This window comes from Paludibacillus litoralis (assembly GCF_037646705.1).
Lineage (GTDB): Bacteria > Pseudomonadota > Alphaproteobacteria > Rhodobacterales > Rhodobacteraceae > Pikeienuella > Pikeienuella litoralis.
The window spans coordinates 1-115,343 of the sequence record NZ_JBBHER010000006.1 but is presented as its reverse complement, the minus strand read 5'-3'; the positions used below and the strand labels follow the sequence as shown (position 1 = coordinate 115,343).

Below are 115,343 nucleotides of genomic sequence, written 5' to 3'. Positions count from 1 at the left end.
ATCGGCGTGAACGTCGCGCCAGCGCAACGTCAGCGCCTCGGCCTTTCTGAAGCCGGTGAAGAGGATGAAGCGGTAGAAGGCGGCGTGGATCGGGTTGTCGAGTGCGTCGACCTGTCGGCGCCACTCAGCGAGATCCTCGATGATCGGGGCGTTCACCTCTTCCTCGTGCCATTCGATCGCGATGGTCGGCGGCTCGGGCAGCTGGCAGGTGCGTCTCGCGTGGTTCCAGACCGTCCGGAAGGCGCGGAAGAGATGGTTCGCCAGCGACGGCCGGTCGGCGAGCTTCGCGTGGCGCTGCACGACCATGCGCCGGTCGATCTCGTCGAGACGTAGCTTCAGCCAGTCGCCGAGGTGATTGTGGAAGATGCCGCGGAGATTCTCCTTGTGGTTCTCTGAGCGAAGGCGGGGCCGGGCGAGATAGACTTCGAGCGCATCGAGAAGGGTGGGAGGCCCGATCTCGAACGACCGCCCCACGCCGCGCGAGAATTCGAGTTCCATCGCCTTCGCCGCCTGCCGCGCCGCCTCGGCCGAAATCACCGGATGGCGGCCGATCAGCTTGCGGGTCGTGCGGCCGCCGATATCGCGCTGGTAGTAGAAGGTCTTGGCCTTCTTGCCGACGAAGAGGCCGAAGCCCCGGACCTCGGTGTCCCAGTATTTCCGGACGCCGGTTTCGACGTTCGGGACGCGCTTCAGATAGGTCTCGGTGAGCTTTGGCATCTGCAGGTTTTTTGTAGGTAACGGAGTGATATTGGATGCAACCAAGTGCGACAGGATGAAAGGTAATCTGAAACGAAATGAAAGAGTTAGCAAGTGGGTGATACGGGGCGAAACTCAGATTATCTGCTTGGGAAGCAAAAGCTCTACCATTGAGCTACACCCACATGCCGCATTAATCTCCGATTCGGCGGCTGACTCGTCAAGCGGGACCTGCCGATCGGAGCTAAAGTGGCGAGCCGGTTCGCCTCCGCTATGCAGGGCGCAAGCGCCGAAACATAGATCTGTGCGCGGCGGGGATCGGCGTATACGCAGCAACCCGACGCATCGCGAAAGTTGAGCTTGGTCTTCGCGGCCAACAAGGGCGGCCATCGCTGCTTTTCGGGGAAGCGTCCCCCACGTGCCGGAAGATAGCCGGAAGGACATCCAGGCTCGCACTGGAACCGGCAGTATGTCCTCTTTTTGTTCGCTGATTGTTAACCTCATTCAGCGACGACGCTATTGGCGGATTGGGTGACGGCACGCGGCTTCGCGGATATCTTGGCGACTTCGTCTCGGCATACGACTTCGCGCGGCGCCTCAAGATGCTCAGAGGCGTCACGCTCTACGAGTTCATCTGCAGGGCATGGATTTCAGAGCAAGAGAGATCCATCCTCGATCCGATCCACCAGATGCCGGGACTGAACACCTAGGCGGCGGCCATAGGGGTGACGGCCCGAAGCAGCCGTTCGAGCTAGCCACAGAACTGCGCGACCGCGTGCTGAAACTGGACATTGGGAGCGGTGCGGCATTCATTTCGCTCAATGACGAATATGATCCGCGTATCGTGACTTCAAAAAAACGCGGGCCATAGCCCGCGTTTCGATGTGGTGCACAATCGAGTGCTTGTTAACGGCTCGACCGCGAATTCTGAACGATTTCGACGATAGACATTTTGCAGGACTGGTGCAAGATTTCCCTGTTTCCCGGCTTGTTCGATATACGCAGACTTTGCCGGTATTGAAAAATGGAGATAATTTTAAATGCGCCTCGGGCTCGATATTGGCGCCAACTCCATCGGCTGGTGGCTCTATGCCACGGATGGTGAGGTCATCACTGAATCGATTGACGGCGGTTCGCGGATTTTTTCGGATGGCCGCGATCCGAAATCTGGCGCATCTTTGGCGGTCGATCGGCGCATGGCCCGCTCGATGCGACGCAACCGCGACCGATACTTGCGGCGGCGCGCCTCGCTGATCCGGCAGCTAGCTTCGGCGGGTCTGATGCCTTCAGACCCTGTCGAGGCGAAAGCGCTGGAGGCGTTGGACCCGTTTCGCCTGCGGACCGAGGGTCTGGACCGGGCGCTGGCCCCGCAGGAGCTGGGGCGGGCGTTGTTCCACATCGGCCAGCGTCGTGGCTTCAAATCAAACCGCAAGACCGACCGCGGAGATAACGAAAGTAGCAAGATCAAGAACGCTGTCGGGCGACTAGACCAGGAGATGCTCGCCACCGGCGCGCGCACCTATGGTGAATTCCTGCACAGGCGACGGGATGACCGGCCTGAAAAGCCCGCGTCGCAACCAAGGGAGAACGCCGACGGCACCCGCGCCGATCATCGGCGCACGAAGACCGTGCGCGCCCGGCTGACGATTGCAAACCGGAACGGCGAGAAGGAAGAGGCAGGCTATGATTTCTACCCTGACCGTCGTCATCTGGAGGAGGAGTTTGAGAAGCTCTGGGACGCGCAAGCCGTCCATCATCCTGATCTGTTGACGGACGAGCTGCGCGGCGCCTTGTTCGAGACCATCTTCCACCAGCGCCCCCTCAAGACACCGAAGGTCGGCAAGTGCCTCTTCACCGAGGAAGACCGGCTTCCGAACGCTCACCCGGCGACGCAGCGCCGTATCCTGTTCGAGACGGTGAACAATCTGCGCGTCACCGCGGATGGCCGCTCGCGACGGGCATTAAGCCGCGAGGAGCGTGACAAGGTTATTCATGCGCTCGACAACAGGAAGCAGACAAAGACGCTCGCGTCGATGAAGCTAACGCTGGTGGCGCTGGCGAAGGAGCTGAACCTGCCGGACGGTCAGCGATTCACGCTTGAATCCACCGTGCGCGACGCCATCGCCTGCGACCCGGTCCGGGCCGTGCTCATCGCATCAACCCGTATGGGTGGGCGTTGGTCGAAGTTGGATCTCGACGCCCAGTGGGGCATTGTTCGCCGAGTTCGCGCGGTCCAGAGCGACGACGAATTCGCCGCCCTCGTGGCATGGCTGAAGGACACGCACGGGCTGGACGACGAGGCCGCTCGCGCAACGGCGAACGCGCCGTTGCCGGACGGATTCGCGCGGCTGGGAGAGCAGGCGACCCGGTCGATCCTCGCCGCGCTGGAGGCCGACGTCATCCCCTATAGCGAGGCGGTCGCGCGATGCGGTTGGCATCACTCGAACGAGCGGACGGGCGAATGCCTCGACCGACTGCCCTATTATGGGGAGGTGCTGGACCGCCACGTCATCCCTGGCAGCTATAACGAGGCGGACGACGATATCACCCGGTTCGGCCGGATCACCAACCCGACGGTGCATATCGGGCTCAACCAGCTGCGCCGACTGGTGAACATGATCGTCGATGTCTACGGCAAACCCGACCAAATCGTCGTGGAGCTGTCGCGCGACCTTAAACAGTCCGAGGATCAGAAGCGGGAAACGCAGAAGAACATACGTAAGGCGACGGACGAGGCGATCCGGCGGGGACGACAACTTGAGGAGGATTTCAAGGTGCCGAATACTGGCGCCAACCGGATGATTCTCCGCTTATGGGAAGATCTGAGCGACGACGCGATGGCGCGCCGTTGTCCCTATTCCGGGCGGCAGATCAGTTGCACCATGCTGTTCGACGGGTCCTGCGATGTCGACCATATCCTGCCGTTCTCGCGCACGCTCGATGACGGCTTTGCGAACCGGACCCTATGTCTGAAGGAAATGAACCGCGCCAAGGGCGACAAGTCGCCATGGGAGGCGTTCGGCGGCACCGTCGACTGGCCGGTGATCGAGGCGAACCTGAAGCACCTGCCGGATAACAAGCGCTGGCGCTTTGCCTCTGACGCGATGACGCAGTTCGAGGAAAAACGCGGGTTCCTCGATCGCGCGCTGGTCGACACGCAATATCTGTCACGCATTTCACGCGCCTACCTCGACACGCTCTTTACTGAGGGCGGCCATGTCTGGGTCGTCCCGGGACGGCTCACCGAGATGCTGCGCCGGCATTGGGGACTCAATTCGCTGCTGCCCGACCGCGAAGGGGCGGGCAAGGCCAAGAACCGCACCGATCATCGGCATCATGCTGTCGACGCGGCGGTGATCGCGGCGACGGACCGGTCTCTCGTGAAACGGATCGCAGATGCGGCGGGGCGGGACGAGGCCGCCGGAGCCGAACAAGTCGCCGCCCACACGCCGCCTCCCTGGGAGGGCTTCCGCGCGGATATCGAGCGCCGGCTCGGCAGCATGATCGTCAGCCACCGCGCCGACCATGGCCGAATTGACCCGAAGGCGAAGGCGCGGGGCCGGGACAGCACGACGGGCGCGCTCCATCTCGATACGGCTTACGGGATCGTGAGCGATACAGAGGTCGTCAGCCGCGTTCCGTTGCTGAACCTGACGCCGAAGGACATTGAGCGATCCTCTCGCGGCAAGAACATCCGCGACCCCGATCTGCAGCGTGCGTTGGCGCAGGCGACCGAAGGTAAATCCGGGAAAGACTTTGAGGCCGCCCTGCGTGAATTTTCCGGCGCGCCCGGCCCTTATCAGGGCATCCGGCGTGTCCGCCTGCTCGAAAGCCTTGGGGATGGGGCCCGTGTGGCCATCGAGGATCACTCCGGTCGGCCATATAAGGCCTACAAGGGAGACAGTAACCACTGCTATGAGCTGTGGCGGCTGCCGGATGGCAAGGTGAAGCCGCATGTCGTCACGACCTTCGCGGCGCATAGGGACGGCCCGCCGGACCGCCCGCACCCGGCGGCCAAGCGTATTCTTCGGGTCTTCAAACGCGACATGGTCGCCATCGAACGGGAGGGCGTAACGCTGATCTGCTATGTGCAGAAGCTGGACATTGCAAATGGCCTGTTCCTTGCGCCCGGCACCGAGGCGAATGCCGACGCCCGGTCGAGAGACAAGGACGATACGTTCCGCCTGATCCAGATCGGCGCGGGCGCGCTGATCAAGGCGAAGGCCCGGCGCGTCTTCGTCGACGAGATCGGGCGCTTGCGCGATCCCGGGCCGCCCCAACCCAACTGAGCGCCGATTCATGGTGTCGTTCGAATATTGGGGATTCGGACGATTGCATGGATCAGATCATAGATATCGCGACTGACGGGCGGCATCTCGCCCGCGATCGCGGGTTCCTCAAGGTCTCGGAAGACGGCGTAGAGATCGGGCGCACGCCTCTCGACCAGATCGCGGGGGTCATCGTCCATGCGCACGGGATCACCTGGTCGGGATCGCTCCTCACCAGCCTTGCGGAGCTCGGGGTGCCGGTCGTCCTGTGTGGGCCGAACCATGCGCTCCGCGCAGTCATCACGCCGCTTGAAGGCCATCATGAGCAGAGCGCGCGCATTCGGGCGCAATGGCAGGCGAAAGCATCGCTGGTGAAGCAGGCGTGGAAGCAGATCGTCATCGCTAAAATCCGCATGCAGGCTACGGCGCTGGCGGCGGTCGGCGCTCCGCCGGACCCCGTTCTGATGCTGGCCCGCAAGGTCGGCTCGGGCGATGGCGGCAATGTGGAGGCACAGGCCGCCCGCCGCTACTGGCCGCTGATGATGGGAAGCGAATTCCGGCGCGATACAGGCAGGCGGGATGTGAATGCGCTGCTAAATTATGGTTACACCGTGCTGCGCGCCGCAACGGCCCGGGCGGTTACGGCGGCGGGGCTCCACCCCTCGATTGGACTGCATCACAGCAACCGGGGCAACGCCTTTGCGCTGGCCGACGACCTGATGGAGCCGTTCCGGCCGCTGGTCGATGTTGCCGTCCGCAACATCTCTCACGACCGGGGCGCAAGTGTGGATGGCGAGGCGAAACGCGCACTCGCCCGGTTGATCGCCGTAGATGTCCCGCTGGCGGGGTCGATGAGTCCCATTTCGCTGTCGCTGGTGAAGCTGGCGGCCTCTCTCGGACAGAGCTTCGTATCTGAGACGCTCTCTCTCGCCCTGCCAGGCGCGCCCGACCCGCTTGCGCTGAGCGGGCTTGGCCGATGAAACCGACTGTTAAGGTGCTTTCGGGATACCGTCTGATGTGGATGCTCGTGATGTTCGACCTGCCGACCGACACCAAGCCGCAGCGGAAATCGGCGACACGATTCAGCAATTTCTTGCTCGACGAAGGGTTCGATCATAGCCAGTTCTCGGTCTACGCGCGATTCGTGAACGGCAAGGAGGCCTTCGCCGCCCGCGTTCATCGGATAGAGCGGGCCCTGCCCTCCGCAGGCGACGTCCAGATCCTCAATTTCACCGACCGGCAATATCGGGATATTGTTCATTTCTCCGATCAGGGCCGGCGCGAAGAGCGGAAAAATCCGGAACAATTGGTGATGTTTTGACAATTTGGACGCAAATGAGCCAAAGCCCGAATCGGGCAGAGCCCTATCTTTTCAAGGGGTTGGTCGGTAAGGTATTGTAGCTGTTCAGAATTCGCGGTCCAGCCGCAACTCCAGCTTTACCGATGCGCTCATTGATCCGATTGTAGCTGTTCAGAATTCGCGGCCCAGCCGCAACGGCCCAGGTCGCGGCCACGCCATCGGAGAAATTGTAGATGTTCAGAATTAGTGGTCCAGACGTATCCTATTGATATCCTTCGTCAGGATATGGATTATTGTAATTGTTCAAAAATCACAGTCTATTCTCAACGATACAGTCCATAATTTATTGAGTACATTTAATTTTATCGTCGGCGCCGCGATGAGTTGCTCTGAAATTTCGAGGCCAGTGCTGACGAACACAATCAATGTCTGCTTCCCGCCTATTCGGCGGCGCGTCCAACTCCCTGTTGCGGCTTGCGCCGCTCTTGGCGCCCTGTCGTCTGTCAGCGCATTCTTCCCGTGCTCGCGATCAGGGCGAAGGTCTTCGTCCTCGTCGCGGCCGGATGCTCGCCCGTGTAGACGAGGTTCGGGCCGCCGGAAGGTGGCCGTCATCGCGGCGACCGTCTCGGCTGCGGTCTTGCCGGCCAGGCGCGACGTGAAGCATAAACGCGGGTGGCGCGGCGCCGGAGAGCCGGTCGTCTTGGCGGCGACGGGAGGCGATGGTCAGACGAAGGCCGTTCTCATTCCGAATGCGCGACATTCGGGTTTCAGAAAGCAGGAACCAACCAGGTGGGACAGCCGATCTGTTCCGCGCGGAACCATCTCGGAACGGGGGCGCTCTACCGAACGTCGCCCTGCATCAGCGAATCGATCACGGGGCAGTCCGGCGCCTCCTCTCCCGAGCAGCGCGCCGAGACGTCGGCCAGCGTCCGCTCCAGCTTCCGCAGGTCCGCGATCCGCTTCCGAATGGCGCCGAGATGCGTTAGCGCGGTCTCCCTCACCTTGGCGCAGCTTACGCGCTCGCCGTCCACGAGGGCGAGCAGGTCGCGAACGTCCTCGACGCTCAGGCCGAGCGCCCGCGCGCGCAGGATGAAGCCGAGACGTCGGACGTCCTCCCGCCCATATAGGCGATAGCCGTTCTCGCCGCGCGCAGGCTCGGGCATCAGGCGTGCGTTCTCGTAGTAGCGCACCGTCTCGATCCCGCAGCCCGCCGCGTCCGCGAGGCGCTTGCGCGTCATCGGTCGGGCGGGGCCGCGTGCGGCGCTGAGATCGTCGTTCCTCATCGTCGACACCTCTTGACCCTGTAGTCTCTACAGACCCTATCTTGTTCCCCGAACGCATGTCCACCACGGAGCGGACCCGCATGTCGGCAGCACGCCACGATCGCCATTCCGCCCAAGCCGGGGGCGATGCGCCCCGCGCCTCGACGATCCTCGGGGCGGCCGGGGCGAGGACCGTGTCCCCGCCCGCCGCGCCCTGCTGCGTTCCGCCGATCAGGCTAACGGTCGTCGGCCTCGGGAGGGCGCGGCTCACCTTCCTCGGCCTGTTCGTCGTCTGGCGCGGCCCCATTCCGCTGACGGCCGCCATCGGCCCCGCGCGGCCGTGGCGACAGCGCTGGGGACGTTGAGCTTGGCCCTCGCCATGAGCGCGCCCCTTTGGAAGCGCGGCGCTTCGCGCGTGCTTTTGCCCATCTACTTCGATCGCTCGGCCAAGGAGGCCATTCAATGACCAATCGCACGCTTCTTCGTTTCGGCATCGTCGGCGCCGTGGTCGCCGCCTTGTGCTGCTTCACCCCTGTCCTGGTCGTCCTGCTCGGCGCGGTCGGCCTCTCGGCCATCCTCGGCTGGCTCGACTTCGTCCTGCTTCCCGCCCTGGTCATCTTCCTCGGGATCACGGTTTACGCGCTCTGGCGACGCTCGCGCGGAACCCGTGTGGGAGAAGACGCATGAGCGGCTACGATCTCGCCGTGATCGGCGCGGGCTCGGCCGGGTTCTCGGCCGCCATCACCGCAGCGAGGGAGGGCGCGCGCGTCGCGCTGATCGGGCATGGCGCCATCGGCGGCACATGCGTCAACGTCGGTTGCGTTCCGTCGAAGACCATGATCCGCGCGGCCGAGGCGCTTCACGCCGCGCGCGCCGCCGGGCGCTTTCCGGGCCTCGCGGGCGAGGCGTCCGTCACCGATTGGTCCGCGCTCGTAGGCGCGAAGGACGACCTCGTGGAAACGCTGCGGCGCAAGAAGTACGCCGACCTCCTCGCGGACTACCCGAGCCTGGACTACCGCGAGGCCCGCGCATCGCTCCGCGCGGATGGCCTGATCCTGGATGGCGGCGATTTCCTTGCGGCCGAGCGCATCGTGATCGCGACCGGATCACGTCCCGCCATGCCCGAAATTCCCGGCCTGGAAGACGTGCCCGCGCTCGACAGCGCCGGGGCGCTGGCGCTGGAGGCGCAGCCCCGCTCGATGCTGATTGTGGGTGGCGGCTATATCGGCTGCGAGCTGACGCAGATGTTCGCCCGGCTCGGGACGGCGGTGACGCTGGTGACGCGCTCGCGCCTGCTGCCGGAAGCGGAGCCCGAGGTTTCGGAAGCCCTGACCGGATACCTGCGCGACGAAGGCGTCACGGTGCTCGACGGGCTCGCCTATGAGCGAGTGGAGCGCACGGGCGACGGCGTGGCGGCGACCGTTCGGATCGGCGGCGAAACCCAACAGGTTGAGGCGGAGCGGATCGTGGTGACCACGGGCCGCCGTCCGAACTCCGACGGCATGGGGCTTGATGCGGCAGGCGTGGCAGTCGGCGCCCATGGCGGCATCGAGGTGGATGACCGCATGCGCACCACACGGCCCGGCGCCTATGCGGCCGGTGATGTCACCGGCCGCGACCAGTTCGTCTACATGGCGGCCTATGGGGCGAAGCTCGCTGCGCTGAACGCGTTGAACGGCGACGCGCATGGCTACTCGAACGCGGCGATGCCTTGGGTGGTGTTCACCGACCCGCAGGTCGCGGGCGTCGGGCTGACCGAGGCGGAGGCGGCGGCGCAGGGGCTCGACGTGCGTAGCTCCGTTGTCCCGCTCGACCAGGTCCCTCGCGCCCTGGCGGCGCGCGACACGCGCGGCCTCGTCAAGCTGGTCGCGGAACGTGGGTCGGACCGCATCGTCGGCGCGCAGATCATGGCGCCCGAAGGCGGGGATTCCATCCAGACCATCGTGATGGCGATGAAGGCGGGCATGACGGCCAGGGCTCTCGGCGAAACGATCTTTCCCTACCTGACGACCGTGGAGGCGTGGAAGCTCGCCGCACAGTCTTTCGATCAGGACGTCGCCAAGTTGTCCTGCTGCGCAGGGTAAGAAGGGCGGGCGCAATGATCCGCAAGGATCACGGCCCGGAGCCGTGCGCGAAGGAGTAGGCCATGACCAAGTTTGCGACATACCTTGCGGCCGCCTTGGCGGGATGTCCTCGGTGTCGAACGCCTGGGCGTTGATGAGAAACTCGTCATATGGAACAGGATCGGCCGCCGAAGGCGCGTCAAGGTTCCAGGCCGGGTCGGGGTGGCGGTCATGACCTGCCACGGGCCTTTCATCCAGCCGCGACCGGAGCCGGGTTGGTGTTTGCGCCGATGGGCGCAGGTTGAGCAATCGCCCGCCGCGCGGAGTTGTCAGCGCGCGCAGCGGGGCGGGCGATTGCGGTGGCCAGTGCCCGCGCGTAGTCGGCTGGAGTCTGGGAATCCAAGGCCGAGCGCGGGCGCTCAGCGTTATAGTCAGCATATTTCGCGCCCGCCTCGCGCGCGGCCAGGATGCCGCTGATCTGCTTGTCCGTGAATCTCGTTCGCTGCATTGACCATCCTCAAACTGTGCCGGACTCCAATCGACGGTGAAGGAAAAATCCCGTGGCAGGTCAGGCCTTTCTGCAAGCCGATCCGGCCATAATAGATGTTTGGAACGTCGAAACCTTCGATGACCAGCTGCGCGGTGCTCTTGACGTCCACGCGGATGTCATCCGTGATTACTTGCTCACCTCGCGTCGTCAGTGGCTGGAGCGCGAGGCGTGCCGTTGCGGATCTCGGTGTCGAGGCGGTTGACCAGATCGACGACGTGGAAGAAGCGGCCGCGGATATGCGAACTTGACGCCGGCGCGTTCCCGGCGCCGCCGACGCGGCAAGGAGCGATGCATCGCCCCCCGGACTCAAAGTCCATTATCGCGAAGGAATATTTCGTAACGCTGGATCAACTCGGGTGCGATCGGGGTGCCGCTCGTGCTGCAGGCGGCCCCGAAGACAATCTCATTGATCTCCGTGCCGACGCTCTCCGCGACAGCCTCCCAATCGTTGATCCGAAAGCTGGCGTAGGTATCCGGATCGCCATATTCCGCCGCGCCGTACTCCACGCAGACGCAGAGGGCGACGGCGCCGCGATCGGAAGGATTCGCGCCTTCCGCGCGGCGTCTGGTGAGGAAACTGGGGTAACATTCAGCAAGGAAGCCTCGCCAGTCCGGTTGGAATCCGGCGGTTACGGCAGGTTCAGGCGCTGCGGGAAGCCGCACGCCGGCAAGCGCGGCGATCTCCCGGCGTAAGCTCGCGAAGTTCGCGGAATTGCAGCCCTCGAGTTGGACCAGCCGGCCGGCGGCCATATGGATCGCACCGGGAATTTCCGGATTCGAGAGCTGTCGGCCCATGGATTGCACGAAGGGCAAGAACGGTTGCTCGACAAAGACCGGATCGATCTCGGAAGCCGCGAAGCCGCCGGTGACACGGCCCATCAGGTTCGTGTCGGTCCAGCCCATCACGGTCTGAACGTCGATGCGGGCCAGCGGCTCTTCAAGGCATGCGCGGGCGACCTCGTTATAGCTCCAGCCCTCGAGCACGCGTAGCGCCGCGACGCGGCGCTCGCCCTCGGTTGCGAGATCAGGGCGGCCGAGGACAAGCGCGATCAGACCCGGATCCGTCGCGTCTCGGAAGGCCATCGGGAGATCCTGCGGCGCGCCGGGCGCCTGGGACGCGCCGCCCGACAGCCGGATATATCCGTCCTGGACGTCCAACTCGCTCGTCCGCGGCGCGAACGTCCCTGACTTCTCGAGATTGACCTTGGGGTCCGGTCGCCATGAGATTGTCAGCGGATCGCCACGCCTCGCGAGCGCGGCGGTCCGCCGAAGGCTCGCCGTCGTCTCGCCCATGAGAACCAACCGGGCGCCCGCCCGCAGGCCCACGGCATGGGCGGGGCTTCCCGGCTCGACGTCGGCGACGGCGCCCGCGGTGGTGTCGGAGCGATGAAGGATGCCAGTCAGAGCGTAGGCGACGTGACGATCGACTTCATTGCGGATTTCGCTCGCGCGCTCGTTGGGGGCGTCCACAAGGAACCACTCGCGGTTCGAATCGACGCGCTCGATGGTATGCACCTGGGACACGCCAGCCTTCACGGCGTCCTCGACGCACGTCATGTCGGAACACCAGAAGGGATCCGCGCCTGACGGCGCGACGATGACCTGCGGCACGGTACGCCCGCTCGCATAGTTCTTGGGAAACTCCATAAGCCTGAGCAGGTCGATTCCGCCAAAGACGAACCCCTCCGGCTCGTGCGCCATCTCAAACCCCATGACCTCTCGCAGGATCGACGAGGCGCCCTCGAGCGGTGCGGCGGGCGCGAACGGCTGGAGCATGTCGTCCTGTGCGGCGGCGGAGGAGATCCCGAAAACAAGCGCAAATGGCGCCAGGCGAAAAAATCCGGTCACAAAAATCCCCACCTTTGTCTTGCCGTCCGCAGTCAACGTTACCCACCCCGGCTTCAATGATGAAACGCTTTCTCCATTTTCTGCGACTGCAATTTGATCAGGGCCATGCCCGCTGCGCATGGTCAGCTCGGCGTCGCTGGCCAGCGCGATGCGGACCCGCAGCGCGAGATCGATCCGCTCGCCGATCAGGTCGACCGGCTGGTTCGTCGCCAGCAGTTGCAGCCGGACCTTCGGGTGTTCCGCGAGGAAGCCGGCGACGAGGCCGGAGACAAGCTCGACCATCCCCGTCGGGCAACTGAATCGGATTCGCCCCTGGGGTTCGGACCGAACCTCCCTGACCAGCGCCTCGGCCTGCTCCGCCTCCAGCTGGATCGCCTTGCAGCGCTCGTAGAACGCCCGCCCGATATCGGTCACCCGAAACCGACGGCTCGAGCGTTCGATCAACCGCAATCCCAGCCGCTCCTCAAGCCCGGCGATCCGCCGGCTGAGTTTCGACTTGGGTTCGCGCAAGGCGCGGCCGGCTGCCGCGAACCCGCCATGGCTCACGACTTCGGCGAAATAGGCGAGGTCATTGAGATCGGTTTTCATCGTTCTACAAGAAGAACGCTGCAGCCCAATTCTGACCTCTACAAGCCGGAACGTTGCGTTTTCATCTCCCTTGCGAGCGGCGAGATGCTCTCGGCCGCTGGAAAAGGGGAGTTCAGGATGAGCAAGTTCGACAACAAGGTCGTCGTGGTCACCGGCGGCGCCAGCGGCATCGGCCTCGGAACGGCGAAGGCGTTCGCCGCAGAGGGCGCGGCGGTCTACATCACCGGCAGGCGCCAGGAGGCGCTCGACGCCGCCGTGCGCGGAGACATGTCCAGCCTCGCCGATCTCGATCGTCTCTACGACGCCGTCCGGCAGAGACATGCGCAGATCGACGTCCTGTTCGTGAACGCCGGCGGCGGAGAGTTCGCGCCGCTCGGCGCGATCACGGAAGAGCACTACCAGCGGACCTTCGACACCAATGTCAAAGGGCTCCTCTTCACCGTCCAGAAGGCGCTGCCGGTGCTGCGCGACGGCGCTACGATCATCCTCGCCTCGTCGACCACCGGGACCGCCGGCACGGCGAACTTCAGCGTCTACTCGGCCAGCAAGGCGGCGGTGCGCAATTTCGCGCGCAGCTGGATCCTCGACCTCAAGGACCGCAACATCCGCGTCAACGCCGTCAGCCCGGGCCTGACCGAGACCGCCGGGCTCGATGCCCTGTTCGGCGGCGGCGAGCAGGCCGCGAGCGTCAAGAACGACGTCATCGGCGCGATACCCGCCGGGCGTATCGGCCAGCCGGAGGATGTCGCCAGCGCGGTGCTCTTCCTCGCATCCGCGGATGCGGGGTACGTCAACGGGATCGAACTGTTCGTCGACGGCGGCATGAATCAGGTCTGAGGCGCGTCGGGCCGGCGGGAAAAGCCTGACGCCGGGCGTTTTCCTGTCGGCCTGCGGGCCCTGCGCCCAGCCGTCGAAGGCGCGCCGATGAAGCGGATCGCGCCTTTGCGCCGTCACCACGCGCCGGCGACGGGCCGCGCGCGGACCATCGGAACCATCTAGCCAAGGCGGCGCATGATGCGGATCGGAAAGCGTGGCGGAAAGCCTCGGGGCCAGTGTCGGCGCCCGACGCCCGGCTGGGCATCAGAGGCACTTGACCGCGATCTCGTCTTGCTGACGGCGCCTTGGGCCAGCGTTCCGGACATTCTGAGCTCCGGCGGCCCAAAGGAGGGCCGGATCCGGGTCGACGCGACCAACATTCTTCTGAGCCGCCCGCCCAATCCCCGGATCGACGATCTGAAAGGCGAGTCCGGCGGCGAGATCGTCGCCCGGCTGGCGCTGGCGGCCCGCGTGGTCAAGGCGTTCAACACGCTGCCCTTCGCCACGGTGTTCGCGCCGGCGCCCGAAAGCGCGACGCGGGTGTTCTTCATCGCCGGCGACGACGCGTCTGCCGTCGCGACGGTCGCGGGGCTGATCGATGAACTCGGGCTTCACCCGCTGCCACTCGGCTCCCTCGCGCAAGCCGGCCGACATATGGAGCTCGCCGGTCCGCTCTCAGGATCGGAGCTTCTGACGCCAAAAATCGGTGCGGCGTAGGTTGCTCGAAGACGCCAGGAGCCTTGTTCCGGGCGAAGCGCCTGGCCACGAATGCCGCCGAATAAATGGAAAGGCGACCGGGCCGGCGTTCGAAGCCGTCAATGTCGACGTCGTCGAAAGGGCGGGTGGCTGCGGTTCGATCGCGCCCCGGCGAGCGCCTTCGATCGGCCGATGCTTGATGAAGCCGCGAGCGGCCCGGCGCCGTCACGGCGCCCGGGCTCGTCGCCGGATGAATTTCGGACGACAGCACGGTCCATCCTCATTCCGCGCTTCGCATGTGCTCGCCTGCCGCGTTCCGCGCCGCGCTCAACCCCAGCCGGGCCGGCCGGTGAAATTGGGGTGCGCTTCAGGAGCGGAGCCGGTTCAACTCAGCGCCCGCGCCGCCTCAAGTATAGCGAAGTTGTGATAGCCGCCAAATACGACCACTGCGGCCAGGGCGGCGCGCCCAAACCATTTCGTCCGCCCGCGCAGCGCCAAGGTGGAGATCAGCGCATACTGCGCGACAAAATGCGCGACGTAGAGAAAATAGACGCTGCCATAGAGAAGGTGCATCATCATGAAGCCGGCGCTGGACAGAAGCGCCGTCGCCACGATCAGGTCCGCGCCCCGCTCGCGCAAAAAGACGCCGAGCGCCAGCGCCAGCGTCAGGAGCCAGGCCCCGGTGGCGATGATCTGCGCGACCGAGGCGAAGGCGATGTTCGACATGTCAAGCACGCCGCGCTCGGGCGCGAGGCCGGGGATGGCCGCCTGTGGATAACTCAGCAGGTCGCCCGCGATGATCGGGCTGACGGAGAGGTCGAACAGACGCGTCAACGCCGATCGGCCCGTCACGTCGATGAAGAACTTGCTCTCGTCCGCCAGCGCGACCACGTTGATGAACATCCCGGCCTGGCCGAAGATCGCATTCTGCAAGGAGGCGAGCGCAAGCGCGATTCCTCCGGCCAGACCCACCACGGCGACCGGCCGCTTCAAGGTCGGGATCATTCCCGCGCGCCAATTGGCGAGGCGTAGCAGGCCATGGCGCAGCGCCACCGCGATCAGGCCGACGCCCCAATTCGTGATGGTGATCGTCAGGCTCGCCATGCAGAGCAGAGCCTCGGTCAAAAGCAATCCTCCCGGGCCGCTTCGAGGCAGGGTCAGAAGCTGCAGGCTGAGCAGAATACTGGTCGTGCCGAAAGCGAATGTCTCGGGCACGGCGAACCAGAACAGGAAGGCCGCGGAGCTGAGAAAAAGCGCCAGGCACAGGATGAGGTCCATTAGCGCCAGTCCGAGCCAGCGTAGCAACCGCCACAGGAGCATCGTGGCGGTGAAGGCGTTCAGCGCAAGGAGCATCCCGATCGCCGTCGCGCTATCGTCGGTAAAGCGCGAGAAGACCCAGACGATTGGCCAGAACGCGAGCGAAAACAGCGGATGCTTGTGAGTGGTGACATGGCCGGCGGTCCGGTCCGTCAGATTGTCAAACACGCGCGCGATATCTGCGGAGAACCAGACATCGACTCGTTCCCAGAGCGTCAGCGTCTGGTCAAAATGACCGTAGCTCACCCAAGTGATCGCAGCAGCGAGACAGGCCAGCGCCAAGCCCGCCGCCAGCGCAATGATGCGCGCACGCGCCGTCTCCACATTTGCCGACACTACCGACAGGCTCCTGTTTTTTCTTCGATACGAGTGCTTGTGAGATGCGTCACAATGCGTACTCGTCGATCTGGAAGCAAATAGACATTAATAACCCATGGTCAAGTCTATAGTGTTGTTGTAGGTGTCGTTCATAGGCGTATCTGCACGATTCTAAGTTAAGTAATCATGGATAATTCACCGATATTTTCGAAATCTTGCGCTATCCCGGCGAATCCGGACGGGGTTCAAGTTTGAACGTGATGCGGGCGCGAGAACATCATCCGCACGCGAGCGACGCGCTCGAAACTATCTGCGTCGATCTTGATGGGACGCTTGTTTCGTCCGACACGCTGTTCGAGATCGCGCTGGCTTTCCTGGTGGCCTTTCCGTTCAGGTTCTTTCTTTGCCTCGGCGGATTGTTGCGGGGACGGGCGCACCTCAAGAGCCGGCTGGCTGAAGGTCGGCTCGTCAACATCGAAACGCTGCCATGGAATAGGCCGTTGATCGACTGGCTGGAAACGCAGAAGGCAAAGGGCGCGCGCCTGCTGCTGGTCACCGCCGCGGACAGGAGGATTGCGCATCGCGTGGCGGATCACCTCGGTCTCTTTGACGAGATTCTGTCAAGCGACGGATCCACCAATCTCAAGGGCGGCGTCAAGGCGGCGGCTCTGGTCCGGCGCTTCGGCAAGGACGGTTTTGTCTATGCGGGCGACGCCAAATCCGATCTCGCTGTCTGGCGGGTGGCGGCGGCGGCGATTGTCGTCAGCCGCAACAAACGCTTGCTTCGCCGGGTCGAGAAGATCGCGCCCATCCTTGCGACTTTCACCCCTGGCGCGGGCGGGCCTCTCGCCGCCGTTCGAGCGCTGCGCCCCTATCAGTGGGTGAAAAACGTGCTCGTTTTCGTGCCCATCTTCGTCTCGGGCCACTGGCAGGATCAGGCCGCCTGGATCCATGCCGGCATCGCCTTCATCGCGTTTTCGCTGCTCGCTTCGGGCACCTACATCTTCAACGATCTGACCGACATAGAGTCTGACCGTGCTCATCCGTGCAAGAAGACCCGCCCGTTCGCCTCGGGTCAGCTCGGCATCGCCAGGGGTGCGCTGCTCGTCGTCGGCTGTGTCGGCGCGGGGTTGCTCGTCGCCAGTTATCAGAGCATCCTGCTGCCGGCCTTGGGGTATCTGGCGCTGACGCTGTGCTACACTCTGTTTTTGAAGCAGAAATTCCTGATCGACGTGCTCGCGCTCGCGGCGCTCTATACCGTACGGCTCTATGCTGGCGGGGAGGCGACGGGGTATAATGTCTCGATCTGGTTGTTCTCGTTCTCGATGTTTCTGTTCTTCGGGATGGCGCTGATGAAGCGCGTCACCGAACTGACGATGACCAAGGACGGGCGCGTCCTGCGGCGTGGCTATGACGCCGGAGATATTGAACTTCTGTCGATCTCAGGCGTGGCGGCCGCATTCTCCTCTTCGGTCGTGTTGGCGCTCTACTTCAAATTCGGGCAGGGTGCGTCTGTCTTCGACCACCCGGAGGGGCTCTGGTTGATTGTGCCGGTCGTGCTCTACTGGCAGTTGCGTTTCTGGCGGGCAGTAAAGCGCGGGGCCATGCACGACGACCCTATCCTCTATGCGTTCCGCGACCGGCCGAGCCTGATCCTCTTGGGCGTCGTGCTATTGATTGCAATCTTCTCGCGGCTCTCCGTTTTCCCGGTTTAGGAGTTGATCTTGTCGTTTGCGGTGTTCGTTCTGACAGTCTTCAGCGTGACGCTGAGCGCTTGCGCGCAGATCATGTTGAAATTCGGGATGAGCGCGCCATCGGTGCGCGCCGCGCTGGCCGGGAGCGATATGCTCGCCAAGGTGCAGGCTGTGGCCTTCTCCCCCTTCGTGGTGGGCGGCCTCGCGGTCTATTTCTTGGGGGCGCTGGTCTGGCTGACCGTGCTGTCCCGGATCGACGTGAGCCAAGCCTATCCGTTCGTAGGCATGGGATTTGTACTGACGCTGCTGTTTGCATGGCTTTTCCTGGGAGAACACATCTCGGCGTCCCGGCTCTTCGGTGCGAGCCTGATTCTGGCCGGTATCGTCTTCGTGGCGAGAAGCTAGGTCACATGCCCATAAACAGGCTTTCGAGTTCGCGCCCCGTCTGATTCATCGCTTCCAATGAGCCGGAGGCGGGTATGGCGCGTTTCGATCTGGCGGATTTCAAGAGATCAATGATTCAGCCGTCGCCCCCGGCGAAGGATCGGGGTGTGAAGCGGGTGGACGGCCAGCGCGTTCTGAACGGCATTTTCTGGCGGCTGAGGACGGGTGGATCTGTCGCGGTTTGGCTCTGGTCACGGCGCTCATTTCCACCAACATGCGCGGTTTATGGCCTATGAGCCCAATCCCTCACTCCGGTCGTTCGGATACGCCAGGGGCGCTCGATCGCTTGTTCCAAGCCTCGCGGCAGTGGTTGAGAATGTCGCCGTCGCTGGTGAAGATGCGGTTGGAGAGCCAGTTGTCGGGCATGAACCGAAGCCGCTTAGGTGTCCGGTGAAACAGGGGCTGAAACGGGGGCTGGAACGGAAATCGACACGGCGGGATTTCGGGGCGGCGGGGCGTAGCTCCGCGTGAGCGGGTGCGGCGGGTGCGTCGCGGCGGGCGGGTCTCCCGTCTGGTCGGCGACGCTCCCCCGTTTCCGCGTTTCTCAGTCGACGATGAACAGTTTCGCGCCATTCTGGGTCGATGATCGGTGCGGCGCGTCGCCGTGATCGGAGACCTGATAGCTTGTCCCGGCGGCCATCTTGAAACGGCGTCCGTCCTTCAGCTCCGTCTCCATCTCCCCCTCGAGCACGTAGAGGATATGGCCCCGGTCACACCAATGGTCCGCCAGGTAGCCCGGGCTGTAGTCCACCACTCTGATGCGTATGTCGCCGATCGTGAGCGTGCGCCAGTAGGCGACGCCGCTCTCGCCCGGATGTTCGGTCGCGGGGATGCTCGACCAGTCGGTGGTGGTGAAGGCGAGTTCGGGTATCTTCATCAGGTGTCTCCAGCGAGTTTTCGCGGCCGCCCCGCCGCCAGGTGTCCGATTGCGCCAGCGCCGCGGCCGCGATGTATGAGAGGCTCCGCTCCTCGTAGCTGACCGAAGTGGCCGCGGCCACAAGAAGTTGCTCGTGGAGCCCGGCCTGTCGGGCGCATGGGGCGGGCGCCCGCCCTGGTGGCGCTGACCCGCCTTTCGGCGACGCCAAAGGACGCCCGGATTCGCCAGGGTTCAGACGGAAAGGGTTGATGGAACGCCGGCGACGGGAGAGCCGCACCATCCACTTTCGCGAAACGATGGATTGCGCCATCTTGTATTCACACCGGCGCGCGCCGCTCTTGCGGCGTGCATGGAGGCGAGGCAGGGGAGGTCGGGCGCATGTCGATCCGCGGCGTTAGGGCGGCGCGGTCACAGCGCTAGACGGCCGCGATCGGGCGCGCCCGGAAGCCGGCTCTCGCTCAGCGGAGCCGATCGGAATGGAAAGGGATGTTCAATGGGCGACGATTGTCCGACAGCGAAGGAGACCGAGGAGAGATTGCGCGAGGTGACCGACCATCGCGTCACGGCGGATGAGGGCCGTATCGTGGCTGCGCTTCTGGAGATTGCGCGAAGGCCGTTCGATATCGGCCGCCCCACCGGGGACGATCCGGCGACCCGGTTCCGTCCGGCCGCGCCAAAAACCGAAAGGCCCAACCGGTGACGCGCGAGGCGGCGATGGGCGCGATTTCGGATCTCTCGGCGCGTCTCGACGCGCGTGAAGTGTCGGCTGTCGAATTGCTGGAGGAGAGTCTCGACAGAATCTCCAGCCGGGACGGCGATATCCGCGCCTTCATCACGGTCATGGAAGACAGCGCCCGCCGGGATGCGCGCGCCGCCGAGCAGCGCGCGCTCGCCGGCGGCCGGCTTGGGCCGCTCGACGGGATTCCGATCTCGGTCAAGGACGTTCTGGCCACGGCGTCCGCGCCGACCACGGCCGGCAGCCCGATTCTGGAGACCTACCGGACCGGGCGCGACGCGCCGCTGGTGGAGAATTTGCGGCGCGCCGGCGCGATCATCGTCGGCAAGAACAACATGCACGAATTCGCCTATGGCGTCAGCAGCGCCAACCGCCGCTTCGGGAGCGTTCTGAACCCTCGCGCGCCGGAGCGTCTGCCGGGAGGGTCGAGCGGGGGCACGGCGGCGGCGATCGCGGCCGGCATGGTGGCCGCCGGCGTCGGATCGGACACCGGCGGCTCGATCCGCATTCCGGCGGCCTGCTGCTATATCGTGGGCCTGAAGCCGACCTATGGCCTGCTCGATACGGCGGATGCGATACCGCAGGCGTGGTCGCTGGACCATCTCGGCCCGTTGGCCGCCAACGTCACCGATACGCGGCTGCTTCTGGAAGGCGCGTCCGGACAGGTCTTTCCCGCCGGCGGTTCGGCGGAATCGACGCTGAAGGGCCTGCGCGTCGGGGTTCCGCGCTCTGCTGTCGCGCGCGCGGATGCGGCCACGCTCGCGGCCTTCGATGGCGCGATGGACCTTCTGCGAAGCCATGGCGCCCTTGTGCGGGATTTCGATTATGTCGATCTTGAGGAGGCCTATCGCGCCTGGCTCGTCATCATGCTGGTTGAATCCGCCGCCTATCATCGCGGAAATCTGCGCGCCGCGCCCGAATTGATCGACCCGGACATCAGGCCCTATCTTCTCGCCGGTTCATGCCTGAGCGGCGCGGAATATGTCGATGCGCAGCGCTATCGCCAGCAATGGTGCGGTCGCCTCTCGCGGGATCTCGCCGGCTTCGATGTCGTCGCCAACCCCACATTGCCGGTCGCGCCGCCATTGCGCGACGCCGACGCCGTCCTGACCGGAGGCGGCGAAATGCCGGTGCGGGACGCCATGGTGCTCTATCAGTGGGTGGCCAACCTCACCGGCTGGCCGTCGATCTCGCTGCCTTGCCATGACGGCGGCGAAGACATCGCTCCGAGCCTGATGCTCACCAGCGGCCCCTATACGGATGGGCGGTTGCTGCAGGTGGCCGGCGCGTTCGAGGAGGCGCGCTGATCGCGGCGGATGGGGCGCCCGTTCCCCCAGCGCTTCAGGACCGCCGGAACAACAGGCGATGCAGCCCCGAAAAGATCAGCCCGACGCCCTGGATGATGCCGCCGCGCATAAAGAATGCGATCGCGATGATGAAGGCGCCGAACAGGATCGGCCAGCGCGCCCAATAGGTCGAAACGATATCGCTCAACACGATATAGGCCGTGGTTCCGGCCACCGGCCCGAGCGGCGCGGTCACGCCGCCGAGAATCGACATGAACACGATATTGGCCGACTCGTTCATGCTGGCCTTGCTGACCGGCACGATCTGCCATTGGAACGCCGAGAGCGCCCCGGCGATCCCGGTCAGCGCCCCCGAGAAGGTGAAGACGAACAGCCGGTAGCTCCAGACCGGATACCCCACCGCCTCCAATCGGTCAGCGTTGTCCTTGATGCCCCGCAGCACCAGCCCGACAGGGGAGAGCACCAGCCCGTAGAACAGGACGAAGACCATCACCAGAACGACGGCGACGAAAATGTAGAAGCGCATGGCGCTGTCGAGCGGTATGTCGAAGAAGCCGAAAGACAGCACCGGCCGCGAGAAACCGCTCAGCCCGGAGGGCCCGCCGGTCACCGAGCGCCATGTCATGGCCGTGAAGTAGACGAGCTGCGCGAAGGCGAGCGTCATGAGGATGAAATAGACATCCTTGAGCCGCGCGGTCAGCAGGGCGACGATCGCCGCGGCGCCCGCCCCGATCAGCGCCGCGAGGAGCAGCGCCGGAATCGCGGTCAGTTGAAACTCCGCTATGCCATAACCTGCGGCATAGGCGCCGAGGGCGAAGAAGGCGGACTGCCCGAAGGACAGCATTCCCGCCTGCCCCAAGAGAAGGGCGAACGCCAGCGCCGCGATCGAATAGATCAGGATGTCGATCGCGATCGACAACGGCAGGAGAACCGGGATCAGGAGCACAAAGGCCCCAAGGCCCAGTAGGTTGAGGATGACGTGGTTCGCCGGCACGGGACCGTATCCTTTTTTCAGCATCGTCGCGCTCCCTAGCGGCTGCCGAACAGGCCGTTCGGACGCAGGAGAAGAACGAGCATCATCGTGAGATAGATTGTCAGCCAAGACGCTAGGGGATTGATATAGGTGGCGAATTCCTGAATCAGGCCGATGAGCAGGCCGGCGAAGATCGCCCCATAGAGATTGCCGAGCCCACCCACGACGACCACGACGAATGAGATCACCAGAATGTCCATGCCGATGAAGGGATGGAGGCCCCGCACCGGCAGGCTCAGCACGCCGGCGAGAGCGGTCAGAAACGCGCCGAGCGCGAAGCTCGCGGCGAACAGGATGCGAATGTCCACGCCCAGCAGCATGACGGCTTCGCGGTTTTCGATCGCAGCGCGGATCAGCGCCCCGGCGCGGGTGCGCTCGATGAACAGCCAGGCGAGCAGAATGACGGCGGCCGATATGGCGAGCAGAAAGAGCCGGAACTTGGGGTAGAAGATCGGACCGAGCTGCACCGCGCCCGCCAGGTTTTGCGGCGGGAGGCTGCTTGCGCCGGCGCCGCCCCAGATGATGATGATGACTTCCTGCAGGATGACGGCCATCGCAAACAGGGCCAGCAGCAGGTAGTTCTCGTCATCGGGATTGGACCCGTAGAGATGCCGTAGCACCCCCCGCTCCAGCACCGCGCCGAACAAGGCCAGCAGCGGGGGCGCCAGCAGCAGCGCCCACCAGAAGGACCCCGTGATCTGGATGATGCTGTAGGCCACGTATCCGCCAAGCGCGAAAAGCGCGCCATGGGCGAAATTGGGGATGTTGAGCATGCCCAGAATGAATGTCAGCCCGAACGCCGTCATGGCGTAGAGCGCACCAGTGGTCAGCCCATTCAACAGCTTGAGATAAACAAGATCCACTTGGTCCGTCCGTTTTCAGCGGGGCCGCGGCCAGGGCGACCACCGTTTCGATGATCTCCGCAAAACTTCAGGGCCCGGAGGCCCTGAAGCGGGGAGCCGAAAGCCGGCTCGCGTCTCCGACTCGTCAGAGCGCGCCGATATCCGTGCAAGCCAGAACGTCGTCGGGGACTTCCCCGCTATGTGTGTCGACGATGCGCGCCAGATCGAATTCTCCATCCACTTCATCCGGGCTCTTGCCCTCGGTGACGAAGAACGGGCGGAAAGCCTGATGCGACTCGGCGCTGATGCGCGTCGGCCCGACGATGGTGTCCGGGATCGTCCAGCCTTCGAGGGCTTTCACGAGATCGGCCGGCTCCACGCCTTCGGCGCGCGCGAAGCCTTCCAGAATGAGCTGCATCGTCCCGTAGCCGCTGCCGGCCGGATAGCCCGGCGGCTCGTCGAAACGCTCGATATAGCGTTCGGCGAAGCTTTTCGCGGTCGGGTTGTCGATCGTGTAGTAGAAGGCCGATCCGATCACCACGCCCTGCGTGATGCTCGGGTCCAGGCGGATATAGTCCTCGATTCCACTGCCCCACGGCACGAGGATCTTGGCCTGCTGGGTCAGGCCGAACGAATGCGCGGTGCGCAGGGCCTGGGCCGTATCGAGGCCGAAATTGTTGACGAGGATGACGTCCGGGCGGGCCGCCGCGATTTCGCCCATATAGGGGCTGAATTCACGCTCTCCCAACACATGCCGCTGCGAGCCGACGATCTCGACGCCAAGCTCCTCGGCGAATTTTTTCTCGAGATCCTCCAGCGTCCATCCGAAGGAGTAGTCGGAGGTGAGCATGTACCACCGCTTGGCGTCGGGGTTCTTCCTGGCCACGTATTTCATCGTGGCTTCGACGCCGGCGTGGTAGGGCGGCGCCCACTGGAAATTATACCTGTGGCACGGCAGCGGACCGCCGCTGAAGCAATGCACGCGTTTCTCGCGCTGCGCCAGATCCGAGACCGCCGCGGAGACGTCGTCGGCCCAGGGGCCTGCGATCGCCACCACGTTCTCGCGTTCGATGGCCTCCGAAACGCGCCGGGTGGCGGCGCCGGCGTCGCCCGCGCTGTCGCGCGAGACATAGTTGATCGTCAGGCCGGTGGAGCGCTGGTTGAAATCTTCAATGGCCATTTCCTGGCCGCGCTTGATGCGCTCGCCATCGGCGGCGTAAGGGCCGGTCAGCGGAACGATGCCGAGGACCGAAATATCGCCCTGGGCCGCCCGCGCGGGAGAGCCCAAAAGCGGAAACGCCGAGGTTCCGGCCAGCGCGGCCGCTCCCTGTAGCAGAGCCCTTCTGTTCATCTTAGGAAACATTGCATTCTCCCTCTGCAAAATTAAGGGGCAGGCGTGAGCCGCCGCCCCCGCGTCTTCAGACGCTCACTCCGAGATGTTTGTTGACGATGCCCGGATCGTCGCGGAGCGTCTTGCTCGGCGCGTCGACCACGACGCGGCCATTTTCTAGCACATAGGCGTATTCCGCGAGTTCGAGAGCGATATCGAGCTTCTGCTCGACGATCAGCATCGAAAGCCCGTTCGCGCGAAGGCGCTCAAGCACCTCCAGAACATGATCCACCATCACCGGCGCAAGCCCCTGGGACGGCTCGTCCAGAAGCAGAAGCCAGGGGTCGAGCATCAGCGCGCGCGCCACCGCGAGGATCTGCTGTTCGCCGCCCGACAGCGCGCCGCCGGGCCGCGGCAGCAGCCGCGCCACGATCGGGAATTCGTCCAGCACACGCTCGACCGTCCAGCCGCGCCCCTTGCGCTCCGCGATCCTGAGATTCTCCCGGGCGGTGAGATGGGTGAATATGCCCCGCCCTTCAGTGACGCAGGCGACGCCTCGTTTGGCGATCTGATCGGCGCGGAGCCTCGTGATATCCTCGCCATTCAGCTCGATGCGGCCCGCGGTCGCCGTGAGCAGGCCGGCTATGGCGCGGATCGTCGTGGTCTTTCCGGCGCCGTTGCGGCCAAGAAGCGTGACGACCTGCCCCTTGCCGACCGACAGCGACACATCGTGCAGGATGTGGCTTTTCCCATAGGAGGCGTTGATGCGCTTGACGGCGAGACCGGTCATCGCGGATTCGCCTTTTCGCGGCTGCCGAAATACGCCTTCTGGACCTCCGGGTTGGCGGCGATCTCCTCGGCGCCGCCCTCAGCCAGAAGCGCGCCGAAATCGAGAACGCTGATGCGGTCGGCCAAGTCGATCACGAGCTCCATATTGTGTTCGATGAGCAGGATGGTGAAATGCGCGCGCAGTGTCTTCAGGATATCCACCGCTTCGTTCAGTTCGGCTGACGACAGGCCGCTGGTCGGCTCATCGAGCAGCAAAAGGCTGGGCTTGCAGCAGAGCGCGATGCCGATATCGACGAGACGCTGAACGCCGTAGGGGAGAGTCTGCGCCTCCTGATCCGCGGTGTGCTTCAGGCTCAACAGGGCGAGCGCATCATCGACGATCGCGCGGACGGCGGGGCTCGTCGCGCCCGGCGTCATCGACCAGCCTTCGCCGGCCGCGCGCGCGGCGGCGAGGTTCAAATTCTCGCGCACCGTCAGCCGCGGAAAGATGTTCGTCCGCTGATAGGACCGGGCGATCCCGAGTTTCACCCGCTGCGCCGCGGAAAGCCCGGTGATGTCTTCGCCGCGGAACCGTATCACGCCGCGCGTCGGCTTGTAGACGCCGCTCAGCAGGTGAAAGAAGGTCGTCTTGCCGGCCCCGTTCGGGCCGATCACCGCATGCAGGCTCTTCTCCTCGACCTGAAGTGAGACGCCGGAAACAGCGTGCACGCCTCCGAAACTTATCGTGAGGTCTTCTGTCGTCAGCAAGGGGGCGTTCATCAGGACTCCGGCGGGCTGGCCACTTCACGCCAGACTCTAACGGAAAATTAGTTCTCGTCAATCGATTGACAGGTGATAGAATTGATCTCCTGAGCAGATCAAAGGCCGTGCGCGGCCGGGGGTGGCTTCGACGTGTTTGACATCAGAGATGCGGAAATGGTCCGCGAAGTGGCCCGTTGCGGGGGCTTCAGGGCGGCGGCGCAGAAGCTGCGGCTCTCCCAGTCCGCCGTTTCGACCAGGATCGCCGAGGCGGAGCAACGGCTCGGCGTCGAGCTGTTCGACCGCAAGCGCCATGGCGCCCGCCTCACGCCCAGCGGGCGACGCTTTCTCGATCAGGCCGGGCGGCTGATCGAGATGCGCGATCAGATCGCCGCCAGCCTGCTGCCTTCCTCCGGATTCGCCGGAACGATCCGCATCGGCGTCTCCGAGTCGATCGTGCATTCGTTGCTTCCCGGCATGTTGAGCAGGGTGAGGAGCGCGTTTCCCGACGCCCGTCTGGAATTGTCCGTTGAGCTCTCGCCGGTGCTCGCCAAGCGCCTCGTGGATGACGGCGTCGACGTCGCCATTCTGGTGAGGCAGCTGGTCCCGGCCGGCGCGGTCGCGGTGCCGATTTACAGCAGCGATCTGGGCTGGTTCGCCTCGCCGCGGATGACCTTGCCCGAAGGCGTGCTGTCGCCAAGGGAATTGGTGCAGTTTCCGATCGTCACCTTCCTGAGAGGATCGATGCCATTCATCGAGGTCGAGCGCGTCTTCATCGATCCGAACCTGCCTACGCCGCTTCTGCACGGCTGCGCATCGCTGTCCACGATGATCCATTTGATAACCGACGGCTTTGGGCTCGGCCTTCTCCCCGTCTCGCTGGCGCAGCCGGAGGTGGAATCCGGGCGCCTCGTTCGGCTGAACACATCGCCAAACACCAGGATCGGGAAACTGGAATTCGCCTTCAGCTATCTGAGCGCCCGAGACAGCAGGCAGATGGAGCGGATCAGGGAATGCGCCGAAGCGGCGGCGTATGAATATGGGTCGAAATGATCAATCAAACGATCGGTCTTGATTCGCACATATTTTATTATTTAATATCAAATAGATAAATGATTCTGAGGATCAGGAATCTGAACCGGTTCACACGCCAGACGCAGTCCGCCGCGAGCAACAGCAACCCGGTTCGCCGCCGACAGGCGGAATGGAGCGGAAGGGTGATCCGCGCGCCTGGTTTCGCGCCAATGCGCGCAGGCGGCGGGCGTCGACCCGGAGGCGAGCGCGGCTTGGCGCGGACAGGGTGACGAATTGGTCCGCATGGCTTGGATCATGGTCCGAACTGTCGCGCCTTGTCCTCCATCGCCTGCTTGAACATGTTTACGAATTGTCGGGCGGCCTTCGTCAGGGGCCGATAACGAGGGTAGATCAGTCGAGGCCGCATCGGGATCACTGGTCGGATCGGACGGGACACGACATTGGGCGGCGTGTGGCTGTAGAGCAGGTATGGCTCGACGATCGCAATTCCGGCGCCGCTTTCGACCAGCGCGCAAATGGTGGTGGATGCCCCGGCCTCGATCTTTGGATCGTATGTCAGACCCGCTTCCGCGAACGTGCCCGCAATGCGCTCGCCATATGGCGATTTAATGAAATAGGAAACAATCACATGCTCGAGCATGTCTTCGAGGTGAATGTGGGATCGCCTTGTCAGCGGATGGCCCGGGGGCATGATGCAGACGGAGTCGCATTCGAAGAGATCTTCGGATTTGTTCGTTGGCATCTCGGTGGAGTCGCCGAGCAGGCCGATATCCACATGACCATCATTCACCTTGTCCACGATGCTGAGCGAAGGCAGCACCTCGACCGCGATCCGCACCGTCGGATGCTTGTGCTGGAACTCGGTCACCACCGACGGAAGAAAGACGTTGGCGAGCGTCGGCAGCGCCGCGATGGAGATCCTCCCCGCCACAGACCCGCGCAGGTCGTCTGCGAGGCGGTCAAAGGCCTCCGCGGCGCCCATCAGCTTTTCAAGTTCCGATACCAGCAGCGTTGCTTCCGGGGTGGGGTAAAGGCGGCCCTTGATCCGCTCGAACAGGCGCAAGCCCAGCTGCTCCTCCGTATGCCGCAGCAGCTTGCTTACCCCGGGCTGCGACAGATTGAGCTTCTTCGCGACGCTTGTGGCGGTCTCGCTGGTCATCAGTTCCCGCAGAACGGCCAACTGTCTGAAGCTTAGATCCATATGCGGCATTCCATAACCATTGGTTCGGTTGGCATGAAAAGATAGCAATTTCGTTTTCGTGTCCATTCTGCCAGCCTTCCCCTTCAGCGGAGATCTCAAAGAGCCGCAAACAAAAAGCCCGCCGCGGGCGAATCCGCGCCGGGCGTTGCGACAGATGGAGGCTTATATGCTTTGGATGCGACCAACCGGCTCGAGCGCGCTTGCGCTCGCCGCATGCCTGATTGCAGCGCCTGCGAGCGCAGAGACGCTCCGCTTCGCCGCAAGCGGCGATGCGGCTTCGCTTGATCCTTACGCCTACTACACCACGTTCACGAGCGGCTTTCTCCAGAACGTCTATGAGCCGCTGGTGCGCTACGATGAAACGCTGAACTTCGAGCCGGCGCTGGCGGTTTCATGGGAACGCACGGCGCCGACGACGTGGCGATTCAAGCTGCGGGAAGGGGTGACGTTTCACAACGGCAACCCTTTCACCGCCGACGACGTGGTGGCTTCTCTCAACCGTGCGCGGGATGAAAACTCGCCCTATATCGTGGCGACCTCCGCGATCAGCGATGTCGAGAAGATCGACGACCATACCGTCGATATCCATCTGGACGGGCCCTATCCGGTCTTGCTGAACGACCTCGCCGGCGTCCTCATTCTCGACAAGGAATGGATGGAGGCCAACGACACGTTGCGCCCGGTCAATCCCAGCAAGGGAGAGGAAAGTTACGCCACCACCAACGCCAACGGCACCGGGCCGTTCATGATCGAAAGCCGGCGGCCCGACGCCGAGACGGTCTTCGTGGCCAATCCGGATTGGTGGGATGAACCGGAGCACAATCTGGACAAGGTGATCTTCACCCCGATCACCTCATCCGCGACACGCGTCGCCGCGCTGCTGTCCGGCGAAGTCGATCTCATCATGGAGGCGCCGCTGCATGATCTCGCGAGGATCGAACGCGCCGACAACCTTCAGGTTCTGAAGGGCGAGGATCTGCGCGTCATGTTCCTTGGCCTCAACCAGGGATCGCCCGAACTCAATTCGAGTTCGGTCAAGGGCGAGAACCCGCTCGCAGATGTGCGCGTGAGACAGGCGATCTACCAGGCGATCAATATCGACGCCCTGAATGAGAAAGTCATGCGCGGCCTGGCCAAGCCGACAGGCATTCTCGTGGCCAAGGAAATCCAGGGCTACGACGCCGAACTCGCGCCGAGGGCCGCTCCATACGATGTCGATGCGGCCAGGGCGCTGCTCGCTGAAGCCGGGTATCCGGATGGGTTCGACGTCGGCATGGATTGCCCGAACGACCGCTATGTGAACCCGGATCAAGTATGCCAGGCCATCGCGGCGATGCTCGCCAAGGTCGGCGTCGACGTCAACTATACGTCTTCGACAAAGAGCATCTATTTCAACAAGATGCTTTCGGGCGGCGCGGACATCTATCTGTTCGGCTGGGCGTCCACGCCTCAACTGGACGCCTACGCCCTGTTGAACTCGGTGATGCACAGCAAAAGCGGCAAGCAGCGGGGCAAATGGAACCCGGGCGGCTACGAGAACGCGCGCCTCGACGAGCTCGTGGAGAAGATCCAGGTCGAGATCGACATGGACAAGCGCCAGGAAATGATCTCGGAGGCGTTCCGTCTCCACAAGGAAGACTATGGAACCATAGCCCTTTATCAGCAGCCGTTGACCTGGGCGGCGAAGAAAGAGGTCGAAGCGCTTCAGCTGGCGGACAACAAGATTCGGCTTTGGTGGGTCACCAAGAACTGAGCCCCGCCGGAACTGCGGGGCGTCGGCTGACGCCCCGTGATTTCCTCGAGATACCGGAGATCTCATGAAAGCCAGAAACATTCTCGTGGCGTGCATCAGCCATGAGACGAACACGTTTTCGCCGGTGCCAACGCCTCTGAGCGCCTTCGGCGGGGGCTTGGGGCCGCTTCGAGGCGACGAAGCCGAGGCTGCGTTTCGCGGCACCGCCACCGCCACCGGCGGTCTGATCGAAGCGGCCGAACGGAGCGGCGCAAAGGTAAGCGTGGCTCTGATCGCCAGATGCGCGCCGAGCGCCGCGGTCGAGGACGAGGCTTTCGAGGCGCTCTCGAGCGAGCTTTGCGCGGCGGTCGCGCGGGCGATCGAGGCTGGCGAGTGCGACGCCCTGTTTCTGGAACTGCATGGCGCCATGGTCACGCAGTCGCATGAGGATGGCGAAGGGGCTCTGCTTCGACGTCTGCGCGGCGTCGCGCCCGGATTGCCGATCGCGCTCAGCCTCGATTTCCATGCGAACGTCACGCAAGATATGGTCGAGGCGCCGACTTCGGTCGTCGCTTACAAGACATATCCTCATCTCGACATGAGGGAGTGCGGGCTCCGCACCGGGGAGATTACGCTCAAAGTGATGGCGGGGGAGATCGACCCCGTGACCGCGTGGGGCAATATTCCGGCGCTCGTTCATCTGCAGAGAATGAACACGTCGGAGCCGCCTCTCTCCGAGCTCATCGCGCTCGCGCGGGAGGCGGAACGTGAGCCCGGGGTGCTCGCCGTCAGCCTTCTGGCCGGATTTCCGCTCGCGGACACGCGTGAGGCCGGGCTCAGCTGCATTGTCATGACGGACGGAGACGCCGCCCTTGCGGGCGCCATTCGCGATCGGCTTCTGGCGCGCGCCTGGGCGCGGCGGGCGGATTTCACGGTTGAACCCGCGCCGCTAGAGCAATCGATCGGGGATGCGGCGGGCAGGGAAGGCGGGCCTTGGCTTCTGTTGGATGTCGCCGACACCTGCAATTCCGGCGGGGCGCTCGACTCGATGTCGGCGCTGCGCGAAATCCAGCGTCAGGGACTGAAGAACGTGGCGGCGGCGCCCGTCTGCGATCCCGAATCCGTGCGAAAGATGCTCGCGGCCGGGCAGGGCGCTGAGATAGAGATTGCGCTCGGCGGCAGGGTGCCGACGCCTTCGGTCCCCTTCGCCAACGATCCGTTGCTCCTGCGCGGCCGCGTGGCGGCGGTTTTTGAGGGTGAGATCACGGTGACCGGGCCGGTTTTCACGGGCACGCGGCTCAACCCGGGCCCGACCGTTCTGTTCGAGTCCGGAGAGTTGCAGATCGTGGTGACGAGCAACCGTATCGAGCCTTACGATGAGGGCGTCTTCCGATGTGTGGGCGTCGACCCTCGCGAAAAGGACTTCATCGTGCTCAAATCGCGGATGCAGTGCAAACCGGCCTTTCTGCCCTTCTGCGCCGGCTACGTGGATTGCAATGGCGCGGGCGTCACCACGTCGGACATCAGCGCGTTCGATTATCGTCGGCTTCGCAGACCTATCTATCCTCTCGATCCCGATGTGAGCTGGGCTCCCGTCGGCGCGGCTGAACTCTCGGCGCCGAAATGAGCAGGATTCTGCCATTCGCCCTGTATCGTCTTGGGCAGGGCGTGCTTGTCATGCTTGTGGTGGCCTTCATCGCCTTCTCGTTGTTCACGCATGTCGGCGACCCGATCAACAACATGGTGGGCGAGGAGGTGGACGAGACCTATCGCGAGCAGCTTCGCGAGGACCTCGGGCTCAACGATCCCATCATCGTGCAATTCGCAGGGTTCGTCGGGCGCGCGGCGCAGGGGGATTTTGGCGTCTCCTACCGCAACGCCATTCCGGTGGAGAAGCTCATCGGAGAGCGGTTGCCCGCGACGCTCGAACTGGTGTTCGCCGCTGCGCTGATTGCGCTCGCGCTCGGGATTCCGGCTGGAGTCTACGCCGCCATACATCGGCGCAGGCCGTCGGCTCAGGTGCTTCAGCTGTTGTCATTGATCGGCATCTCGTTGCCGACTTTCGTAACCGGCGTTCTGCTGATCTATGTCTTCTCCATAGGGCTCGAACTCCTGCCTTCGTTCGGTCGCGGCGAGGTGGTCGACCTTGGGTGGTGGACCACAGGGTTTCTGACGGTGAGCGGCCTGAAGGCGCTCGTCCTGCCGGCGATCACACTGGCGCTGTTTCAGCTGACGTTGATCATGCGCCTTGTGCGCGCTGAAATGCTTGAGGTTCTGCGGGCGGATTACATCCGTTTCGCGCGTGCGCGCGGTCTGCCGGACAGGCTCATCAACTTCCGGCACGCCGTAAGAAACACGCTGGTTCCGGTCATAACAATCACAGGGCTTCAGATCGGATCGCTCGTGGCTTTTGCTATTATTACGGAGACGGTGTTCCAGTGGCCCGGCATGGGGCTTCTCTTCATTCAGGCTGTCCAGTTTGTCGATATTCCCGTTATGTCCGCATATCTGGTTCTGATCTCATTCTTCTTCGTCGCAATAAATTTCTTTGTGGATCTTCTTTATTATCTGGTTGACCCGCGATTGTCTGGCGGCCTCGCCGGCGCGCGCGGGAAGGGCTCAAGATGACCGACCGAGAGAATTCGGGCGTCTTTCAGGGCGCCGCGCGACTGGCTGGGCGTGTATGGCGGGGAGACCTCGTCTGGAGCTTTCGCAACACGCCCTATGCGATGATTTCGGCGCTGCTTGTGTTGGCGATTTCGGTGACGGCGCTTCTCGCGAATTGGGTGGCCCCGCACAGCCCGTTCGACATGACGAGCTTCAGCCTCATGGATAGCGAGCTTCCGCCGGCCTGGGTCGAAGGCGGCGGCCCGGATTATCTTCTCGGCACAGACACCCAGGGCCGCGACGTCCTTTCATTGATAATCTATGGCGCGCGTTTTTCGCTCCTCGTCGGGCTGGCCAGCGTCATTTTCGGTCTCATGCTCGGCGTGGCGTTGGGGCTCCTCAGCGGCTATGTGGGGGGCTGGGTCGATGCGGTGGTGATGCGCATAGCAGACGTGAAGCTGAGCTTCCCCGCCATCCTTATCGCGCTGCTGGTCAACGGCGTCGCGCGCGGCTTCCTGCCGGCGGAGATGCATGACCAGATCGCGGTGCCCGTGCTGATATTCTCCATCGGCATGTCCGGCTGGGTGCATTACGCCCGTACGGTCCGCGGGATCGTCATGGTCGAGAGACAGAAGGAATACGTTCTGGCGGCGCAGATCGTGGGCCGGAAGGGATGGGAGGTGGCGGTCCTCCATGTCCTGCCCAATACGATGAGCCCGGTCACCGTGATCGCCACGATCAATCTGGCGACCGCGATCCTGCTCGAGTCGACTTTGTCCTTTCTCGGTGTCGGCGTGCCGCCGACCGAGCCGTCGCTCGGCACCCTGATCAAGGTCGGCAGCGAGTACATGTTCTCGGGCATCTGGTGGATGACGGCGTTTCCGTCAATCCTGCTGGTGGCGCTGGTGCTCTCCGTCAACCTGCTGGGCGACTGGCTGCGCGACGCTCTGAACCCGAACCTGCAATGACCACACAGCAAGCAGAGGAAGCGCCGTTGCTCGAGGTTCGCGACATTCATGTCGAGGTTGAAGTTCGCCGCCGTCGTCTGAAGGTGATCCACGGCGTCAGTCTGTCCTTGGCGAGAGGCGAGACGCTCGGCGTCGTCGGGGAGTCGGGAGCGGGCAAGTCGATGCTGGGAAATGCGATCGCCGGCATGCTCGAGCCGCCGCTGTATATTTCCGGCGGCGAGGTTCGGCTGGAGGGCGAGCGGATCGACCATCTGAGAGGCGAGGCGCTGCGCGCCGTCCGCGGGCGCCGTATCGGCATGGTCTTTCAGGATCCGCTGACGAGCCTCAATCCGCTGTTCACGATTGGCGACCAGCTTGTCGAAACCATCGTCACGCGGCTTGGGCTCAGTCGGGCGGAGGCGCGCGACCGCGCGATCGCGCTGCTGGCGTCGACCGGACTGTCCGACCCCGCCGAGCGCCTTGACCAGTATCCGCACCATTTCTCCGGCGGCATGCGCCAACGGGTGGTGCTCGCCCTCGCGCTCTGTCTCGATCCGTTGCTGGTGATCGCGGACGAGCCGACGACGGCGCTCGACGTCTCCGTTCAGGCTCAGATCATCCGCCTTCTCGATCGCCTCAGCCGCGAGCACGGAAGTTCAGTGGTGTTGATCACCCATGACATGGGCGTAATCGCCGAGGCGACGGACCGGGTCGCCGTCATGTACGCTGGCCGCGTTGTCGAGATCGGCCCGACAGCGCACGTCATCCGCGCGCCGAGGCACCCCTATACCCGTGGCCTGATGGCGTCCATTCCTCCGATCGACCGCCGGCCGGCTCGGCTCGAACAGATCGAAGGCAGCATGCCGAAGGTCGGCTCCGTCTTTCCCGGCTGCCCCTTCGCGCCGCGCTGCCCCGTGGCGATGGCGCGTTGCCGAGAGGAGATCCCGGTTCTTGAGGGTGAGAAGGGGCATCTGAGCGCGTGCTGGCTGAGCGAGGCGTCCGCATGAGCGACATTCAGGACACCAGGTCGAACCGTCCGCTTCTGGAGATGCGGGACGTTGCGCGTTTCTTCGACGTCTCGCCGCCCTGGTATCAACGCCTGTTCGGCGGCCGAAGCAGGCGGGTCTTGCGCGCGGTGGACGGCGTCGATCTCGAACTTCCCCGGGGAAGGACATTCAGCCTCGTCGGGGAGTCCGGCTGCGGGAAGTCCACCCTGGCGCGGCTCGCGGTGGGGCTCTACCCGCTCTCCAGAGGGACCATCCGTTTCGACGGCGCCGATATGTCCGTCGAAAAGGGGTCTTTTGCCGAGCGGCGTACGCGGCGACGGATCCAGATGGTGTTTCAGGACCCTTTCGCCAGCCTTAATCCCCGCTGGCGCGTTGAACGGATCGTAGGCGAGTCGATCAGCGTGCACGAGCCGGAAACCGGTGCGGCGTCGCGGCGGGCGCGCGTGCGCGAGTTGCTCGATCTTGTCGGCCTCGGAGCAGATGCGGCGGCCAGGTACCCGCATCAGTTCTCCGGCGGCCAGCGTCAGCGCATCTCCATCGCGCGCGCCTTGGCGGCTCAACCGGATCTGCTGATTTGCGACGAGCCGACGTCGGCCCTCGACGTATCGGTGCAGGCGCAAATCCTGAACCTGATGCGAGAGCTGCAGGAGGAGTTGGGGCTGACCTATCTCTTCATAAGCCACGATCTTTCGGTGGTCCGGTTCATCTCCGATTATGTCGGCGTGATGTATCTGGGCCGCCTGGTCGAGTGGAACGAGGCCGAGGAGCTGTTCAGGAACCCCAGGCACCCCTACACCAGAAAACTCTTGGAATCGGTTCCCGACATGACGAGGCCCGGCCAGCAGCGCAATCCCATCGCCGGTGAGGTGCCGAGCCCGCTATCCCCCCCATCCGGCTGCCATTTCCACCCGCGCTGTCCGTTGGCAATGCCGCGGTGCCGCACCGATAGCCCGAGCATGCTCACGGCTGGCCACGGCGGAGTGCGATGCTTTGCGGTCGAAGAAGAGGCGAAGGGTCGGCCAGAAGGGCTGGCGTAGAGCAAGGCGTACGTCGGGGCGTGATGGTCTCTTTCCTTTGCTCTGTATTGAGATACTTGAAGTTAAAGCATCTTGAGGCCTGTGTATGTAAAACTTATTTGGGCATAATATATCCCTATTACGCTCGGTATATATTCAATTATATGAAGTGAAGTAAGCTTTTACTATGCAAATAAGTAGTATATTTTATTGTCGCAGTGGAATTTATTTTGAGTGGAGAGAGGTGGCATCGGCCCCGATTGGGAAGGTTGCGGAAAGTATATTTATACAAAGGTCGAATTTAGATTTTAAAATCTCTGAAGGCCAAACTTTGGAGCCGATTCACAGTGGAACCGCCCTCACCGGGAGTGGACTAAGGCCAAGACTCAATTTGCCGTTATGTTCCGCGAAAGGTTCGTCAGCCAATGACGAGAATAGGCCTCAAGCACACAATATCTGACATTCCCCACGTCGCCGCGCTGATGAAGCGGATGGAGATCGAGGCACTTTATTGCAAGCCGAACACCTCGAAGCCGGCACCGAAGCGCAAGATCCGTCTCTATCTGCTGCACAAATTGCCGTTGATGCGCCCCAACCAGGTTTGGGCCATGGATATCACGTGCATCCCATGGCGCACGGCTTCACCCAACTCGCTGTCGTGCCAGACTGGTTCACCCGCCGGGCGCTGTCTTGGCGGGGGGCGATCACGCTGGAGGCGGACTACTGCATCGAAGCGGTAGATGAGGCATTGGCGCGTTACACAAGTCCGACATCTTAAACGCCGACTAGGGCAGCCAGTTCACCTCGACGGGCTTCATCAAGGCGCTGGCCGGCAGGGAAGTCAACATCAGCGGGCCCCTCTGTGATTGCATGCGATCATCTGCCGACAATAGCTCGCGCGAGAATGTCTTCGTCACGCGGCTGTGGAGGGAGAAGGTCTACCTGCACGCCCATGGCGACGCCCCAGAGGCGCGCGCATCGATCGGGTGCTACTTCGGTTTCTACAATGGAAATGGACGACGCCTATATTCATCGCTTCACGGCGAAGCCCCGATCATGCTTACCTCAACCCACGGACGCCGGTATCAGTCGCAGCATAATCGACGCGGAAATCCACCTGAGATCCCCCGGAACCTGTTCAGACAAATCGGGCGGTCTCCGGCCCTTGCGTCGAAAGCATGTATCTCCGTTTCGGGGCAATTTTTGTCGCTATGGTGTTTGAGTTTCGGTGTTTGAGTTTCATTGGTTGATACCTTTGGTCAGAATGACTACCGTCCCGGCAGTGTTTTTGCCGCCGCGCCGGGAGAGATCTGATGGTCCGCGAAAAATCCGTCCCGACAGTCCGAACCGTGGAGCGTGCGCTGAATCTCCTGTTTCGGGTGGCCGAATCGTCGCAGCCGCTGGGCTTGTCTGAGATCTCCGAGGCGTCGGGCGTCGATAAATCCACAGCTCTGCGGCTGCTCCGCACGTTGGAGAGCTTCCGACTGGTCGACCGCAATGCCGACACCAAGTACTTCTCGCTGGGCTCCGGCGCTTGGCAGCTCTCGCGCTCGTATCAGGACGATCTCAAGGCGCTCGCGCATCCGCACCTTCTGCGCTTGCGCGAAGCCACAGGCGAGACTGTCATTCTGGTGGTGGCCCGCGGGCTGGAACGGATCGTGCTACACGCGGTGGAGGCCACTCACGAGCTCCGCGTCGTCCCGGCGCTGAACAACGTGGTGCCGGTCTATTCAGGCGCCGCCGGCAGGGTCTTTATGGCCTTCATGCCCGAGGCCGAGCGCGATCGGATCATCGACGCGACCGGCCTCAGGCCGGTGAACGAGCGCGGGATGACCGATCGCGCCTCGTTCGTCGCGTCACTGGATGCGGTGCGTCGTGATGGTTCTGCCGTCTCTATTGGCGATGTCACGCTGGGCATCTCGGCGATCGCGGCGCCCGTCTTCGCGCGGACTGGTGGCGTCGTCGCCGCCATATCGCTGCGTGGTCCCGAGGCGCGCATGGACGAAGAAAGGTTGGCCAGACTGACCCCACTCGTACGCGAGGGGGCGCATGCAATCAGCAGCGAATTGGGCCATCAGGCGTCAGAATTTGCTGTGAAGAGCGTTTCATGACCGACACAATTCTAATCACGGGGGCCAGCCGCGGTATTGGGCTGGCTACTGCTGAACGCCTGGCTGCGGACGGAATGCGTGTGATCGGCATTGCTCGCGGCCCGTCTGAGCGGCCGTTTCCGGGTGATCTGCACGAAGCTGATTTAGGCGACACCGAGACTGCGGCGACGATACTGTCGCGAATCGTGGCCGATGTTCCGATCGATGGGATCGTCAACAATCTGGGATTCAACATTGTCGAACGGCTTGGCGAAGTTGACTTGGCGCATTTTGATAAAGTTCTGAATCTGAACCTGCGGGCGACGCTTCAGGCCACCCAGGCGGTGCTGCCCGGCATGCGCGCGCGTCGCTATGGCCGAATCGTTAATTTGTCTAGCCGCGGCGCGCTGGGAAGGGTTGGGCGCAGCAGCTACGGCGCGGCAAAGGCTGGCATCGTCGGAATGACCCGGACTTGGGCGCTGGAGCTCGCTGGAGAAGGCATCACCGCCAATGTCGTCTCTCCCGGCCCGACCGCGACCGAGATGTTCCGGCGCAACAACCTTTCCGGTCCTGACGCCGAGGAGCGACGCCGCGCCTTCCTCGCCGATGTGCCGCTGGGCCGATTCGGCGAGCCTGACGAGATCGCGCATGCCGTCGCCTTCTTTCTCGACCGTCGGGCAGGCTTTGTCACCGGGCAGCTGCTGCATGTCTGCGGCGGTTCTTCGGTGGGGCTGGCGGCGCTGTAGGCGGAGTCGATGGAGCGATCGGTCGAGTGTGGGTATTTCGATATTGCCAAAAAACTAAAATTGACTACCATCTAGTGAAACTAACGATGCAGGGGGCTAACTAATGTCCAGAATTACAGCCATCAGGGCGGGTAAACTGATCGACGGGTGCGGCGGGCCGGTGGTGGACAACGGCGTGATTGTCATCAAGGACAAGCGAATCACTGCGGTCGGGCCGGCTGAACAGGTACAGATCCCGCAGGGCGCCACTATCATTGACGAGCCGGACCTGACCTTGATGCCTGGAATGATGGACTTGCACCTGCATCTTGGGCAGTTCAACAATCTGACTTTTCGCAACTACCGTGTTGCGCAATGGGAAATCACACCCGAGTTGCAGCAACTCTACCTACTGTTCCACGCGCAACTCTGCTTTGATCGCGGCTTCACCACGTTGCGTGATGAAGGATTGATGTCGACCCGCGGCCTGATGACCGAACACACTGTCGCGGTGCGCGATTCCATCGACCTAGGCATCAATGCGGGGCCGCGACTGATCGTGGCCGCGTTTACGGTCGGCACCGGTTCGCACCTCGACCTGATCATGCCGCGCGCGGCATTGCGCAATCCGCGCGCCACCGCGGATGGCGCCGACGAGATGCGCAAGCTGGGGCGCGAGAACCTCCTCAAGGGCGCGGACTGGCTCAAGACCTGCGCCTCGGGCGGCGGCGGCACCGACAAGGAAAGCCCGCAGGTGCGCAACCACACACAGGCCGAACTAGATGCTGTTTGCGACGAGGCGCATGCACAGCACGCCTATTGCTCAATCCATTGCTTTACGCCCGAGGCGCAGGCGATGGCGCTGAAAGCCGGCGCCGATACCATTGAGCATATGGTGTTCCACACTGACGAGATGATCGAACGCATTGTCGAGGCCGGGACTCCAGTCTGCCCCACGCTGCTGCATCGAACCGATCATGCCATCGAAGTGCGCGCCAGCACTGGCACGCCGAAGTTCACTTTGGACAAGATGCGCAAGATCCAGCCGTATTGCTTCGAAACTTTCCAGGCCATGCACAAGGCCGGGGTTAAAATCTTTATGGGCACCGATATGGGGCCGGAGCCCGACATGGGCACCAACGCGCTGGAGTTCGAGGTCTACGTCAAGCTTGGGATGACGCCGATGGAGGCGATTTTGACGGCGACCAAGAACGCGGCTGAAGCGTTGCACATGGAGGACGAGATTGGCACGCTCGAGGTGGGTAAGCGCGCCGATCTGCTGTTGGTCAATGGCAATCCGGCTGAGGATATCACCGTACTGCAGCCGCGCGAGAACATCCGCACCGTGATGAAGGACGGCCGAATCTTCGTCGACCGCCGCAAGGGGTGCGAGCGCGATGTTATCAATGTGGATTATGGCTCGTGGGCGCTGGCTGACGGCTAGGCGCCACGAAGGGCGCCACCGGCAACAACAGACAAGGTCGGACAAACCGGCCATGACGGGGCGAGCGTAACGCCCGCCGACGCATCTGACACAGGGAGATATCGACCATGCACAAGAACGCCCGACTGGCGGCCATCTTTTCTGCAGCGCTGGCCAGCCTGACAATTGCGCCGCCCGCTTCGGCGGAGTTCCCTGACAAGGGGATCGAGTTGATCGTGGCCTATGGCGCCGGCGGCGGCACGGATGTGACCGCGCGGATGTTGGCTTCCGATCTGGAAAAAACGATCGGCCATTCAGTTACTGTGCGCAACGTCACCGGCGGTGGCGGCTGGACTGGTTGGGGCGCCATCGCCAAGGCTAACCCCGACGGCTACACCATCGGCTATATCAACATCCCGAACATGTATGCGGGCTATTTGAACCCCGAGATGAAGCGCACCGAGAATTTGGAGAGCTTCACACCGCTGATGAACCATGTCACTGACTATTGTGTCTGGGCTGTCAGGCCCGACAGTCCGTTCCAGAGCGTGGAAGACGTGCTGAAGGCGGCGGCCGCAGGCAAGGTCTCGATCACCGCTCATGGCTTCGGTGGCGACGACCATCTGGCGATTCAGCGCATGCAGCGCATGAACAATGTGGAACTGGCCGTCGTGCATAACGATAGCACCGCGGATTCCAAAAGCCAGGTCCTTGGCGGCCATGTGATGGTGCTGGGAGCTAATGTCAGCGAAGTGGCCGCACAGGCCGCCAGAGGCGAACTGCGCGTGCTGGGTGTGATGTCGCCGGAACGCTCGGAATTCCTACCTGACGCGCCGACTTTCCGCGAGCAGGGCTATGATCAGGTCTGGTCCGTCTCGCGCGGGATCGCGGGGCCGGCGGGCCTGCCCGATGACATCGCCGAAGACCTTCTAGCGGCGCTGGAGAAGACCATCGGTTCAGATGCTCATCGCCAAAAGGCGCTGCAACTCAGTCTCGCGCCTGAAATCGTCAAGGGCAAAGAATATCAGACCTTCCTCAAAGAGACCGAGCAGGAGATCAAATCCCTGATGGGCTGGTAAGCCAGCCAGGGCGGCGGCGAATGTCTTGCCGCCGCTTCCCACGAAGGCGGGAGGGTAGGATGACTTGGGTCAACCGCACGATATCCTTGGCGCTTCTGGGGGTTTGCGCAATCCTCTGGCCGATCGCCGGGCGCTTTCCTGAGTCGGCGGCCAAATTTCCGCAAGTCGTCTTGGCGGCGGTGGCGATTCTGGCTGCGTTGATCTTCATGCGCACGCTGTTTCCCTCAATCGAACTCCGTGATGAAGCCGAGGGCGATCCGCGGCCGCAGGCGCTCATCGTGCCGCTGCTGGCAGCCGCTGCGACCGGTCTGACGATCTATGCGATGCGCTTTGCGGGGTTCTTTCCTGCGATGGTCGGGCTGGCGGTGGCGCTTTACTTCATTCTGGGCGTTCGGAGGGGCAAGGTGTATTTTGCCTGTTATCTGGGGGCGCTAATTTTTGTCTATGTGGTCTTCGAGATTCTTCTCGGCGTTCCACTAACTCAGACCCGGCTTTTCCGGTAGCGGGGGCGTATCTTGGACATTATTTTCATCATCGGCGCAGTCTTCGATCCCCTGAGCCTGCTGATCATCCTGGCTGGTGTGGTGGCCGGCCTCGTGATCGGCGGCATGCCGGGGCTGACTGCAAATCTGGGTGTGGCGCTGCTTCTGCCCGTCACCTTCAGCCTTGAGGTAACCGAAGCGCTGTTGCTACTAACCAGCCTCTACACCTCGGCGATCTATGGCGGGTCGTTCGCGGCGATCCTGTTGCGCACGCCGGGCACCTCGGCCTCGGCGGCGACGGCGATCGACGGGTATGAGCTGACAAAGCAGGGCAAGTTCGACACCGCGATCCGAGTGGCCACCTTCTCGTCGGTGGTTGGCGGGGCTGCAAGTGGCGTCGCATTGCTCCTGCTGGCGCCGCCGCTGTCGCTTCTGTCGCTGAAGTTCGGCCCGGCCGAGTATTTCATGCTGGCTGTCTTTGGACTGACGGTGATTGGCACGCTGTCCTCGGGCAATCTGCTCAAGGGGCTTATGGCAGGCGCGCTGGGGCTGCTGATCAGCGTGGTGGGGATGGACCTCAATTCGGGTTTTCCACGCTTCACCTTCGGCATTTCGCCGCTGTCCTCGGGCTTCGATTTCGTGCCCGTGGTGATCGGCCTGTTCTCGGTGTCGCAGGCGTTTCTGATGTGCGAAGATGTGCATTCGACCATCCAGAAGGCCGAGATCACGGTCCGTAAATGGCGATACTTGCCGACTTGGGCCGAGTTCCGCGATATCCGGGGTACGCTCGCCCGCTCTTCGCTGATCGGTGTCTTCGTAGGCATCTTGCCGGGCGCTGGCGGCGATATCGGTTCTTGGGTCAGCTACAACGAAGCGCGTCGGTTCTCACGCGACAAGGAAAGCTTTGGTCGCGGCTCGATTGTCGGTGTCAGCGCCTCCGAGACGGCCAACAACGCCGTGACCGGCTCGTCGCTGATCCCGCTTCTGACGCTGGGGATTCCCGGCTCGGCCACTGCGGCGATCTTGCTGGGTGCGCTGATCGTGCATGGCCTCGTGCCGGGGCGCGCATTGTTTACCGAACATGCAAACATCACCTACACGGTGATCTTCGGCTTCATCCTGGCAAATCTGATGATGGGCGTGGTCGGCATGGTGTTGGCCAAGCGAATGGCCTCGGTGGCGCTGGTGCCGCAAGTCATTCTGGTGCCGATCATCCTGATCTTGTCCGTCGTGGGGTCTTATTCGCTGGGCAACAATATCTTCGATGTCTGGACCATGCTGATCTTCGGCGTCATCGGTTACCTGATGCGCAAAACCGGGTTCAACCCGGCTCCGATGATCCTGGGGCTGATCCTGGGACCAATCGCCGAGGCGGGGTACCATCAATCACTGGTGCTCGCGCCCACCACGGTGTTCTCCTACATCCTCAACAGCTGGATCGCTCTGACGCTGCTGGTGTTGAGCGTCCTGTCGATCCTGAGTGCGGCGCGCATCGAATGGAAGCGGGTGCGCGAGGGGCGCAAGACGCCCTCCGTCATGACGCCGCAAAATGATAACAATTGAAGCCACGGAAGGCACAACCATGCAACAACATTCTCCGCTCAGAGACTGGACTCCAGGCCGCGCCTATACGGCGCTTTCCGTCACACGCAGGTTGGCAGGTGATCTGGCGCTGCCGCTCAACACTCTAACGGGCGCGCGCAAAGGGCCGACGTTGGCGATCACCACCGCAATCCATGGTGACGAGACGACGCCCGCAATGATCGTGCGCAGCCTGTTTGAGCGGCTCAAATGCGAAGATCTGACCGGCCGTATCGCTGCAGTCACCGTCTGCAACCCGCCCTCCGTCGGAGCCTTCGGTCGGCAGACGCCCGAGCAGCACGGCAAGACCGACCTGCACGAGGCGTTTCCAGGCAGCGCAGAGGGCAATCTGACGCAGAAGATCGCCCATGTCCTGACGCGGCAGGTGATTGATCACGCCGATGTGCTGGTCGATTACCATTGCGGCGGTTCGGGCGGTCGGTTGCAAGAGCGGGTGGACATCCACAAGGACGCTCCCCCCGAGGTGCGTGCGAAATCGCTGGCGCTTGCGCGCAGTTTCGGCACCATTCTGGTGCATGACAACGCGCTGGGCAATTCGGCCGTGGGCTATGCCAACAAGCAGGGCAAGACAGCCTTCAACGCCGAGACGGGTGGCGTCTATCTTGCTCCCGCTGATCAGGATTTCTACATTAAGAATGGCGTTGAAGGCTTTTTGCGCGTCCTGCGGCAGCTGGGCATGATCGAGGGCGGCGCACCCAAGCTCCGGCGGCAACTGTTGTTCGCCACCAAGGCGCGTCACGAGGCTAATCCACGGCAGGGTGGCTATCTGGTGTCAGAGTTCCAGTCGGCGCAGGATCTGGGCAAGCCGGTTGCAAAAGGTACGCTGCTAGGCACGCTCTACGATCTGTACACGCTTGAGCCGGTGGAGGAGTTGCGCGCGCCTGCAGACGGGATCCTGCAATTCTCGCGCTATTCCGGCGCGATCGACGCCGGGACAAAGGCTTTCGCGCTGGCCGAAGAGGCCGCATCTGAATGGCTGGACGCGCAATGACCGACGCCTGGCAGTTGAACTCTTTGGACAATGTCGCGACGCTGGCGACAGCGGGCGCCGCCGGTGAGGTGCTAAGGCTGCGGGGTGCGGGCGAGGGGCGCAGCGTGGTACTGGCCGAGGCGGTGGACGCTGGACACAAATGCGCATTGACGACGATTGCCGCAGAGGCGGACGTGGTGAAATACGGTGCAGCAATTGGCCGCGCCCGGAAGGCAATTGGTAAGGGCGAGCGGGTTCATTCTCACAATCTGGTCAGCCGTTATGATCCTACGCCAAAAGTAAAGGCGGGTCCGGCTGCCCATATCGCGCCAGACATATTGCGGATGTTGGTGCAGGCGGCGCTTGAGCATGCTGGGGCGGCGCCCGAAGCCGCAGCCGATTTCGCCGCACACTGCGTTGATGCTGAACTCAGCGGTGTCTCGACTCATGGTCTGCGTCGGCTACCGGGGTATCTCGCGCGACTGCGCGCAGGCGGGGTGGACGGCTGCGCGACGCCTGTGATCGAGGGCGACGGCGCGGTGCTGCAGGTGGACGGGCAAAACGGCATCGGTCACCATGTGGCGCGGCTCGCCTCCGATGCTGCTGTGGCGCGGGCGCGTGAACTTGGCGCCGCCGTGGCGCTAGTGCGCGGCAGTAACCATTTTGGCTATGCCGGCTGGTATGCGGCGCGTATTGCGGCGCACGGGATGGTCGGCATGGCGGTCTCGAATGGCCAGGTCTTGGTCGGCCCGCCAGGCGCCAAGGCTCCGATCTTCAGCAATGATCCGGTGGCGCTTGCTGCACCAGGCGGCTTCGAATTCGACATGGCCACCAGCATAACCTCGCGCGCAAACATCGCAGCCTCGGCTGAGCTTGGCGAGATCATTGCTGAGGGGCTTGCGCTGGACAGCCAGGGCCGGCCCACCACCAATGCGGCGGCGGCGCTTGAAGGCATCTTGCTGCCGTTGGGCGGCGCCAAGGGCTTTGGGTTGATCGCGGCGCTTGAGGTGCTGGCAGGGCTTTTGCCCGGCGGCGCCTATGCCGATCTAGTGGCCTCGAAAGAGGCCGACCCCGCGCAGGGCGAGGGCACAAGCCATTTCCTGATGGCGATCGACCTCGCCGCTTGCTGCGGGGCCAGCGCGTTCGAGGCGCGGATGCGCGACCTGGCTGGCCGGCTGGCTGGATTGGAAATGGCCGAAGGTCAACCTGCCGCGAGGCTGCCCGGCGTACGCCGCGCAGCCTCGCGGGCGCGCGGACTGGTCGAGGGAATCGCGCTTGATGCGCTGAGGTTGGCCGAGTTGCAGCAGATCGCAAGCGATATCGGCGGGTCACTCGAACTGAAGGAGCCGTCCGCGTGAAACTACCGGAAACCTTGAATGCCTGGCGGCGCGAAGACGGGCGCCCAGGCATCCGCAATGCTGTAGCCGTCATGGCGGCAGCCGATAACATGAACCCGCTTTTGTCGCATATCGTGGCGCGCGTTCCGGGTATTGTGGCTCTTCCCGCCGCCTATGGCCGAGGCCAGCTGGGCGAGGATCTCGAAATTACGCTGGACAGTATGGCGGGCCTTGCGGGGCATCCCAATCTGGCCGGCTGCTTGATCGTCGCCTTCGAGCCGGCAAGTGCGCTGAGGATCGCGGAGCGGGTGCAGGGCCGGGGTGAATCGATCCGCGTCCTGTCCTTTCTGCAATCGGGCGGCATGCAGCCTTGCATAGCCGCTGCCGAGCGATTGCTGCAAGAGTTGCAGACTCGCGCCGACGCTGCAAAGCAGACGCCGGTCGGCTGGCATGAGATGACCATTGGGCTGGAATGCGGTGGATCCGACACCACCTCGGGTCTGTTCGCTAATCCGGCGCTGGGCGCGCTGACGGACGAATTGCATACTCGTGGCGCAACACTGATTTTCTCCGAGCCGGTGGAGTGTCTGGGCGGCGAGGCGGCGCTGACAGCACGCGCCTGCAATTCAGAGGCTGCAGAGGCAATGTTGCGCGCCATCGACGGCTATGCGCAGATCGCGCGGACCGCGGGCGTGGAACTGACTGGCATCAACCCCACCGCTGACAATATCGCCGGAGGGCTTACCACGATCGAGGAGAAATCGTTGGGCGCGATCGCCAAGACCGGACATGCGCCCATCGAGGGTTGCATCGGCTATGGCGCGCGCGCGCCGTACACGGGCCTTTGGATGATGGACGCCCCGGCCGCAGCGGTCGAGAATCTCACCGCGCTTGCCGCAGGCGGCTGCCAGATCACCGCCTTCGTCACCGGTAGCGGCAACCCGTCCGGCCATAGCATCATGCCGACGCTGAAGATCTCCGCCAACCGCGAGACGGCGCGGGTGATGCGTGACCATCTTGATGTCGATCTCTCGGATCTGTTCCATGGCGGCGGCGGCATCACCGCAGGTGCCGAGCGGATCGGCGCTGCGGCGGCCGCAGTTATCGATGGCGCGCCGACTGCGGCCGAACGGCTGGGGTTTCTGCACAGCAACATCAGCCGCTTCGGCCGCTCGGTCTGAGGGAGGCGGGAATGCGCCAAATCATGAGCCAATGCTGCCGCGCGGGCTTGGCGAGGCAGGGAGCCGCCCGCCGCCGCGCCCTGAGTGGCCACGACGGAGTCAGCCGATGATCCGCGCTGGGATTGTTGGGCTGGGCCGCTGGGGCCAGGTTTTGGTACGCGCGGTGGCGGAAAGCCAGAAGATCGCGTTTGTCCGCGGCGTCACACGCAGCCCGTCGAAAGTAGCTGATTTCATGGCCGAGACCGGCCTGCCGGTCGATGACGATTACGCCGCCATGCTGGCCGACACCGAGATTGACGCGGTGGTGCTGGCCACGCCGCATTCCGCCCATGTGGCGCAGATCGAACAGGCCGCCGCTGCCGGCAAGCATGTCTATGTGGAAAAGCCGTTGGCGCTTGATGCCGATTCCGCTGCTGCGGCCTGTCGCGCAGCGGAGGCGGTGGGCGTGGTGTTGGCGCTGGGGCACAACCGTCGCTTCCTGCCGGCTTTTCGACGCCTCGCGGCGATGGTCGAGGCTGGAGAGTTGGGACAGGTGCTGCATATTGAGGGCGTCTTTTCAGGCCCCTCGGCCTTCCGGCAAAGCCGTGAGGGTTGGCGCGCCACGCCCTCCGAAAGCCCTGCAGGAGGCATGACAGGAAAGGGTGTCCACATCACGGATCTGATGATCGCGCTGGCCGGCCCGGTGGGGGAAGTCATGGCCGAAAGCCGCCGGCAGGTGTTGGACTATGGCATGGACGACACCACGTTGATGATGTTGCGCTTTGCCTCCGGTGCGTCGGGTAGTCTCTCGACGCTGACTGCTACGCCCGATGACTGGCGCCTGCAGGTCTACGGTAGCCGCAGTTGGGCCGAGATCCGCGACGAGACTCGACTACGCGTGCGCCCGCAAGCTGGTCCCGAGCGGTGCGAGGAGCACGCTGACACCGATATCGAACGCGCCGCGCTGGAGCATTTCGCCGCCTGCATAGAAGGCGCCGCAAGCTGGCCGGTGAGCCCGGTGCAGGCGGTGGCCAATACTGCGCTGCTAGAGCGGATCGCGATTTCGGCGCGTGACGGCGCAAGGCTGACTGTTCCGACTCCCGAGATGTTAGTGATGCCAAGATGAAGATCGCCAACAACCCTTTCGGGACTGTAAGGAAACTTGTTTGCGAGGCCATGATGATGGAACTGAGAGGAGCATCACATGACGATCGAGAAGGATCTACTGGACGAGCTTCTGGCTGGTCGCGATCTGCAGGATCTGTGCGCGAAGGATGAGCCGGTCCATTAGGTGAAGACGGTGCTGTCGGAAAGGTTTCTGAACGCCGATCTGAAAGAGTATCTGTTCGGTGCGGCCGGTCGAGATGTCGGCAAAAACCATAATGGCGCATCTAAGAAGGCGATGCTGACGGGCGCGTCGAAGGTGACGCTGGGCATCCCGCGGGATCGGAACGGCGCCTTAGATCCGAAGCAGATCGCGACGTATCAGCGACGATTTTCCCGGCGCCTGACAGGCAAATGCGCAGCTCTCGCCGAGAAGGGATTTCGACGACAAGGTGATCTCGATGTATGGGCGCGGCATGAGCGTGCGCGAGATCTGGATGCATCTGGAGGAGTTCTACGGCATCGGCGTGTCGCCCGACCTGATCTCGGCGGCGCCGAACACGGTGCTGGAAGGGGTCGCGAAACGGCGGAACCACCCGCTCGACGCTTGCTATCCGCTGGAGTTCTTCGATGTGATCTGGGTGAAGGTCAGGGACGAGGGCTTTGTGCGCGACAAGGCGGTCTACATCGCCCTGGGCATCCTGCCGGACCGCACGAAGGACATCCTGGGCCTCTGGATCGAGCAGACGGAGCGCGCGAAGTTCTCGCTTCGGGTGATGAATGAGTTGAAGGCGCGCAGCCTGGGCGACATTCTTGTCGCCGCTGTCGACGGGCTCAAGGGCGTTTACGAAGCGGTCAACGCTGCGTTTCCCGACGTCATTGTCCAGACCTGTATGGTGCATCTGATCCGCCACTTCATGAGCTTCGCATCCTGGAAGGATTGCAAGCCGGTCGCGCAGACGCTCCGAGCCGTCTGTCGGGCCAAGGACATCGATGCAGCCAAGGCGGCGCTGGAGCCCTTCGAGGAACACCTCTGGAGTCTGACATATCCCGCAATCCATTTCCCGGCAGTGGTTTGTCTGCGAGCCACGAGGGGGGGCACCCTGGTGGTGAAACTGGCGCCTGATCAGTCCGTTCTTCGGCTTCCCGGAGGGCGTGCGTCGGATCATCTATCCTAAGAATGTGATAGAGACGCTAAACTCGAAGTTGCGCCGGTCGGTGTACGCCCGTGGCCATTTCTCGAATGATGACGCCGCTACGATGCTGCTATACTTGGCTCTTGTTTGTGCGGCGAAGGAGTGGGAACATGCGCTGCTTGAGCAGCGCCGAGGCCAAAACCCAATTCGCCGTCATGTTTGGCGAACGACTTGTCAGCCAAAGACGAGAACTGGCCTCGAACACAAACTATCGGACTGTCCCTAGGGCGATGAACGGAGAACGAGAGACAGAGCATCTTGGCGGTGGGGGCGGGGACGAACAAGGTGATCGACCGTCCGGTTTGGCAATCATACTACAACCCGCAGGCCGAAACTTAATGAAGACTCTCAAGTTCGTCGAAGCCGTCCGTCTCAACGAGTATTAAATCCGCGTGGATGTCACTGCTGATGTGCCTCGCTTTATCGATAAAGTCTACAACGCCTGATTTCCGGTCAAAATCGTGGCTTTAACCTGTGCAGATGAAAAGGCGCACTCTAGTCCAATCTAGCGACCAGACAGATAGGCGTCCGTTGAAACCGCGAGACTCATTTTGCGTTGATCTCCGATGTTGCAAACGAGATAACATTTAGTCTTGAGAATAAACGGCATCTAACCTACTAGTCCGCGATTCCAGAAAATCAGAGTGGGCGCATTGACGGATGAATCTTATTTCAGGAGTGTCAGGTATTCTAACCCCGCCGCGGACAGTCGTCGTGAGGCGAATACGGTGAAGGCGCCGACCAAGCTCGTGCCAGCGCTCCAGAATGGGATTCGTGTCATTGAAGCGCTAAACCGGCACGGGCAGGGCGGCGCATCGTTAGCGGAGCTAGCCAGAACGCTCGCGATAACCAAAAGTCACTGCCATGCGATTCTGAAGACGCTTGCTCATTCAGGCTGGCTGCGGTTTGACGAACGGTCCAAGACGTACAGTCTAGGCGCTGCCTTGTTGGCGACATGTTCTTCGATGCTGGCTTCGCCTGAACTGAAGCGCATACGGGAACGTTTGACACAGCTAGTGGTCGAGTCGGGCTTCTCCTGTGTGCTGACGCAACCACAGACCGACGGGACGTTTATCGTAATCGACAATTTTCCCAACGACAATCTGGTGTTGGTGTCGTACGCGATAGGCTCGACGCTGCCTCACGACTCTCCTGCGCAGATGCGCGCTTATCTCGCTTGGCAGTCGCAAGTGGAGCAAGAGCGATGGCTGACGGCCAAAATGATACGCAAGTACACGCGGAACACGATCACTTCGCCGGAGCATCTGATTTCTGAACTCGCGGCAACCAAGGCCCGAGGCTTTTCGCGAAGTATAGGCGAGCATTTCGAGGGAATGCTCGCCTATGGCTTGCCGATCTTCGCGCGTGATGGAAAAGTCGCCTATATCTTCTGTCTCGCCGGTTTCGAGGGCCAGGTTGAAGAGTGCGAGGCCCAGGTGACGTCCGCGATGAAGCGTGCGGCGCGTGATATCCACGATTCCATCATGGGTGAGCCTCCGGCTGACTTTCCGTAACGGTCCCATACGCACTGAAAACTGACCCGTACGCCCTGAAAGCCGACGCGCCGACTGAGCGCACGCTTTTGGCCAATGGCCGATCGTCCGTGGCGCACTCCCTGAACATGCGTGATGCTCAACGGCCTTGACAGAAAAATTGCAGTAGTGTTCGCTGATCTTTGGGGAGGCAGAGTATTCTCTGAAGAGAATGAGAAGCTGCGCGTCCAAAAAATAACTGCTCCAAGCGGCGGAGATCGACATGACCCTGACGGCATCCTCGAAGCACATTTCATCGGTACGATCCGTTGTCGCTGCGGCGACATTGTTCGCCGTATCGGTGGCCTTCACTGGCGGCGCGACTGCGGAAACTTTGTTCCAACCAGCAGAACCCGAACCCGGCGTCGAAATACCGTCGGTGACAGTAAATTTCGGAATGCGGCCATATGCGGACAACACATTCTACGTCATCGCGATGAAGAAGGGCTGGTTCGATGAGGTGGGCGTCACTATTGGTCCCGACGAACTCGGGATGAAGGTCAACGACACGAACGTGAACGCTCTGCTGCTGAATGGTCAGCTCGATATCGCCAGTCAGTACTGCCCGCTGATGCTGCCAACCTACCGTTCTAGCGGCAAACTGAAATGCATCGCCTTCACGGATACCTTCCTCGGCGCGGCGATCCTCGCCAATCCGCAGCTCGGGCTGAAGTCGGTGAGCGAGTATATCGATGAAGGTATGAGCTTCGAGGATGCGATGGCCACGGCGCTGGCGCCGCTCGAAGGGAAAACACTGATCGTGCCGCCGGTGATTTCGAACCGCCCCTTCACGAACGCGGCGGCGGAGTTCAGCGGAGTCGACTGGAATGTCGAAGTGCTCGAAGACGCGCGGTCGCTCGTTCTCGCGCGGTCGGGGCAGATTGACTTCGTGAACCCCGAGGGCGCGCCAGTCGTCTATACATTGATGCAGGCTGGCTGGACGCGGGTATTGAGCATCGGCGACCTCTTCGCTCATGCGCCAGGTGGAGCAGGTTCGTCGGTCGCGCCTCTGGTGGCTATCGTCGGAATTGGAGCGAATTCGGACTATGTAAGCGAAAACCAGAACACTGTTCTTCGTTTTCTTTCAGTCGTCTGGCGAACGATTGACGCAGTGGGCAAGGACCCTTCCCTCTATGAGCTGCAAGCACCTTACCTGAATAGCGTCGCAGGGACTGACTTGGACGCGAAGGGATTGGAGGCGACGGTAGCCGCATTGCATCCCTTTGCGCCGTTCGAAGAGGGGGAAACCTATTTCCGCGATCCCGAGAGCGTCCTCTACTATGAAAACGCTTGGGGCGCGTTGATCGAAGAGTTCACTAAAAAGGGAATTCTGCCCGACGAAGGATTGAAGCCTGATGACATCGTATGGGCGGCGGCGATCTGGAAGCAAATGAACGATTACCGCATCAAGTCTGAGGATCTGATCAAGGCGCTCGACGGGGAAGTCTTGAGCGAAGAGGCCGGGAAACTGCTGGAGCAGGCAAAGATCCATCATGAGCGGTTCAATTACCTCGACGCTTATCGTTTCGCTGTAGCGGCTAAAGGCTGAGGGCGAGGATTGAGGAGCGGCGTGGCCACCTTGCGACAGACGATCGGCGGTTCTCCAGATCGCCGGGTGTCGGGCGGATCCGCGAAGCATACGGTGAGGGCATGGCTCGGCTCCGTCGATCCGCTCGGTCTCGTAGGCGTCATTCTGGCGGTCTTCCTCTGGTGGGGGCTCGGCTTCGTTGTGGGGTCCGCCGTTCTTCCCTCGCCCTATGCTGTGATGGCGCGGGTTGCTGAGGACTTCTGGCTTGCGCCGATGCTCAGCTATTATGGTCTTCCAAAAACGGGGCTGTTCGACAGTCTGATCTACAGCGCTACAAATGTCTTTGTCTCAGTACTTCTCGGCGGCGCGATCGGAGCTGTTCTCGGTCTCTTCACCGCCAGGGTCATGTTGGCGCGTGCGATTCTCGATCCGATCCTGACGACGGTGGGTACGATCCCGATCCTCGTCCTCGCGCCCTTCTTTCTGATTTGGTTTGGGACAGGAAGGTGGAGTGCGCTCCTTCTGATCACGATCTACGTAGTCGTTATCCTCTACATCTACGCGCAGCGCGCGGCCGACAATCTCGACCCAGTTTACGAGGATTCGGCACGCACGCTAGGTGCCGGTGGATGGGATATTCTGTGGGGAATGCTGGTCCCCGGAACCCTGCCACAGATTCTTGGTGGGCTCCGCATCGCTCTCGCCGGCGCCTGGGGGCTTGAGGCGATTGCCGAATTGCTCGGCGCGCAGCAAGGAATCGGCAAGATCATCGAGGTGCTTGCTGGCAGTCTCGACACGGAGGGGATCTTCGCGTGCCTCCTGGTGCTCGGCGTCGCCGCGGTCATTTCGGACATGTTAATGGGCGCGCTCGCTCGCCGCGCCATGCGATGGAGCGCGGACGCAAAGTGAATGAAACCGGGATCACTTTCAAGAATGTCAGGCGTAACTTTCGCCGCGCCGATGGGCGTGAAGTTGTCGCGGTTAACGACGTGTCGGTCGAGATTGAAGCCGGCGAATTCGTTTGTCTCGTGGGTCCGTCAGGTTGCGGAAAAACCACTCTCCTTCAACTCGTCTCCGGCCTTCTCGCTCCCACCGCTGGTACGATCGCTGTCGGTGACGCGCCGATATCCGGTCCGGGACCGGACCGCGGTTTTGTATTCCAGAAGGACAGCGTCTTTCCATGGATGCGCGTGATCGACAATGTCGAATACGGATTGAAGCGTCGAAGGATGCCTCGCGATGAGCGTCGGGAACGGGCGCTCCGCTATCTTGATCTAGTCGGTCTCTCCGATGTCGCTTGGGCTTGGCCGAAGGAGCTTTCGGGCGGGATGTTGAAACGTGTCGCAATTGCGACAGTCTTCGCCAACGATTCCGGCGTACTTCTGCTGGACGAGCCGTTCGGAGCGCTGGACTACGTCACTAAACGTCAGTTGCATGACGTGTTGCTTGATCTGTGGGTCGACGCAGGGCAGGAGCGGCGCCGCACGATCCTGTTCGTGACACATGATGTCGATGAAGCGCTCCTCCTTTCCGATCGTATTCTTGTTGTAAAGCAGGGCGCATTGGCCGACGATATCGCGCTAAAGGCGGATCGGCCTCGTGGTGTCGACAGTTTGGCGTCGGCGGAGCTTTTGGCGATCAAACACAAGCTTCTCGCGCATCTCGGGCTTGAACCCGCAAGAGGGTCAGACGCATGACTCGGGCTGCCCAAAGTCGGATTTCGCTTCTTGTTTTTGTGGCGATGGTCGTTTTTTGGCAGACGTTGTCCATTGTCTTTCCGGCAGAGGTCGTCGCCGGCGTGCCGATGATCCCCGGCTGGCAGGTTCTGGCCACCACGACATTTCTCTCCATGGCCGATTATTGGGGCGGCGGTTTCGGGATCGTCTCGGTTGCACAAGGCGGCGAGCGGACCGCGGCGGCCGCGGCGCTCTCGATCGTCAGCCATTCCTTCGACACGCTTGTGAGACTCTACGTCGGTCTTGCGCTGGGCGCGGTCGGCGGCGCGGCGCTCGGACTTGCGATCACCTGGTCGAAGTGGACCCGACGGATCATAGAGTTGCCGGTGGAGGTGCTGCGCACATTGCCGCTCCTCGCTATGGTGCCACTTTTCCAACTCTGGTTCGGGACTTATTTCGCCGGAAAAATTGCGTTCATCGGCTACGGCGTCGCAGTTCTTTTCGTCGCGGGGGTCATCAACGCGGTGCGCAACGTGCCGCCGATTTATCTGGAGAACGCTCGGACCCTCGGAGCGTCGAAACTGGGAATTTACCGAACTGTGATCTTGCCGGCGATTTTCCCTGAATTGCGCGCGACGATCATGCTCAGTCTCGGTCTTGCCTGGGCGACGGTGATCGGTGCGGAGTATCTAGGCGCACAATCGGGCCTCGGCTACATTCTCGTCTATGCGCAATCCTACGGTTTCGTGGATCGAATGTTCTTCGTTGCGCTACTGTTCGTGCTCTACGCTTCGATCAGCTTCGCGCTATTCAACAAAATTTCGGCAAGGATGCTGCGCTGGGCGCCGCGTGCTCCGGGCCACGAAAGTCCGGCATGAACGCTCTTGCGTCACCGGACGCCAGGACGGAGCGAAGCCTGACGGTCGCGCTCGGGGATCGCCGGTATCGGGTAGAGCGGCCTTTCTTCGCGAACGAGGGCCCCGGTGCTGTCTCTGATGTCGCAATCGGCGCCGGTGGGGTGGTGCTGGCGCTGATCAGAACCGATCCGCTCGTCGATCCGCACGGCCCGGCGGTGTTCGAGTTGGACGCCGCTGGCCGCATTCAAGCGTCATGGGGCGATGATCTCATCCTAGACGCCCATATGCTGGCCGTCGCGGGAGACGGACGCGTATTCATCGTTGATCGTGACGCCCATGAAATCGTGATCTGCAAGGACGGGTGCAGGGTTGGCGGCGTTGGCCTTCGCCACGGGCCGTTGCAACCATTTAATCATCCGACTGGCGTCGCGTTCGCTCCGGGCGGCGATATCTACGTGTCGGACGGCTACGCCAATCACCGTGTTCATCGCTTTGCGCCGGACGGGCGCCTGATTAAGAGCTGGGGTGAAGCGGGGGACGGCCCCGGCGCGTTCATGAACCCGCATTCGGTATGGGTGCGGACCGACGGCAGCGTCGTCGTAGTGGATCGCGAGAACGACCGGCTTCAGCTCTTCACACCCGACGGTGAACTGGTCGATATCTGGACCGGCTTCGTGAAACCGCTAGATGTCTGGGGTGACGCCGAAGACAATCTCTATGTCACCGACTTCATCCCCTCGCTGACAATGCTTTCGGCGGACGGCGCCCGCATCGGCCAGTGTCGGCCAGTTCTGAATGGCGCGCATGGGATTTCGGGCGACGGAAAAGGAAACCTCTTTCTGGCGGAGCCGTCGCCGAGCAGAATTTCCAAATTGACGCGCCTTTGAGACTTCGTCGCAAGTGGGGATGAAAAAGTTGGGAGACAGGAGCATGGCCGAAAAATTTGATCTGTTAATCCGGAACGGTGATGTGTTCACCGGAGGCGCGCTGAGTCGTTGCGATGTAGGGGTTAAGGATGGCCTGATCGCGGCGATCGCGGATCGGCTGGACGCGCCTGCTGCTAGGATGATCGACGCCGCCGGGAGGCTCGTCATGCCCGGAGGAGTGGACAGTCACGTCCATATCGACCAGCCGTCGGGGTCGGCGGCGGAGATGTGCGATGATTTCGACAGCGCAAGCGCCTCCGCTGCGGCGGGTGGCACAACGACCGTAATCTCCTTTGCATGGCAGTCTCCGGGTGAGTCGCTCGCCGAGATCGCGGAGGACTACGCGCGCCGCGCCAAGACGTCCCGCGTCGACTACACCTTTCACCTGACCATCACCGACCCCACTGAAAAAGTGCTGGAGGAGGAACTGCCTGCACTCGTCGCCGCCGGCAACCGTTCGGTCAAGATCTTCATGACCTACAAGGGTGTCGGACTGGAGGATGAGCAAATCCTCCGGGTTCTCGACGCGGCGCGGCGCAACAGGGCGCTCGTTTGCGTCCATGCGGAGAATCACGCGCTGATCGAGTACCTAACGAGAAAGCTGGTTTCCGCCGGGCTCGGCGCACCGAAATACTTCCCGCTATCGAAGCCGATGACGGCGGAGCGCGAAGCTGTGAACAGGATCATTGCATTCAGCGAAGCGCTGGACGCGCCGATCCATATCTTCCACGTTTCGGGCGCAGAGTCGGCGGCGGAAATCGAACGGGCCCAGCAGCGCGGCCTCAAGGTGACGGCCGAGACTTGTCCCCATTACTTGACCATCACCGCGGACGATCTCGACAAGCCCGGCTTTGAAGGCGCGAAGCTGATCTTCGGCCCACCGGCGCGGACCAGGGCTGATCAGGAGGCGCTCTGGGACTATCTTCGCCGCGGTGTCATATCTGTCATTTCCTCGGACCATTCGCCGACTCGCTATGACGATGTCAGGGGCAAGAAGGTCGCCGGCGAGGATGCGCCGTTCAGCGTCGTGCCCAATGGCGTTCCGGGCTTGGCGGCGCGGTTGCCGGTGCTTTTCTCTGAAGGCGTGTCCAAGGGACGTATCACTATCGCACAGTTCGTGGATCTGGTCAGCGCGGAGCCCGCGCGCCGGTTTGGCATCTTTCCGCAGAAGGGCGTGATCGCCGTAGGCAGCGACGCGGACTTCGTGATCTGGGATCCGAAGCGAAAGGTTGTCATTCGAAACGAGATGATGCGCCACGCTGGAGATTATACGCCTTGGGAAGGGTTCGAGGTCACGGGTTGGCCATCGGCGACTTATGTTCGTGGACGCGTCGTGTGCGAAGAGGGGGTCCCTGTCGCTGAATCCGGTGGTGGGCGCCACGTTCCGAGAGCACCCTATTCATTGATCGAACCTGCAGGCCGGACGCGGGAAGAGTTGCTCGCTGCGTTGGGTGCATGAATGATGGGGTGCGCCAGCCGCCCCGAGATTGCCGTCATCTCCGCGCTTACCGGACGCCGAGCATCAGCTCGTCGCAACGCCGGTAAAAGTCGGCCATACATCATCACCGACGGGAGAATGGTTTTCAGTTCGGTCGTGAAATGGTGGAATGCGCTAGTTTGAACGATTCGATGAGGCTACACGCCAATTCCGCGCCCCAAAATGGGCGTCTAGCGCAGTATGGGGGACAAATTTTGATGGATAGTCGCGATGTTGATTCTTGCAAAGCTATAGGGCCATGAAGATATGATGATCTTTGTAATAGGCAGTGGTCTCCGAGAAATCTGCGGTGATCAAAGCGCGTTTGGGTTGACGTTCATTCGTCCGGCAGTCACGGTGCCTATGTATCGTCTTTTCAGCATCGATCGACGATTCGCCGCATTGGTAGAAGAACCCGAGGGCGGGGCGGCTATTTCAGGCGAGTTGTGCGAGCTTTCTGCTGAAGATAATGAGGCATTATTGCTCGCCGAGCCTAAAGGTGTGGAGCAAAAATCAATCAATCTGTCGGACGGTCGTTTGGTTGTATCTGCAGTCTCAACACTGGCTGCTCTTCCTTCGGGTTCTTTGGATATAACCAAATTCGGTAGCTTTTCTGCCTTTATCAAAAGTATAAAAAGGGGGGTGTCCTCGGGATAATTTTTATACTCCTTCTGTATTGAGAATGAAATTTCCAGCGCTCAATTTGGGATTTGCATTGTCGCGGTGCCTTCCGGGATCTCCATGTGACAGTCGGAATCGGGTGTCGTGCGAAAAATTCGCTTGCCGGAAGTCGACATGCGCTTCAATAAAGAATTTTGCTTTTGATTAAAAATCAAATGCCCATCTAAGATATCGGAGAAGTCCGACTTTGGGACCAATTCACTTTCACGATGAAGTACCGATCGTCTCGGGACCTTCGCCGGATATCATAGTCGTGATAGTTTGCGAACGCCTTCTAACCTCGCCGAATAGTTGCCGACATCCACTCGAATGGGGCTATTCTTGCTTTCTTCGGCTTCACTTAGAATGCGATATTGAACTTCGTCGAGTGATTGGCTAAATAGCCGCTCTCACAACTGGTTGGAGCGCATCGAACGACGGTTTGCCATAGCGCGCGCCGGTGATCGTCTATGGCGTGTGGTTGAAGGGGCGCCCAACGATCTCCTCAAGCACTCCGGCCTTGGCCTCGATCGTCTGCCGATGCGTGTGCGGCGACCCGTCGATCCGCGCGGGGGCGGCGAGGTGGCCGGGCGGGTTTCCGCGCCGCCGGCTCAGAGCAGGCCCAGCTCCCGGAACGAGGCGTCGGTCTCCTTGCCGATGACGACATGGTCGTGGACCGTGACGCCGACCGCCTCGCAGGCCGCGCAGATCCGCTCCGTCATCTCGACATCCACGCCGCTCGGCGTCGGATCGCCCGAGGGATGGTTGTGCAGCAGGATGATCGCGCTGGCGTTCACCTCCAGCGCGCGTTTCGCCACCTCGCGCGGGTAGACCGGCACATGGTCGACGGTGCCGCGCGCCTGCTCCTCATCGGCGATCAGCACGTTTTTCCGGTCGAGGAACAGCACCCGGAACTGCTCGATCTCCCGATGCGCCATGACGGTCTTGCAATAGGTCATCAGCTCCGCCCAGGAGGCGATCACCGACCGGTCGATCACCTTCGCGCGCGCCAGCCGCGCGGCGACGGCCTCCGCCAGCCGGAACTGGATCACGACCTTTTCCGTGACGCCTTCCATGCGTAGGAGCCGGGGCGCGGGGGCGGAGATCACGCCGTTCAGGTCGCCGAACTCGGCAAGAAGCTGTTTCGCCAGCGGCTTCACGTCGATGCGCGAGATTGCGTTGAAGAGGATCAACTCCAGGATCTCGTAATCCGGCTGCCCCACTCCGGCGCTTTTCAGGAAGCGCTGGCGCAGCCGCTCCCGGTGGCCCCAGTAATGCGGGCGCTTGCCGGGCGGCGGCCCGCCGCTGGGCCGGGCCGCCTCGCCCTGAATCCGTTCATAGATTTCGGGCGGCGGCGTGCGCGCCTCCAGCGCCTCGAGATCGCGGAGCGCCTGTTCGCTGAAGCCGGCGGCGACCGGCCTCTCCGGTTTTCTCCATCGTCCGAACACACGCCGCTCCGCAGTCGTTCCGCTAGATTTGAGTCGAAATGATCGCATCCGCGCGTTAACGAAGGTTTAATGATCGCCGCTTTCCACCGCACGTTGCGCGGGTTCTCCCGTTGCGCCGCCGCCGCATCCGGCGCTAGAAGCGCGGTTGCGGGGCCACCCCGCCGATGGAGACTGACGGAGACCGGCCGAATGACGATCCACCTGCATGAAGACGATCTGCCCGAAGGGCTCGACCTTGGCGCGGTCGTCGCGATCGACACGGAGACGATGGGCCTTCAGCCGCATCGCGACCGGCTCTGCCTCGTGCAGCTTTCCGCCGGCGACGGCGACGCGCATCTGGTCAGAATCGGCGCCGCCGGCGCGCCGGCGCCGCGGCTGGCCGCCTTGCTGGCGGATCCGGACGTTCTGAAGCTCTTCCATTTCGGCCGGTTCGACATCGCGGTGATGGCGCATCGGTTCGGCGTGCTGGCGCGGCCGGTCTGGTGCACCAAGATCGCCTCGAAGCTGGCGCGCACCTACACCGACCGCCATGGCCTGAAGGCGCTGACGCAGGAGCTTCTCGGCGTCGACCTCTCGAAACAGCAGCAATCCAGCGATTGGGGCGCCGATTCGTTGAGCGCGGCGCAGCAGGAATACGCGGCGTCGGACGTTCTTTATCTCCATCGGCTGAAGGATGAGCTCGCGCGCCGTCTCGCGCGGGAGGGCCGGAGCGAGCTGGCGGAGGCCGCGTTCGGCTATCTCCCCGACCGCGCCGCGCTGGACCTCGCCGGCTGGGACGAGATCGACATCTTTTCACATGCATGATGATGCGGACATGACCGAGCACGCCGAACAGACTCTCGCCGAAACGGGCGCGGATGAGGCCGATCCGGGCCGCGCCGCCGCCATCGCCGCCGGGCGGCGGGTGCTGGCGCTGGAGGGCGCCGCGCTCTCCGCTTTCGCCCTGAGCCTCGATGACGCCTTCGCCGACGCGGTGGAGATTCTCTCCACGGTTCCCGGCCGGATCGTCGTCTGCGGGATCGGAAAATCCGGCCATGTCGCGCGGAAGGTGGCGGCGACCTTCGCCTCCACCGGCGCGCCGGCGCAGTTCCTCCACGCCTCGGAGGCGGCGCATGGCGATCTCGGGATGCTGACCCGGAGGGACGCGGCGCTCGTGCTGTCGAATTCGGGGGAGACCGCGGAGCTGGCGCCGGTGATCAGCTATTGCGCGCGGAACCGGATCCCGCTGATCGGGGTCGCCAGCCGCGCCCAGAGCACGCTTCTGAAAGCGGCGGACGTCGCGCTTCTCCTGCCGCGGGCGGAGGAGGCCTGCCCGGCCGGACTCGCGCCCACCACCTCGACCACGCTGACCATGGCGCTGGGCGACGCGCTGGCGATGGCGCTGATGGAGCGGCGCGGCTTCACGTCGGAGGATTTCCGGGAGTTTCACCCCGGCGGCGCGCTCGGCGCCCGTCTGGTCAAGGTCTCGGAGATCATGCACCGGGGCGGGGAGGCGCCGCTTGTCGGGCCCGACCTTTCGATGAGCGAGACCCTGATCGAGATGACCTCGAAGGGGTTCGGCGTCGCCGGCGTGGTCGACAAGGCCGGGCGGCTGATCGGCATCATCACCGACGGCGATCTCAGGCGCAACATGGGCCGCCTGCTCCAGAGCACGGCGGGCGACGTGGCGACCCGGAACCCCGCGACGATCGCGCCCGACGCGCTGGTCAGCGCGGCGCTTGGCCGGATGAACGATCCGGAGCGGCCGACGACCTGTCTCTTCGTCGTCGCGCCCGATGACGAGACCGGCGCGCCGCTCGGGATCATTCACATGCATGACGCTCTCAGGGCCGGCGTGTCGTGACCCGGCGGAGCGGGGCCGAACGACGCCGCGGATTTCTCGTCCGCGCGCTGAAGATCGGCCTGCCGCTCATCGCGCTTGGGGTTTTCGCCTCGCTCTTCGTGTTCAACAGCGCGCGCTTCGGCCCGGGAATCAGCTTCGACGGCGTCGATCTGGCGGCGCTGGACGACGGCCTGCGCCTGACCAACCCGCGCTTCACCGGCGAGACGAGCCGGGGCGAACCTTTCACCGTCACGGCCGACTGGGCCCTCCCTGACGGGCCGCGCCCCAGCCGGGTGGATCTGTCCGAAGTGCAGGGGGAGATCAGCCTCGTTGACGGGCGCGTGGTGACGATCGGCGCGCAGGCCGGCGTGCTCACTCCGCAGAGCAAGCGGGTGTCGCTTTCCGGCGGCGTATGGCTGAAAAGCTCCGACGGATACGACGTCAAGGCGGCCAGCGCCGTTTTCGACCCGGAATCGGAAACGATAACGGCGTCGGGCGATGTGGTCGCGAAAAACGCCCTCGGCGTCATCACGGCCGATGACATGCGCGTCGTCAGGGCGCCGACGGCGGGCGAGGGCGCCTACATCTGGTTCGAAAACCGGGTTAAGGTCAGGATAGAAGCGCCGAATATGGCGGGCCAGGGGGGCTAGGAGACGATCGACATGAGGATGATGCTCACGCGCGGGGCGGCGCTCGCCCTTGTTCTCGTCGCCGGGCAGGCGCTGGCGCAGGCCGCCAGCCCGTTCGGCGGGTTCCGGCACGACCGGACCCAGCCGATCGAAATCGCGGCCGACAGTCTCGAAGTGAGGGAGGGCGAGAAGATCGCCATCTTCAGGGGCGACGTCGTCGCGGGGCAGGGGACGCTTCGCCTGACGGCGGATGAGCTGACGGTGAACTATGGCGACGGCGGCGCCGGCTCCGGCCAGATCCGCCGGCTCGAAGCGCGGGGCGATGTGTTCCTCGCCAACGAGGCCGAAACCGCCGCCGGCGATTTCGCGGAATATGACGTCGCGGCGGGCACGATCCGGATGACCGGCGGCGTGACGCTGACCCAGGGCGGCAATGTGGTGAGGGGGGAGACGCTCTCGATCGACCTGAATTCCGGCGAAGGGCGCGTCGGCGGCGGCGGCGGACGGGTCAAGAGCGTGTTCGAGCCGTCCCCGAAGGCGGCGGATTGACGCGGATGACCGACCCCGAGGGAGCCGGGCTGATCGTAAGAGGGCTCACGAAATCATATGGCGGCCGGCAGGTGGTGCGCGGCGTCGACCTTGACCTGATGCGCGGCGAAGTGGTCGGGCTTCTCGGGCCGAACGGCGCCGGCAAGACCACGGTTTTCTATATGGTCACCGGGCTGGTGACCCCGGATAGCGGCAGGATCGAGATCGACGGAGAGACGGTCACGCGCATGCCGATGTATCGCCGCGCGCGCCTCGGCCTTGGCTACCTCCCTCAGGAAGCGTCGATATTTCGCGGGCTTACGGTGGAAAAGAACATCCTCGCGGTGCTCGAACTTACGGTCCGGAGCCGCGAGGAGCGGCGCGCCCGGCTGGACGCGCTCCTCGAGGAGTTTTCGGTGGAGCGCCTTCGCCACGCCTCGGCGACGTCGCTTTCCGGCGGCGAGCGGCGGCGGGTGGAGATCGCGCGCTGCCTCGCGAGCGATCCCTCCTTCGTGCTGCTGGACGAGCCTTTCGCCGGCGTCGATCCGATCTCGGTGGCCGATATCCGAACTCTGGTCAAACATCTTAAAGATCGCGGCATCGGGGTCTTGATCACCGATCATAATGTGCGTGACACTCTCGAAATCATTGACCGGGCATACATCTTGCATGACGGTCAGGTCCTGATGACCGGAAACCCTGACGAGGTCGTCAGCGATCCGATGGTGCGCCAGGTGTATCTGGGCGAGGGGTTCCGCATCTGAGGCCCCCTCGGGGCGCTGTGCGGGAAAGGGGAGCTGGAGATGCAGGCCGGGCCGCGTCTCGAAATCAGACAAAGCCAGCAGCTGGTGATGACTCCCCGGTTACAGCAGGCGATCCGTCTTCTGCAGATGTCCCATCTCGACGCAGCCGCCTTCATCGCGGAGGAGCTTGAACGGAACCCGGTTCTGGTCGTCGACGACGGCGGCGGCGAGACGGCCGCGCCGGAGGCGTCGGTCGCGGCGCGTGAAGACGTGGATCACACGATCGCGCTGGGCGACCACGGCGCCGACGAGCCGTCTTTCGGCGCGCGGGAGGAACACGCCTTCGACGAGACGGAGATGCGGCGCGCCGCATCTCTCGGCGGCGGACCGGGCCTGACCGGGAGCGCCGACCAGATCGGAAATTACGAGGAGACCGCGAGCGGCGCGGTCACGCTCCGCGATCATCTCCTGCCCCAGATCGGAACCAGCGGGGCCCCGCGGGAGGTGCGGCTTCTGGCGTCGCTTCTCGTCGACGATCTGGACGAGGCGGGCTATCTCCGCGCGGATCTGACGCGGCTGGAGGCCCGCCTCGGCGCCCGCGCGGGGCTGGCGGCGGCGGCGGTGGCGCTGCTGCAGAGCTGTGAGCCGACCGGGATCGGCGCGCGCAATCTGGAGGAATGCCTCGCGCTGCAGCTGAAGGAGCGGAACCGGTTCGATCCGGCGATGGAGGCGCTGGTCGCGAACCTCCCGCTGCTCGCGGCCGCCCGGCTGCCCCAGCTTCGCGCCATATGCGGCGTCGATGACGAGGATCTGGCCGAGATGATCGCGGAGCTTCGCGCGCTCGATCCGCGCCCCGGCGCCGCTTTCACCGTCGATGTCGCGCAGGCGGTGGTGCCGGACGTGTTCGTCCGCCGGAGCGCCCCCGGCGGCTGGCTGGTGGAGGTGAACGCCGAAGCGATGCCGAAAGTGCTGCTCGACACCGCCTATCTGGCCCGCGTCGGCGCGTCGGGCGAAGTCGAGATCCGCGAGTTCATCTCCGCCTGCCGGCGCGACGCCGACTGGCTGATCCGCGCGCTCGATCAACGCGCGCAGACCATCCTGAAGGTGGCGACGGAGATCGCCCGCCGCCAGGCCGGATTTTTCGAGACCGGCGTCGCCCGGATGGAGCCGATGACGCTGAAGCAGGTGGCGGACGAGATCGGCATGCACGAATCAACCGTGAGTCGTGTGACCGCGAACAAGTTTCTCTCCTGCGAGCGCGGCGTGTTCGAGATGAAATTCTTCTTCACGGCGGGGCTCTCCGCCGTCGCCGGCGGCGACACGGTTTCCGCCGCCGCGGTCCGGCACAGAATCAAGCGCCTGATCGATCAGGAGGATTGCGCCGCCGTGCTTTCCGATGAGCGGATCGCCACGATCCTGAAACAGGACGGCGTCGATGTGGCGCGCCGGACGGTCGCAAAGTACCGCGAGGCGATGAACATTCCCGGCTCGTCGCAGCGCAGGCGGATGAAGGCGGCGGCTCTTAGACGTTGAATTCGCACCCGCGAGCGGCCATGTTAGCGTCAGGTTGACTTGATATGGGCCCGCTCATAGGTTCCGCGCCTCTCGGCGGAGCCGGGCTGTGGATACGGAGTTGAGCATGCGGATACAGGTCACCGGCAAGCAGATCGACGTTGGCGACGCATTGCGCGAACATGTGCAAGCGGAGCTTGCGGCGGCGGTCTCGAAATACGCCGATGTGGTTCTTGACGCCGAAGTCGTCTTCAGTCGCGACGCCCACACCTTTCGCGCCGACGCGGTGGTCAAGCTGGCGCGCGGCCTGACCGCGAAGGCGTCCAACAAGGCGACCGAGATCTACGCCGCCTTCGACGGCCTGTCCGAAAAGATCGAGAAGCAGGTCCGCCGATACAAGCGCAGGTTGATTCATCATCGCGGCGACGCCGCGTCGAAGAAGACGCCGGCCGCCTCCTACGTCCTCGCCGGCGCTCGGGACGAGGATGAGGAGTCCGAGAGCCTCAACCCCGTCGTGATCGCCGAGATGAAGGCGCAGCTGCTCTCTCTGTCGGTCGGCGAGGCGGTGATGCGGATGGAGCTGGAGGACGCCCCTTTCCTGATGTTCCGCAACGACGCCCACGGGCGCCTGAACATTGTTTTCCGTCGCGATGACGGTAATATCGGCTGGATCGATCCCGAGAATCTTGCGGCCTGAGCCGCGCGACTGGAAGATGGACGGGGGCCATTCATGGACATGATGAAGAGCATTGTCTCGCCAGAGGCGCTGTATGTCGCGCTCAACGCCACAAGCAAGAAACACCTGATGCAGGAAATCTCGCAGCGCGCCGCGGACGCCTACGGGCTGGACCAGCGCGCGGTGTTCGACGCGCTGGTGGAGCGGGAGCGGCTGGGCGCGACCGGCATGGGGCGGGGCGTCGCCATTCCGCATGCGCGGCTCGCCGGGCTCGATCGGGTGGTCAGCGTTTTCAGTCGGCTGCAAAAGCCGATCGATTATGACTCGGTCGATGGCGAGCCGGTGGATCTCGTCTTCGCGCTGTTCGCGCCGGAGAGCGCCGGCGCCGACCATCTCCGCGCGCTGGCCCGCATCTCGCGCTGCCTGCGCGACCCGTCGATCTGCGCGAAGCTGCGCGGCACGGATCAGGCTGCGGCGATCTACGCGGTTCTGACCAATCCGGTGAACTCCAAAGCGGCCTGACCGCCGCCGCGCCCGCCGCATTCGAGAAATGCGCCCCGATCGGCGGGACCCTCGGGCGGCGAAGCGAACCCGCTCATGACATGAAAAATGCGACCGCGCCCGCAGACGGGGCCGGCCGCTCGCGAGCGGCGGGGCGCCGCGACCATTCGGGTCGTCCGGGCGCCGCGCCGCTCTCATTTTTAATCCGAGCCGTGATCCCCGCATCCCGAGGGGCGTCGTCATTCGAGCCCCTCAGGCGGCGGGGCGGCGATTTCCGGCCCGCGTCAGTGGGCGCTGACCGGGGTCATTTCATGCTGGCGCGCGGCGACGAACGCCAGGTTGCGGTCTGGCGCCAGCCCCAGCCGGTTCCCGGCCTCGTCATGGATCGCGTAGAGCGCGACCCCGGCGGCCTCCACCGGCATCTCGTCGGGTCTCACCTGGCGGATATAGACGATCCGGCGGTTTTCCTCGACCGCGGCGTCTGGGTGGGTTTGATCGGTCATCTCGGTCTCCTTTCTTGAAGCGAAACTGGCGGCGGCCTCAGGCCCGCGCGCCAATCTTGATTTTCCGGATCACGGTTTCCGGCTCCGCTCGGACGAGATCGACATGGAGAAGCCCGTTGGCGAGATCCGCCCCGGCGACCTCCACTCCGTCGGCGAGGACGAAGCTGCGCTGAAACTGTCGCGCCGCGATGCCGCGATGCAGGAAGATACGTTCTTCATCATCCGGCGTCTGCCGGCCGCGGATCACCAGTTGACTGTCTTCAACGGTGATCGCGATATCTTCCTCCGCGAACCCCGCGACGGCGAGCGTGATGCGGTACGCCGTCTCTCCCCGTTGCTCGATGTTGTAAGGCGGGTACCCATCCGACCCGGCCTTCTGCCGCTCGACCAGGCGGTCGAGCTGCTCGAAGCCGAGCAGAAACGGGTGTTGAGCGAAGGTCAGACGGCTCATCGTTCCAGTCCTCGTAAAAGCGACTATCCATGCGCGGACCCTGAAGCGGCGTCCGCACAGCATCAATATGTGGATAGGCGAGCCGGGACGCAAGCTCTGGCGCCGGAGCGCCGGAGCGCCGGGCGTCCGCGGCGATGTCGATTATCAGAGGATGGGCGAGGGGCCGCCGGAACATGGCCGCGATCGGGCGGCGGGATCAGATCCTGGTCAGCCGCGTCAGCCAGAGCCCGGCGGCGGCGGAGAACCCGGTCAGGACCGTCCCCCAGGCGAGATCCACGAGGGTCAGGCGCCATGTCCAGGCGGCCAGCGTCGCCAGATTGGTGAGCTCATAGGTCCCGTAGGCGACCGCGCCCAACCCGGCGCCGCTGAGGAACGCCGATCCGAGCCCGGCGCCGCTCCGCATCGCCGGCGCGGTCACGAACCAGAAGATCCCGCCAGCGTAGCCGATATAGAACAGAATCGCCGGGAGGGCGCGAAACCCGTCGAGAAAGATCGCGCCCGCGGCGTCCAGCGCGACCGGCTGCACGAGCAGGTTGATCCCGACCATGTCCACGGCGAAAAACACGATCGCCGTGAAGAAATAGAGCAGAACGCCGGTCATTCGGCTCCGCTCCCGCGTTTGGCCTCCGGCGCCGCCTCGGCCGGCGCCTTCGCCGCCTTTTTCTTGGCCGCAGGCTTTTTCTTCGGCGCGGCCTTCTTCTTCGCTGCGGGTTTCTTTTTCGGCGCCGCCTTCTTTTTCGGCGCCTTGCCGGCCTTCGCCTCGATCAGCTCGAGCGCGGTCTCCAGCGTCAGGGTCGCCGGGTCGGCGTCCTTCGGGATCGTGGCGTTCACCTTCTCCCATTTCACATAGGGGCCGTAGCGCCCCTCCATCAGGTTGACCTCGCCGCCCGATGGATGCTCGCCGAGCGCCCGAAGCGGCGTCGCCGCCGTGCGCCCGCGGCCCGGATTGGCGCGCTTTTCCGCGATCACCTCCACCGCCCGGTTCATGCCGATGGTGAAGACCTCCTTCGGATCCTTCAGGTTCGCATAGGTCTTGCCGTGCCGGACATAGGGGCCGTAGCGGCCGATCGCGGCCTCGATCGGCTCGCCGTCGTCAGGATGCGCGCCGATCAGCCGGGGCAGGGAGAGCAGCTCCAGCGCCCGCTCCAGCGTCACCTCCGCCGGCGCCAGGCCTTTCGGCAACGACGCGCGCTTCGGCTTCTCCTTCGAGTCCGGGTCCTGCTCGCCAAGCTGGACATAGGGGCCGAAGCGCCCCGATTTCAGCCAGACATCGACCCCATCCTCGTTTTTCCCGAGCAGCTGGTCGCCGGCCGCCTCCTCGCCGCCGAGCGAGCGGGTGTAGCGGCAGGCGGGATAGTTCGAGCAGCCGATGAACGCGCCGCCGGAGCGCGCGGTCTTCAGCGAGAGCCGCCCCTCGCCGCAGAGCTTGCAGAGCCGCGGGTCGGTCCCGTCGCCCGGATCGGGGAAGATATGCGGCGCGAGCACATCGTTGATGGTCTCGAGAACGTCGGTGATCCTGAGCTCCGAAGTCGCCTCCAGATCCTCCGAGAACTCCTTCCAGAACCGCTCCAGCACCGCTTTCCAATCGGCCCGGCCGTCGGAGACGTCGTCAAGCTCCGCCTCCAGCGAGGCGGTGAAGTCGTAATTCACGATCCGCTTGAAATAGCTTTCGAGAAAGGCGGTCACCAGCCGGCCCTTGTCCTCGGGGATCAGGCGGCCGTTCTCCTTGCGCACATATTCCCGGTCCTGGATCACCGTGATGATCGAGGCGTAGGTGGAGGGGCGGCCGATGCCGAGCTCCTCCATCCGCTTCACCAGCGTCGCCTCGGTGTAGCGGGGCGGCGGCTGGGTGAAATGCTGGGTCGGGGTCACGGCCTTCGTGGCGGCCGCCTCGCCGGCGACGATGAGCGGGAGGAGGCCCTCCTCCTCGTCCACGACGTCGTCGCGGCCCTCCTCGTAGACGCGGAGGAAGCCGTCGAACTTGATCACCTGGCCGGTGGCCCGGAGCCCGGCCTGATTGTCGGCGTCGGCGATCTCCACCACCGTCCGCTCCAACCGGGCGGACTCCATCTGGCTGGCGAGCGTGCGTTTCCAGATCAGCTCATAGAGCCGGGCCTGATCCGGCTCCAGCCCGGCGAGGTCGCCCGGCGCCGCGCTCATCACGGTCGGGCGGATGCACTCATGCGCCTCCTGCGCGTTCTTCACCTTGTTCTTGTAGACCCGCGGGGTCTTCGGGACATAGCTGTCGCCATAGCGGTCCCTGATCGCGTCGCGCGCCGCGGTGATCGCCTCCGGCGCCATGTTGATGCCGTCGGTCCGCATATAGGTGATGCGCCCGGCCTCGTAGAGCCGCTGCGCCGCGCGCATCGTCGCCTGCGCGCCGAGCCCGATCTTGCGCGAGGCCTCCTGCTGCAGGGTCGATGTCATGAACGGCGGGGAGGGGTTGCGCGTCCCGGGTTTCGCTTCGACGCTGGCGATCTTCAGCGCCTGCGTCTGGATCCGCCGCACCGCGGCGGCGGCGGCGGCCTCGTCGGCGAGGTCGAACTTGTCCAGCTTCTTGCCGTCGAGCGTGGTCAGCCTGGCTTCGAACCGGTCGCCGCGCGGGGTCTCGAGCTCGGCCTTCACGCTCCAGTATTCGCGGGGGCGGAACGCCTCGATCTCCATCTCCCGCTCGACGATCAGCCGGAGCGAGACCGATTGCACCCGCCCGGCGGATTTCGCCCCGGGGAGTTTCCGCCAGAGCACCGGAGAGAGCCGGAAGCCGACGAGATAATCCAGCGCGCGGCGCGCCAGATAGGCCTCGACCAACTCCATGTCGATGCCGCGCGGCTGGCGCATCGCCTCGCTCACCGCCGCTTTCGTGATCGCGTTGAAGACGACGCGCTCCACCGGCGCGTCGCTCTTCAGCGCCCGGCGCTTCTTCAGCGTCTCCAGAAGATGCCACGAGATCGCCTCGCCCTCGCGGTCCGGGTCGGTCGCGAGAATCAGCTTCGGATCGGCCTTCAGCGCTTCGGCGATGGCGCGAACATGCGGCGCGGCCTTGCTGTCCACCTGCCAGATCATCTCGAATTGGTTGTCGGGATCGACCGAGCCGTCCTTGGAGGGCAAGTCGCGGATATGGCCATAGGAGGCGAGCACGGTGAATCCGTCACCGAGGTACTTGTTGATGGTCTTGGCCTTGGCCGGCGACTCGACGACGACGACTGCCATGAAAGCTCCGCTGCTGGTCGGTTGCAAGGCCGCGGAACATGGGCGTGGCGTCCAGCCATGTCAACGCGGCCCGCCGTCAGGCGCCCGGGTCGAGCGCGATCAGCCCGCCGGGCCGCCATTCGATCAGGCCCCCGAGCTCCAGTTCCAGAAGCGCCTCCGCGAGCGCCGCCGGCGTGGCGCCGAGATCGCGCGCCAGCGCGTCCGCCTCGATCGCCGCCGGGCCGAGCAGAGCCAGCGCCCGCGCGGCGAGGCCGGTCGCCTCCGCCCCGGCCGCATCGTCTTCCGGCGCCGGATCCGGAGCGGGCGGCGCGCCCGCATCCACCGTCAGCGCGCGGGGCGCCGCCAGCGCCTCGATCACGTCGTCGGCGGAGCGGACGAGCGCCGCGCCCTGCCGGATCAGCGTGTTGCACCCCGCCGCCCGCGGGTCGAGCGGCGCGCCCGGCGCCGCCATCACCTCGCGGTTCTGCTCCAGCGCCATGCGCGCCGTGATGAGCGAGCCGGAGCGCTGCGCGGCCTCGATCAGGACCACGCCGTCGGCGAGGCCGGAGACGATGCGGTTCCGGCGCGGAAAATGGCGCGCCAGCGGCTTCATCCCCATCGGCGCCTCCGAGAGAAGCAGCCCGGAGGCGCGCATCTTCTCGGCCAGCGCCGCGTTTCTCTCCGGGTAGACCACGTCCACGCCGCCCGCCAGCGCGGCGACGGTTCCCGTCGCCAGCGCCGCCTCATGGGCCGCGGTGTCGATGCCGCGCGCGAATCCCGATGCGACGACCCATCCCCGCGCGCCGAGCTCCCCGGCGAGCAGCCGCGCCGTCCGCAGCCCGAGCGAGGACGCGTTCCGCGCGCCGACCACGGCCACCGCCGCGCGATGCGCCAGCCCGATATCGCCGAGCGCCCAGAGAAACGCCGGCGGATCGGGAATCTCCGCCAGCCGGGGCGGATAGTCCGGCGCGCCGAGCCGCAGCATGCGCGCCCCCGCGGCCTCGGCGCGCTCCATCTCCTCCACGCCCTGCCGCATCGAGCAGGGCTGATAGGCGGGCGCGCCGCTCCGCATCAGGGCGCCGGGCAGCGCCTCCAGCGCCGCGGCCGCGGTCCGATGCCGGGCGAGCAGCCGGCGGAAGGTCATCGAGCCGACATTCCGGCTCCGGGCGAGCCGAAGCCACGCTAGCCGCTCCTCCGGCGACGCGTCGTCGTCCGCGATCGCGCCGGCGGCGGCGGCGGGGGGAGGGGTGTCAGGGGTCCGCAACATCCGCCCCAGAGAGGCGCGCGCGCGTTAATTCGGGCCTAACGCGCGCCGATCTTCGGCTCTTCGCCCCGGATCAGCCGGGCGATATTGCCGCCATGCTTCACCCAGACCAGAACGATCAGCAGCAGCGCCGCCCAGAGCGCGCCGCGCTCCCCCGCCAGCCAGAGCCAGACGGGGGCCGAAAGCGTCATCAGCAGCGCCGCGAGCGAGGACAGCCGGAACAGCGCCGCCACGGCCAGCCAGGTGAGGCAGCAGAGCGCCCCGGCGAGCGGCGAGAGCCCGAACATGACGCCGAGGAACGTCGCCACGCCCTTTCCGCCCCGAAACAGGAGCCAGACCGGAAAGACATGGCCGATCACCGCGCCGAGCGCCGCGAGCTGCGCCGCGAGGTCGCCCCAGTTCGCCAGCGCCAGCGCGACCGGCGCCCATCCCTTCGCCATGTCGAGCGCCAGCGTCGCCGCCGCCGCCTTGCGGTTGCCGGTCCGCAGCACATTGGTCGCGCCGATATTGCCGGAGCCGATGGCGCGGAGATCGCCGAGCCCGAACAGCCGCGCGACGATCACGCCGGAGGGGATCGAGCCGGCGGCGTAGCCGATCGCCAGCGCCGTCAGCAGCCAGGGCCAGGCGCGCTCCCACCCCATGACGACGGGCAGGAGCATCGCGAGGTCCTCATGCCACGCCATGGGTGAAGACCTCTCTCCCGGCGACGAAGGTCCGGAGCGCCCGCCCGGTCATCAGCCGCCGGTCGAAGGGCGTGTTCTTCGATTTGGAGCGGAGTGCGAACCGGTCCAGCACATAGGGCGCGTTCGGGTCGAACAGCACGAGATCGGCCGGCGCGCCCTTCGCCAGCCGCCCGGCCGGCAGGCCGAGCAGCCGCGCCGGCGTCAGGCTCAGCCGTTCGAACAGCGTCGGCAGGCTGACCAGCCCGTCATGCCAGAGCTTCAGCGCCCCCGGCAGCAGCGTCTCCAGCCCGACCGCGCCGGCGGCGGCGACCTCGAAGGGCTGGCGCTTCGATTCCTCGTCCTGCGGCCGGTGAGAGGAGCAGATCACGTCGATCAGCCCTTCCGCCACCGCCGCCTCCATCGCCGCGCGGTCGTCCTCCTCGCGAAGCGGCGGGTCGAGCTTGAAGAAGGTCGCGTAATCCGCGAGGTCGAATTCGTTCAGGATGAAATGATGGTGGCTGATGCCGGCGCTGACCGGCAGACCGCTCTCCTTCGCCCGGCGGAGCGTCGCCAGCGCGCCGCGCGTGGTCACGAGATCGGCGTGATAGCGCCCCCCGGTGACCTCGACCAGCGCGAGATCGCGGGCCAGCATCATCCGCTCGGCGACCGGGTGGATCGCGGGCAGGCCGAGATGGGAGGCGAAATGGCTCTCCGTCGCGCTGCCCTCGGCGGCCATCGCCGGATCCTGCGGGTGATGCACGACCAGCGCGCCGAGCGAATGCGCGTAGTCGAGGCAGTTCCGGAACACGGTCGGGTCCTTCACCGCGTGCGACCCGTCGGTGAAGGCGAGCGCGCCGGCGTCGAGCAGGAAGCCGTACTCCGCCATCTCGCGCCCCTTCAGCCCGCGCGTCAGCGCGGCCATCGGCGCGACGCGGACCACGCTCGCGCGCTCGGCCCGGCGCATCGCGAACTCCAGCACGGCCGGGTCGTCGACCGGCGGGTCGGTGTCGGGCTGGACCGCGATGGTGGTGACGCCCCCCGCCGCCGCCGCCAGCCCGGCGGAGCGGTAGCTCTCCTTGTGCCGCTCGCCGGGCTCGCCGACCGAGACGCGCATGTCGACGATCCCCGGGGCGAGCGGCATGCCGCCGCAGTCGATCACGGCCGCGCCGTCAGGCGCCGCCGGCGCCGCACCCTTCGCGACATCGGCGATCTGCCCGTCCCGGATCAGAAGCGCGCCCGGCCCGTCATGGCCGGTCTCGGGGTCGATCAGGCGGGCGTTGGAGAGGAGGATGTCGGTCATGGGTGTTCGTCCGGAATGTTCTGCGCCAGCAAGTCCATCACCGCCATCCGCACCGCGACGCCCATCTCCACCTGCTCCTGGATGACGGAGCGTTTCGGGTCGTCCGCGACGTTCGGGTCGATCTCCACGCCCCGGTTCATCGGCCCCGGATGCATGACGATCGCGTCCGGTTTCGCATGGGCGAGCTTTTCCTCATCGAGGCCGAACCGGTGGAAATACTCCCGGTTCGACGGTACGAACGCGCCGCTCATCCGCTCCTGCTGAAGGCGGAGCATCATCACCACGTCCACCCCGTCCAGCCCCTTGCGCATGTCGTCGAACACCTCGACGCCCATCTTCTCGACCCCGGTCGGCAGGAGCGTCGGCGGCGCGATCACCCGCACCCGGTTCTCCATCTTGTTCAGCAGGATGATGTTGGAGCGCGCGACGCGCGAATGATTGATGTCGCCGCAGATCGCCACCGTCAGCCGATGGAGCCTGCCCTTGTGGCGGCGGATCGTCAGCGCGTCCAGCAGCGCCTGAGTCGGATGTTCGTGGCGCCCGTCGCCGGCGTTGATCACCGCGCAGTTGACCTTCTTCGCCAGAAGCGCGACCGCGCCGGAATGCTGATGCCGCACGACCAGAAGATCTGGATGCATCGCGTTCAGCGTCACCGCCGTGTCGATCAGCGTCTCGCCCTTCTTCACCGAGGAGGAGGCGAGCGACATGTTCATCACGTCCGCGCCGAGCCGCTTGCCCGCCAGCTCGAAGCTCGCCTGGGTGCGGGTCGAGTTCTCGAAGAAGAGGTTGATCTGCGTCAGCCCTTTCAGGACCGCTCGTTTCTTGTCCCGCCGCCGCGAGAGCGCGACATAATCTTCGGCGAGGTCCAGGATGCTCTCGATATCGGAGCGGCCGAGCGCCTCGATGCCCAGAAGATGGCGATGTGCGAACAATGCTGCCCCCATGCGGATCGGCGTGCGGATCGCGCCGCTTATAGGCGCCGGCGCGGGGGGCGGCAAGGCGCCGGGCGCGGATCGGCGCGCGTTCAGCGCGCGCGGACGCGCCGCTCGCGCAGCCAGACGTAGAGCCCGCTGAGGATGATGACCGTCGCGCCGATGAGCGTCGCCCGGTCCGGCGGCTGATGAAAGATCAGCCAGCTCGATATCGAGATCCAGACGATATGGCTGTAGTTCAGCGGCGCGAGAGACGACGCCTCCGCGTAGCGATGCGCGAGCGTGAACAGCTGATGCCCGCTCCAGCCCGAGACGCCGATCATCACGAAGGCGAGCCAGCTCCAGCCGTCCACCGGCCAGACCCAGTCCGTCAGCGCGAAGGGCGTCAGCGCGATGAGCGGAATCAGCGCCGCCCAGAACTGCATGGTGTCCGGCGCCTCGACCCCGGCGAGGCGGCGCGTGATCAGCGTGTAGACCGCGTTGGCGATCGGGGGAATCAGGCTGATCAGCATCGCCCACTGAAACGCCGCGCCCCAGGGCCGGGTGATGATCAGCACCCCGGCCAGCCCGATTCCGATCGCGGTCCAGCGCCGCCGCCCGACCTTCTCCGAAAGAAAGAGCGCGGCGGAGGCGGTGATCAGCAGCGGCGAGATGAAGAAGATCGAGATGGTGATCGTCATCGGCAGATACTGCAGGGCCGTGAAGTTCGCGAATGTCGCGCAGAGCAGCATCAGCCCCCGCACCAGCGTCAGCCGCGGCGACCGCATCCGCCAAAGCGAAGCGCCCTGCGATGGCCCGAATAGCGCGAGCACCATCATCAGATGGCCGAAATAGCGCACGAACACGACCTGGCCGACGGGGATCCCCGCTTCGACCAGCCATTTCGCGCTCGTGTCGATGCCGGTGAAGCAGATATAGACCGCCAGCATCAGGCCGATGGCGTAGCCCGGCCTCTCCTCGCGCGCGCGGATCACGCCTGAATCCGCGCGCCGAGGGAGGCCGGAGCCGGGTGTCGGCTCACCGCTTTACGTCATCCTCCAGGAACCAGCGGATGTTGTCGTCGAAGCTTTCGTCCTGATGGAATCCGAGCCGGAGCGCCTTGTCGGCCTTCAGATGCGCCTTCCAGCCGGCGCAGATCTTCTGGATGAACGGATCCGGGTTCCAGGTGATGCGCTTGGCGGCCTCGGGGCCGGCGACGCGGGTCATCGCGTCCACCATCTCGCGCACGGTCCGGGTGATGCCCGGAATGGCGAGGCAGCGGTTCTCGCCCCACGCCTCCGCCGGCGGCTCCGCCGCATGCACGAGGTTGGCGACGACGGTGCGCGGCGCCGAGGACCAGATCGGATAATCCTCCGAGACCGGGCAGTTCGCCTCTTCGCCCTGCAGCGGCTCGCGGAAGATCGACGACATGAACGAAGAGGCGGCCGCGTTCGGCCGGCCCGGCCGCACCGTCACCGTCGGCAGCCGGAGCCCGCGCCCGTCGATGAAGCCCTTGCGGCTGTAATCGGTCACCAGCATCTCGCCCGCGGCCTTCTGCGCGCCATAGGAGGTCTGCGGGTTGAGGATGGTGAAATCGTCGATCACGTCGGGGATCTCGCCGCCATAGACCGCGACGGAGGAGGTGTAGACCACGATCGGCGTGTTCCCCGCCGCGCGCGCGGCTTCGAGAATGTTGATCGTGCCGAAGAGGTTCACCCTCAGGCCGGTCTCGAACTCCGACTCGGCCTGGCCCGAGACGACCGCGGCCAGATGAAAGACCGCGTCGGGCTTCTCCTCGAACGCCAGATCGACCGCGGGCCGGTCCGTGATGTCGAGCGCGATCCCCTCGACCGGAAACGGCGCCTCCACGGGCTCCGGCGCGAACAGGTCCGCCTGGGTCATGTGGGTGATGGCTTGGCCGCGGATCGTCCCCTTGGCGGCCAGCGCTTTCGCCAGCTTCACGCCCAGAAACCCGCCGCCGCCGGTGATCAATACGCGCATGTCAGTCCCTCCAATGTGTTGCATGCGCCCGGCCGGCCGGCCGGGCGCGGATTCGCCGTCCCGAGGACGGCGTCAATAGGTGGCGCGCCCGCCCGAGATGTCGAAGACGCCGCCGGTGGTGAAGCTGTTCTCCTCCGAGGCCAGCCAGCCGACCAGCGACGCGATCTCCTCGACCTTCACGAAACGCCCGCGCGGGATCTTGGAGAGCATGAAGTTGATGTGCTCTTCGGTCATCTGATCGAAGATCGCCGTCTTCGCCGCCGCCGGCGTCACGCAGTTCACCGCGACGTTCTTGTCCGCGAGCTCCTTGCCGAGCGATTTCGTCAGCGCGATCACCCCGGCTTTCGAGGCGGAATAGGCCGAGGCGTTGGGGTTCCCCTCCTTGCCGGCGATCGAGGCGATGTTGACGACGCGGCCGTAGCCCGCCTTCGCCATGATCGGGCTCACCGCCTTGCAGCAATAGAAGACGCCGTTGAGGTTGATATCCAGCACCCGGCGCCATTCCTCGACCGGGTAGTCGGCGACGGTGGTGTTCTTGCCCGCCACCCCGGCGTTGCAGACGAGGATGTCGATTCCGCCCATCTCTGCGTTCGAGCGCGCGGCGGCGGACTGCACCGCCTCCCAGTCCGTCAGCTCGGGCGTGACGTAGCTCGCGCCGGTCTCGGCGCACATCGCCTCGGCCTTTTCGCGGTCGACATCCCAGATCGTGACGGTCGCGCCCGAGGCGATGAAACGCTCGGAAATGGCGCGCCCGATGCCCTGCGCGCCGCCGGTGACGATCGCCTTCCGGCCCTTCAGGTCATATGCGTTCACAGCGACCACCCCCCGTCGATCACATGCGATTGCCCGGTGACGAAGGTGCTTTCGTCCGAGGCGAGATACACGGCGAGCCGGGCGATCTCCTCCGGCCCGGCGAGCCGGCCCATCAGCTGGCGGGCGACGAAATCCTTCATCGCCTGCTCGTAGTCGCCGGTGGCGCGCAGCCGCTCATGCAGCGAGGGCGTGTCGACCGTGCCGGGGCAGATGACGTTGACGCGGATCCCCTGCGTGATGTGATCGCGCGCGACGGCGGCCGAAAGCCCCTCGATCGCCGCCTTGGTGGCCCCGTAGATCGCCCGGTTCGGCGCCGCGACATGGACGCCGGCGGCCGAGCCGATATTGACGATGGAGCCGCCGCCGCGCTCGATCATCCCCGGCAGCGCCGCCTTCATCACCCGGAACTGCGAGCGGACGTTGAGGTTGAAGCCGAACTCCCATTCCTCCTCCGTCGCGTCGAGGATCGTGCCGGCGTGGACGAAGCCGGCCGCGTTCAGGATCACGTCGGGCCGCGCCCGATCCACCCCGGCGTTGATCGATTCCGGATCGAGCGCGTCGAGCACGAATGTCTCGCCGCCCTTGAAGTCCTTGAGCAGATCCGCGTTCACGTCGGTCGCGAACACCTCGGCCCCCTCGGCCGCGAAAGCTTCGGCGCAGGCGCGCCCGATGCCCTGGCCCGCCGCCGTGACCAGCGCGCGTTTCCCTTTAAGTCTCATCTCGTGTCCTCATCCGTCTTCCAAATCTCTTCTCCCGCGGGCGTCTCTTCACGCGGCCTTTTTCGTCTTCGCCGCCTGGATCCATTCCCAGACCCGGACCGGCGTCATCGGCATGTCGACATGATCGACGCCAAGCTGCGCGAGCGCGTCGAGCCCGGCGTTGGCGACGGCGGCGAGCGCGCCGACGGTCCCGGCTTCGCCGCAGCCCTTCATGCCGATCGGGTTGGCGGTGGAGGGGGTGCCTTCATGGCTGAAGGAGATCATCGGCGCGTCGTCCGCGCGCGGCATGGCGTAATCCATCCAGCTCGTCATCAGCGGCTGGCCGTCATCGTCATAGGCGACCCGCTCGGTCACCGCCTGGCCGATGCCCTGGACGACGCCGCCGTGAACCTGGCCCTCGGCCAGCATCGGGTTCATCAGGATGCCGAAATCGTCGGTGACGGTGTAGCGGACCACCTTCATCACGCCGGTGTCCGGGTCGACCTCGACCTCCGCGATGTGGCAGCCGTTGGGGAAGGAGCGGCCGGGCACCGTGTTCAGGCCGCGATGGTTGAGCAGCTCGACCTGGCCCTCGCGCCGCGCCCGCGCCGCCAGCGTCATCACGTCGACGGTCTTGTCGGTGCCGGAGACGCGGAAGACGCCGTCCTCGAACACGATATCCGCCGCCGCGGCCTCCAGCTCGTCCTCGGCCAGCGGGCGGAACGCCTCGATCATCTTGTCGGCGATGGCGTTGATCGCGCTCCCCTGCATCGTGACCGAGCGCGAGCCGCCGGTGCCGCCGCCTTTCGGCACGAGGTCGGTGTCGCCCTGGATCATCCGGATCCGGTCATAAGGAATGCCGGCGCGGGTGTGGAGGAACTGCGCGAACACCGTCTCGTGGCCCTGGCCGGTCGATTGGGTGCCGACATAGAGATTGACGCCGCCATCTTCGGCGAATTCGATATGCGCGGATTCGTTCTGATCTCCGAGAATGCTTTCGACGTAATAGCAGACGCCGAGGCCGCGGGCCTTGCCTTCCGCCCGCGCCGCCGCCCGCCGCGCCGGGAAGCCGGCGTGGTCGGCGTCCTTCAGCGCGCGGGTCAGCACGCGATTGAAATCGCCGACGTCGTAAAGCTCGCCCGACGCGGTGGTGTAGGGGAAGGTGGTGATGAAGTTCTTCCGCCGCAGCTCGATCGGGTCGACGCCGATCTCGCGCGCGGCGTGATCCATCAGCCGCTCCAGCGCGTAGATCTGCTCCGGCCGCCCGGCGCCGCGATAGGCGTCGATCGGCGTGGTGTTGGAGAAGACCCCCTTGCAGGAGAAGAACACGGTCTGGACGTCATAAGCCCCGGTCAACACCTTCAGCGCCAGCTCGGACGGGATATGCTGCGCGAAGGTGGAGCAATAGGCGCCCATCCCCGCGACGCAGTCGAAGCGGAGCGCCGTCAGCTTCAGATCCGCGTCGAACGCCGCCTGGCAGGTGGTGTAATGGTCGCGCCCCATCACGTCGGAGAGCGCGCCCTCGGAGCGCTCCGCGATCCAGATCACGGTCCGGCCGGTCTCCTTCGCCGCGAACGCGATGGCCGGATATTCCGGGTGGATGAAGCTTTTCGTGCCGAAGCCGCCGCCGATATCGGGGTGGCTCACATGAACATGGGCCTTGTCCAGCCCGAGAATCCCGGCGACTTCGTTCTGGACCGCCCAGGGGCCCTGGCCGCCGTATTTGATCCTGAGATCCGTTCCGTCCCACGAGGCCATGCAGCTCCGCGTCTCCAGCGAATGCGAGATCACCTTGTTGTCGACGATATCGATCGAGACCGTGTGCGCGGCGGATTCGAACGCCGCCGCCGTTGCGGCCTCGTCGCCCTTGGCCCAGTCGAAGGCGATGTTGCCGGGCGCCTCCGGGTGGATCGTCTCCGCGCCGTCGAGCAGCGCGCGGTCGGTGTCGGCGACGACAGGCAGCTCGTCATAGTCGATCTCGACCAGCTCCGCCGCGTCCCGCGCCGCCGCCGCCGTCTCCGCCACGATCAGCGCCACCGCTTCGCCCACATACCGGACGCGGTCCGAGGCGATGCAGGGCCGCCGGCCGGAGACGCCGTTCGAGCCGTCGCGGTTCTGCACGGCGGCGAAGTTCAGCTGGTTCTTCATCTTCGCGTCGAGATCGGCGCCCGACCAGGCGCCGACGACCCCGGGCGCGGCCCGCGCGGCCTCAAGGTCGACGGAGACGATGCGCGCATGCGCGACCGGGCTGCGCAGGAAGACGCCGTGCGCCGCGTCCTTCGCCTTGATGTCGTCGAGATAGCGCCCCGCGCCGGTCAGAAACCGTTGATCCTCTTTCCGTCGGACGGGCTGGCTGACGCCGAACTTGCTCATTGGGGGAACCTCCGCGATCTGGCTGCATCCGGGGCGACGATAGCGCCATGCGCGCCCGCCGCCAGCCCCTCATGGGTATTTTTCTCGGTCAGTCCGGCAGTTGAAACTCGACCACCGTCGGGCTCCAGCCATGAACGTTGTCATGCGCCTCGATGAGCACCGTTCCGACCCCGTCCGGGATCCGCACGCCGGTGAGCGAGCGGGTGAAGGGCTGCTCGTCCACATGCGGATGCAGCAGCGTCCGCTCGCCATAGACCGCGCCGTCGGGGCCGACCACCCGCCAGGCGTCGGCGTAATGGTCCCAGCCTTCATCCTCGTGGCGGATGGCGACATCGAATCGCCAGGTCGCGCCTTCGCGGGCGGCGGCGGCGGCCACGACCTCGGCGTTCCCGGCGAGAGCGGGGAGGGACCAGAGCGCGGCGGCGAGGCAGACGAGAGCGCGGATCATGGCGCGACGCTACTCCCTGCGGATGAAAATGCAATCCTGGCGTGGCCGGCTGGTTTTCGGGGACGGATGGCGTTAGAAGCCGGCTCTGATTGATCCGACATCCGACCGGAGAACCCGAGAATGGGCTACAGAATCGCCGTCGTCGGCGCCACGGGCAATGTGGGCCGCGAAATGCTGAACATCCTCGCCGACCGGGGCTTCCCCGCCGACGAGGTGGTGGCGCTCGCCAGCCGAAAATCCATGGGCCAGGATTGCGGCTACGGCGACAAGACGCTGAAGGCGCGCGATCTCGAAACGTTCGACTTCACCGGCTTCGACATGGCGCTGTTCGCGATCGGCTCGGGCCCGACCAAGATCTACGCGCCGAAGGCGGCGGCGGCGGGCTGCGTCGTGATCGACAATTCGTCGCTCTACCGGTACGATTCGAACGTGCCGCTGATCGTGCCCGAGGTGAACCCGGACGCGATCGACGGCTACGCGAAAAAGAACATCATCGCGAACCCGAACTGCTCCACCGCGCAGATGGTCGTGGCGCTGAAGCCGCTGCATGACCGCGCGACGATCAAGCGCGTCGTGGTCTCCACCTACCAGTCCGTCTCCGGCGCCGGCAAGGCCGCGATGGAGGAGCTCTGGAACCAGACCAAGGGCATGTATGTCCCGGGTCAGGAGGTGGCGCCGAAGGAGTTTCCCAAGCAGATCGCCTTCAACGTGATCCCGCATATCGACGTCTTCATGGAGGACGGCTCCACCAAGGAAGAGTGGAAAATGGTGGTGGAGACGAAGAAGATCATCGACCCCCGCATCCACGTTCACGCCACCTGCGTCCGGGTTCCCGTCTTCGTCGGCCATTCCGAGGCGATCAACATCGAGTTCGAGGAGGAGCTGGACGAGGACGAGGCCCGCGATATCCTGCGCGAGGCGCCGGGCGTTCTCGTCGTCGACAAGCGCGAGCCGGGCGGCTACATCACCCCGGTGGACTGCGTCGGCGATTACGCCACCTATATCAGCCGCATCCGCACCGATCCGACCCAGGACAACACGCTCTCGCTCTGGTGCGTCTCCGACAATCTCAGGAAAGGCGCCGCGCTCAACGCGGTGCAGATCGCCGAGCTTCTCGGCCGGCGGGTGCTGAAAAAGGGCTGAGCCCGGCGCCGCTCCGAACTTTTTGCCCATCTACATGATTGGTTTGCAATTCGATGCGACAAGGAAGCCACAGAAGCCACAATCGCGTGTAGAAACCAGGCAAGGCATTGATCAAAGCCGGCCTGGTGGGGCAGGTTGCCGATACTCCGTGTTTGTGTAAGGAACGGGAAGAGCTCCGGCTCTTGTTTGGAGCGGTGGGATGGTCGCAGTGATTGCTAAGGAACGAAGCTCCGGGGGCGTCGTATCGAGATTCGGCCGGAATCTGGGGCCGGGTTTCGGACTGTTCGTCCTCCTTGTCGCGTCCGGCGTCGCGGTGTTCTGGAGCGGTTTTTTCGCTCTTTTCGATGCGTGGCGGCTGCCCGAGTACAGCCACGGGCCGCTGATCCCGATGCTGTCGTTCTACCTCTTTCTGCGGCAACTGAGCGCCACGCCGCGCCCGCCGTCGACGGTCACTGATCGCTGGCCGGGCGTCGCGCTGATCGCGTTCACGCTGCTGATCGCGATGCTGGGCAACGTCGCGCATATCCCCGATATCGTCACCTACGCGATGATCCTCTGGTTCTACGGGGTGGTGCTGGTCGGATTCGGCTGGCGCCATGGCCGGGAGTACTGGCCGCCGGTCCTGCATCTGGTGTTCATGCTGCCGCTGCCGGCCTTTCTCTATTGGCAGGTGTCGATCAACCTCCAGTTCATCTCCTCCGAGATCGGCGTCGCGCTGATCCGGCTGATGAACATCCCGGTGTTCCTGGACGGCAACATCATCGACCTCGGCGTCTACAAGCTTCACGTCGCGGAGGCCTGCTCGGGCCTGCGCTATCTCTTCCCGGTGATGAGCTTCTCCTACATCTTCGCGGTGCTGTATCAGGGGCCGGTGTGGCACAAGGCGGTGCTGCTGCTCTCCGCCGCTCCGATCACGATCCTGATGAATTCGTTCCGGATCGGCGTGATCGGCGTGCTGGTGGACAATTACGGGATCGCGCAGGCCGAGGGGTTCCTCCATTTCTTCGAAGGCTGGGTGATCTTCATCGCCTGCGTCCTGATCCTGTTCGGGCTCGCGCGGCTGATGCAGTGGATCGCGAACGACAAGCGGCCGCTTTCCGAGGCGCTCGACCTGGAGTTCAGCGGGCTTGGCGGGCAATTCGCCCGGATCTTCTCGATCAGGCTCTCCGCGGCGCTGGTCGGCGCGGCGCTGCTTACGGGGGCGGTCGGGCTCGGCTGGCATCTGGCGCCGGAGCGGGCGCAGGCCGAGGTCATCCGCGATCCGCTCGTGCTCTTTCCGCGGCGGATCGCCGATTGGCGGTCCGGCCCGGCGCAGCTGCTGGACCCGGCGGTGGAGAGCGTCCTCGGCGCGGACGACTATCATTCGGCGGCGTTCATCTCGCCGAACGAGGGCGCGCCGGTCGATCTTTTCATCGCCTATTACGAGCGTCAGACCGAGGGGGACGGCATCCACTCCCCGGAGGTCTGCATCCCCGCCGGCGGCTGGGAGATGTCGAAGATCAGGCGGACGGAAGTCAGCGTGAAGGACGTCGGCGGGAAAACGACGATGCTGCCGGTCAACCGCGCGCTGATCCAGAAGGGGCTCAGCCGGCAGCTGGTCTATTACTGGTTCGAGGAGCGCGGCCGGCGGCTGACGAACGACTACCTCGCGAAGGCGACGACCGTGATCGACGCGCTGACGATGGGGCGGAGCGACGGCGGGCTGGTGCGCGTCATCACGCCGATCATGCGCGGCGAGACCGACGAGCAGGCCGACGCCCGCCTCCAGGCGTTTCTGGACGATACGTTGAAAATCATTCCCCGTTTCGTGCCGAACTGATTTGACCGGACCGATCCGGGACGGTTGAAACGGGCTGTGGAAATTAGCACATTGTTGGTTGCTCTCGTGTGATAACATCCTCGTGGGTTGCATGGTCCCGGGCGCGCGGGGTGGCGCGCCGGCCCTGTTCAGGAGGCGAGGATCGTCGACGCGGCGAGCGCGGCGCGTGATCCGGCCCCGAAGGCGAAGCGCCTTCGCAGGGACGGGGCGTGGCGGCGTCTGATGCGGGTGATGTGGTGAAAAAGCCGGAGGACGGCATGAATTCAGACGGCGGGGCGATCATGTACGAATCGTTCTACGGTCTCTCGCAGAGGCCGTTTCTGACCTTGCCCGACCCGGATTTCCTGTTCTGGTCGGACAGCCACATCATGGCGTTCACGATGCTGCGCTACGGCGTGATGACCCGCGCGCCGATCACGGTGATCACCGGCGAGGTGGGCGCGGGGAAGACGACCCTGCTGCGCAAGCTCCTGCGCGAGATCCCGGAGGAGGTCACCACCGGCCTCATCTCCAACATGCAGGACGGCCGGGGCGAACTTCTGCACTGGGTGATGATGGCGCTCGATCAGCCATTCGACGCCGATGAACCCTATGTCACGCTCTTCAAGCGGTTTCAGGACTTCGTCATCGAGGCCTACGCCCAGAAGCGCCGCGTGCTGCTGATCTTCGACGAGGCGCAGAATCTCGGCGTTCGGGCGTTGGAGGAGCTGCGGATGCTCTCCAACATCAATTCGGAGAAGGACGAGCTGCTGCAGATCATCCTTGTCGGCCAGCCCGAATTGCGCGATCTGATCGCGCGCCCCGAGCTGCGGCAGTTTTCTCAGCGGATCAGTTCCGATTTCAACCTTGGCCCGCTTTCGAAGGTGGAGACGACGAAATACATCCGCCGGAGGCTGGCGATCGCGGGCGCGACCACCGAGATCTTTCCGGAGCGGACCTGCGAATTGATCCATGAGGCGACCGGCGGCGTGCCGCGGTTAATCAATATTTTATGCGATTTTTGTTTGCTCTATGGGTTCTCAGCCGAACGGCGGGTGATTGGAGAGGATCTCTTGAACGAATTTCTGGACAGCGCCAAGCGGCGCGGCATTTACAACCAGTTCGCCGCGCTGCGGCCGATTCCAAAACTGGTGAGCGGCAAATAAGCCTCTCTCATGAGAGACGGGTACGAGATGAGCGTCCGGCGCAGGCCGGGCCGAAAGCATGAGTGTGAATGATGGCTGATAGCGCAGGTATGGGAATGGGCGATGTGCTCGGGGTGGTGAAGCGCCGCGCGTGGATCGTGGCGCTCTGCTTCGTCCTGCTGACCCCGCTGGCGCTTGGCGTCGCCTATATCCTCCCGCCGGTCTACTCCGCCACAGCGCATATCCTGGTGGAGAGCCAGCAGATCCCGGATGAGCTCGCCCGTTCGACCGTCACGGCGTCGGCGGCGGAGCGGATGGAGGTGATTCGCCAGCGGCTTCTGACCCGCCAGAACCTGGTCGAGATCATCGACAAGTTCGATCTCTATTCGGACTTCACCCAGATGACCCTCGGCGACAAGATCGAACGCCTGCGCGAGGAGACCACATTCGAGAGCATCGAATATGGCGGGCAGACCTATCGGCGCGGCCCGGCCCCGGTGTCGGCGTTCACGATCTCCGTCAAGGCGACGACGCCGGTCGGGGCCGCCGCGGTCGCGAATGAATTCGTGACGCGCGCGCTGGACCTCAATCTTCGGCAGCGGACGGAGCGCGCGACCGAAACGGTCGCGTTCTTCCGGCAGGCGGTCACGCGGCTGTCGAGCCAGATGCTCGACCTCGAAAACCAGATCGTCGCCTTCAAGAGCGAGAACGCCGACGCCTTGCCGGGGACGACCGCCTATCGCATCGACGAGATCCAGTCGCTGGAGAAGCAGATCTATGACGGGGAGGAGCGGCGGCTCGCCCTCGAGACGCAGCGCCAGGAGATCGAAGCGATGCTGGCGCAGGGTCTCTCCGGGGTCTCGGATGAGAAGGTGACGCCGGAGCAGCAGCAGCTCAACACCCTTCGGAACACGCTTGCGCAGCAGCGCGGCGTCCTCTCGCCGTCGCACCCGACGGTGCGCGCGCTCGAAGCGCGGATCAGCGCGCTCGAAAAGCAGCTGGAGACGGTCTCGCCGGAGACCGGCCAGGTGATGGACCCGATGGAGCAACAGCGCGAGCGGCTGGCGCGGCAGCTCACGCTCATCAGCAATGAGATCGCCAGGATCGACCAGCGCGCCGCGGAGGCGGAAGAGAAGCTCGCGAAGCTCCGCGATGCGGTGACCCGTGCGCCGCAGGTCGAGAGCGCGCTGCTGTCGCTTCAGCGGCGGCTGGCCGAAACGCAGGAGAACCTGTCCGTCGCGTCGAGCAAACTGGCCGAGGCGGAGACCGGCGAAAAGCTGGAGATCAACCGCCAGGCGGAGCGGCTGGTGGTGATCGAGCAGGCCCAGGTGCCGACCGAGCCCGATTCCCCGAACCGGCTGGCCATCGCCGGAATCGGCGTCGGCGGCTCTCTGGCGTTCGGCGTCATGCTCGCCGTCCTGGTCGAACTTCTGAACACGTCGATCCGATCGTCCAGCGATCTTCAGCGCCGGGTCAATCTGCGGCCCATCGTCGTCGTTCCCTATATCCGGACGCGCCGCGAGATCCGGGCGCGCCGGTGGCGCCTGGCGATCGCCGCGTTCGCCATTCTCGTCGGCGTCCCGGCGATCCTGTTCGCGATCGACCAATATTTCTTGCCGCTCTCCGTTCTGGCCGAGCGTCTGGCGCAGAAAACCGGGATCAATTTTCTGATCGAGCTCATCGAGCGGCGCTTCTAGGCGGAACGCCCGCGACAAGGATACGGAATCATGGTCGAAAGACTGAAACAAGCGATCGACAAGGCGAGGGCGCAGCGGGAAGGCGAGGCCGCCGGGCGGGCCGCGAGCGGGCCTGGGGCCGCGCCCGCGTCGCCTGCGGCCGCGCCCACGGAGGCGTCGGCGCTCTGGGAGTCGCTCCGGGAGGTCGAGCTCTCGGCGGGGCAGCTGCATCGCTCCCGGATCGTCACCTACGCCAAGACCGATGTCGCGCATATCCCCTTCGATCTCCTCAGGACGCGGCTTCTCAAGGTGTTTCGGGACAACGGCTGGCGGCGGATCGCGATCACCTCGCCGACCAAGGGATGCGGCAAGACCCTCGTCGCGACCAATCTGGCGTTCAGCTTCGCGCGCCAGCCGGATCTCAAGACGCTGCTGGTGGACATGGATCTGAAGGCGCCGACGATCTCGCGTATTCTGGGGTTGAAGGAGGTCTCCCCGATCGCCTGGTTCCTGAACGGCCAGACGCCGCTCGAGAGCGCGGTCGTCCGCTTCGGCGACAATCTCGCCCTCGCCCTCAACGGCGAGCGGGTGCGCGATTCCACGGAGCTGATCCAGGACGAAATGACGTCGAAGCGCCTCGATGCGGCCGTGAAGCGGCTGGACCCGGACATCGTGATCTACGATCTGCCGCCGATGCTGGTCAGCGACGACGCGATCGCGTTCATGGACCAGGTCGACTGCGTGCTCATGGTCGCGGCGGGCGGGCAGACGAAAGCGAAGGAAATCGAGTATTGCGAGCAAATGTTCGTCGATCACGTCAATTTCCTTGGCGTCCTTCTCAACAAGGGAGAGGATGACGTCAGCGGAAGGGCCTATGAATATGCATGATCGACCCGAGATGAGCGCGCCAGGCCAAAGCGGCGCGTGTCGTCATTCGGCGTCGATCCGCCGCGCGCCGCCGTCTTCCGGCCGGGGCGCGCGTAATTTCTCAGAATTGGAGGTCGTGTCCCGATGGGCGCTTTTTCAAGACAAGTGAATCGACTGATGCTCGTCATCGTTCTGGCGCTGGGCTCGCTGGCCGTCGCCGCGTGCGACACCGCGGAGGACCGGCTCGCCAAGCATGTGGAGAGCGGCCAGGAGCTCGTCGCCGAGGGGGCGCTGGAGAAGGCGACCGTCGAATTCCGCAACGCCCTCGCGATCGACGCGGACAACGTGCCGGCGCATCTCGGCATGGTCGAAATCTACGAACGCCAACAGAACTATCCCGCGATGCTCGGGCACCTGAACAAGGTCGTCGGGGTCGAGCCGAAAAACGAGACCGCGCTGGTGAAGCTCGGGCAGATCATGATGCTCGGGGGGCAGCTGGACGACGCGCTGATTCAGGCGGACGCCGCGGTCGCCGCGGCGCCCCAGAACGTCGCCGCGCTGGTTCTGAAGGCCGGCGTGTCGCTGCGGCTCGGCAACAGCGACACCGCGCTGGACTTCGCGAAGCGGGCGATCGCGCTCGACCCGGCGAACCCGACCGCGCACGCGGTCCTGATCGGAGAGCGGCTCAACGCGGACGATATCGACGGCGCCCTCGCCATCGCGGACGACATCACCGCGCGCGCGCCGGAGGATCTCGGCGTCGCGCTGGTGAAGCTTCAGGCTCTGGAGAGGCGGGGCGACACGGAGCAGGTCGGCGCCTATCTCGAACAACTGGCGGGCCTGTTCCCCGATCAGACCTCCCTCAAGACCGCGCTCGCCCGCTGGTATGTTCAGAACGACCGGGCCGCGGACGCGGAGGCGACGCTCCGCTCCATCGCCGAAGCCCGGCCGGATGATTCCGAAGCGGCGCTTCGCGTCGTGAGGTTCGTCTTCTCGGAGAAGGGCGAGGCCGCGGCGCGCGAGGAGCTGGAGCGCCTGATCGCCGACCGCGAGGACAAGACCCCCTATCGGGTGGCGCTGGCGCAGCTCGAATACGGCCAGGGCGAAACCGAAGAGGCGAAAACGCGCCTCGCCGACATCATCGCGGGGCTCGAAGCCGCCGACGACGACGTCGAGCTGAACAAGGTCCGGCTGATTCTCGCCCGCCATCTTCTGCGTGAAGACGACCGGGCGAAGGCGCTGGAGCTGGTTCAGTCGGTGCTGGAAAACGCCCCCACCAACGTGGACGCGCTCACCATCCGGGCGGCGCTTCGCTTTTCGGACGAGGATTACACCAACGCGCTGCTCGACATCCGGGCCGGCCTTGCGGGCGACCCCAGCAACGCGCAGCTGCTTCTGCTCTCGGCGCGGACCCATCAGCGCACCGGCGGCACCGACATCGCCAGCGAGAATTACTCCGCCGCGATGGAGGCGTCCGGCTACAGCCCTGAAATCACGATGGAGTATGTGAGCTTTCTGCGGCTGAACCAGCGTGACGACGCGATTGCGACGGTGTTGACCGAAGCCGTCCGCCGCCAGCCCAGCGACAAGGATCTCCTGACGGCGCTGGCCGAGGCCCAGCTTCGCGCGGGCGACTGGACCGGCGCGGATCAGACCGCGGCCCAGCTGGCCGCTGTCGACCGGGACGCGGCGATGCGGGTGCGCGCGGCGACGCTGAGCGGGCAGAACAGGTTCGATGAGAGCCTGTCGGTCCTCGAAAACATCTCGAAGGACCCGTCGCAGCGCGATTCCACCCTCGCGGCGACGGTTCAGGTCTATTACAAGGCCGGCGAAATCGACAAGGCGATGGCCTTCCTCGCCGACGTCCTCGAAGAGAATCCCCAGAACGTCCAGGCTCTGATGTTGCGGGCGTCGCTCCACGCCAGCCAGAACGACGCCGCCTCCGCCGAGGCGGATTACAAGGCGGCGATGGCCGCCAACCCGCGGGCGCAGGCGCCCGTGCTCGGGCTGGGGCGCCTCTATCTCGCTCTCGGCCGGGATGAGGAGATGCTCTCGTTGATGAACGCCGGCGTCGACGTCGTGGATCAGCCGAGCGGCCTGCGGCTTTTCCTCGGCGGGTATTACGAATCCCGCCAGCGCCCCGAAGACGCGATCGCGCAGTATCGCGCGCTTTTCGCGGCGCAGCCGACCTCCATGGTGGCGGCCAACAACCTCGCCAGCCTGCTCGTCGAATATCACGGCGACGACCCGGCGGCGCTCGCCGAAGCGGAGGAGATCTCCGGCGCGCTGCGGGGCGTGGAGATTCCCGCCTTCCAGGACACCTATGGCTGGATCCGCTACAAGCTCGGCGACTACACCCAGGCGGTGCGCTATCTGGAGCCTGCGGCCGAGGCGCTGCCGGGCAATCCATATGTGCGCTACCATCTCGGCCTCGCCTATGCGGCGCTGAACGCCGCCGATTCGGCGCGCCCGCATCTGGAGGCCGCCGCGGCGGCGGACCCGAGGGCCTTCGCCTTCACCGCGGAGGCGAAAGCCGCGCTGGAGGCGCTGCCGCCCCCCGCCGAATAGGGGCCGCGCCGGGGTCTGCGGCCGGAGAGTCGGGGCGGGCGGCCGCGCGCCGCCCGCTTCGTCTTGCGGCGAGGCCCCGCCCCACATAGGCTCCACGCGCGCTTCCGAAGGAAGGATGGAATGGCCGAAGATCAGCCGGGTGAAGGCGCCGCCTATCAGGCGCTGGCCAGAAAGCACAGGCCGCAGAGCTTCGCCGAACTGATCGGGCAGGAGCCGATGGTCCGCGTGCTGACCAACGCCTTCGCGCATGACCGGATCCATCACGCCTTCATCATGACCGGGGTGCGGGGGGTGGGCAAAACCACCACCGCGCGCATCATCGCCAAGGGGCTGAACTGCGTCGGCCCGGACGGGACCGGCGGGCCGACGACCGCGCCCTGCGGCGTGTGCGAGCCCTGCCGCCAGATCGCCGAAAGCCGCCATGTCGATGTGCTGGAGATGGACGCCGCCTCGCGCACCGGCGTCGGCGACATCCGCGAGCTGATCGATTCGGTCCGCTACCGGGCGGCGTCGGCGCGCTACAAGATCTACATCATCGACGAAGTGCACATGTTGAGCGTCTCGGCCTTCAACGCGCTGTTGAAGACGCTGGAGGAGCCGCCGCCGCATGTGAAGTTCATCTTCGCCACCACCGAAATCCGCAAGGTTCCGGTCACCGTGCTGTCGCGCTGCCAGCGCTTCGATCTCCGGCGGATCGAGCCGGAGACGATGATGGCGCATCTCGCCGGCATCGCGGCGGAGGAGGGCGCGCGGGTCTCGTCCGAGGCGCTGGCGCTGATCACGCGCGCGGCGGAGGGCTCCGTCCGGGACGCGCTCTCGCTGCTCGATCAGGCGATCGCGCATGGGCGCGAGGAGGAGACGACCGCGGAGGAGATTCGCGCCATGCTCGGCCTCGCGGATCGGGGGCGCGTGATCGACCTCTTCGAGGCGATCATGCGGGGCGACGCCGCGGCGGCGCTCGGAGAGCTTTCCGGCCAATACGCCGACGGCGCCGACCCGGTCGCCGTTCTCCGCGATCTGGCCGAGCTGACCCACTGGATCAGCGTCGTGAAGATCAATCCGTCGAACGCGGACGACCCGACCGTGGGCGCCGACGAGCGCGACCGCGGCCGCACGCTGGCGGACGGGCTGGAGATGCGCGCGCTGGCGCGGATGTGGCAGATGCTTCTGAAGGCGCTGGACGAGGTCGGGCGCGCGCCGAACGCGATGATGGCGGCGGAGATGGCGGTGATCCGCCTCACCCATGTCGCCGAATTGCCGACGCCGGAGGATATCGTCCGCCGGCTCGACGGCGCGCCGCCCGGCGGCGGCGGGGGAGGGCCCGCGGCCGCGCCCCCCTCCGGCTCTCCCTCCGGCCCCTCGGCCGGCGCGAGCGCGCGCGGCGGCGCGGCCCCGGCCTCGGCCCGCCCGCTGGAGGCCCCGCGCGCCGCCGCCGCGCCGTCGCCGCTCGCCCGCTATGAGAGCTTCTCCGACATCGTCGCGCTGATCCGGGAGCGGCGCGATCTGAAGCTCCTGACCGATGTCGAGGATTTCGTGCATCTGGTGCGCTACGCCCCCGGCCGGATCGAGTTCACGCCCGCCGCCGGCGCGCCGGGCGATCTGGCGCAAACGCTCGGCGCGCGGCTTTCGGCCTGGACCGGCGCCCGCTGGATGGTGGCGCTGACGCGCGAGCCGGGCGCGCCGACGCTCGGCGAGACCCGGCGCGCCGCCGCCCTCGCCGACGAGAGCGCGGCCGCCGCGCATCCGCTGGTCGCGGCCGCGCTGAAGACATTCCCCGGCGCCCGCATCGCGGCGCTTCGCGACCTCGCGGCGCTTGACGAGCCGCCGCCGCCGGCGGAAGACGACGACGACGAAGACGACGAGGATTACGGCGACGAATGGTCGCCGGTGGACCCGTTCGCGGGCTGACCCGCCACAGAAAGCCGACCCCGCAGAAAAAGAAGGTGACGCGCGATGTTCAAGGGATTGGGCGACATGGGCAAGCTGATGAAGCAGGCCCAGGAAATGCAGACCAGGATGGCCGAAGCTCAGGCCCAGCTCGACCGGATCGAGGTCGAGGGCGAGGCCGGCGCCGGCATGGTGAAGGCCGCGGTCAGCGCGCAGGGCTCGCTCCGCTCGCTCTCGATCGACCCCACGCTCTTCAAGCCCGAGGACCGCGAGGTGGTCGAGGATCTGATCGTCGCCGCCGTGCGGGACGCTCAGGAAAAGGCGAGCGCCCGCGCGGCGGAGGAGATGGGCAAGCTGACCGAGGGCCTGCAGCTGCCGCCGGGGATGAAGCTCCCGTTCTGACCGGCGCGGCGGGCCTCGGGGGCGCGGGCCGGGTCAGCTCTCGTTCGAGTCGAGCGCGGCGCGGATCGCCTTCAGCATGGCGATCGACTCGGGCGAATCCCATTCCGCCTCGCCCTGAAGCCGCGCGACCTCATCGCCGTTCCGGTCGAGGATCAGCGTGATCGGCATGCCGAGGATTCCGCCTTCCGCGCCGATCCTGAGCGTGGGCTCGCGGTAGATGTCCAGGTTCTTCACCCGATAGTCGGACCCGTCCTCCTGGGTGATGCCGAGGAAGAAATCCTTGATCTTCTCGGTGCTGGCGCGGTCCATCGAGATCGCGATCAGGTCGAAGCCGTCATCCGCCATCGCCCCCCGCAGCCGGTCGAGCGACGGCATCTCCTTGCGGCAGGGCGGGCACCATGTGGCCCAGAAATTCACCACCATCATCTTGCCGCCGAAATCCGCGATCCGGACCTCGGCGCCGCGGCCGGTCTCGAACGGCGTTTCGAGCCGCGCGCGCGGCGCGTCATGGATGATCAGCTTGGTCATGTCGCCGGCGCGGGCGGCCTTCAGGCTCGCGATCTCCGCCGCCGAAAGCCCCGTCGCGGCCGCGGGGGTGGCGCCGAACGCCAGAGCGCCGTATAGGATCGCGCCGATGAAACCTGCGACCTTGGTTTTCATTTTGTCTCCTTCCGACCCGCCGAGGGCCTATGACCGAACAGAAAAGCCCTGTGCAACCTAAGTCCGCGACGCCCGGGCGCAACGCCATGTGGGGCGGGCGTTTCGCCGCTGGCCCGGACGCCGTGATGGAGGAGATCAACGCCTCCATCGGCTTCGACCGCCGCCTCGCGGCGGAGGATGTCGAGGGGAGCCGCGCTCACGCGCGGATGCTCGCCGCCACCGGCGTTATCACAAGGAGCGACGCGGACCAGATCTGCGAGGGTCTCCTCACGATCTTGTCAGAAATCGAGGACGGAACGTTCGAATTCTCCCGCGCGCTCGAAGACATCCACATGAACATCGAGGCGCGGCTGACCGATCTGATCGGCGCGCCCGCCGGGCGCCTCCACACCGCGCGGAGCCGCAACGATCAGGTCGCGCTCGATTTCCGCATGTGGGTGCGCGCCCGCGTCGACGACGCGATGGAGGGGCTCGAAGCCCTGCTCCGCGCGCTGCTCGCGCAGGCCGAGGGCCGCGAGGCGATGGTGATGCCCGGCTTCACCCATCTGCAGAGCGCGCAGCCGGTGACCTGGGGCCATCACATGATGGCCTATGTCGAGATGTTCGGCCGCGACCTCTCCCGGTTCCGGGACGCGCGCGCGCGGATGAACGAATGCCCGCTCGGCGCGGCCGCGCTCGCCGGGACCTCGTTCCCGATCGACCGGGAGATGACCGCCGAGGCGCTCGGCTTCGACCGGCCGACCGCGAACAGCCTCGACAGCGTCGCGGACCGCGATTTCGCGCTCGAATACCTCGCCGCCTGTTCGATCACCGCGACGCATCTCTCGCGCTTCGCGGAGGAGCTGGTGATCTGGTCCTCGGCGCAGTTCCGCTTCGTGAAGCTCTCCGACCGCTTCACCACCGGCTCCTCGATCATGCCGCAGAAGCGCAACCCGGACGCGGCGGAGCTGGTCCGCGCCAAGGTCGGGCGGATCAACGGCGCCTTCATCGCGCTCTCGACCGTGATGAAGGGCCTCGCGCTCACCTATTCGAAGGACATGCAGGAGGACAAGGAGCCGGTCTTCGACGCCGCCGACGCGCTGGCGCTGGCGCTCGCCGCGATGACCGGCATGGTCGCCGACATGGTCCCGAACGAGGCCCGCCTCCGCGAGGCGGCGGGCGCGGGGTTCGCCACCGCGACCGACCTCGCCGACTGGTGCGTCCGCCGGCTCGACATCCCGTTCCGCTCCGCCCACCACATCACCGGATCGCTGGTGAAGATGGCGGAGGATCGCGGCGTCGCCCTCGCGGATCTCACGCTCGAGGACATGCGGACGGTCGAGCCGCGGATCGCCGCCGACGTGTTCGACGTCCTGACGGTCGACGCCTCCGTCGCCAGCCGGACCAGCTATGGCGGCGCGTCGCCCGAAGGCGTCGCCGCCCAGATCGCGCGTTGGAAGGCGCGGCTGGCGTGAGCAAGCGGACCCGGGCCCTGATCATCATCGGACTGTTCGTCCTCGTCTGCGCGTCGCTCGTCGGCTGCGGCCGGAAGGGCGATCCGGCCACGCCTCCGCCGCCTTCGCCGTCTCAGGGGGAGACGGCGGCGCAGGAGGGCTGAGCGCCATGCGCGCGCCGATATCGCGGCTTCCGGCGCCGGCCGGGGGCCTCCCTCCATCTCTCCGGCATGGGGCGCGCTGATGGATCATTTCACCTATCGGAACGGCGTCCTTCACGCCGAGGACGTCTCGCTGGAGGAGATCGCCGCCGCGGTCGGCACGCCCTTCTACTGCTATTCGACCGCGACGCTGGAGCGCCATGTCCGCGTGTTCGACGAGGCGCTGGCCGGCCTGCCGCATCTCCTCTGCTACGCGATGAAGGCGAACGCCAACCTCGCCGTCCTGCGCGTGATCCTCCGCGCCGGCGCGGGCATGGACGTGGTCTCGGGCGGCGAGCTGGCGCGCGCGCTGGCCGCCGGCTGCCCGCCGGACAGGATCGTCTTCTCCGGCGTCGGCAAGACGCGGGAGGAGATGCGCCGCGCGCTGGAGGTCGGCATCCGGCAGTTCAACGTCGAGAGCGAGCCCGAGCTCGCCGCGCTGAACGAGGTCGCGCTGGCGATGGGCCGCGCCGCGCCCGTCGCGCTCCGCGTCAACCCGGATGTGGACGCGAAGACCCACGCCAAGATCGCCACCGGCAAGGCCGAGAACAAGTTCGGCGTCCCGATCGAGCGGGCGCGCGCGGTCTACGCCGACGCCGCGGCGATGCCGGGGATCGAGATCGTCGGCGTCGACGTCCATATCGGCAGCCAGATCACCACGCTCGAACCTTACGAGGCCGCGTTTCTCAAGCTCCGCGAGCTGGTCGAGGCGCTTCGCGCCGACGGGCATGAGATCCGCCGGGTCGATCTCGGCGGCGGGCTCGGCATTCCCTATCAACGCTCGAACGAGGCGCCGCCGCTCCCCTTCGATTATGGCGAGCTGGTGCGCCGCACCGTCGGCGATCTCGGCTGCGAGATCGACATCGAGCCCGGCCGGCTGATCGCCGGCAACGCCGGCGTCCTCGTCAGCAGCGTGATCTACCGGAAGGAGGGCGAGGGGCGGGATTTCCTGATCGTCGACGCCGCGATGAACGATCTCCTGCGCCCCGCGCTCTATGACGCCTGGCATGACGTGGAGCCGGTGCGCGAGCCCGCGCGCGCGGCGCCGGTCGCGCCGATCGACGTGGTCGGCCCGGTCTGCGAAACCGGCGACACCTTCGCCCGCGCCCGCGAGCTGCCCCGGCTCGAGGCCGGCGCGCTCATCGCGTTCCGCTCCGCCGGGGCCTATGGCGCGGTGATGTCGTCGGAATACAACACCCGGCCGCTGATCCCGGAGGTGCTCGTCACGGGGTCGCGATTTGACGTGGTGCGTCCGCGCCCGACATATGATGAGATGTTGGCGCGCGAGCGCATCCCCGACTGGCTGACCTGAGCGGCCCCGGCTCGCGCGAGAGGAGCCTTGATGGAGGAGACGCCGAGCGACCGGGTGAGCGCCGCTTTCGCGGAAGCGGAGGGCTCCGTCCGCCTTCAGGCGCGGCGCGCGCGGCGCGCGCTCGCGCTGGAGCGGCTGATCGCGGCGTTCTGGCCGCTCTGGGCGCTCGGCGCGCTCTTTCTCGGCCTCGCGCTTCTCGGGATCCCGGCGCTCCTCCCGCCCGCCTCTCATGCGGCGCTCCTCGCGGCGTTCGCGGCGGGCGCGGCCGTCCTCGCCGCGCGGGGGGCGCGCGCCTTCCGCGCGCCGACCATCCCGGAGGCGATCCGCCGGCTTGACGAAGGCGTCCCCGGCCGCCCGGCCCAGACCTACGCCGACACCCGCGTCGGCGGCGCCGGCGACGCGGGGACCGAGGCGCTCTGGGCGGCGCACCAGCGCAGGACGGCCGCGCGCGCCGCGGCGCTCCGCGCCCCCGCGCCGGATCTTCGCGCCTCCGCGCGCGATCCCTTCGCGCTTCGCCATGGCGGGCTGATCGTGCTGGCGGCCGGGGCGCTGGCCTATTTCGGCGCGGATGAGAGCGGCGCCCGCCGCCTCGTCGATCAGTTCACCCCCGGCGCGCTCGGCGCCGGCGCGGCGGCGGCCCCCGCGCCGACGCTGGAGGCGTGGGCGACGCCGCCCGCCTACACCGGCGCGAACCCGGTCTATCTCAGCCGGCTGACCGACGGCGCGCCGATCGCGCTTCCGGTCGGCTCGGAGGTCTCGCTTCGGGTGTTCGACGTCGCCTCTGCGCCGCGGCTGGAGGAGACCGTCAGCGCCGACGGCGCCGCGTTCGCGGACAAGGGCGCCGGCGTTCACGACACCGTCTTCACCCTGGCGCGGGATGGCGCGGTCCGGGTCGTCGAGGGCGGGCGCGAGATGGGCGCATGGACGCTGACCGCGCTCCCCGACGCGCCGCCCGTCATCGCGTTCGAGGGCGCGCCGAAGGCGGGCGAGCGGGGCGCGCTGACGCTGTCCTTCACCGCCAGCGACGATTACGGCGTGCGCGCCGCCGATGTCGGGATCGCGTTGGACGAGCCGGCCGCGCGCGCGCTCTTCGGCGCCGGAGAGGACGCCGCCGCCCATGCGCCGATCGCGCTCGATCTGCCGCTGCCGCTCGCCGGCGATGTCCGCGACGTGGCGGAGACGCTGATCGCCGATCTCACCGCGCACCCCTGGGCGGGGCTGCCGGTCGTCTACACCCTGACCGCCCATGACTCCGCCGGGCGGACCGGCGTCGCCGAGATGCGCGGAATTCTTCCCGCCCGGCGCTTCGTCGATCCGATGGCGAAGGCGCTGATCGAGCAGCGCCGCGCGCTCGCCTTCAGCCGCGCCGCCGCGCCGCGGGTTTTCGACGTGCTCGAGGCGGTGACGAATTTCCCCGAGGACGTGTTCGACGACGCGGTCGCCTATCTCGCCGCGCGCGTGGCGATCCGGCGGCTCGGCCATGCGCTCGAGGACGGCGCGCTGGATGCGGAGACGCCATCCATCGTCGATCTGCTCTGGAAGGCGGCGATCCGGATCGAGGACGGCGATCTCTCCAGCGCGGCCGAACGGCTCGCCCGCGCCGAGGAGCGTCTCCGCGACGCGGTCGAGAACGGCGCGACCGATGAGGAGATGGCGCGGCTGATGCAGGAGCTGCGCGAAGCGATGCGCGACTATCTCGACGAAATGAGCCGCCAGGCGCTCCGCGACGAGGCGACCGGCGAGAACCAGGCCGAGGGCGACCGGGAAACGATGACGATGGACGATCTCGAGCGCATGCTGAAGGAGCTCGAAGACGCCATCGCGAACGGCGAGCAGGAGCTCGCGCGCCAGATGCTTCAGGCGCTGCGCGAGATGATGGAGAATCTCCAGATGGCGACGCCGGGCGAGGGGAGCCCCGGCGCCGGCGAGCCGGCCGTGAACGAGCTTGGCGACATGATCGGCGAGCAGCAGGGCCTCGCCGACCGCTCCTTCGGCCAGATGCGCCAGGGAGAGGGGCGCGGCCGCGATCCGGGCCAGGGCGAGGGCGAAGGCCCGGGCGAGGGCCGGCGCGGCGAGGGCGAAGGGCGGGGCGGAGATCGGCCCGGCGGCGACAGCGCGGAGCGGATCGCCCGCGATCAGCAGGCGCTCCGCCAGCTTCTAGACGAGCTCCGCGGCGGCCTCCCCGGCGAGGCCGGCGAGGATGCGCGCCGCGCGCTGGACGAGGCGGACCGCGCGATGGGCGACGCGGTCAGGAGCCTTGAAGACGGAGACGAGCGCCGGGCGGTCGACGATCAGGTCCGCGCGCTCGACGCGCTTCGCGAAGGGCGCCGCGCGCTGGGCGAGGACATCGCCAGGGCGCAGGGCCGGAGGGAGGGCGATCAGGCCGGCCGCGAAGGCCGCGGCGGCGACGCCGGGCGCGACGATCCGCTCGGGCGGCCGAGCGGGGTGGACGGCCCGCTCGACGGCGGGTCGGCGTCCGTGCCGGGCGCGGCCCTCGGCTCGCGCGCGCGCGAGCTTCAGGAGGAAATCCGCCGCCGCGCCGGGGAGCGGGCCCGCCCGCCCGAGGAGCTCGACTATCTCGATCGGCTGCTCGACCGTTTCTGAGCCCCGGTTTCGCCCCCGGCCTCCGGGCGCCGTTTCAGAGCCATGCGCGCCGGTCATGGCGGTCTTGCCTGATCGGCCATGGCGCCGGCGCCGCCGGGCGCCTATCTCACCCCTGTGAGAGCAGCGGGTTCGACCCCGCCGCCCGCCAGCCCCGCCGGTTCCTCCTCCCTGCGGCAGGGCGCGGCAGAGGCCTCACGCTGGTCTCCGTGAGGGTGGAGCGCGCGTTCCCCTGTCGTCGCGCCGCCCTCGCGGAGGCCCAATTCCCCCCACCCGGCCCCTCTCGCCCGACCCCTCTCGTCCGGCCGTCGCGCGCCCGATTCCGCTCAGCCGGCGACGCTCACGTCGAGAAGGGCGAGCCGCCCCGCCTCCGTCGCCTCGATGGCCTCGGCCAGCGCGGGCGCGAGATCCCCGGCGCGCTCCACCCGCCGCGCGAAGGCCCGGCTGGCGCGCGCCACCGCGGCGAAATCCGGGCTCGGCTCCAGCGAGGTCAGCGGCGTCCGGTTCGCCCGCGCCGCCGCGCCGCCCGGATAGAGCCCGACGACGGATTGGCGCACCGCGCCCCATTCGGCGTTGTTGAGAATGACGATCAGCGGCGCCAGCCCGTGCGCCTCCGCGATCTGGTGGCACGCGACCGGGTTGGAGAAGATGTAGCTCCCGTCGCCCATGGTGCCGACGACCAGCCGCTCCGGCGCGGCCAGCTTCACGCCGAGCGCGCAGGGAAACCCCCAGCCGAGCCCGCCGGCGTGCGGCTCCTGGCGCCATTGTCCGGGCTCGGCGAGCCCGAGCGGGAGGAGCGGCGCGCCAAGCTCCGAGATCACGGCCGCGTCCCGCCCCCGGATCGCGGCGCCGATCCGCGCGGAGACGAAGCCCTTGGTCATCGGCGCGCCGTCGGGGAGGGCGCCGGCGCGCGCCGCCGCGTCCCTCGCCGCCGCCGCCCAGGCCGCCACCTGCGGGCGGCGCGCCGCGATTCGCGCGCCCGCCTCCGCCAGCAGCGGCCGCATCGCCGCCTCCAGCGCGACGAGGCTCGGCCCCGTCGCCCCCGCCAGCGAGACGTCCGCGCGAAACTGCCTGACCGGCGTGCGGCTCATCAGCGGGTCCGGGCCAAGCTGCACGACGCGAAGATCGTCCCGCAGGGCGTGCTCGCCCGGCGACCAGGGCGCGAGGCTGTCGATCGCCAGCGCGGCGTCCGCGCCGGCCAGCGCCGCGCCGAGGTCCGGGCCGATATAGGACGGATGCTCCTGGCTGATCGCGTTGGCGACCGCCCAGTAATCCGAGACCGGAATCGCCCAGTCCGCCGCGAGCCGCGCCAGCGCCTCCCAGCCGGCGCGGTCCCCCGCGCCCCGCTGCGCCACGATCAGCGGGCGCTCCGCCGCCGCCAGAATCGCCGCCGCCCGCGCGATCTCCGCCGCTGGCGGCGTCGCCTTCGCCGGCGCGTACGGGATCGGCGCGTCGCCGAGCTCCACCTCCTCGCAGAGAACCTCGCGCGGCAGCGACAGATAGACCGGCCCCATCGGCGAGGATTGCGCGATCGCCGCCGCGCGGTCGAGCAGCGGGCCGATCTGCTCGGGGAAGCGAAGCTCGTAATCCCATTTCACCGATTCCCGGACCAGCGCGGTCTGGTCCCGCATCTCCTGGCCCCAGCCGATCGGGACGGTGCGCGCGCCGAACCGGCCGGATTCCGTCACCGGCGTGCGCCCCGACATGATGATGATCGGGACCTGATCCGTCGCGGCGTTGATCGCCCCGATCGCGCCGTTGGCGAGGCCGACATTGGTGTGGAGAATCACCGCCTGCGGCCGCCCGGTCGCCAGCCACGCGCCATGCGCCATGCCCATGGCGGCGTGCTCATGCGGTATGATCAGCGCCGCCGGCAGATCGGCGCCCGCCGCCTCCGCCGCCGCGAGCCCCTCGATGATCGGCGGAAAATCGGTGCCGGAATTGGTGAAGACATGGGTGACGCCGAGCGCCTTCAGCCGCGCGAAGATCGCGCCCCCCGCGGTCGTGCGCGTCATGGCGTCCATCCTTTCACGGCCGCCGCCGCCACCCACCAGAGCGGCCCCGCCGCCCGAAGCCGGGAGGCCGCCGCGGCGGCGTGCGGTTCGGTCTCGAACAGCCCGAAACAGGTGGCGCCCGAGCCCGACATCCGCGCCAGAGCGCAGCCCGGCGCCGCGTTGAGCGCGGCCAGGATCTCGCCGATGACCGGAAGCCGCCGCAGCGCCGGCGGCTCGAGATCGTTCCGGAGCGGCTTCAGCCACGCGGCGAAGGCGGCGAAATCGTCGAACCGGGCGGGCGGCGGCGGCGGGGGGGCGGAGTCGCGCCGGATATCCCCGCCGAAAATCTCGGCGGTGGAGAGCGCGCGCCCCGGATTGGCCAGCACCATCCAGAACGTCGGGAACGCCGGCGCCGGCCGCAGCCGCGCGCCGGTCCCGCTCATCAGCGCCGGCCTTGACTGAAGACAGACCGGCGCGTCGGCGCCGAGCCCGGCGGCGATCTCCTCCAGCTCCGCCGCCGGCGCGCCCGGCCAGAGCCGCGCGAGCAGCCGGAGCGTGGCCGCGGCGTCGGCCGAGCCGCCGCCGATCCCGGACGCCGCCGGCAGGCGCTTCAGGAGCCGGAGCGCCGCGCCGGGCCGCCCCGGGGTCCGCGCCCGAAGCGCCGCCGCCGCCGCGAACGCGAGATTGTCCGGCCCCGCCGGGAGCCCGGCGGCGGCGGGCCCGGCGACGCGCAGTTCGAGCTCCGCCGCCGGCGCCGCCTCGATCAGGTCGCCGATCTCCGGGAACACCGCGAGGCTTTCGATCTCGTGATAGCCGTCGTCGCGCCGGCCGAGAACATGGAGGAAGAGATTGACCTTGGCGCGCGCCTCCTCCCGGAGAAATTCGCCCGCCTCAGTCGCCATTCGCCGCGCTCGCGGGCTTCTTGGTCGCGGCCTTCGCCTCCTCCTCCGCCAGCACGACGTCGAGCCCGACATCGAGCTTGCGGTGAATCCGCGCCCGGCTCTTCTCGTCCGGATCGAAGGAGAGCGCGCGCCGCCACTGGAACTCCGCTTCGAGCCGCCGCCCGACCCGCCAGAGCGCGTCGCCGTAATGATCGTTCAGCACCGGATCGACCGGCTGCAGCTCCACCGCGCGTTCGAGCTCGGCCGCCGCGTTTTCGAAATCGCCGAGGATGTAGTAGCCCCAGCCGAGGCTGTCGACGATGTAGCCGTCCTCCGGCCGCTGCTCGACCGCCTTGCGGATCATCTCCATCGCCTGCTCGAGGCGCATCCCCTTCTCCAGCCAGCTGTAGCCGAGATAATTCAGGACCAGCGGCTGATCCGGCTCCAGCTTCAGCGCCTCGAGAAAGTCGGCCTCCGCCTTCTCCCATTCGTTCGAGCGCTCATAGGAGATGCCGCGCTGATAGTAGAGCGACCAGCTCGGCCGCCCCGCCTGCTCCATCAGCTTGATCGCGGCGTCATAGGCGACGGCGGCTTCGCCGAAGCGCTCGGTCCGGCGCATCAGATCGCCGAGCGCGACCTGCGCGTCGATGGCGTCCGGCGCGCGGCGGGTGAGCGCCTTCAGCGCCTCCACGGCCTCGTCGTTCCGGTCCATGCTGCGCAGGGCCTCGGCCCGGCCGATCTCCGCCGAGCGGGCGAGGGGGCTGTCGGGCGGGATCGATTCGAACGCCCGCACCGCCGCCGCGCTCTGGCCGCCGGCGGCCAGAAGCTCCGCCGTCAGCAGCTTCGCCTCGTACAGATCCGGCCGGAGCCATGTGGCGATCCGCGCGTAGAGCAGGCTCAGCCGCTCGTCGCCGTCGCGCCCGAGGGCGGCGGCGAGGCCGTAAAACGCCTCCGCCGCGCCTTCCGCGGGCGTCCTGACGATGAGGCCCGGCGTCTCCCCGGCTTCGAGCGCCGCTTCCTCCGCCTCCAGCGCCCGGTCGCCGATCGCGGTCGCGTCGCCGGCGTTCTTGTAGATCTCCCGCGCCGCGTCCGGCTGGCCGTTCGCGATCAGCGCCGCGGCGTAGGCCCGCGCGACCCGGCCGGTCGGGGTGGCGAGATCGTTCGCGAGCCTGGAATAGGCCTGGACCGCGCCTTCGGCGTCGCCGTTCATGTGGCGCATCAGGCCGAGGTGATAGAGCGTGAAGATGCGGAAGATCGGCCGGCCGTCGAGCGTCTCGAGGATGGCTTCTCCGGCGGCTTCGTCGCCTTCGCCCTTGGCGGCCCAGGCCGCGAGCATGGCGCCGACGAGCGGATGAAACGCCTCCGGCGTCGTCTTCACGCGTTCGCGAACCGCCGCGAATTCGCCGTTCTTCATCTCATCCGCCGCGAGCACCAGCCCCGCGATCCGCTGGTTGGCGTCGAAGACGTTGAGTCGGTTGGCGAGATCCAGCGACGGCTCGAATCTCCCCGCCGCGGCGACATAGAGCAGAGTCTGCGCCATCAACTCCACGTTGCCGGGGTCGAAGTCGAGCGCGCGGGAGAGATAGTCCGCCGCGCTCTCGACATCGCCTTGCTTGGCCGCGTCGACCCCGGCCAGATAGGCGCCGGAAAGCGAGGATTGCGCGGTCGCCGCGCCGCCGAAGGTCAGGCCGATTGCGGCGGCGAACGCCAGATTGCGCGCCGCGCGCGTGAGATGGGTCATACGTGGGTCACTCCATTGCATGCTCTGGAATATAGGGGCGCTCCGCGCCGAAATCTTCCCAATAGTGGGCGCGCGCGCCAATTTGATCCCGCGCGTCGATCCCGCGCGCGGGCGAAGTCTTCGCATTTGCGGCAAAATGGCGCGATCTTCGGCCGCGCGCCCGCCATGGACGAAAGCGTAAAAAAAGCGTAAACTCACGCCAATCGGGGGTTTGGAGCGTCTAATGCTCCGAAAAGTCACCCTTTTTCGATGCGGCCGCCGCGCCGGTGCGCGGCTGGCGCATCGCTGGTATGCAAAATTCCTCTTTATTTCGCACCCGCAATGTTCCATATACAGGCCACCTGCAAGAAACCTGCAAGACCTGCAAGAAAATAGAAACGATGACTCGCTGGAGGAGCCAATGGCTCTTGACGATGACGCTATGAGCTTTACGAACGAACAGGGTCGCCGTGCGCGGAAGCTTTTCGCCGCGGTCGTGCTCGCCGCGCTTGATGACGCGATCAAGGACGAGAAGACCTATGGTTTCGGCAAAGGCGCGGAGGGGATCGCCCGCTGGGCGAACTCGCGTGACGGCATGGAAGTGCTGATGAACGCCGGAATCGAAGTGAACAGCCGCACGATCGACGGGCTCGTGGCCTTCGTGAAACGCGGCGTGCGCGTCTCCAACGCGCTGTCGCTGAAAGACGATCAGAGCAAGGCCGCCGCGTAAACTCGCGCGGCCGTCGGAGCGCCGTTTCACGGCGCTCCTTTCACGACGCTTTCCGCCGCCGGATCTTTTCCGGGATGAGGCGGGCGATCAGCTCCCGAACGCGAGAATAGAGACCGCCGCCTGACCATGGCGCGCGCCGGCGCCTCCGTCGGCCGCGGCGGCGGGCGGTTTGCGCCCGATCGCCGGCGCTCAGTCGTATTTCCGTTGATCGTCGATCACTTTTCCGTCTTTCGGGAGCGATCCCGGCGGCGTGATCTCGACCTTGCCTTTCAGCTTCAGAATGGCGGCGACGCTGTGCTCCAGCGCCGCGACATCGCCGGATTCCGCCTCCAGTCGGACCAGCATCTCGTCCTGCTCGCCGTTGCGGGTGACGACGACGCGCGCCTTCACCACCTCGCTGTGGCGCGCGACCAGCGCCGCGACCTGTTGCGGGCGCACGAACATGCCCTTGATCTTGGCGCTCTGGTCGGCGCGGCCCATCCAGCCCTTGATGCGCATGTTGGTGCGCCCGCATGGGCTCTCGCCCGGCAGCACGGCGGACAGATCGCCGGTGGCGAATCGGATCAGCGGATAATCGGGGTTGAACGTGGTGACGACGACCTCGCCGACATCGCCGGGCGCGACCGGGTTGTCGGAGCCGGGCGTCACGATCTCGACGATGACCCCCTCGTCGACGATCATCCCCTCGATCGCGCCGTCCGGGCCCGCGCTCTCATAGGCGATGGAGCCGAGATCGGCGGTGCCATAGCTCTGCAGGCAGGCGATTCCCCGCTCCTGATATTCGGCGCGAAGGCTGGGGAAGAGCGCGCCGCCGCCGACCAGCGCCTTTTTCAGCCGCGAGAGGTCGAGGCCCTCCTCCGCCGCCTTGTCGAGAATCACCTTCAGATAATCCGGCGTGCCGGTATAGGCGGTGACGCCGATGGCCGCCGCCGCCTGCGCCTGCAGCTCGGTCTGCCCGACGCCCGCCGGCAGGACCGAGGCGCCGACCGCCGCCGCGCCGTTCTCGAATATCATCCCCGCCGGGGTGAGATGATAGGAGAAGCAGTTCTGCACGATGTCCCCCGGCCCGACGCCGGCCGCGAAGAGCGCGCGGCCCATCCGCCACCAGTCCCGGCCGATCCCGCCCGGCTCATAGATCGGGCCGGGCGACTGGAAGACATGATGCGTCGCCCCCGGCGGGCGGGCGAAGCCGCCGAAGGGCGGCGCGGCCTTCTGCGCGTCGACCAGGTCTGATTTTCGGAGCACGGGCAGCCGCGCCAGCGCCGCCCGGTCGGTGATCTCGGCGGGGTCCACGCCGGCGAGATGCGCGGCGAGGCCCGGCGCCGTCGCCATCGCATGCGCGATCTGCCGGGGCAGGGCGGCGGCGATGTCGGCGCTCCGCTCATCGTCGGAGCGGGTCTCCAGATCGTCGTAATGGCGGGCCATGGCTCACCTCCTTATTGGGCTTTTCGGGCGCGGCGCGCGGCTCAGCTCAGCCAGCGTTTGCGGCGGCGATAGGAGCGCACGTCGCGGAAGCTCTTGCGCCCGGCGTCCGACACGCCGAGGTAGAATTCCTTCACGTCCGGGTTCTCCCGCAGGTCCGCGGCGACGCCGTCCATCACCACGCGGCCGTTTTCCAGAATATAGCCGTAATGGGCGAAGCGCAGCGCGATGTTGGTGTTCTGCTCCGCGAGCAGGATGCTCACGCCTTCGCGCTCGTTGAGGTCCTTCACGATCCGGAAGATCTCCTCCACCAGCTGCGGCGCCAGCCCCATCGACGGCTCGTCGAGCAGGATCATCTCCGGCCGGCTCATCAGCGCGCGGCCGATGGCGCACATCTGCTGCTCGCCGCCGGAGGTGTAGCCGGCCTGGCTTTTCCGCCGCTCCTTCAGCCGCGGGAAATAGGTGTAGACCTTCTCGAGATCCGCCGCGATCTCGGCCCCGCCCCGGCGCGTATAGGCGCCGGTGAGCAGGTTCTCCTCGATCGTCAGATGCTCGAAGCAATGGCGCCCCTCCATCACCTGGATCACGCCCATCTTCACCAGCGCGGCCGGGTTCAGATGCGCGATCGGCGCGCCCTTGTAGGAGATGCGCCCCTTGGTGACCTCGCCGCGTTCGGAATGAAGCAGGTTGGAGATCGCCTTCAGCGTCGTCGTCTTGCCGGCGCCGTTGCCGCCGAGCAGCGCGATGATCGCGCCCTTCGGCACCGTCAGGCTGACGCCTTTCAGAACCAGGATGACGTGATTGTAGATCACTTCGATATTGGCGATTTCGAGGAGCGTCTCCGGCGCCTCGGCCCGCCCGGTCGTATCGAACATCCGCGTTCACTCTCTTCTCGATGCCATCGGCGGCGCCCCCCGGCCCCGAAGGGCCGGGAGACGGGTTCGTCAGTCGCAGGCGCGCGGCGTGATGCCGTTCTCCTTGGCGTAGGCGAGGCTGTCCTCTTCGATCAGCGGCCCGATCACCTCCTGGTCCGACTGGATGAAGTCGGTGATGACGGTCCATTTCTTGGCCGTCGCGTCCCACTGCTCGATCGCGCCGTAGCCGTCGCCGCCGTGATTGGCGCAGCTGACCGAGAAATGCGGCCCGAAGCCCGTCATGCCCACGCGCTCCATCAGCGCCTCGTCGACGACCAGCGCCTCCATCCCGTCCCGCATCATCGCCGGCGTGATCTTCGAGACGCCGTGGATCTTCTGCGCCGTTCTCGCCGCCTCGACCGCCAGCATCGCGAAATACATGCCGCGGTTGTAGAGCACCGAGCCGACCTGATCGCCCGCGCCCGCCGCCTTGCCGGCGTCGTAGACATATTTCTTCATGTCGTCGAACAGCGGGAAATCGGTGCCCACATTGTGGAAGTTGAGCGCCTTGTAGCCGTCGGCGCCGGCGCCCGCCGGAATCACGTCGTTCTCGCTGCCGGACCACCAGCCGCCGATCAGGTTCTCCATCGGAAAGCGGATATTGGCCGCTTCCTGGATCGCGACCTGGTTCATCACCCCCCAGCCCCAGAGAAGAACGTAATCCGGCCGGTCGCGGCGGATCTGAAGCCATTGCGACTTCTGCTCCTGGCCCGGATGGTCCACCGCCAGCATGCTCAATTCATAGCCGTGCTTCTCGGCCAGCTTCTCCAGCGTCCGGATCGGCTCCTTGCCATAGGCGGAGTTGTGATAGAGCAGCGTGATGCGCTTGCCCTTCAGGTCGCCGTCATTGATCTGGAGAAGATACGAGATCTCGATGGAGGCGCTGTCCCAGTAGTTGGCCGGGTAGTTGAACACCCACTCGAACACCTCGCCGTTCTTGGCCGAGGTGCGCCCATAGCCCATCTCGTGGATCGGAATCCCGTCGGCGGAGGCCTTGGGGATCAGCTGATAGGCGATCCCGGTGCTGAGCGGCTGATACACCAGCGCGCCGTCGCCCTTGGTCGCCTCGTAGCATTCGACCCCTTTTTCGGTGTTGTAGCTGGTCTCGCACTCGGGAACCCGGATCTTCTCGCCGCCGATGCCGCCGTCGCGCTCGTTGATCAGCGTCATGTAATCGGCGTTGCCGTCGGCGAGCGGAATGCCGCTCGGCGCGTAAGGTCCGGTCCTGTAATTCAAGGCCGGGAAGACAAGATCCGCCAACGCCGGGCTGGCCGCGAGCATCGCAGCCGCCGCGAAGGCGCTTAGAGTGGTCAGTTTCATGTCGTTTTCTCCCCAGGTAACGGGTGTTTCCTCACCCTGTCGGGCGGCTTTCGGCCGCCTTACGAAACCGATCCTAATACGGGAACGGCCAAAGGCGCAGTTTTTCTTTCAGAAGCCGCCAGAGTTGGGCCAGGCCGTTCGGCTCGACGGCCAGAATGAAGATGATCAGGCCGCCGACGACCAGGAGTTGCACATGCTGCGCCAGATCCGGCGTCCAGCCGAGCCCCCCGATCAGCGTGTTTTTCAGAAGGATGGGAAACAGCACCATGAACGCCGCGCCGGCGAAGGAGCCGAGGATCGAGCCGAGCCCGCCGATGATGATCATGAACAGGACCAGGAAGGACTTGTCGATGCCGAAGGATTCGCCCACCTCCGACGCCCCGAGATAGACGGTGAAGAACAGCGCCCCCGCGGACCCGATATAGAAGGACGAGATCGCGAAGGCCGACAGCTTCGCCTTCAGCGGATTGACGCCGATGATCTCGGCGGCGATGTCCATGTCCCGGATCGCCATCCATTCGCGGCCGAGCCGCCCGCGCGTCAGGTTCCGCGCCATCCAGGCGAAGAGGAAGACGAAGACGAGGCAGAAGAGATAGGTCGCGTGCGGCTCCGTATGCGACCCGGTGACGGCGACGCCGAACACGGTCCGCTCCGGCGCGGTGATCTGCCCTGACGCCGAGTAGTTGTAGAACCACGGAACCTTGTTGAGCAGCCAGACCAGAAAGAACTGCGCCGCCAGCGTCGCCACCGCGAGGTAGAACCCCTTGATCCGGAGCGAGGGCAGCCCGAACGCGGTTCCCACCACCGCCGTCACCCCGCCCGCGAGCAGGACCACGAGAAAGATGTTCAGCTCCGGAAACGCCGTCATCAGCTTGTAGGCGGCGAAGGCGCCCACCGCCATGAATCCTCCGGTCCCGAGCGAAAGTTGCCCGCAATACCCGGTGAGGATGTTCAGCCCGAGCGCCGCCAGCGCGTAGACGAGGAACGGCACCAGGACCGAGGTCTCCCAATAGTCGTCGATGAAGAACGGGACGACCAGAAAGGCGACCGCGATCAGGACGTAATAGGCCCAGCGATCGAAGGCGATCGGAAAGGTCTGGCCGTCGGCGGCGTAGGTCGTCTTGAAGTCGCCGGCTTCGCGGTAAAGCACTCCGTCAATCCTCCCGTGACGCCGCGCCGGCGGAACCGCCCGCGCGCTGCGGATGAGCGGCGCCGCCCCTGGGCGCCGCCATGTCGATGCGGAAAACGCGCGCCGCCATGCTCATACCCTCTCGATGATCCGCTCGCCGAACAGCCCCTGCGGCCGGAACACGAGAAAGGCGAGCGCGAGCACATAGGCGAACCAGTTCTCCGTCGCGCCGCCGATCATCGGGCCGACCCAGAACTCGAACAGCTTCTCGCCGACGCCGATGATCAGCCCGCCGACGATGGCGCCGGGGATCGAGGTGAACCCGCCCAGCATCAGCACCGGCAGCGCCTTCAGCGCGATCAGCGAGAGCGAGAACTGCACGCCGAGTTTCGAGCCCCACATCACCCCCGCGACCAGCGCGGTGAGGCCGGCGATGGACCAGACGATGACCCAGATCGCCCGGAGGCTGATCCCGACCGAAAGCGCCGCCTGATGATCGTCGGCGACGGCGCGGAGCGCGCGCCCGGTCTTGGTGTATTGCGAAAAGAGCACGAGACCGACCACCAGGATCGCGGCGGCCGCCGTCGCCCAGACGTCGAGAACGTCGATATACATCCCGTAATAGTTCGCGCCCTCCGCCGCGAGGCCGATGGTCTGGTCCTCCAGCCAGAGCGAGCCGCCCTGCGGGATGCCGATATCCAGTTTCTTGATGTCCGCGCCCCAGAGCAGGTCGCCGAACCCCTCCATGAAATAGGTGAGGCCGATCGTCGCCATGAAAAGGATGATCGGGTCCTGGTTGACCAGGTGCTTGAGGATGAACCGCTCCACCGCCAGCGCGAACAGGATCATCACCCCGAACGCGCCGAGCAGCGCGGCGATCGCCGGCAGCTCCCAGCCGAAATGGTGGATCTCGGTCCCGAAGACCGAGTTGATCAGGGCCGAGAACGGCACCTGCCCGGTCTGCAGTCCGACCAGCGTCAGCGCCGCGAACAGCGCCATCACCCCTTGCGAGAAGTTGAAGACGCCGGAGGACTTGAAGATCAGCACGAAACCGAGCGCGACCAGCGAATAGAGCACGCCGGTCATCAACCCGTTGAGGACCACCTCGATCGTATAGAGCAGGACCGGAGACACTACGCGTCCCTCCGGCCGGCGCCGCGCGCCGGGAAAACTCCGCCGGCCTCAGTCATGGCTCACCCCCAGATAGGCGCTGATCACGTCCTCGTTTTCGCGGACCTCGTCCGGCGAGCCGTCGCCGATCTTGCGGCCGTAATCCAGCACGACGATGCGGTCCGCGATGTCCATCACCACGCCCATGTCATGCTCGATCAGCGCGATGGTCGAGCCGAACTCCTCGTTCACGTCGAGGATGAAGCGGGACATGTCCTCCTTCTCCTCGACATTCATGCCCGCCATCGGCTCGTCGAGCAGGAGAAGCGAGGGCTCCGCCGCCAGCGCCCGCCCGAGCTCGACCCGCTTTTGCAGGCCGTAGGGCAGGCGGCCGACCGGGGTTTTCCGGATCGCCTGGATTTCGAGGAAGTCGATGATCTTCTCCACCGCCTCGCGATGCTCGATCTCCTCCTTCTCGGCCGGGCCGAACCAGAGCGCCTGCGCCAGCATGCCCCGGCGCATCTTGGTCAGCCGGCCGGTCATGATGTTGTCGAGCGTGGTCATCCCCTTGAACAGCGCGATGTTCTGGAAGGTCCGCGCGATTCCCTGCCGCGCGACCGCGTGCGGGCGCATCGCCGGACGGCGGGCGCCCCGATACCAGACCTCGCCCTCCTGCGGGTGATAGAAGCCGCTGATCACGTTCAGCATCGAGGATTTTCCGGCCCCGTTCGGCCCGATGATCGCGCGGATCTCCCCCTCCAGAATGTCGAAGGAGATGTCGGAAAGCGCGGTGACTCCGCCGAAGCGAAGCGAGATGTTCTTCATCTCCATCACCGGCGGGCCGATCTTGCGGCCGTCCGGGGTGAGGCTGCTTTCCACGGCCCCGCTCACGCCGCCGCCCGCCGCCGGGGCGCGTTCACCGCCGCGTCCTGGATCTTCAGCGTCGCGGCGATCCGGCCCTTGCGGCCGTCCTCATACGTCACCTCGGTGTCGGCGAAGACCTCCTCCGCGTCGGAATAGAGCGCGTCGACCAGCGGCGCGTAGCGCTCGGCGATGATGTTGCGGCGGATCTTCTGGGTCCGGGTCAGCTCGCCATCGTCCGCGTCGAGCTGCTTGTGCAGCACCACGAAGCGGTGGATCTGGCAGCTCGAGAGCATCTCGTCGTCGGCGAGAGAGCGGTTCACCTCCTCGACATGCGCCTTCATCGTCTCGTAGACCTTCGGGTTCTGGGCCAGCTCGGTGTAGGAGGCGTAGGAGATGTTGTTGCGCTCCGCCCAGTTGCCGACCGAGCCGAGATCGATGTTGAGGAAGGCGCAGCACCTGTCCCGCCCGGCGCCGAAGACCACCGCCTCCAGAATGTCGGGGTAGAACTTCAGCTTGTTCTCCACGTATTTCGGCGCGAAGAGCGCGCCGTCGGCCATCTTCCCCACATCCTTCGCCCGGTCGATGATGCGCAGATGCCCCGACGCCTCCTCGATGAATCCCGCGTCGCCGGTGGCGACCCAGCCGTCGGCGTCCTTCACCTCGGCGGTCTTCTCCGGCTGGCGGTAATATTCGACGAAAACCCCCGGGCTCCGGTACCAGATCTCGCCCTTGTCATCGATCCTGAGCTCGACGCCCGGCGTCGGCGTGCCGACCGTGTCCGCGCGCACCTCGCCGTTCGGCTGCGCGGTGACGAAGACGCTGGCCTCGGTCTGGCCGTAGATCTGCTTCATGTTGATGCCGAGCGAGCGATAGAACTGGAAGATCTCCGGCCCGATCGCCTCTCCGGCGGTGTAGCCGAGCCGGATCTTCGACATGCCGAGCGTGTTCTTCAGCGGCCCGTAGATCAGCAGATAGCCGAGCGCGTAGGTCAGCCGGTCGAGAACCCCGACCGGCCGGCCGTCCATGATGTCCGGCCCCACGCGCTTCGCATGCGCCATGAACCGGGCGAACAGCCAGCGCTTGAGCCGCCCGGCGTCCTCCATCCGGATCATCACCGTGGTGAGGAGCGATTCATAGATCCTCGGCGGCGCGAAGAAATAGGTCGGCCCGATCTCGCGCAGATCCGCCATCATCGTCTCGTGGCTTTCCGGGCAGGCGACCGAGAACCCCGCGACATAGGATTGCGCGATCGAGAAGATGAAATCCCCGACCCAGGCCATCGGCAGATAGGCGAGCACGCTGTCCGACTGGCGGAGATCCTCGAAGACGCAGGAGGTCCGGGCCGCCGAGAGGATGTTGTCGTTGGAGAGGACGACGCCTTTCGGCCGCCCCGTGGTCCCCGACGTGTAGAGGATGACGCAGATGTCGGAGCCGGTCCTGGCCGCGATCATCGCGTCGAGCTCCGCGCCCCGCGTCGCCTCCGCCGCGCGGCCCCACGCCTGCACATCGGCGTAGTCATGCAGCCGCTCCGGGTCGTAGCTCCTGAGGCTCCGCGGGTCGGAATAGATGATCCGCTCCAGCGCCGGCAGGCTCTCCTTCACCGAGAGCAGCTTGTCGACCTGCTCCTGATCCTCGACGACGGCGAAGCGCACGCCCGCGTGCTCCATCACGAACTGCATCTCGTCCGCGACGCTGTCCTGATAGAGCGGGACCGGGATCGCCCCGGCCATCTGCGCCGCGGTCATCGACCAGTAGAGCTGCGGCCGGTTCTCGCCGATGATCGCCACATGGTCGCCGGGCGCGAGGCCAAGCTCGAGCAGGCCGAGCGCGAAGGCGCGGGTCTCGTCCCGCACGTCCTTCCAGGTGAAGCTCTGCCAGATGCCGAACTCCTTCTCCCGGCTCGCCGGCGCGGAGCCGCGCTCCACGGCGTTCCACTCGAGAAGTTTTGGCAATGTATCCAGAGACTCCGGCGGCGCGACATGCTGCCCCAAGACCTCCACCTCCCCAGTAATCAGGCGGCGTTCATCGCCGCTCATCTACTATATCACGAGTAGGGCCCAATAGCGCCGTCGTCAAGCTTCGCCCGATTATGGCCGCCCGCGCGCGGCGGCCTTCTCCCGCGCCGCGCTCTCCGGCTCCACCGCATTCCGCGCTTCGGGACGGGAGTGGATCACTGTCCAGACCGGCCCCGCCTTTTCAATCCCGACAGCCATCGAACGCGCCGCGTCATGAGCCCGGGAAAGATCCCGCGCCGGAAGCAAGCCTCTCCAGCCGGGGGGCGGTCAATGGGTGGGCGCAATGGCCGAACGCGCGCTCTGATTAAGTAGCGATGTAGAAAGAGTCAAGCTGCACGAAAAAATATAGCGATTGCGCGAAAAAAAATTTTGGCAATCAATAAAGAAAAAGAACGAATCGCAAAAAACACCTCATGACATATGGTAAAGTGATATGACGAGAATGTATTATCTTGATGCCCTAAGGAGTTTCGCGATGCTGTTCGGTTTGTTGGTCCACGCCGGAGTGATCAACCGTGGATTGAACTATGAGGTGGTGGCCTTCGTTTCCGGAAGTTTTCGCATGGCGACATTTTTCGCCATTTCGGGGTTCTTCGCCGCGATGATGGTCGAAAAGCGGGGAGCCGGTCCCTTCGTCAGATGGCGTTTGCCGGTTCTGATCACGCCGTTGGTCGTGGGGCTCCTGCTGCTCAATCCCGTCACGCACTATGCCATCCATCTCTACAATGGCGGCGCGGGCGGTTTTCTCGATCTTACGCTCGGCCGTGTCGAGTCGCATGTCGGCCCGCTGCAGAACTGGCATCTGCATCTGTGGTTCCTGATCACGCTGTCGATCTATGTGATCTGCGCGCCGGTCTTCCTGCGCCTCGCGTCGGCGCCATGGATCGCCCGCGTCATCGGCGGTCTGGCGGCGCGGCCAATCGCGGTGGTTCCGGTTCTGGCGATCGCCTTCACCGGGTTCGAGATCGTCGCGCGCGCCCTGCTGTCCATTTCGCTTGGCGCCATCGACGGGATGAGCGAGCAGCTCTTCCTGGTGCGCGCCACGCTGGCCTACATGCCCTATTTCGCGCTCGGAATCGCCATGTTCGCCGTGCGCCCGATGTTCGAGGCGATGCACCGATATTGCTGGTGGGCGCTGATTGCGGGGTTTGGGCTGGGCGCTCTTCTCGCGATCTCTCCTGCGGCCGTTCCCGGCGCGGCTGGGCGGATCGCGGAAATCAGTCTTCGCGCTCTGGCCACAGTCGCCGCGATGGCGGCCCTGCTGCGCCTGTTTCGGACGCTCATCGGCTCCCGTGGACAAGCGGCCGAAATCCTGAACCGATCCGTCTACACCGTCTACATGGTGCACTATCTGATCATGTACGTGCTCGCGCTCACGGTGTTCGCTTCGGTCGCCAATCCCATCCTCGCGCACCTTGGGGTGGCGGCGCTGGCGTTCGTGATCGGAGCGCTGTTTCATTTCGGCGTCGTCGAGCGCGCGCCGGTTCTGGAGTTTCTGCTCAACGGCCGAAGCAGGCCCCGCCGCGCGGCCAGAGTCGCGCTGGCGTGCGATATCTTGTCCGCGCCTGATCGCCGTCGATCGCATGGACGTCGGCGGGGGAGCGCGGGGCGTCCGTGAAAGCGCCCTTTTGGAGGCGCCCCGGTCTCCACTCGCCGCGCCGAGCGATCCTCGATGGAGCATCTCCGGGCGGCTCCTCATTTCTTAACGAAAGTCACCTGAGTCTGGTACCGGCGAAGCTTCCACCAACCGCTGAACTCGCTCTCGGTCTGGCGCCTGATCTTGATGGTGGCGTGGTCGACATGGAGGGTGGAGCCTTCAAGGTAGACCTTCTCGCCGACGTAATCGACGCTGCCGTTGCATTTGTAATCCGCCTCATAGCGCATGGTGTTCGCTTCAACTGTCAGCGTCGAGCAGCCGGCGGCGAATGCCGACGCCCACTCTCCGGGCCCGATGACGATATCGGCGGCCTGCGCCATCGGCGCCGTCAATGCCGCGAACGCCAGGGCGCCGACCCCAGCCTTGAAGGCTATGATGTTGAGAAAGCGCATATTGTTCCTCCTGCAAGGGTTGTCGTCAGTATGCTGTCGGATTGTTTAAGTATAGAGCTATATACATAGTCATATCAGGTATCTGGATTTGTGATATGCGTATACATATCAATGGATCGTGCGCTTCAAGGCGTTTTTCCAGAGTATTGTTAATAATCAAAATCTTGAGTTACGATATGTCAGGTTTACTTGATATGACTCCGCGTCAAGATGCAGGCCGTATCCGCCGCCTTCTTCATTTTGTCGTAAGATATGGATAGTGTAAGTCTTTATCATTTCGTGGGTTGGCCGCCATATCGCATGCGATGGCGCGGCCCGAGCCGCCGCCGGTCGCCATACGGCCCGTCGCCGGCGCGTCTTGCGCCTTTCGGATGGGCGCGGAAGGGGCGTTTTCCGCCGGGATCTTCCGCGCGCCTTTGGTCCCGAGTTCACGCCGTCGCCGCCGCGATACCGGGCTTATCGCACGCGGTAAATTTTGAAAATGTATATATATCAATAAGATAACCCCCTTATCGCGTGCGATAACGCACTCCGGCGCGCGGGGGCGCCTGCGCGCCAGTTGCCGCTGGCGGCCGCCGCGCCGCTATTCTATGAGAAGCGGATGAACCGCCTGCGCCCCCTGTTCCCGCGCCGACCGCGCTCCGATCCGGCGAGATCGACGGGGCGGTCGCGGTTCTCACGACTCGTTTCGGGCGCGAGGACGGTCCCTGCCGGACCATCCGGGCCCACGCAGCAGGCCATAAGGAGGCACTGAAAGATGGACGTATCAGGCAAGAAGGCGCTCGTGTTCGGGGGCACGTCGGGGATCGGGCTCGCGGCGGCGAAGCAGCTCGCGGCGCTCGGCGCGAAGGTCGTCGCGATCAGCCGCAACCCGGAGCGCGCCGGCGATCTCGGCGCCGGGATCACGCTCGCGAAATGCGACGTTCTGGACCGCGACGCGCTGACCGCGCTCTTCAAGGAGCACGCGCCGTTCGATATCCTCGTCAGCTCCGCGACCGGCGGCGGCCGGGCGATCGGGCCGTTCCTGGAGATGGACATGGACGGCTATCGGGCGTCGTTCGACAAGCTCTGGGGCTACGCCAACATCGTGCGCCTCGGCGCAGAGCATCTGAGCGAGACCGGGGCCATCGTGCTGGTGAGCGGCGCGCCGGCGCAGAAGGCGAAGCCGGGGCAGGCCGCGCTCAGCACGGTCGGCGTCGCGGTCGAGGCGCTGGCGCGCGCGGTCGCGCCGGAGCTTGCGCCGCGGCGGATCAACGTCGTCTCGCCGGGGCAGATCGACACGCCGATGGTCGCGCTTCAGGGCGAGGAGCGCGCCGCGCTCTACGCGAAGATGACCGCGAAAAACCTGATCCCGCGCGCCGGGACCGCGGATGAGGTCGCCGAGGGGATCGTCTTCGCGATCCGCAACGATTTCATCACCGGAACCACGATCCAGATCGATGGCGGCTGGGTCCTCTCGTAAGGGATCGGCCGGACTGAACGGAAGGCGCCGGCCGCGAAAGCGCGCCGGCGTCTCGCGTTCGGGCGCCGCGAATGCGCGCGCCGGGGCGAGTCCGCCAAGACGCGGCGCTCTCTTTCCTGTAATCACCAGCGGTGCGTTTGGGCGCGCCCGGCGGAGAGGCCGGAGTTGCTGAAAGGAGCCGACCGATGTTTGTGGCCATGAACCGTTTCAGGGTTTTCGAAGGCAAGGAGGAGGAGTTCGAGGATCTCTGGCGGAACCGCGAGTCCCGCCTTGGCGAGATGGAGGGGTTCGTCAGCTTTCATCTCCTGAGGGGCCCCACGAGCGAAGGCCGCACGCTTTACGCGTCGCACACGATCTGGGAGAGCGAGGCGGCCTTCAAGGCCTGGACGACGTCGGCGCATTTCCGGGCCACGCACAGAAACGTGGGAAAGAGCGCGGAGCAGACCGGGGCGCTCTATGACGGGCCGCCGCGCTTCGAGGGCTTCCGGGCGGTGGAGGGCGCCTGATCGGATGGCGGCGCTGAGCGATTTTCTCCATCTTGGCGGTCCCGCGATCTGGGCGATCGGGGTTCTTTCGGTCGCGACGGCGGCTCTTGCGCTCTGGAAGGCGTGGCGTCTTTTTCTGATGGGGGCGTGGTCGCGGCGCTGGGCGCGCCTCGCGGTGGACGCGGCGCTGGCGGGGGACGGCG

The 115,343-nt window shown here is 65.4% G+C and carries 98 protein-coding genes and 4 pseudogenes (1 of these 102 running past the window's edge); 63 read left to right on the top strand and 39 right to left on the bottom strand.

Translation table 11 applies throughout. The annotated features are described in order from the left end of the window. A protein-coding gene (locus WG921_RS11670) for a tyrosine-type recombinase/integrase (protein ID WP_340109414.1) crosses the window boundary here: on the bottom strand, positions 1–717 show its 5' portion. It extends 366 nt beyond the left edge of the window; 717 of the gene's 1,083 nt are visible here — the first part of the coding sequence; the start codon lies at positions 715–717; its stop codon lies off the left edge, out of view. Between the two features lie 521 nt (positions 718–1,238). On the opposite strand from WG921_RS11670, the pseudogene WG921_RS11665 reads away from it, so the two are divergent. The 4 genes and pseudogenes from WG921_RS11665 to cas2 all read left to right on the top strand — a co-directional run. Beyond that, a pseudogene (locus WG921_RS11665) lies at positions 1,239–1,406 on the top strand (IS481 family transposase); the annotation flags it as partial. A 330-nt stretch (positions 1,407–1,736) separates the two neighbouring features. Continuing rightward, a complete protein-coding gene (gene cas9, locus WG921_RS11660) occupies positions 1,737–4,985 on the top strand; it encodes a type II CRISPR RNA-guided endonuclease Cas9 (RefSeq protein ID WP_340109413.1) in 3,249 nt (1,082 codons plus the stop codon). Between the two features lie 47 nt (positions 4,986–5,032). Then, positions 5,033–5,944 carry a type II CRISPR-associated endonuclease Cas1 gene (gene cas1, locus WG921_RS11655; RefSeq protein ID WP_340109412.1) on the top strand — a complete coding sequence of 304 codons (912 nt, stop codon included), beginning with the start codon at positions 5,033–5,035 and terminating at the stop codon, positions 5,942–5,944. Next, positions 5,941–6,285, top strand: coding sequence for a CRISPR-associated endonuclease Cas2 (gene cas2, locus WG921_RS11650; protein WP_340109411.1), 345 nt, complete (start codon positions 5,941–5,943; stop codon positions 6,283–6,285). Before cas1 ends, cas2 begins: the two co-directional genes overlap by 4 nt. Positions 6,286–7,103: 818 nt before the next feature. Here the strand turns inward: cas2 and WG921_RS11645 are convergent. Then, a complete protein-coding gene (locus WG921_RS11645) occupies positions 7,104–7,547 on the bottom strand; it encodes a MerR family transcriptional regulator (RefSeq protein WP_340109410.1) in 444 nt (147 codons plus the stop codon). Positions 7,548–7,988: 441 nt separating this feature from the next. On the opposite strand from WG921_RS11645, the gene merF reads away from it, so the two are divergent. Further along, entirely contained in the window at positions 7,989–8,213 is a 225-nt protein-coding gene (gene merF, locus WG921_RS11640; RefSeq protein ID WP_340109409.1) for a mercury resistance system transport protein MerF, read from the top strand. Then, the gene (gene merA, locus WG921_RS11635) at positions 8,210–9,610 is read left to right on the top strand and encodes a mercury(II) reductase (RefSeq protein WP_340109408.1); all 1,401 of its coding nucleotides are present in this window, start codon (positions 8,210–8,212) and stop codon (positions 9,608–9,610) included. The genes merF and merA overlap by 4 nt, the downstream gene beginning before the upstream one ends. A gap of 229 nt (positions 9,611–9,839) precedes the next feature. On the opposite strand, the pseudogene WG921_RS11630 reads toward merA, so the two are convergent. Next, a pseudogene (locus WG921_RS11630) lies at positions 9,840–10,025 on the bottom strand (IS3 family transposase); the annotation flags it as partial. Positions 10,026–10,445: 420 nt separating this feature from the next. Then, positions 10,446–12,575 (bottom strand): LysR family transcriptional regulator, encoded by a 2,130-nt coding sequence (locus WG921_RS11625; protein WP_340109407.1) that lies wholly within the window; start codon positions 12,573–12,575, stop codon positions 10,446–10,448. 117 nt (positions 12,576–12,692) lie between these two features. Here WG921_RS11625 and WG921_RS11620 point away from each other — a divergent pair, with 117 nt between their 5' ends. Together WG921_RS11620 and WG921_RS11615 are read left to right on the top strand one after the other, a co-directional pair. Further along, positions 12,693–13,412 (top strand): SDR family NAD(P)-dependent oxidoreductase, encoded by a 720-nt coding sequence (locus WG921_RS11620; RefSeq protein WP_340109406.1) that lies wholly within the window; start codon positions 12,693–12,695, stop codon positions 13,410–13,412. Between the two features lie 270 nt (positions 13,413–13,682). Further along, entirely contained in the window at positions 13,683–14,108 is a 426-nt protein-coding gene (locus tag WG921_RS11615) for an NADPH-dependent F420 reductase (protein ID WP_340109405.1), read from the top strand. Between the two features lie 363 nt (positions 14,109–14,471). Here the strand turns inward: WG921_RS11615 and WG921_RS11610 are convergent, their stop codons facing one another. Then, positions 14,472–15,740, bottom strand: coding sequence for a hypothetical protein (locus tag WG921_RS11610; protein ID WP_340109404.1), 1,269 nt, complete (start codon positions 15,738–15,740; stop codon positions 14,472–14,474). 242 nt (positions 15,741–15,982) lie between these two features. Here WG921_RS11610 and WG921_RS11605 point away from each other — a divergent pair, with 242 nt between their 5' ends. Continuing rightward, positions 15,983–17,437: a UbiA family prenyltransferase gene (locus tag WG921_RS11605; RefSeq protein ID WP_340109634.1), complete on the top strand. Its 1,455-nt coding sequence runs from the start codon at positions 15,983–15,985 to the stop codon at positions 17,435–17,437. 9 nt (positions 17,438–17,446) lie between these two features. Further along, entirely contained in the window at positions 17,447–17,821 is a 375-nt protein-coding gene (locus tag WG921_RS11600; RefSeq protein WP_340109403.1) for an SMR family transporter, read from the top strand. A gap of 583 nt (positions 17,822–18,404) precedes the next feature. Here WG921_RS11600 and WG921_RS11590 read toward each other — a convergent pair. Next, complete coding sequence (locus tag WG921_RS11590) at positions 18,405–18,737, bottom strand: DHCW motif cupin fold protein (protein WP_340109402.1); 333 nt, start codon at positions 18,735–18,737, stop codon at positions 18,405–18,407. Between the two features lie 493 nt (positions 18,738–19,230). Here WG921_RS11590 and WG921_RS11585 point away from each other — a divergent pair, with 493 nt between their 5' ends. Further along, positions 19,231–19,437 carry a hypothetical protein gene (locus WG921_RS11585; RefSeq protein WP_340109401.1) on the top strand — a complete coding sequence of 69 codons (207 nt, stop codon included), beginning with the start codon at positions 19,231–19,233 and terminating at the stop codon, positions 19,435–19,437. Beyond that, on the top strand, positions 19,434–20,780 hold the full coding sequence (locus WG921_RS11580) for an amidase (RefSeq protein ID WP_340109400.1): 1,347 nt from the start codon (positions 19,434–19,436) through the stop codon (positions 20,778–20,780). Before WG921_RS11585 ends, WG921_RS11580 begins: the two co-directional genes overlap by 4 nt. 34 nt (positions 20,781–20,814) lie before the next feature. On the opposite strand, the gene WG921_RS11575 is transcribed toward WG921_RS11580, so the two are convergent. The 5 genes from WG921_RS11575 to WG921_RS11555 form a co-directional block, all read right to left on the bottom strand. Further along, positions 20,815–21,798 carry a branched-chain amino acid ABC transporter permease gene (locus tag WG921_RS11575; RefSeq protein WP_340109399.1) on the bottom strand — a complete coding sequence of 328 codons (984 nt, stop codon included), beginning with the start codon at positions 21,796–21,798 and terminating at the stop codon, positions 20,815–20,817. Between the two features lie 11 nt (positions 21,799–21,809). Further along, on the bottom strand, positions 21,810–22,676 hold the full coding sequence (locus WG921_RS11570) for a branched-chain amino acid ABC transporter permease (protein WP_340109398.1): 867 nt from the start codon (positions 22,674–22,676) through the stop codon (positions 21,810–21,812). Between the two features lie 124 nt (positions 22,677–22,800). Then, positions 22,801–24,006, bottom strand: a complete 1,206-nt coding sequence (locus WG921_RS11565; protein WP_340109397.1) for an ABC transporter substrate-binding protein — start codon at positions 24,004–24,006, stop codon at positions 22,801–22,803. Between the two features lie 67 nt (positions 24,007–24,073). Beyond that, positions 24,074–24,775, bottom strand: coding sequence for an ABC transporter ATP-binding protein (locus WG921_RS11560; RefSeq protein WP_340109396.1), 702 nt, complete (start codon positions 24,773–24,775; stop codon positions 24,074–24,076). After that, a complete protein-coding gene (locus tag WG921_RS11555; RefSeq protein ID WP_340109395.1) occupies positions 24,772–25,533 on the bottom strand; it encodes an ABC transporter ATP-binding protein in 762 nt (253 codons plus the stop codon). Before WG921_RS11555 ends, WG921_RS11560 begins: the two co-directional genes overlap by 4 nt. 156 nt (positions 25,534–25,689) lie before the next feature. Between WG921_RS11555 and WG921_RS11550 the strand changes: the two genes are divergently transcribed. Beyond that, a complete protein-coding gene (locus tag WG921_RS11550) occupies positions 25,690–26,565 on the top strand; it encodes a LysR family transcriptional regulator (protein ID WP_340109394.1) in 876 nt (291 codons plus the stop codon). 274 nt (positions 26,566–26,839) lie between these two features. Here WG921_RS11550 and WG921_RS11545 read toward each other — a convergent pair whose 3' ends face one another. Beyond that, a complete protein-coding gene (locus tag WG921_RS11545) occupies positions 26,840–27,814 on the bottom strand; it encodes a LysR substrate-binding domain-containing protein (RefSeq protein WP_340109393.1) in 975 nt (324 codons plus the stop codon). A 100-nt stretch (positions 27,815–27,914) separates the two neighbouring features. Here WG921_RS11545 and WG921_RS11540 point away from each other — a divergent pair, with 100 nt between their 5' ends. The 26 genes and pseudogenes from WG921_RS11540 (at position 27,915) to WG921_RS11415 (ending at position 56,878) form a co-directional block, all read left to right on the top strand. Further along, positions 27,915–29,501 carry an ABC transporter substrate-binding protein gene (locus tag WG921_RS11540; RefSeq protein ID WP_340109392.1) on the top strand — a complete coding sequence of 529 codons (1,587 nt, stop codon included), beginning with the start codon at positions 27,915–27,917 and terminating at the stop codon, positions 29,499–29,501. A 64-nt stretch (positions 29,502–29,565) separates the two neighbouring features. After that, positions 29,566–31,107, top strand: a complete 1,542-nt coding sequence (locus WG921_RS11535; protein WP_340109391.1) for a M81 family metallopeptidase — start codon at positions 29,566–29,568, stop codon at positions 31,105–31,107. Between the two features lie 5 nt (positions 31,108–31,112). After that, positions 31,113–32,108, top strand: coding sequence for an ABC transporter permease (locus WG921_RS11530; protein WP_340109633.1), 996 nt, complete (start codon positions 31,113–31,115; stop codon positions 32,106–32,108). Further along, positions 32,105–33,055: an ABC transporter permease gene (locus WG921_RS11525; RefSeq protein WP_340109390.1), complete on the top strand. Its 951-nt coding sequence runs from the start codon at positions 32,105–32,107 to the stop codon at positions 33,053–33,055. The genes WG921_RS11530 and WG921_RS11525 overlap by 4 nt, the downstream gene beginning before the upstream one ends. Beyond that, positions 33,052–34,041, top strand: coding sequence for an ABC transporter ATP-binding protein (locus WG921_RS11520; protein ID WP_340109389.1), 990 nt, complete (start codon positions 33,052–33,054; stop codon positions 34,039–34,041). Before WG921_RS11525 ends, WG921_RS11520 begins: the two co-directional genes overlap by 4 nt. Further along, the gene (locus tag WG921_RS11515; RefSeq protein ID WP_340109388.1) at positions 34,038–35,078 is read left to right on the top strand and encodes an ABC transporter ATP-binding protein; all 1,041 of its coding nucleotides are present in this window, start codon (positions 34,038–34,040) and stop codon (positions 35,076–35,078) included. Before WG921_RS11520 ends, WG921_RS11515 begins: the two co-directional genes overlap by 4 nt. Before the next feature lie 446 nt (positions 35,079–35,524). After that, positions 35,525–36,157 (top strand): annotated as a pseudogene (locus tag WG921_RS11510) (transposase); the annotation flags it as partial. Between the two features lie 213 nt (positions 36,158–36,370). Next, positions 36,371–37,168 carry an IclR family transcriptional regulator gene (locus tag WG921_RS11505; protein WP_340109387.1) on the top strand — a complete coding sequence of 266 codons (798 nt, stop codon included), beginning with the start codon at positions 36,371–36,373 and terminating at the stop codon, positions 37,166–37,168. Then, positions 37,165–37,893 (top strand): SDR family oxidoreductase, encoded by a 729-nt coding sequence (locus WG921_RS11500; protein WP_340109386.1) that lies wholly within the window; start codon positions 37,165–37,167, stop codon positions 37,891–37,893. The genes WG921_RS11505 and WG921_RS11500 overlap by 4 nt, the downstream gene beginning before the upstream one ends. 103 nt (positions 37,894–37,996) lie before the next feature. Further along, positions 37,997–39,316 carry an amidohydrolase family protein gene (locus WG921_RS11495; protein WP_340109385.1) on the top strand — a complete coding sequence of 440 codons (1,320 nt, stop codon included), beginning with the start codon at positions 37,997–37,999 and terminating at the stop codon, positions 39,314–39,316. Between the two features lie 107 nt (positions 39,317–39,423). Beyond that, the gene (locus WG921_RS11490) at positions 39,424–40,374 is read left to right on the top strand and encodes a Bug family tripartite tricarboxylate transporter substrate binding protein (protein ID WP_340109384.1); all 951 of its coding nucleotides are present in this window, start codon (positions 39,424–39,426) and stop codon (positions 40,372–40,374) included. A 59-nt stretch (positions 40,375–40,433) separates the two neighbouring features. After that, positions 40,434–40,877, top strand: a complete 444-nt coding sequence (locus WG921_RS11485; protein ID WP_340109383.1) for a tripartite tricarboxylate transporter TctB family protein — start codon at positions 40,434–40,436, stop codon at positions 40,875–40,877. Positions 40,878–40,889: 12 nt separating this feature from the next. Beyond that, positions 40,890–42,419, top strand: coding sequence for a tripartite tricarboxylate transporter permease (locus tag WG921_RS11480; protein ID WP_340109382.1), 1,530 nt, complete (start codon positions 40,890–40,892; stop codon positions 42,417–42,419). Between the two features lie 19 nt (positions 42,420–42,438). Then, positions 42,439–43,449 carry a succinylglutamate desuccinylase/aspartoacylase family protein gene (locus WG921_RS11475; protein ID WP_340109381.1) on the top strand — a complete coding sequence of 337 codons (1,011 nt, stop codon included), beginning with the start codon at positions 42,439–42,441 and terminating at the stop codon, positions 43,447–43,449. Then, on the top strand, positions 43,446–44,786 hold the full coding sequence (locus WG921_RS11470; protein ID WP_340109380.1) for an Ldh family oxidoreductase: 1,341 nt from the start codon (positions 43,446–43,448) through the stop codon (positions 44,784–44,786). The genes WG921_RS11475 and WG921_RS11470 overlap by 4 nt, the downstream gene beginning before the upstream one ends. Next, positions 44,783–45,946 (top strand): UxaA family hydrolase, encoded by a 1,164-nt coding sequence (locus WG921_RS11465; protein ID WP_340109379.1) that lies wholly within the window; start codon positions 44,783–44,785, stop codon positions 45,944–45,946. The genes WG921_RS11470 and WG921_RS11465 overlap by 4 nt, the downstream gene beginning before the upstream one ends. 106 nt (positions 45,947–46,052) lie before the next feature. Further along, complete coding sequence (locus tag WG921_RS11460; RefSeq protein ID WP_340109378.1) at positions 46,053–47,051, top strand: Gfo/Idh/MocA family protein; 999 nt, start codon at positions 46,053–46,055, stop codon at positions 47,049–47,051. 78 nt (positions 47,052–47,129) lie between these two features. After that, positions 47,130–48,404: pseudogene (locus WG921_RS11455) on the top strand (IS256 family transposase); the annotation flags it as partial. A 549-nt stretch (positions 48,405–48,953) separates the two neighbouring features. Continuing rightward, complete coding sequence (locus WG921_RS11450) at positions 48,954–49,739, top strand: IclR family transcriptional regulator (RefSeq protein WP_340109377.1); 786 nt, start codon at positions 48,954–48,956, stop codon at positions 49,737–49,739. A gap of 241 nt (positions 49,740–49,980) precedes the next feature. Next, positions 49,981–51,306 (top strand): ABC transporter substrate-binding protein, encoded by a 1,326-nt coding sequence (locus tag WG921_RS11445; RefSeq protein WP_340109376.1) that lies wholly within the window; start codon positions 49,981–49,983, stop codon positions 51,304–51,306. Positions 51,307–51,327: 21 nt separating this feature from the next. Continuing rightward, on the top strand, positions 51,328–52,194 hold the full coding sequence (locus tag WG921_RS11440) for an ABC transporter permease (protein WP_340109375.1): 867 nt from the start codon (positions 51,328–51,330) through the stop codon (positions 52,192–52,194). After that, complete coding sequence (locus tag WG921_RS11435; protein WP_340109374.1) at positions 52,191–52,982, top strand: ABC transporter ATP-binding protein; 792 nt, start codon at positions 52,191–52,193, stop codon at positions 52,980–52,982. Before WG921_RS11440 ends, WG921_RS11435 begins: the two co-directional genes overlap by 4 nt. Then, positions 52,979–53,839, top strand: coding sequence for an ABC transporter permease (locus tag WG921_RS11430; RefSeq protein WP_340109373.1), 861 nt, complete (start codon positions 52,979–52,981; stop codon positions 53,837–53,839). The genes WG921_RS11435 and WG921_RS11430 overlap by 4 nt, the downstream gene beginning before the upstream one ends. Next, positions 53,836–54,705 (top strand): NHL repeat-containing protein, encoded by an 870-nt coding sequence (locus WG921_RS11425; RefSeq protein ID WP_340109372.1) that lies wholly within the window; start codon positions 53,836–53,838, stop codon positions 54,703–54,705. Before WG921_RS11430 ends, WG921_RS11425 begins: the two co-directional genes overlap by 4 nt. A 43-nt stretch (positions 54,706–54,748) precedes the next feature. Then, positions 54,749–56,203 carry a dihydropyrimidinase gene (gene hydA / locus WG921_RS11420; protein WP_340109371.1) on the top strand — a complete coding sequence of 485 codons (1,455 nt, stop codon included), beginning with the start codon at positions 54,749–54,751 and terminating at the stop codon, positions 56,201–56,203. 285 nt (positions 56,204–56,488) lie between these two features. Then, positions 56,489–56,878, top strand: coding sequence for an allophanate hydrolase-related protein (locus WG921_RS11415; protein ID WP_340109370.1), 390 nt, complete (start codon positions 56,489–56,491; stop codon positions 56,876–56,878). A gap of 614 nt (positions 56,879–57,492) precedes the next feature. Here WG921_RS11415 and radC read toward each other — a convergent pair. Then, entirely contained in the window at positions 57,493–58,329 is an 837-nt protein-coding gene (gene radC / locus WG921_RS11410; RefSeq protein ID WP_340109369.1) for a RadC family protein, read from the bottom strand. A 189-nt stretch (positions 58,330–58,518) separates the two neighbouring features. On the opposite strand from radC, the gene WG921_RS11405 reads away from it, so the two are divergent. From WG921_RS11405 to ptsN, 8 genes are all read left to right on the top strand, one after another. Beyond that, complete coding sequence (locus tag WG921_RS11405; RefSeq protein WP_340109368.1) at positions 58,519–59,133, top strand: ribonuclease D; 615 nt, start codon at positions 58,519–58,521, stop codon at positions 59,131–59,133. A 10-nt stretch (positions 59,134–59,143) separates the two neighbouring features. Further along, complete coding sequence (locus WG921_RS11400) at positions 59,144–60,172, top strand: KpsF/GutQ family sugar-phosphate isomerase (protein ID WP_340109367.1); 1,029 nt, start codon at positions 59,144–59,146, stop codon at positions 60,170–60,172. Further along, the gene (locus tag WG921_RS11395) at positions 60,169–60,801 is read left to right on the top strand and encodes a hypothetical protein (RefSeq protein WP_340109366.1); all 633 of its coding nucleotides are present in this window, start codon (positions 60,169–60,171) and stop codon (positions 60,799–60,801) included. The genes WG921_RS11400 and WG921_RS11395 overlap by 4 nt, the downstream gene beginning before the upstream one ends. Positions 60,802–60,813: 12 nt before the next feature. After that, entirely contained in the window at positions 60,814–61,329 is a 516-nt protein-coding gene (gene lptA, locus WG921_RS11390) for a lipopolysaccharide transport periplasmic protein LptA (protein WP_340109365.1), read from the top strand. 5 nt (positions 61,330–61,334) lie between these two features. Then, positions 61,335–62,072 (top strand): LPS export ABC transporter ATP-binding protein, encoded by a 738-nt coding sequence (gene lptB, locus WG921_RS11385; protein WP_340109364.1) that lies wholly within the window; start codon positions 61,335–61,337, stop codon positions 62,070–62,072. A 39-nt stretch (positions 62,073–62,111) separates the two neighbouring features. Further along, positions 62,112–63,584, top strand: coding sequence for an RNA polymerase factor sigma-54 (gene rpoN / locus WG921_RS11380; RefSeq protein ID WP_340109363.1), 1,473 nt, complete (start codon positions 62,112–62,114; stop codon positions 63,582–63,584). A gap of 106 nt (positions 63,585–63,690) precedes the next feature. Beyond that, complete coding sequence (gene hpf, locus WG921_RS11375) at positions 63,691–64,260, top strand: ribosome hibernation-promoting factor, HPF/YfiA family (protein WP_340109362.1); 570 nt, start codon at positions 63,691–63,693, stop codon at positions 64,258–64,260. Positions 64,261–64,293: 33 nt separating this feature from the next. Beyond that, the gene (ptsN, locus tag WG921_RS11370) at positions 64,294–64,761 is read left to right on the top strand and encodes a PTS IIA-like nitrogen regulatory protein PtsN (RefSeq protein WP_340109361.1); all 468 of its coding nucleotides are present in this window, start codon (positions 64,294–64,296) and stop codon (positions 64,759–64,761) included. A gap of 263 nt (positions 64,762–65,024) precedes the next feature. Here ptsN and WG921_RS11365 read toward each other — a convergent pair whose 3' ends face one another. The 14 genes from WG921_RS11365 to WG921_RS11300 form a co-directional block, all read right to left on the bottom strand. Then, complete coding sequence (locus WG921_RS11365; RefSeq protein WP_340109360.1) at positions 65,025–65,243, bottom strand: DUF1150 family protein; 219 nt, start codon at positions 65,241–65,243, stop codon at positions 65,025–65,027. Between the two features lie 37 nt (positions 65,244–65,280). Next, complete coding sequence (locus tag WG921_RS11360; RefSeq protein WP_340109359.1) at positions 65,281–65,694, bottom strand: Hsp20 family protein; 414 nt, start codon at positions 65,692–65,694, stop codon at positions 65,281–65,283. Positions 65,695–65,890: 196 nt separating this feature from the next. Beyond that, complete coding sequence (locus tag WG921_RS11355) at positions 65,891–66,295, bottom strand: DUF2177 family protein (protein WP_340109358.1); 405 nt, start codon at positions 66,293–66,295, stop codon at positions 65,891–65,893. Further along, positions 66,292–68,904 carry a type I DNA topoisomerase gene (topA, locus tag WG921_RS11350; RefSeq protein WP_340109357.1) on the bottom strand — a complete coding sequence of 871 codons (2,613 nt, stop codon included), beginning with the start codon at positions 68,902–68,904 and terminating at the stop codon, positions 66,292–66,294. Before topA ends, WG921_RS11355 begins: the two co-directional genes overlap by 4 nt. Positions 68,905–68,980: 76 nt before the next feature. Then, entirely contained in the window at positions 68,981–70,102 is a 1,122-nt protein-coding gene (gene dprA / locus WG921_RS11345) for a DNA-processing protein DprA (protein WP_340109632.1), read from the bottom strand. A gap of 83 nt (positions 70,103–70,185) precedes the next feature. Further along, positions 70,186–70,788, bottom strand: coding sequence for a glycerol-3-phosphate 1-O-acyltransferase PlsY (gene plsY, locus WG921_RS11340; RefSeq protein WP_340109631.1), 603 nt, complete (start codon positions 70,786–70,788; stop codon positions 70,186–70,188). 28 nt (positions 70,789–70,816) lie between these two features. Further along, positions 70,817–72,109, bottom strand: a complete 1,293-nt coding sequence (gene pyrC, locus WG921_RS11335; protein ID WP_340109356.1) for a dihydroorotase — start codon at positions 72,107–72,109, stop codon at positions 70,817–70,819. Then, on the bottom strand, positions 72,106–73,053 hold the full coding sequence (locus WG921_RS11330) for an aspartate carbamoyltransferase catalytic subunit (RefSeq protein WP_340109355.1): 948 nt from the start codon (positions 73,051–73,053) through the stop codon (positions 72,106–72,108). Before WG921_RS11330 ends, pyrC begins: the two co-directional genes overlap by 4 nt. Positions 73,054–73,133: 80 nt before the next feature. Then, on the bottom strand, positions 73,134–74,015 hold the full coding sequence (locus WG921_RS11325; RefSeq protein WP_340109354.1) for a DMT family transporter: 882 nt from the start codon (positions 74,013–74,015) through the stop codon (positions 73,134–73,136). A gap of 43 nt (positions 74,016–74,058) precedes the next feature. Next, complete coding sequence (denD, locus tag WG921_RS11320) at positions 74,059–75,021, bottom strand: D-erythronate dehydrogenase (RefSeq protein ID WP_340109353.1); 963 nt, start codon at positions 75,019–75,021, stop codon at positions 74,059–74,061. 72 nt (positions 75,022–75,093) lie between these two features. Further along, positions 75,094–75,834 (bottom strand): SDR family NAD(P)-dependent oxidoreductase, encoded by a 741-nt coding sequence (locus WG921_RS11315; protein WP_340109352.1) that lies wholly within the window; start codon positions 75,832–75,834, stop codon positions 75,094–75,096. Continuing rightward, positions 75,831–76,553, bottom strand: coding sequence for an SDR family oxidoreductase (locus WG921_RS11310; RefSeq protein ID WP_340109351.1), 723 nt, complete (start codon positions 76,551–76,553; stop codon positions 75,831–75,833). Before WG921_RS11310 ends, WG921_RS11315 begins: the two co-directional genes overlap by 4 nt. Positions 76,554–76,601: 48 nt before the next feature. Beyond that, on the bottom strand, positions 76,602–78,905 hold the full coding sequence (locus tag WG921_RS11305; protein WP_340109350.1) for a xanthine dehydrogenase family protein molybdopterin-binding subunit: 2,304 nt from the start codon (positions 78,903–78,905) through the stop codon (positions 76,602–76,604). 88 nt (positions 78,906–78,993) lie between these two features. After that, positions 78,994–79,353: a hypothetical protein gene (locus WG921_RS11300; RefSeq protein WP_340109349.1), complete on the bottom strand. Its 360-nt coding sequence runs from the start codon at positions 79,351–79,353 to the stop codon at positions 78,994–78,996. A 120-nt stretch (positions 79,354–79,473) separates the two neighbouring features. Between WG921_RS11300 and WG921_RS11295 the strand changes: the two genes are divergently transcribed. The 8 genes from WG921_RS11295 to WG921_RS11260 all read left to right on the top strand — a co-directional run bounded on the left by WG921_RS11295 (position 79,474) and on the right by WG921_RS11260 (position 90,839). Beyond that, positions 79,474–80,496 carry an aspartate-semialdehyde dehydrogenase gene (locus WG921_RS11295; protein WP_340109348.1) on the top strand — a complete coding sequence of 341 codons (1,023 nt, stop codon included), beginning with the start codon at positions 79,474–79,476 and terminating at the stop codon, positions 80,494–80,496. A gap of 199 nt (positions 80,497–80,695) precedes the next feature. Further along, a complete protein-coding gene (gene xrtD, locus WG921_RS11290) occupies positions 80,696–82,315 on the top strand; it encodes a VPLPA-CTERM-specific exosortase XrtD (RefSeq protein ID WP_340109347.1) in 1,620 nt (539 codons plus the stop codon). Positions 82,316–82,524: 209 nt separating this feature from the next. After that, the gene (locus WG921_RS11285) at positions 82,525–83,460 is read left to right on the top strand and encodes an ExeA family protein (RefSeq protein ID WP_340109346.1); all 936 of its coding nucleotides are present in this window, start codon (positions 82,525–82,527) and stop codon (positions 83,458–83,460) included. Between the two features lie 71 nt (positions 83,461–83,531). After that, positions 83,532–85,136, top strand: coding sequence for a GumC family protein (locus tag WG921_RS11280; protein WP_340109345.1), 1,605 nt, complete (start codon positions 83,532–83,534; stop codon positions 85,134–85,136). 30 nt (positions 85,137–85,166) lie between these two features. After that, on the top strand, positions 85,167–86,003 hold the full coding sequence (locus WG921_RS11275; protein ID WP_340109344.1) for a CpsD/CapB family tyrosine-protein kinase: 837 nt from the start codon (positions 85,167–85,169) through the stop codon (positions 86,001–86,003). A 156-nt stretch (positions 86,004–86,159) separates the two neighbouring features. Continuing rightward, positions 86,160–88,550, top strand: coding sequence for a tetratricopeptide repeat protein (locus tag WG921_RS11270; RefSeq protein ID WP_340109343.1), 2,391 nt, complete (start codon positions 86,160–86,162; stop codon positions 88,548–88,550). A gap of 120 nt (positions 88,551–88,670) precedes the next feature. Next, the gene (locus tag WG921_RS11265) at positions 88,671–90,458 is read left to right on the top strand and encodes a DNA polymerase III subunit gamma/tau (RefSeq protein WP_340109342.1); all 1,788 of its coding nucleotides are present in this window, start codon (positions 88,671–88,673) and stop codon (positions 90,456–90,458) included. A 45-nt stretch (positions 90,459–90,503) separates the two neighbouring features. Then, on the top strand, positions 90,504–90,839 hold the full coding sequence (locus WG921_RS11260; RefSeq protein WP_340109341.1) for a YbaB/EbfC family nucleoid-associated protein: 336 nt from the start codon (positions 90,504–90,506) through the stop codon (positions 90,837–90,839). Between the two features lie 33 nt (positions 90,840–90,872). Here WG921_RS11260 and WG921_RS11255 read toward each other — a convergent pair whose 3' ends face one another. After that, positions 90,873–91,499 (bottom strand): TlpA disulfide reductase family protein, encoded by a 627-nt coding sequence (locus WG921_RS11255; protein WP_340109340.1) that lies wholly within the window; start codon positions 91,497–91,499, stop codon positions 90,873–90,875. Between the two features lie 29 nt (positions 91,500–91,528). Between WG921_RS11255 and argH the strand changes: the two genes are divergently transcribed. From argH to WG921_RS11235, 4 genes are all read left to right on the top strand, one after another. After that, positions 91,529–92,953, top strand: coding sequence for an argininosuccinate lyase (gene argH, locus WG921_RS11250; protein ID WP_413788585.1), 1,425 nt, complete (start codon positions 91,529–91,531; stop codon positions 92,951–92,953). After that, complete coding sequence (locus WG921_RS11245; protein WP_340109339.1) at positions 92,950–93,096, top strand: lipoprotein; 147 nt, start codon at positions 92,950–92,952, stop codon at positions 93,094–93,096. Before argH ends, WG921_RS11245 begins: the two co-directional genes overlap by 4 nt. A 79-nt stretch (positions 93,097–93,175) precedes the next feature. Continuing rightward, on the top strand, positions 93,176–94,444 hold the full coding sequence (gene lysA / locus WG921_RS11240; RefSeq protein WP_340109338.1) for a diaminopimelate decarboxylase: 1,269 nt from the start codon (positions 93,176–93,178) through the stop codon (positions 94,442–94,444). A 30-nt stretch (positions 94,445–94,474) separates the two neighbouring features. Further along, positions 94,475–97,048 carry a TIGR02302 family protein gene (locus tag WG921_RS11235; protein WP_340109337.1) on the top strand — a complete coding sequence of 858 codons (2,574 nt, stop codon included), beginning with the start codon at positions 94,475–94,477 and terminating at the stop codon, positions 97,046–97,048. A gap of 323 nt (positions 97,049–97,371) precedes the next feature. Here WG921_RS11235 and WG921_RS11230 read toward each other — a convergent pair whose 3' ends face one another. From WG921_RS11230 to WG921_RS11220, 3 genes are read right to left on the bottom strand one after another with little or no spacing between them, the layout of a single operon-like run. Then, on the bottom strand, positions 97,372–99,060 hold the full coding sequence (locus WG921_RS11230) for a thiamine pyrophosphate-requiring protein (protein WP_340109336.1): 1,689 nt from the start codon (positions 99,058–99,060) through the stop codon (positions 97,372–97,374). Then, on the bottom strand, positions 99,057–99,941 hold the full coding sequence (locus WG921_RS11225) for a 4-(cytidine 5'-diphospho)-2-C-methyl-D-erythritol kinase (protein WP_340109335.1): 885 nt from the start codon (positions 99,939–99,941) through the stop codon (positions 99,057–99,059). Before WG921_RS11225 ends, WG921_RS11230 begins: the two co-directional genes overlap by 4 nt. After that, positions 99,931–101,661, bottom strand: a complete 1,731-nt coding sequence (locus WG921_RS11220; RefSeq protein WP_340109334.1) for a tetratricopeptide repeat protein — start codon at positions 101,659–101,661, stop codon at positions 99,931–99,933. Before WG921_RS11220 ends, WG921_RS11225 begins: the two co-directional genes overlap by 11 nt. A gap of 400 nt (positions 101,662–102,061) precedes the next feature. Here WG921_RS11220 and WG921_RS11215 point away from each other — a divergent pair, with 400 nt between their 5' ends. Then, positions 102,062–102,370, top strand: coding sequence for a DUF6280 family protein (locus WG921_RS11215; RefSeq protein WP_340109629.1), 309 nt, complete (start codon positions 102,062–102,064; stop codon positions 102,368–102,370). A gap of 189 nt (positions 102,371–102,559) precedes the next feature. Here WG921_RS11215 and WG921_RS11210 read toward each other — a convergent pair whose 3' ends face one another. The 7 genes from WG921_RS11210 to WG921_RS11180 all read right to left on the bottom strand — a co-directional run bounded on the left by WG921_RS11210 (position 102,560) and on the right by WG921_RS11180 (position 111,165). Next, complete coding sequence (locus WG921_RS11210) at positions 102,560–103,795, bottom strand: phenylacetate--CoA ligase family protein (protein ID WP_340109333.1); 1,236 nt, start codon at positions 103,793–103,795, stop codon at positions 102,560–102,562. A 41-nt stretch (positions 103,796–103,836) separates the two neighbouring features. Beyond that, positions 103,837–104,667: an ABC transporter ATP-binding protein gene (locus WG921_RS11205; protein ID WP_340109332.1), complete on the bottom strand. Its 831-nt coding sequence runs from the start codon at positions 104,665–104,667 to the stop codon at positions 103,837–103,839. 69 nt (positions 104,668–104,736) lie between these two features. Then, a complete protein-coding gene (locus tag WG921_RS11200) occupies positions 104,737–106,026 on the bottom strand; it encodes an ABC transporter substrate-binding protein (RefSeq protein WP_340109331.1) in 1,290 nt (429 codons plus the stop codon). 73 nt (positions 106,027–106,099) lie between these two features. Continuing rightward, the gene (locus tag WG921_RS11195) at positions 106,100–107,176 is read right to left on the bottom strand and encodes a branched-chain amino acid ABC transporter permease (protein ID WP_340109330.1); all 1,077 of its coding nucleotides are present in this window, start codon (positions 107,174–107,176) and stop codon (positions 106,100–106,102) included. Positions 107,177–107,287: 111 nt separating this feature from the next. Then, positions 107,288–108,289, bottom strand: a complete 1,002-nt coding sequence (locus WG921_RS11190; protein WP_340109329.1) for a branched-chain amino acid ABC transporter permease — start codon at positions 108,287–108,289, stop codon at positions 107,288–107,290. A 48-nt stretch (positions 108,290–108,337) separates the two neighbouring features. Next, on the bottom strand, positions 108,338–109,156 hold the full coding sequence (locus WG921_RS11185; RefSeq protein ID WP_340109328.1) for an ABC transporter ATP-binding protein: 819 nt from the start codon (positions 109,154–109,156) through the stop codon (positions 108,338–108,340). After that, positions 109,153–111,165 carry an AMP-binding protein gene (locus WG921_RS11180; protein WP_340109327.1) on the bottom strand — a complete coding sequence of 671 codons (2,013 nt, stop codon included), beginning with the start codon at positions 111,163–111,165 and terminating at the stop codon, positions 109,153–109,155. The genes WG921_RS11185 and WG921_RS11180 overlap by 4 nt, the downstream gene beginning before the upstream one ends. 412 nt (positions 111,166–111,577) lie before the next feature. On the opposite strand from WG921_RS11180, the gene WG921_RS11175 reads away from it, so the two are divergent. Then, positions 111,578–112,762, top strand: coding sequence for an acyltransferase family protein (locus WG921_RS11175; protein WP_340109326.1), 1,185 nt, complete (start codon positions 111,578–111,580; stop codon positions 112,760–112,762). A 77-nt stretch (positions 112,763–112,839) separates the two neighbouring features. On the opposite strand, the gene WG921_RS11170 is transcribed toward WG921_RS11175, so the two are convergent. After that, entirely contained in the window at positions 112,840–113,193 is a 354-nt protein-coding gene (locus WG921_RS11170) for a hypothetical protein (RefSeq protein WP_340109325.1), read from the bottom strand. A gap of 757 nt (positions 113,194–113,950) precedes the next feature. On the opposite strand from WG921_RS11170, the gene WG921_RS11165 reads away from it, so the two are divergent. Together WG921_RS11165 and WG921_RS11160 are read left to right on the top strand one after the other, a co-directional pair. Then, positions 113,951–114,655 carry an SDR family oxidoreductase gene (locus tag WG921_RS11165; protein WP_340109324.1) on the top strand — a complete coding sequence of 235 codons (705 nt, stop codon included), beginning with the start codon at positions 113,951–113,953 and terminating at the stop codon, positions 114,653–114,655. Positions 114,656–114,840: 185 nt separating this feature from the next. Then, positions 114,841–115,161 (top strand): antibiotic biosynthesis monooxygenase family protein, encoded by a 321-nt coding sequence (locus tag WG921_RS11160; RefSeq protein ID WP_340109323.1) that lies wholly within the window; start codon positions 114,841–114,843, stop codon positions 115,159–115,161. Positions 115,162–115,343: the final 182 nt, after the last annotated feature.

Excerpts from the sequence above, each read along its gene's own strand:
- cas9 (WP_340109413.1), top strand. The coding sequence starts at position 1,737 with ATGCGCCTCGGGCTCGATATTGGCGCCAACTCCATCGGCTGGTGGCTC.
- cas1 (WP_340109412.1), top strand. The coding sequence starts at position 5,033 with ATGGATCAGATCATAGATATCGCGACTGACGGGCGGCATCTCGCCCGC.
- cas2 (WP_340109411.1), top strand. The coding sequence starts at position 5,941 with ATGAAACCGACTGTTAAGGTGCTTTCGGGATACCGTCTGATGTGGATG.
- WG921_RS11645 (WP_340109410.1), bottom strand. The coding sequence starts at position 7,547 with ATGAGGAACGACGATCTCAGCGCCGCACGCGGCCCCGCCCGACCGATG.
- merF (WP_340109409.1), top strand. The coding sequence starts at position 7,989 with ATGACCAATCGCACGCTTCTTCGTTTCGGCATCGTCGGCGCCGTGGTC.
- merA (WP_340109408.1), top strand. The coding sequence starts at position 8,210 with ATGAGCGGCTACGATCTCGCCGTGATCGGCGCGGGCTCGGCCGGGTTC.
- WG921_RS11625 (WP_340109407.1), bottom strand. The coding sequence starts at position 12,575 with ATGAAAACCGATCTCAATGACCTCGCCTATTTCGCCGAAGTCGTGAGC.
- WG921_RS11620 (WP_340109406.1), top strand. The coding sequence starts at position 12,693 with ATGAGCAAGTTCGACAACAAGGTCGTCGTGGTCACCGGCGGCGCCAGC.
- WG921_RS11605 (WP_340109634.1), top strand. The coding sequence starts at position 15,983 with ATGCGGGCGCGAGAACATCATCCGCACGCGAGCGACGCGCTCGAAACT.
- WG921_RS11590 (WP_340109402.1), bottom strand. The coding sequence starts at position 18,737 with ATGAAGATACCCGAACTCGCCTTCACCACCACCGACTGGTCGAGCATC.
- WG921_RS11585 (WP_340109401.1), top strand. The coding sequence starts at position 19,231 with ATGGGCGACGATTGTCCGACAGCGAAGGAGACCGAGGAGAGATTGCGC.
- WG921_RS11575 (WP_340109399.1), bottom strand. The coding sequence starts at position 21,798 with ATGCTGAAAAAAGGATACGGTCCCGTGCCGGCGAACCACGTCATCCTC.
- WG921_RS11565 (WP_340109397.1), bottom strand. The coding sequence starts at position 24,006 with ATGAACAGAAGGGCTCTGCTACAGGGAGCGGCCGCGCTGGCCGGAACC.
- WG921_RS11560 (WP_340109396.1), bottom strand. The coding sequence starts at position 24,775 with ATGACCGGTCTCGCCGTCAAGCGCATCAACGCCTCCTATGGGAAAAGC.
- WG921_RS11555 (WP_340109395.1), bottom strand. The coding sequence starts at position 25,533 with ATGAACGCCCCCTTGCTGACGACAGAAGACCTCACGATAAGTTTCGGA.
- WG921_RS11550 (WP_340109394.1), top strand. The coding sequence starts at position 25,690 with ATGGTCCGCGAAGTGGCCCGTTGCGGGGGCTTCAGGGCGGCGGCGCAG.
- WG921_RS11545 (WP_340109393.1), bottom strand. The coding sequence starts at position 27,814 with ATGGACACGAAAACGAAATTGCTATCTTTTCATGCCAACCGAACCAAT.
- WG921_RS11540 (WP_340109392.1), top strand. The coding sequence starts at position 27,915 with ATGCTTTGGATGCGACCAACCGGCTCGAGCGCGCTTGCGCTCGCCGCA.
- WG921_RS11535 (WP_340109391.1), top strand. The coding sequence starts at position 29,566 with ATGAAAGCCAGAAACATTCTCGTGGCGTGCATCAGCCATGAGACGAAC.
- WG921_RS11525 (WP_340109390.1), top strand. The coding sequence starts at position 32,105 with ATGACCGACCGAGAGAATTCGGGCGTCTTTCAGGGCGCCGCGCGACTG.
- WG921_RS11520 (WP_340109389.1), top strand. The coding sequence starts at position 33,052 with ATGACCACACAGCAAGCAGAGGAAGCGCCGTTGCTCGAGGTTCGCGAC.
- WG921_RS11515 (WP_340109388.1), top strand. The coding sequence starts at position 34,038 with ATGAGCGACATTCAGGACACCAGGTCGAACCGTCCGCTTCTGGAGATG.
- WG921_RS11505 (WP_340109387.1), top strand. The coding sequence starts at position 36,371 with ATGGTCCGCGAAAAATCCGTCCCGACAGTCCGAACCGTGGAGCGTGCG.
- WG921_RS11500 (WP_340109386.1), top strand. The coding sequence starts at position 37,165 with ATGACCGACACAATTCTAATCACGGGGGCCAGCCGCGGTATTGGGCTG.
- WG921_RS11495 (WP_340109385.1), top strand. The coding sequence starts at position 37,997 with ATGTCCAGAATTACAGCCATCAGGGCGGGTAAACTGATCGACGGGTGC.
- WG921_RS11490 (WP_340109384.1), top strand. The coding sequence starts at position 39,424 with ATGCACAAGAACGCCCGACTGGCGGCCATCTTTTCTGCAGCGCTGGCC.
- WG921_RS11485 (WP_340109383.1), top strand. The coding sequence starts at position 40,434 with ATGACTTGGGTCAACCGCACGATATCCTTGGCGCTTCTGGGGGTTTGC.
- WG921_RS11475 (WP_340109381.1), top strand. The coding sequence starts at position 42,439 with ATGCAACAACATTCTCCGCTCAGAGACTGGACTCCAGGCCGCGCCTAT.
- WG921_RS11470 (WP_340109380.1), top strand. The coding sequence starts at position 43,446 with ATGACCGACGCCTGGCAGTTGAACTCTTTGGACAATGTCGCGACGCTG.
- WG921_RS11460 (WP_340109378.1), top strand. The coding sequence starts at position 46,053 with ATGATCCGCGCTGGGATTGTTGGGCTGGGCCGCTGGGGCCAGGTTTTG.
- WG921_RS11445 (WP_340109376.1), top strand. The coding sequence starts at position 49,981 with ATGACCCTGACGGCATCCTCGAAGCACATTTCATCGGTACGATCCGTT.
- WG921_RS11430 (WP_340109373.1), top strand. The coding sequence starts at position 52,979 with ATGACTCGGGCTGCCCAAAGTCGGATTTCGCTTCTTGTTTTTGTGGCG.
- WG921_RS11425 (WP_340109372.1), top strand. The coding sequence starts at position 53,836 with ATGAACGCTCTTGCGTCACCGGACGCCAGGACGGAGCGAAGCCTGACG.
- hydA (WP_340109371.1), top strand. The coding sequence starts at position 54,749 with ATGGCCGAAAAATTTGATCTGTTAATCCGGAACGGTGATGTGTTCACC.
- WG921_RS11415 (WP_340109370.1), top strand. The coding sequence starts at position 56,489 with ATGATGATCTTTGTAATAGGCAGTGGTCTCCGAGAAATCTGCGGTGAT.
- WG921_RS11405 (WP_340109368.1), top strand. The coding sequence starts at position 58,519 with ATGACGATCCACCTGCATGAAGACGATCTGCCCGAAGGGCTCGACCTT.
- WG921_RS11400 (WP_340109367.1), top strand. The coding sequence starts at position 59,144 with ATGACCGAGCACGCCGAACAGACTCTCGCCGAAACGGGCGCGGATGAG.
- lptA (WP_340109365.1), top strand. The coding sequence starts at position 60,814 with ATGAGGATGATGCTCACGCGCGGGGCGGCGCTCGCCCTTGTTCTCGTC.
- lptB (WP_340109364.1), top strand. The coding sequence starts at position 61,335 with ATGACCGACCCCGAGGGAGCCGGGCTGATCGTAAGAGGGCTCACGAAA.
- rpoN (WP_340109363.1), top strand. The coding sequence starts at position 62,112 with ATGCAGGCCGGGCCGCGTCTCGAAATCAGACAAAGCCAGCAGCTGGTG.
- hpf (WP_340109362.1), top strand. The coding sequence starts at position 63,691 with ATGCGGATACAGGTCACCGGCAAGCAGATCGACGTTGGCGACGCATTG.
- ptsN (WP_340109361.1), top strand. The coding sequence starts at position 64,294 with ATGGACATGATGAAGAGCATTGTCTCGCCAGAGGCGCTGTATGTCGCG.
- WG921_RS11365 (WP_340109360.1), bottom strand. The coding sequence starts at position 65,243 with ATGACCGATCAAACCCACCCAGACGCCGCGGTCGAGGAAAACCGCCGG.
- WG921_RS11360 (WP_340109359.1), bottom strand. The coding sequence starts at position 65,694 with ATGAGCCGTCTGACCTTCGCTCAACACCCGTTTCTGCTCGGCTTCGAG.
- WG921_RS11355 (WP_340109358.1), bottom strand. The coding sequence starts at position 66,295 with ATGACCGGCGTTCTGCTCTATTTCTTCACGGCGATCGTGTTTTTCGCC.
- topA (WP_340109357.1), bottom strand. The coding sequence starts at position 68,904 with ATGGCAGTCGTCGTCGTCGAGTCGCCGGCCAAGGCCAAGACCATCAAC.
- plsY (WP_340109631.1), bottom strand. The coding sequence starts at position 70,788 with ATGGGGTGGGAGCGCGCCTGGCCCTGGCTGCTGACGGCGCTGGCGATC.
- pyrC (WP_340109356.1), bottom strand. The coding sequence starts at position 72,109 with ATGACCGACATCCTCCTCTCCAACGCCCGCCTGATCGACCCCGAGACC.
- WG921_RS11330 (WP_340109355.1), bottom strand. The coding sequence starts at position 73,053 with ATGGGGGCAGCATTGTTCGCACATCGCCATCTTCTGGGCATCGAGGCG.
- denD (WP_340109353.1), bottom strand. The coding sequence starts at position 75,021 with ATGCGCGTATTGATCACCGGCGGCGGCGGGTTTCTGGGCGTGAAGCTG.
- WG921_RS11310 (WP_340109351.1), bottom strand. The coding sequence starts at position 76,553 with ATGAGACTTAAAGGGAAACGCGCGCTGGTCACGGCGGCGGGCCAGGGC.
- WG921_RS11305 (WP_340109350.1), bottom strand. The coding sequence starts at position 78,905 with ATGAGCAAGTTCGGCGTCAGCCAGCCCGTCCGACGGAAAGAGGATCAA.
- WG921_RS11300 (WP_340109349.1), bottom strand. The coding sequence starts at position 79,353 with ATGATCCGCGCTCTCGTCTGCCTCGCCGCCGCGCTCTGGTCCCTCCCC.
- WG921_RS11295 (WP_340109348.1), top strand. The coding sequence starts at position 79,474 with ATGGGCTACAGAATCGCCGTCGTCGGCGCCACGGGCAATGTGGGCCGC.
- xrtD (WP_340109347.1), top strand. The coding sequence starts at position 80,696 with ATGGTCGCAGTGATTGCTAAGGAACGAAGCTCCGGGGGCGTCGTATCG.
- WG921_RS11280 (WP_340109345.1), top strand. The coding sequence starts at position 83,532 with ATGGCTGATAGCGCAGGTATGGGAATGGGCGATGTGCTCGGGGTGGTG.
- WG921_RS11275 (WP_340109344.1), top strand. The coding sequence starts at position 85,167 with ATGGTCGAAAGACTGAAACAAGCGATCGACAAGGCGAGGGCGCAGCGG.
- WG921_RS11270 (WP_340109343.1), top strand. The coding sequence starts at position 86,160 with ATGCTCGTCATCGTTCTGGCGCTGGGCTCGCTGGCCGTCGCCGCGTGC.
- WG921_RS11265 (WP_340109342.1), top strand. The coding sequence starts at position 88,671 with ATGGCCGAAGATCAGCCGGGTGAAGGCGCCGCCTATCAGGCGCTGGCC.
- WG921_RS11260 (WP_340109341.1), top strand. The coding sequence starts at position 90,504 with ATGTTCAAGGGATTGGGCGACATGGGCAAGCTGATGAAGCAGGCCCAG.
- WG921_RS11255 (WP_340109340.1), bottom strand. The coding sequence starts at position 91,499 with ATGAAAACCAAGGTCGCAGGTTTCATCGGCGCGATCCTATACGGCGCT.
- argH (WP_413788585.1), top strand. The coding sequence starts at position 91,529 with ATGACCGAACAGAAAAGCCCTGTGCAACCTAAGTCCGCGACGCCCGGG.
- lysA (WP_340109338.1), top strand. The coding sequence starts at position 93,176 with ATGGATCATTTCACCTATCGGAACGGCGTCCTTCACGCCGAGGACGTC.
- WG921_RS11235 (WP_340109337.1), top strand. The coding sequence starts at position 94,475 with ATGGAGGAGACGCCGAGCGACCGGGTGAGCGCCGCTTTCGCGGAAGCG.
- WG921_RS11230 (WP_340109336.1), bottom strand. The coding sequence starts at position 99,060 with ATGACGCGCACGACCGCGGGGGGCGCGATCTTCGCGCGGCTGAAGGCG.
- WG921_RS11225 (WP_340109335.1), bottom strand. The coding sequence starts at position 99,941 with ATGGCGACTGAGGCGGGCGAATTTCTCCGGGAGGAGGCGCGCGCCAAG.
- WG921_RS11220 (WP_340109334.1), bottom strand. The coding sequence starts at position 101,661 with ATGACCCATCTCACGCGCGCGGCGCGCAATCTGGCGTTCGCCGCCGCA.
- WG921_RS11215 (WP_340109629.1), top strand. The coding sequence starts at position 102,062 with ATGGCTCTTGACGATGACGCTATGAGCTTTACGAACGAACAGGGTCGC.
- WG921_RS11210 (WP_340109333.1), bottom strand. The coding sequence starts at position 103,795 with ATGGCCCGCCATTACGACGATCTGGAGACCCGCTCCGACGATGAGCGG.
- WG921_RS11205 (WP_340109332.1), bottom strand. The coding sequence starts at position 104,667 with ATGTTCGATACGACCGGGCGGGCCGAGGCGCCGGAGACGCTCCTCGAA.
- WG921_RS11200 (WP_340109331.1), bottom strand. The coding sequence starts at position 106,026 with ATGAAACTGACCACTCTAAGCGCCTTCGCGGCGGCTGCGATGCTCGCG.
- WG921_RS11180 (WP_340109327.1), bottom strand. The coding sequence starts at position 111,165 with ATGAGCGGCGATGAACGCCGCCTGATTACTGGGGAGGTGGAGGTCTTG.
- WG921_RS11175 (WP_340109326.1), top strand. The coding sequence starts at position 111,578 with ATGACGAGAATGTATTATCTTGATGCCCTAAGGAGTTTCGCGATGCTG.
- WG921_RS11170 (WP_340109325.1), bottom strand. The coding sequence starts at position 113,193 with ATGCGCTTTCTCAACATCATAGCCTTCAAGGCTGGGGTCGGCGCCCTG.
- WG921_RS11165 (WP_340109324.1), top strand. The coding sequence starts at position 113,951 with ATGGACGTATCAGGCAAGAAGGCGCTCGTGTTCGGGGGCACGTCGGGG.
- WG921_RS11160 (WP_340109323.1), top strand. The coding sequence starts at position 114,841 with ATGTTTGTGGCCATGAACCGTTTCAGGGTTTTCGAAGGCAAGGAGGAG.